Genomic DNA, 96,608 nt, shown 5'->3' with positions numbered 1-96,608 from the left:
GCGCGGCTGGCGCGGGGCCGGAGCCGGACGAGCGGCCTCCGACGACGCGGCGGCCGGCACCGGCGCGGCGGGCTTGGCCGCCTGCGCGGGGGCCTCGGCCGGGGACGCATCGGGCGTAGCCGCCTGCACCACCGTGGTCGGGGCGAAGCTCTGGTTGGACTTCGCGCCCGCTGGATCGAGCAGGAACGTGTAGGCGCGCGTCACCTTGCCGCTCGACCAGCTCATGTCGACGAGGATGTCGACGAACGGTTCGCTGATCGGCTGGTTGGAACGGACGGTTGCCACATAGGTGCCGTTGGGGCGCTGCTCCACCTGGAGTCGCACGCCGGACACGGCCGGCAGGTACGTCAGCCCTGCCCTGGCATAGGCGGCCGGCGAGGCAAGCTTGACGTTGAGACTGTCCGCTTCCTCGGCCGAAACGCCGCTGATATCGATTTCAGCCTGGAGCGGTTGCCCCAGATTGGACTGTACCCGTAATTGTCCGAACCCCGCGGCGTACGCGGCGGGCTGCATCAGCAGCAAACCGAGAGCCGTGACGGCCAGCGTTGACCAGCGCTGACGGACAGTAGGCGCATCTTTCCGGCGATGTAGGCTCACACTCACCTCGTGCTCCATTTATGTTTCTAGTAGCGAAAAATAAACCCGACCCAAATGCCTGGCAGGCGGGCGGACGGCCGGTGCGGACGAAAAAAACGTCGTGCCCGATTGTCTCACCCCTTCGCCGCAATGACGCGACGGTGACCCCTTGGCCAGGCGAATGCCGGCTGTATTGTGACGCAAGCCTGGGAAAAATAGGGGTCCGAACGTAACAACGCCGCGCTGGGGCGCGGCGTTGGCAGGAAAGCGGCGGATTCTGTTGCCTCCCCGCAACGAATGCCGGGGAGACTCAGTACCTGCTTACTTCTCGATCAGAATGCGCAGCATACGACGCAGCGGCTCGGCGGCGCCCCACAGCAGTTGGTCGCCCACCGTGAAGGCCGAGAGGTACTCGCCGCCCATCTGCATCTTGCGCAGGCGACCCACCGGAATGCTCAGCGTGCCGGTCACGGCAGCCGGGGTCAGGTCGGTCATGCTCGCTTCGCGCGTGTTCGGCACCACCTTGGCCCACGGGTTGTGGGAGGCCAGCATGCCTTCGATCTCGTCCAGCGGCACATCCTTGCGCAGCTTGATGGTCAGCGCCTGCGAGTGGCAGCGCATGGCGCCAATCCGCACGCACAGGCCGTCCACGGCGATCGGGGTGGCCCCGGTCGCGCCCAGGAAGCCATCGCCGCGACCCAGGATCTTGTTGGTCTCGGCGCCGCCCTTCCATTCTTCGCGCGACACGCCGTTGCCCAGATCCTTGTCGATCCAGGGAATCAGGTTGCCGGCCAGCGGCACGCCGAATTGCTTGGTTTCGTCCGCCGACAGGCCGTGCTGCGTGGCCAGGATGGTGCGGTCGATCTCGAGGATGGCCGAGGCGGGGTTGTCCAGCAGCGGCTTGACCGAGGCGTTCAAGGTGCCGAACTGCGTCAGCAGCTCGCGCATATGCTGCGCGCCGCCGCCCGAGGCCGCCTGGTAGGTCATGGAGGTCATCCACTCGATCAGGTCGTTCTCGAACAGGCCGCCGAGGCCCATCAGCATGCAGCTGACCGTGCAGTTGCCGCCGATGAAGTTCTTGACGCCCTTCGAAAGTGCATCCTTGATCACGTCATTGTTGACGGGGTCGAGCACGATGATCGCGTCGTCCTTCATGCGCAGCGAAGACGCCGCATCAATCCAGTAGCCGTTCCAGCCGGCCGCGCGCAGGCGCGGGAAGACATCGCTGGTGTAGTCGCCGCCCTGGGCGGTGAGCACCACGTCGCACTGCTTCAGTGCGTCGATGTCGTTGGCATCTTTCAGCGTGGTTTCGTTCTTCGCCATGGCCGGGGCCTTGCCGCCGGCGTTGGACGTGCTGAAGAAAACGGGCTCGATATGGTCGAAATCGCGCTCTTCCTGCATGCGTTGCATCAGGACGCTGCCGACCATTCCTCGCCAACCGACGAGACCTACAATCATGACTTACCTCGGATGTGATGAGTACTTCCCCGCCATTTTCCTCGCCCGGCGTACGCTGCGCGGGGAAGACGGGCAGGCACGACGAACGATCTTAGGGGATCGTTTTGGTAGTAATGGTTTTAATCGTCGCGGTATGGTCGCGCGAACCCACGCCGGCCGTGATGACGGCAGCGATGGCAGTAGCGAGGAACTGGGGAATTCGGACCATTCGCGGAGTCTACACGATTTTCTTGCGCCAACGGGGCCCGAAGGCCCCGTTTTTGGCACGAACTGGCAAAAAACGGCCGATTACAGCGCAGCCAGCACGGCTTCGCCCATCTCCCGCGTGCCGACTTGCTTGCAGCCCGGCGTGAGGATGTCGCCGGTGCGGTAGCCCTGGGCCAGCACCTTCTTGACGGCGTTCTCGATGCGGTCGGCCTGGTCGGCCTTGTTCAGCGAGTAGCGCAGCATCATCGCGGCGGAGAGGATGGTGGCCAGCGGATTGGCCACGCCCTTGCCGGCGATGTCCGGCGCCGAGCCGTGCGACGGCTCGTACAGACCCTTGTTGTTGGCATCGAGCGACGCCGACGGCAGCATGCCGATGGAACCGGTCAGCATCGCGGCCTCGTCGGACAGGATGTCGCCGAACATATTGCCGGTAACGATCACATCGAAGCTCTTCGGCGCCTTGACCAGCTGCATGGCCGCGTTGTCGACGTACATGTGCGACAGCTCGACGTCCGGATATTCCTTGCTGACATCGATCACGATGTCCTTCCAGAACTGGAACGTCTCCAGCACGTTGGCCTTGTCCACGCTGCACAGCTTCTTGCCACGCTTGGCTGCGGCCTGGAACGCCACGTGGGCGATGCGGCGGATCTCGGGCTCGCTGTAGCGCATCGTGTCGAAGGCTTCGCGGGCGCCCTTGAACAGGCCGTCCGGGGCCTCGCGCATGCCGCGCGGCTGACCGAAGTAGATGTCGCCGTTCAGCTCACGCACGATCAGGATGTCCAGGCCGGCCACCAGTTCGGGCTTCAGGCTCGAGGCGCCGGTCAGCTCCGGGTAGCAGATCGCCGGGCGGAAGTTCGCGAACAGCTGCAGGTGCTTGCGCAGGCCCAGGATGGCCTGCTCCGGGCGCAGCGGGCGCTCCAGGCTGTCGTACTTCCAGTCGCCCACGGCGCCGAACAGGATGGCATCGGCCTCCTTGGCCAGCTTCAGCGTGTTCTCGGGCAGCGGATGGCCTTCGGCCTCGTAGCCGGCGCCGCCGACCGGCGCCGTTTCCAGTTCGAATTTCTCGTCGAGGGCGTTGAGCACCTTGACAGCTTCGGCAACGATCTCGGGACCAATGCCGTCACCCGGCAGGACTGCAATCTTCATCTGTCTTCCTGTATTGGAGTGTGTCTTGCGCGGTCAGCCGACCAGGCGATTGCCCAGCCAGGGCATCTTCGTCAGGCGCTCGGCTTCGTACGCCTTGATCTTGTCCTTGTGGCGCAGCGTCAGCGCCACGTCGTCAAAGCCGTTCAGCATGCAGTACTTGCGGAACGGGGCGATGTCGAACGGGTAGCTGTTGCCGCCCGGCGTGAGCACCACCTGCTTGTCCAGGTCGATGGTCAGCTGGTAGCCCGGGAACGCGTTGGTCTCGTTGAACAGGTGGTCGACCTGGAGGTCGGTCAGCGCCACCGGCAGCAGGCCGTTCTTGTAGCAGTTATTGAAGAAGATATCGGCGAAGCTCGGCGCGATGACGGCGCGGAAGCCGTATTGCGTGAGCGCCCACGGCGCGTGCTCGCGCGAGCTGCCGCAGCCGAAGTTGTTGCGTGCCAGCAGGATGCTCGCGCCCTGGTAGCGCTGCTGGTTCAGCACGAAGTCCGGGTTCAGCGGGCGCTTGCTGTTGTCCTGGCCGGGCTGGCCGACGTCCTTGTAGCGCCATTCGTCGAACAGGTTCGGGCCGAAGCCCGTGCGCTTGATCGACTTCAGGAACTGCTTCGGGATGATCGCGTCGGTGTCGACGTTTTCGCGGTCCAGCGGCGCCACGAGGCCGCTGTGTACGGTGAACTTGTCCATGAGTATGTCCTTACTTGCGCGCCGCGTTCTCGAGGGAACGCCCGGCGGCCTGCGTGTCCTTGCCGATGCCAGCCATCGTGTTGCAGCCAGCCAGTTGCAGCATGCCCAGGCATGCCAGGAACGTGATCACGATCTTTTTCATGTTCTGCTTATTCGATTAGCCGTGTACGGATGCCGTTGCGTAACGCCTCAGCCCAGCTTTCGGATGTCGACGAAATGACCCTCGATGGCAGCGGCGGCGGCCATCGCCGGGCTGACCAGGTGGGTCCGGCCGCCGGCGCCCTGGCGGCCTTCGAAGTTGCGGTTCGAGGTGGAAGCGCAGCGCTCGCCCGGCTCCAGCCGGTCGGCGTTCATCGCCAGGCACATCGAGCAGCCCGGCTCGCGCCATTCGAAGCCGGCGGCCTTGAAGACCTTGTCCAGCCCTTCGCGCTCGGCTTGCGCCTTCACCAGGCCCGAGCCCGGCACCACCATCGCCAGCTTCACGTTGCCGGCTACCTTGCGGCCCAGCTTCTGCACCACCCAGGCGGCGGCGCGCATGTCCTCGATGCGGCTGTTGGTGCAGGAGCCGATGAACACCTTGTCGATCTGGATCGACTCCATCGGCACGTTCGGCTGCAGGTTCATGTACTCGAGCGCGCGCTCCATGGCGTTGCGGCGGTTCGGGTCTTTTTCCTTCTCGGGATCGGGTACGCGGTCCTCGATGCTGACCACCATCTCGGGCGACGTGCCCCAGGTGACCTGCGGACGGATGTCCTCGCCGCGCAGTTCAACCACCTTGTCGAAGTGGGCGCCTGCGTCCGAATGCAGCGTGCGCCAATAGGCCACGGCCTGGTCCCATTCCACGCCCTGCGGCGCGTACGGACGACCCTTCACGTATTCCAGCGTCACGTCATCCACGGCCACCATGCCGGCGCGCGCGCCAGCTTCGATCGCCATGTTGCAGACGGTCATGCGGCCTTCCATCGTCAGGTCGCGGATGGCGGACCCGGCGAATTCCATGGTGTAGCCCGTACCGCCAGCCGTGCCGATCTTGCCGATGATGGCCAGCACGATGTCCTTGGCGGTGCAGCCGCGCGGCAGCTTGCCTTCCACGCGGATCAGCATGTTCTTGGCCTTCTTGCCCAGCAGCGTCTGCGTGGCCAGCACGTGCTCCACCTCGGACGTGCCGATGCCGTGCGCCAGCGCGCCGAACGCGCCGTGCGTGCTGGTGTGCGAATCGCCGCAGACCACCGTCATGCCCGGCAGCGTGGCGCCCTGCTCCGGCCCGATCACGTGGACGATGCCCTGGCGGTGATCGTTCATCTTGAACTGGGTGATGCCGAAGGCGTCGCAGTTGGCGTCGAGCGTATCGACCTGGAGCTTCGAGACGGGGTCGGTGATGCCTTCCGTACGGTCCGTGGTCGGGACGTTGTGGTCGGACACGGCCAGGTTCGCGCTGATGCGCCACACCGGACGCTCCGCCAGCTTCAGCCCCTCGAACGCCTGCGGGCTGGTCACTTCGTGCAGCAGGTGGCGATCGATGTAGAGCAGCGTCGTGCCGTCTTCCTCGACGTGGACGGTGTGGTCATCCCAGAGTTTGTCGTAGAGCGTCTTGGCCATGATGCAGGGGGGGCGAACCGTCCGTCCGGGCAGGAACGGCGCAGGTCCGCGCAGTGGTTTGCAGGGGATTGTTATTTACCGGATGCCTTCGCGGGTCGGCGCCGCTATTGTGCCGCGCCTCCGGCGTGGCCGGTGATTGCTTGACATCGCAATCGATTATGCCACGCGGGGGCCCGCCCAAGCGGTCAGACGCTGCCAACCGCCCGGTAGTCATTGGCGAAAGGGGGATTTCGCGGTTGGCGAAAAGGGGTGGGTGGCGGCAAGTCCGGGGCGGCGGCGCCTTTCGAACTAGTTCTATAGATCACTTCTTTGCCGATCGATAGGCTCCCTGAGTTGTTTCTCAACCAACGACGGGAGCATCTGATGGCGCAGGACATTTTCTTGAAGCTGACAGGAATCGAGGGCGAAGCGACGGACGCCAGCCATTCGAAGGAGATTGAGGTTCTGACGTGGGAATGGTCGGTGAAGCAGCCATCGAACATGCACGCAGGAAGGGGCGGCGGCGCAGGCAAGGCGACCGTTGAGGACCTGACGTTCGAACACTATGTCGACCGCGCCACGCCCAATCTGATTCAGTACTGCCTGACCGGGAAACATATCGGCAGCGCAGTGCTGACGATGCGCAAGGCGGGTGGCAAGCCGCTTGAGTTTCTTAGGATCACGATGGAGGACGTCCTGATCACGCAGGTGAAACCGGCTCACAACATCAATATGCGCGCGCCCCGGGAAGAAGTCAGCCTTTCATTCTCGCGAGTGAAGCAGGAATACGTCGTGCAGAACGCGTCGGGCGGTAGCGCCGGGACGGTCAGCATGGGTTATGACGTGAAGGTAAACAAATCAATCTGACTGGGAAACACATATGTTCTTTATCGACAAGAATGGTCGAGTCGACGCTGAACGCGTCAAGGTCAAGATCTTCCCGAACATTGAACGGGGGCCGATGGACAGGGTAAATGGGATTATCGTTCACCAGACAGATGGCTCTACAACTGAAAGTACATTCAGCAGCTATCGAGCGAAAGGCGCGCTCGGCGCCCATTTCCTGATCGACAAGGACGGGACGATATATCAAACAGCTTCGCTGAAGAAAATTACCAGACACGTGGGAAAGCTACAGTCACGCTGCATTGTTACGCACAAATGCTCGCCTGCTGAATTGAAGCTGACCACTGCAATTCAACTTCAATATACAAAGCTATCGATACACGAACACAAGAAGCCTTGGCCCGAGCGCTACCCTTCCAGCGACGACTCCATCGGTATCGAAATCGTGGGGAAATCCATGCCGATCGATCCAGCCAGCGACAGCAAGACCGCAAGGGTCTACGAGAACGTCACAACCCAGCAGAATGCGTCTCTCCGCTGGCTCATCGCGGAACTGGTTGCAACGTTCAAAGTTCCGACCGGAGAGATTTATCGACATCCTCAGGTCTCATATAAGAACTTAACCGAGGCGAGCACAGCAGAATGGTAAAGCTCGGACTGATCAGTGTCTCTATGATGGCCGCACTTTACGCGTTACCTGTAACGGCCCAAGAGAGAACAGTGACAAAGGTAGTCATCAAGGAAACGGGTTTAACCTCGCACACTGACGACGCCAGCCTCACGGAAAACTGTAAGACCTTCAAGCCAACAGTCAGCCAAGTGAAACGGTATTTCTCCAAGGCCTATCCGATAGAGAGCCGCATTCTGACGCACGAGCGTTATTCCCCATGCTTTGCAGTGGGTGAAGTATCGTTCAGCGACAACACTTCAGGCAGATTCCGGCTCTACTCAGGAGGGACCGCCACATTATTCTGGTTAGGAGGCAATACGGTCGATCTGCTCTACAAACGCAACAAATGGCATGACCCGTTCGCATGTGCATATGGTTTGAGCGACGAACCCGAATGCTGATGATGGAAGGCTTAGGCACCAATCTAGTAGCGCACCATCCCGACGCTCCAGAACCGCCCTGGATCATCTTCCCTAACATCAAGCCAGATGAACTGGCGGCACACGTTCAACAAGGAATTTCCGAACCTTGGTTCGATCGGGTGTGGAGGCCATTCTGGACACCCCTGACTTCAAGACAGCAGGACCGCTACCTAGACGACTGGCAGGCCAGTCCCGAATGGCGAGAGGCGATCGTTTTCGTCTTCGATTCTTTCTCTGACCTAGATGTCGATCAGGATGCCAGGGAGTCGGAGGAGTACCTCAGGACGCTTGGAAAAACCACGCAAGAAAAGAAACGCTCGTTTCTGAGCCGACTCCTCAGGCGCCGCTAGATGGTAAGTGCTCCTACAGCAGTTATCTTGGTGACTCTCCTCCTTGCGCTACCCGCAACGAGTGACGCCAGAACCGTCAAGAAAGTCATCATCACCGAGACCGGGCAAAATGCCGAGCCGGACGACGTGGACATGACCGAGCGCTGCAAGATATTCCAACCAACGGTGGCACAGGTAAAACGATACTTCTCGAAAGCCTATCCCGTGGAAGGCTACGTTATTACCACGGAACGCTATTCGCCCTGCTACGCGACGGGCGTAGTGAAATTCAGCGATAACAGTTTTGGCGAATTCCGACTGCGCTCAAGTGGAACCGCCACCTTGTATTGGAATAGAGGCGACTCTGTATATTTACTTTACAAGCACAATAAATGGGGCGATCCGTTGGCTTGCGGCTACGGCCTTAGTTCCGAAGGAGAGTGCTAGGAACAAGACGCCACGGAATCCAAAGCGTAGTTAAGGTCCTGCGGTTAGCCATCGCAGGCGAGTGGCGGTGCTTTTTTACCCAAGGCTCCGCCACCTACCCTCCCCCTCACCCACCCAAATACGCCGCCCGTATCCGGTCATTCGCCAGCAAATTCTCCCCGGTATCTGCCAGCACCACCTTCCCGGTCTCCAGCACGTAGCCCCGGTCGGCCACCTGCAGGGCCTTGTTGGCGTTCTGCTCGACCAGGAACACTGTGACGCCTTCATCACGGATGGTGCGGATGATGTCGAAGATCTGGGCGATGATCAGCGGGGCGAGGCCCAGCGTTGGCTCGTCCAACAGCAGCAGACGGGGGCGGCTCATCAGGGCACGGCCGATCGCCAGCATTTGCTGTTCGCCGCCGGACATCGTGCCCGCACGCTGGCCCGAGCGCTGGTTCAGCCTCGGAAAAAGCTTGAAAACGTGCTCGATGCCGGCCTCGATGTCGTGCCGGCTGGCGAAGAACGCGCCCATCTTCAGGTTTTCCAGCACGGTCAGGCTCGGGAACACTCGCCGCCCCTCCGGCGAGATCGCCATGCCCATGCGCATGATCTCGTGGGTATTGCGCTGCGTGATGTCCTGCCCCTCGAACGACACGCGGCCGCTCGAGGCGCGCGGCGAGCCGCACACGGTCATCATCAGCGTGGTCTTGCCTGCGCCGTTGCTACCGATCAGCGTGACGATTTCGCCCTTGTTCACTTCGATCGATACGCCGCTCAGCGCTTCCACGGCGCCATAGTGGGTATGGACCTGTTCCAGCTTCAGCATCAGTCCTCTCCCAGGTAGGCCTTGATCACGCGCGGGTCGTTGCGCACTTCGTCCGGCTTGCCGATGACGATCGGCTTGCCGTGCTCCATCACGAGGATGCGGTCGGACACGCCCATGACGAGGCTCATGTCATGCTCGATCAGCAGCACCGAAATGTTGAATTCGTGGCGCAATTTGTCGATCAATTGTTGCAGTTCGATCTTTTCCTGCGGATTCAGGCCCGCCGCCGGTTCGTCCAACATCAGCAGGCGCGGCTTGGTGATCATGCAGCGCGCGATCTCGAGCCGGCGCTGGTGTCCATAGGACAGCGTGCCCGCCTCGCGATTGGCCACCGAGGTCAGGCCCATGCGTTCGAGCCAGACGGCGGCGCGCTCCAGCGCCTCGCGCTCGGCGCGGCGGTAGGCCGGCGTGGCGAACAGCCCGCGCAGCAGGCCGGCCTTGACCTGCAGGTGCTGCGCCACGAGCAGGTTCTCCACCACGGTCAGCGACTTGAACAGGCGAATATTCTGAAACGTGCGCACCAGCCCGCGCCGCGCCACCTGGTGGCTCGGCAGGCCGGCGATGGCCTGGCCGTCCAGCGTGACTTCGCCGCCGGTGGGCTTGTAGAAGCCGCCCACGCAGTTGAACACCGTGGTCTTGCCGGCGCCGTTCGGGCCGATGATGGCGAAGACCTCGTCGCGACGCACATCGAAATCGATGCCGTCCACGGCCAGCAGCCCGCCAAAGCGCATCTGCAGGCCGGATACTTTCAGCATTTCCGCGCTCATTGCGGCAACTCCACGTGGGGACGGCTCGCGGGCAGCAAGCCCTGCGGACGCCACATCATCATCAGCACCATCACCAGGCCGAAAATCAGCATGCGGTATTCGGCAAAATCGCGCGCCACCTCGGGCAGCACGGTCAGCAGGATGGCTGCCAGGATCACGCCCAGCTGCGAGCCCATGCCGCCCAGCACCACCACGGCCAGGATCAACGCCGATTCGATAAACGTGAACGATTCCGGATTGACCAGCCCCTGGCGCGCCGCGAAGAACGCGCCGGCCAGCCCCGCGAACGAGGCGCCCAGCGTGAATGCCGACAGCTTGATGCGCGTGGGATTCAGGCCCAGCGAGCGGCAGGCGATCTCGTCGTCGCGCAGCGCCTCCCAGGCGCGGCCCATCGGCATGCGGATCAGGCGGCTCGTCACGAACAGGGTGAAACCGACCAGCAGCAGCGCCAGCAGGTACAGGAAGATCACCATGTGCTGTCCGGTGTAGTCGAGCCCGATCATTTCGTGGAACGTGCGCGTGCCTTCCACGCTCGCGCTACGCGCCATCTCGATGCCGAACACGGTCGGCTTCGGAATGCCCGAGACGCCGTCCGGGCCGCCAGTCAGGCTGGTCAGATTGTTCAAGAGCAGGCGGATGATTTCACCGAAGCCGAGCGTGACGATGGCCAGGTAGTCGCCGCGCAGCCGCAGCACGGGGAAGCCGAGCACGAAGCCGAACAGCGCCGACATGCCCGCAGCAATCGGCAGGCACTCCCAGAACGTGAACCCGAAATACTGGTTGAGCAGCGCATACGTATAGCCGCCCACCGCGTAGAAGCCCACGTAGCCCAGGTCGAGCAGGCCAGCGAAGCCCACCACGATGTTCAGGCCCAGGCCCAGGATCACGTAGATCAGGGCAAGCGTGGCCACGTCCACCGCGCCGCGCGAGCCAAAGAACGGCCAGACCAGCCCCACCGCCAGCAGCACCCAGATCACCACGCGCTGCTGCTGCGCGCCCATCGCCGGCGCGGCGGGCAGCTTCACGGCGCTACGGGCCCGCGTGAGCAGCGGCTTGAGCAGCTGAAAGACGAAAACGGCCGCCACGGCGATCCAGACCGGCCGCCAGTGTGGCTCCAGCACCACCTTGTAGCCGTCCAGCTTCAGTTGCAGGCCCAGCACGGGAATGGTGAGGATGGCCGTCATCACGGCCGCCGTCACCGCGTTTTTCATCGTCTGCGCGACGGAATGCGAGACGGATTTTTGATACATCGCTTGTGTCATGGCGCCCTCCTCAGACCTTTTCCACATCCGGCTTGCCAAGCAGGCCGGTCGGACGGAACAGCAGCACGAGGACCAGCAGGCCGAAGGCCACCACATCCTTGTACTCGGCCGGCATGTAGCCGGAGGCGAAGGTTTCGGCCAGACCCAGCAGCACGCCGCCGAGCATCGCGCCCGGAATGCTGCCGATGCCGCCCAGCACGGCGGCCGTAAAGGCCTTGATGCCGGCAATGAAACCGATGAAGGGATTGAGCTTGCCGATGGTCAGCCCGATCAGCACGCCGCCCACGGCGGCCAGCATCGCGCCGAGCACGAAGGTGAACGAGATCACGCGGTTCGTGTCGATGCCGAGCAGGTTGGCCATGCGCATGTCCTCCGCACAGGCGCGGCAGGCGCGGCCCATGCGCGAGTGGCCGATGAACAGCGTCAGCGCCACCATCAGCACCAGCGTCACGCCCACGATCAGCAGGCGCGAATACGGCACGGTCACGACGAAGTCACTGCCCATCTGGAATTCGATGGCACCCGAGATCAGCACCGGCACGGACACGTCGCGTGCACCTTGCCCGATCTGGACGTAGTTCTGAAGAAAAATCGACATGCCGATGGCCGAGATCAACGGCACAAGGCGCGGCCCGCCGCGCAAGGGGCGATACGCCACGCGCTCCACGGCAAAGCCATAACAGCCGGTGACGGCCACGGACACGATCAGCGCAGCACCCAGCACCAGCGGCAGCGGGTAGCCGGCCTGCGCGCCGATGGCGGTCAGGGTCACGAGGCCCACGTAGGCGCCGATCATGTAGATCTCGCCGTGGGCAAAGTTGATCATGCCGATGATGCCGTAGACCATGGTGTAGCCAATGGCGATCAGCGCATAGATCGCACCCAGTGTCAGGCCGTTGACCAGCTGCTGGGTGAACTGTGGAAGGAATTCGTTCATGCGGGGGACCTTGTGGATCGGGGAGCCCGATGCGGCGCGCGGGCCATCATGATGTGACGACTATCCGACATCGAACCGATACCAAAACGCCCCGCTCCCTATGCGGGAGCGAGGCGTTTCGCCAGACTGGCGCCGGACTTAGTTGGCGGCGGTCTTCGTGGCGTCCTTGTGCCACGTGTAGACGACGAACTTGAACGACTTCAGATCGCCCTTCTCGTCGTACTCGACCTTGCCGATCGGCGTGGTGAACGCGTTCTTGTGCATGTACGCGGCCACCTTGGCCGGGTCCGTGATCTTGGCGCCGGCGATGGCGTCGCCGATGATCTTCACGGCGGCGTAGGCGGGCATCTGGAACGGGCCGTTGGCGTCGCGCTTCTTGTCGGCGAAGGCCTTCACCAGCGCGGCGTTGGCCGGGTCGGCCGAGAAGTCGGCCGGCAGCGTGACCAGCATGCCTTCCGACGACGGGCCGGCGATGGCCGTCACGTCCTTGTTGCCCACGCCTTCGGGGCCCATGAACGTGGCCTTCACGCCCTGCTCGCGCGCCTGGCGCAGCAGCAGGCCCATTTCCGGGTGATAGCCGCCGAAGTAGACGAAGTCCACGCCCTGCGACTTCAGCTTCGTGATGACAGCGGAGTAGTCCGAATCGCCGGCGTTGATGCCTTCGAACACGGCCACGGGAATCTTGGCCGCTTCCAGGTCCTTCTTCACCGACGAGGCGATGCCCTGGCCGTACGACTGCTTGTCGTGCAGCACAGCCACCTTCTTCGGCTTGACCTTGCCGATGATGTACTGGGCAGCGGCAGGACCCTGCTGGTCGTCACGGCCGATGGTGCGGAAGATGAACTTGCGCTTCTTGTTCTCGGTCAGCTGCGGCGCGGTGGCCGACGGCGTGACCATCACGATGCCTTCGTTCTCGTAAATATCCGATGCCGGGATCGTCGAGCCGGAGCACACGTGGCCAATCACGAAGCGGATGTTCTGGCTCACGACCTTGTTGGCAACCGCCACGGCCTGCTTCGGCTCGCAGGCGTCGTCCATCAGCACCACTTCGAGCTTGTTGCCACCGGCACCGCCCGCGGCATTGATCTGTTCGATGGCGGTCAGGGCACCGGCCTTGACCATGTCGCCGTACTGGGCGACCGAGCCGCTCATGGGGCCGGCGATGGCGATCTTGACGGTTTCGGCGTGGGCCAGGCTGGCGGCAGTGAGGCCGGCGGTGGCAATCACGGCGGCCATGGCAGTGGACGTGAGACGGGACAACGTCATCAGGAGCTCCTCGATTATGTTTAGGTCATTCCGGGCAGAGGCGGCATGACCAGCGCAATCGAACAACACCCGCGGGGAGAGCCGCCAGAGGTGGCGGAGGGACGACCCGAAGCGGAAGACGGGCCTGCGATGAAGACGTGAAGCGATGCGGGGCCCGGCATGTGTCAGCGCCCGGAAGCCCGTGGCGCCAAAAGTTCGGAAAGACAACGTTGATGCGTTCTCTATTGCGCAAGCGCTTCGCCTGCCCCGCCTTGCCTCGCGACGTGCCGGAAGGGTGGCCCGGCTGCCGGTGGCAAAAGCAGCCCGCATTATAGAGGGAAGTTGCAACCCGTTGGGGCGATAGTTCCCGACTTTGCCGAAAATCAGACAACAAATGTAGACAGTTGCAACCTTCGCATGGCAGGAATCGTCGCAAAAATGGCCTTTCACAACTGTTGTGCATAGCTGCGCAGATGACCCTGGCGCGGCGCCGCACAACGCCACGCCGCCGGAAAAACAAACGCCCCGGCAAGCCGGGGCGTTTGTGTTTGCTGCAGTGCAAGGCGACTAGGCCACCCTGCGCTCGCGCGGCGGGATCAGCGCTTGGCCATGTCCGGCACTTCGCGGGCGGCGTTGCCGTTGAAGAGCTGGCGCGGACGGCCGATCTTGTACTCGGGGTCCGTGATCATCTCTTCCCACTGCGAGATCCAGCCCGGCGTACGTGCCAGGGCGAAGATGCAGGTGAACAGCGAGGTCGGGATGCCCAGCGCGCGCTGCACGATACCCGAGTAGAAGTCCACGTTCGGGTACAGCTTGCGGCTCACGAAGTACTCGTCTTCCAGCGCGATCTTTTCCAGTTCCATGGCGAGCTTGAACAGCGGGTCGTTGTGCAGGCCCAGTTCGTTCAGCACTTCATGGCAGGTTTCGCGCATCAGCTTGGCGCGCGGATCGTAGTTCTTGTACACGCGGTGGCCAAAGCCCATCAGGCGCACGCCCGAGTTCTTGTCCTTGACCTGCTTGATGAACTCGTTGATGTTGTCCACGCTGCCAATCTCTTCCAGCATCTTCAGCGCAGCTTCGTTGGCGCCGCCGTGGGCCGGACCCCACAGGCAGGCCACGCCAGCGGCGATGGCGGCGAACGGGTTCGTGCCCGACGAGCCAGCCAGGCGCACCGTCGAGGTCGAGGCGTTCTGCTCGTGGTCTGCGTGCAGGATGAAGATGCGGTCCAGCGCGCGCTCGAGCACCGGGTTCACGGTGTACGGGGCGCACGGCGTGCCAAACATCATGCGCAGGAAGTTGCCCGAGTAGGACAGGTCGTTCTGCGGGTAGATGTACGGCTGGCCGATGTTGTACTTGTATGCCATGGCCACGAGGGTCGGCATCTTGGCGATCAGGCGGATGGCCGAGATCTCGCGCTGGTGCGGATCATCGATGTCCATCGCGTCGTGGTAGAACGCGCTCATCGCGCCCACGAGACCCGTCAGCACGGCCATCGGGTGGGCATCGCGGCGGAAGCCGCGCAGGAAGAATTGCAGCTGCTCGTGAACCATCGTGTGGTTCATCACGCTGTTGACGAACTCTTCCTTCTGCTTGGCGTTGGGCAGTTCGCCCTTCAGCAGCAGGTAGCAGGTTTCCAGGTGATCGCACTTGCCTGCCAGCTGCTCGATCGGATAGCCGCGGTACAGCAGTTCGCCCTTGTCACCGTCGATGTAGGTGATTTTGGAGTTGCACGACGCAGTCGACATGAACCCCGGGTCATAGGTGAACTTGCCGGTCTGTCCGTACAGCTTGCGAATGTCGATCACGTCGGGGCCAACGGTACCCTTGTAGATCGGCAGCTCAACGCTGGGGGAACCATCGGAAAACGATAGCGTGGCTTTCACATCGGACGGCGTCATGTCGGTTCCTTCAAATGCTGTGAATAATAGTGTTGACCAAACTCAGACCGAACGCAGCAGGTCCAGGACCCGGTGCATCGGGGGCGTGTCGAGCTCACCGTCCAGCTCCTTGCGGACAAGCAGCAGGTCCATCAACTCGTTGTCGCTGAGCTCGAACAGCTCGCCCAGCGATGCCACGTCCTCATCGGACAGGCTCTCCTCGTAACGGTTGAAGAAACGTTCGACGATGATGTCGTTCTCCAGGAGGCCGCGGCGGGCACGCCAGCGCAACCGGGCGCGCTTATGCGGATCGGCCTGATGGGAGAAAGTGGTGGAAAGACTCATGGTCAGCCTTCTTGCGATCGGCGCGTCACCTGATATACCTCAACAGGCTGACGCGCCGCTTACTTCAACTGCAGACTGCGATACTGCAGCCTCCCGCGTGGTGGCAGGAGGCAGTTTATACCGCTGGTTTATACCGCGCGGCGAACCATCAGTTCCTTGATCTTGCCGATGGCCTTCGTCGGGTTGAGACCCTTCGGGCACACGTCGACGCAGTTCATGATGCTGTGGCAGCGGAACAGGCGGTACGGGTCGTTCAGGTTGTCCAGACGCTCGCCGGTGGCCTGATCGCGGCTATCCGCGATGAAGCGGTAGGCTTGCAGCAGGCCGGCCGGGCCGACGAACTTGTCCGGGTTCCACCAGAACGACGGGCAGGACGTGGAGCAGCTCGCGCACAAGATGCACTCGTACAGGCCGTCCAGCTCGTCACGTTCCTGCGGCGACTGCAGACGCTCCTTCTCGGGCGGCGGCTCGTCGTTGATCAGGAACGGCTTGATCGAGTTGTACTGCTTGAAGAAGTTCGTCATGTCGACGATCAGGTCGCGCACCACCGGCAGGCCGGGCAGCGGACGCAGCACGATGCGGTCCGGCAGCTCGCGCATGTTCGTCAGGCAGGCCAGGCCGTTCTTGCCGTTGATGTTCATCGCGTCCGAACCGCACACGCCTTCACGGCACGAACGGCGGAACGAGATGGTCTCGTCGAGCTTCTTCAGCTTGACCAGCGCATCGAGCAGCATGCGCTCGTGACCGTCGAGTTCTACCTCGTAGGTCTGCATGCGGGGCGCGTCGTCCTTGTCCGGATCGTAGCGGTAGACTTCGAAAATACGCTTCATTTCTGTGGGTCCTGTTGTCTCTACGATGCGGGGCTCAGAAGGTACGGGCCTTCGGCGGAACCGATTCCACTGTCAGCGGCTCCATCTTCACCGGCTTGTAGTCGAGGCGGTTGCCTTCGCTGTAGAACAGCGTGTGCTTGAGCCAGTTGTTGTCGTCGCGGTTCGGGAAGTCGCTGTGGGCGTGGGCGCCACGCGATTCCTTGCGGGCCGCGGCCGAGATCATCGTCGCCTTGGCCACTTCCACCAGGTTCGACACTTCCAGGGCTTCCACCAGCGCGGTGTTGAAGACCCTGGACTTGTCCTTCAGGTGGATGTTGTTGGCACGCTCCGCCACTTCCAGGATGCGCTCGACGCCTTCGTCCATCAGCTTCTGCGTACGGAACACGCCGGCATGCGACTGCATGTTGCGGCGGATGTCGTTGGCCACGTCCTGGGTGTATTCGCCCGAGGTCGTGCCCTGCAGCTTGGCCAGGCGCGACATGGCGCGGTCCGCGGCGTCAGCCGGCAGCGGCTTGTGTTCCTTCTGCTTGTTCGCGTTGGCGATGATGTGGTTGCCGGCCGCACGGCCGAACACCACCAGATCCAGCAGCGAGTTCGTGCCCAGGCGGTTGGCGCCGTGCACCGACACGCAGGAGCATTCGCCGATCGCGTAGAAGCCGTTCACGATCTCGTTCGGGTTGCCGTTCTTCGGCACCACGACCTGACCGTGGAAGTTCGTCGGGATACCGCCCATCTGGTAGTGGATGGTCGGCACGACGGGGATCGGTTCCTTGATCGCGTCGACGTTGGCGAACTTCATGCCGATTTCTCGGATCGACGGCAGGCGCTTCATGATGGTCTCGGCACCGACGTGGGTCAGGTCGAGCAGCACGTAGTCGCCGTTCGGGCCGCAGCCACGGCCTTCCTTGATTTCCTGGTCCATCGAGCGCGACACGAAGTCACGCGGCGCCAGATCCTTCAGCGTCGGGGCATAGCGCTCCATGAAGCGCTCGCCATCCTTGTTACGCAGGATGCCGCCCTCGCCACGCACGCCTTCCGTGATCAGCACGCCCGCGCCGGCCACGCCGGTCGGGTGGAACTGCCAGAACTCCATGTCTTCCAGGGGTACGCCGGCACGTGCCGCCATGCCCAGGCCATCGCCCGTGTTGATGAAGGCGTTGGTGGAAGCCGCGTAGATCCGGCCCGCGCCGCCGGTGGCGAACAGGGTGGTCTTGGCTTCGAGGATGTAGACCTCGCCGGTCTCCATTTCCAGCGCGGTCACGCCCAGCACATCACCGTCTTCGTCGCGGATCAGGTCCAGCGCCATCCATTCGACGAAGAAATGTGTCTTTGCGCGCACATTACGCTGGTACAGCGTGTGCAGCAGCGCGTGGCCGGTACGGTCAGCCGCGGCGCAGGCACGCTGCACGGGCTTCTCGCCGTAGTTGGCCGTGTGGCCGCCGAACGGACGCTGGTAGATCGTGCCATCGGCATTACGGTCGAACGGCATGCCGAAGTGCTCGAGCTCGTACACGACCTTCGGCGCTTCCCGGCACATGAACTCGATGGCGTCCTGGTCGCCCAGCCAGTCCGAGCCCTTGATGGTGTCGTAGAAGTGATAGTGCCAGTTGTCCTCGCTCATGTTGCCGAGCGAGGCACCGATGCCACCCTGCGCCGCCACGGTGTGCGAGCGGGTGGGGAAAACCTTCGACAGCACGGCCACGTTCAGGCCGGCTTCCGCGAGCTGGAGGGATGCGCGCATCCCGGCGCCGCCCGCCCCGACGATGACCACGTCAAACCGACGACGCGGCAATCCAGTCTTGACTGCGACCATTTATTACACCCTCCAGAGAATCTGAGCAGCGTAGCCCGCGCAACCGACGAGCCACAGAATCGTAAGAACTTGCAGCACGAGGCGCACGGCCATCGGCTTCACATAGTCCATCCAGATGTCGCGCACGCCAAACCAGGCGTGATACAGCAGCGAGAGGATGGTGAGGAACGTCAGGATCTTCATCCACTGGTTGGAGAAGAGACCTGCCCAGCCTTCGTACGACGGATTGCCGAAAGCCAGGTACACACCCGCCAGGATCACGGTGAACAGCACCATGATCACGGCGGTCACGCGTTGCGCCAGCCAGTCCTTCAGACCGTAGTGCGCACCGACGACAAGACGCTTGGGACCGATATTATTGTTTGCCACCTTGATTCTCCTCAGAACAGGCCGAATAGCTTCAGCCCGAAAATCAGGGTGAGCAGCAGGCTGACGACGAGCACCGCGACGGCCGACTTTGCAGACGTGGGCTTTGCCACGCCGACGTGCACGTCGAGCAGCAGGAAGCGGATGCCAGCGCAGAAGTGATGCAGGTAACCCCAGATCAGCGCCAGGATGACCAGTTTGACGAAGCCGTTGGACAGCAGTGCCGAGAACTTGGCGAAGCTCAGCTCGGACGTGACGCTCTGCTCAAACAGGTACAGAACGAACGGAAGGAGGAGGAACATCAATGCACCGCTGACGCGATGCAGGATGGATACCTTGCCGGCCCAGGGCAACCGATAACGCGCGATTTGCGCAATACCGATGTTCCGGAACTCCGGCCTGGCTTGTTTGACGGCTTCAGCCATGCGAGACCCCATTTGCGGTAGAAAAAAAACTGCAAAAGAACGAAAACTGCCATTGCTCCGGGTTTCACCGGATCGCTACACGATTGCGCAGTGACGCGACTCCGGGTACCTTGAAGGCACGGGACACACCCGCCTTCCGGTGCGCACCGGTTTGGATCCTGCGCGTGGGTTGCGCTGGATGCAAATGAATGCACTGGAGCAAATCCAGATGATTTTAGCGCCTTTGTTGCGCGCCGCACCAATAATTTTCAGCTATCGCGCACCAACCCGGCGTGCCCGACAATCGCACGCAATACTTCGCGCACCACGCCGGATCGGACTTCTCCCCGGCGCATTTCCGATGATTCCATTCAATGGCCGCAACGGTCAGCACAGGTCATCTGCAGGCGCCGCAATAATCGCGCTCCGACCCTGGCGAGCATCGCCACCCTGCATTAACTCAAGTCATTCTGGTAATAGTGCCGGGTGGTCACATAGAGGCCGCGGCGGACTTCCACCGGACGATCGCCATAGGTGAACGATACCCGCTCCACCGACAGCAGCGGCGTACCCGCGGCCACGGACAGCAACTCGGCCGCCGTATTATCGGCAGAAACCGCCCGAATCTTTTCCGTGGCGCGGATCATGCGCGTGCCGAACTCGGCCTCGAACAGCGCGTACATCGGGCCCTTCCACTCGTTGAGCTTCTCGGCCGTCAGTCCTTTGAAATTGGTACCCAGCAGCCAGATCTCGTCCAGCACCGTGGCTTCATTCGAAAATGTCAGCACGCGGCGGATCTGCACGACGCTGTCGCCGGTACGGATATCCAGCAGCCGTGCGATCTCGGCCGGCGCGCGCAGGCGCTTGCATTCCAGCACCCGGCTCGCGCCATAGTGCGGCTCGCCCTCGTCGGGTACCAGCCGCAGGAAACGGAACTTGACCACGTCCTCATAGTGCGTGGTCACGAAAGTGCCCTTGCCCTGCCGGCGGGCCACCAGGTTCTCGGCAGCCAGTTCGTCGATGGCCTTGCGCACCGTGCCCTGGCTGACCTTGTAGCGCGCGGCCAGGTCCATCTCGCTCGGGATCATTTCGCCCGGTTTCCATTCGCCGGACTGCAGGCTCTGGGTGATCAGGGCCTTGATCTGCTGATAGAGGGGACTGAACGTGGGCGAGGGATTGACCGGGCCGGCCGGCGCATTGGCGGCGGGCGGCTGCGTCCCGGCACCGCTCTGGGGGGCGCCAGATTCCGGCGCGCCGTTGCCGGCTGCGGCGGACAGGGACGTGGGCAGGGATGACATAGCCCGGATTTCACCACAAAATCGAGAATCGCGTCCAGCACGCTATGAAATGTCTTATGTCTTATATAAGACATATAAATTGACAGTCACGGAGGCCCGTCCTACACTCGCGCAGTCCGCGCCGCCGCCCCCGGCCGCCATCCCCCGCAAGACCCGGATTCGGGCATTGCGGCACCGTTCGGGATGCGGCGCACCACATAGCAGTAGTAGACTTACGCCTTGTCGCCCCCGACGCGGCGGACGCCAGCCTGCCCCGTGGCGACACGCGACGCGCCCGCCCCGTGCGGCAGGCGCCACTGACCGGTTACCCCTCATTTCGTTTGGAGATTTACTCATGGCTAAAGCCCCAATGCGCGTCGCAGTGACCGGCGCCGCTGGCCAGATCGGCTATTCCCTGCTGTTCCGCATCGCCAATGGCGACATGCTCGGCAAAGACCAGCCGGTTATCCTCCAACTGCTCGACCTCCCGCAAGCCCAGGCCGCCGTCAAGGGCGTGGTGATGGAACTGGAAGACTGCGCGTTCCCGCTGCTGGCCGGCGTGGTCATCACCGATGACCCCAAGGTTGCCTTCAAGGACGCCGACGTGGCCCTGCTGGTTGGCGCCCGTCCCCGTAGCAAGGGCATGGAACGCAAGGACCTGCTCGAAGCCAACGCCCAGATCTTCACGGTGCAGGGCAAGGCGCTCGACGAAGTGGCGAGCCGCAACGTCAAGGTGCTGGTGGTGGGCAACCCGGCCAACACCAACGCCTACATCGCCATGAAGTCGGCCCCGAGCCTGCCGCGCGAGAACTTCACCGCGATGCTGCGCCTGGACCACAATCGCGCGCTGTCGCAGATCGCCGCCAAGACCGGCAAGCCGGTGGCGTCGATCGAGAAGATGTTCGTGTGGGGCAACCACAGCCCGACCATGTACGCCGACTACCGCTACGCCACCGTGGACGGCAAGAGCGTCAAGGACATGATCAACGACCCGGTCTGGAACAACGACGTGTTCCTGCCGACCGTTGGCAAGCGCGGCGCCGCCATCATCGAGGCCCGTGGCCTGTCGTCGGCTGCCTCGGCCGCCAACGCCGCCATCGACCACGTGCACGACTGGGTACTGGGCTCGAACGGCAAGGTCGTCACGATGGGCATCCCGTCGAACGGCGAATACGGCATCCCGGCCGACACCATGTTCGGCTACCCGGTGACCACCGCCAACGGCAAGTATGAAATCGTGAAGGGTCTGGAGATCGACGCCTACAGCCAGGAAAAGATCAACATCACCCTGAAGGAACTGGAAGAAGAAAAGGCCGGCGTGCAGCATCTGCTGGGCTGATCTTCCGGAGCTTCCCGCGCATGACGAACCGGGGTCCCGCATCGATGCAACAATCGGCGCGGACCCCGGTTTTTTCATGGGCGCGGGCTTTGTCTCGTCAATTACCCCCCACTCCATAAGTATTCAACGTGCATCCTTCCGAGGTCTTGTTCCAGGGCGAAGCCATCCCGGTCCAGTTGCCGGTGTGTGACCACTATGCCGGCAGCGAAAAGCTCATGCGCAAGTCGCTGGCCCTGCAGCAAGAGCTTGGGCCCGTGTTCGACATCACGTTCGATTGCGAGGACGGCGCCGCCGTCGGCCTGGAGCGCGAGCACGCCACGCTGTGCGCCCAGCTGATCAACAGCCCCGCGAACGTCCACAATCGCGTGGGCGTGCGCATCCACGACCCGGCCCACCCGCACTGGCGCGAGGACATCGACATCCTGGTCGCCGCCGCCGGCGCGCGGCTGGCCTACGTCGTGGTGCCGAAGGTGACCGATGTGGTGGAAGTGGCCCGGGTGACCGACCACGTCAATCACGTGGCGCGCAGTGCCGGCATCGCCCGGCATATCCCGATTCATGTGCTGATTGAGACACATGCAGCACTCGAACAGGTCTTCGATATCGCCGCGCTGGTCCAGGTGGAGTGCCTCAGCTTCGGGCTGATGGACTTCGTCTCCGCGCACCACGGCGCCATTCCGGGCGATGCGATGCGCTCGCCGGGCCAGTTCGAATACCCGCTGATCCGCCGCGCGATGCTGGAGATCTCGGCGGCCTGCCATCGCCACGGCAAAGTGCCGTCGCACAACGTCAGCACGGACGTTCAGCATCCGCAGCGCGCCGGCGAAGACGCCAGCCGCGCCCGCGCCGAGTTCGGCTACCTGCGCAAGTGGAGCATCCATCCGGGCCAGATTGCCCCGATCGTGGCCGCTTTCCGCCCCACCGACACCGAGATCGGCGCGGCCAGCGAGATTCTGCTGGCCGCGCATGAGAACAACTGGGCGCCAATCCGCCATGACGGCCAGTTGCACGACCGCGCCAGCTACCGGTACTACTGGGCGCTGTTGCAGCGTGCCCACGCGACGGGCACCCACCTGCCGGCAGCGGCGGCCGAGCTGTTCTTCGACTGAATGACCCGGGTGACGCCTCCGCGCGCGGATACTGCCCTTTTCCGGCCTGAAGTGCCCCATGGCAAACCAGACATTTCCGATTGTGTAACCAATAGATGACGGACTTCGCCCTGTCAGGCAAATCGTAGAGAATAGCGGCGGAAAGTTGCCGGGCGTCCGCACGGGCACCCGGCCCCGCCCAATATCAGAGCCCCCAAGTAATCATTCAAAATCCGGAAGGAATACCCATGAAAAAGATCGTGCTTGCCTCCTTGCTCGGCGCCCTCTCGCTGACCGTCGCCTCCACCGCCATGGCTCAGGAACCCGCCAAGAAGCCGGCTGCGACCAAGAAAGCGCCCGCCAAGTCCAGCAAGAAGGCCACGACTGCTGCCGCCGCCCCCGCCACGCCGTCCGGCGAGAAGTGGCAGTGCGAGCTGGGCAACGTCATCTATATCAATGGCAACATGCTGCGCGACGAAGTGCTGACCGTGCACTGGCAAGGCCGTGACTACCGCCTGCCGCGCCAGTCCACCGTGACCGGCGCCGACCGCTACTTCGACCAGCAATCGGGCCTCGACCTCGTCGTGATCCCGGGCAAGGCCATGCTGTTCAACAAGAACCTGGGCCAGCGCCTGGCCGACGAATGCCAGAACGCCGACATGCAGGCCGGTGGCTCGGCCCCGACCCAGGCCGGCGCCCTGCGCGCACCGGTGGCCACGCCGCTGCTGATGGCTCCGGCCCCGGCCGCCGAAGCCCAGCCCGCCCCCGCCGCCCAGGCTCCGAAGCAGTAAAGTCGTAAATTTGCGATCATTGCAGTACTTCGCGCGGCCCCTCGCCGCGCGGCAGTTGAGTTTGTTGTCACGGTGCGCGTCCGGGGAATCTCCGGCCGCGCCGCGTCAAGGCGGCGGAACCCTCTCGTGCACCGGGGTCTGAAGAAGAAGAAAGTTTAGAAAATCGCGTCCCGCGTCATCCCTCGATTGGAGTCAGGCAATGCCCCACAATCTCAATAAAACTCTCAAGGAATTCAAGCTCGCCACCGGCGGCCGCGGCCAGTACTACTCCCTGCCGCAGCTGGGCAAGGCACTGGGCGTGAAGATCGAACGGCTGCCGATTTCGATCCGGCTGGTGCTGGAATCGGTGCTGCGCAACTGCGACGGCAAGAAGGTCACCGAGGAACACGTTCGACAACTGGCCAACTGGAAGCCCAAGGCCGACCGCGTGGACGAGATCCCGTTCGTGGTAGCCCGCGTGGTGCTGCAGGACTTCACGGGCGTGCCGCTGCTGGCCGACCTGGCCGCAATGCGCAACGTGGCCGAGAAGATGGGCAAGAACCCCAAGAAGATCGAGCCGCTGGTGCCGGTGGATCTGGTGGTCGACCACTCGGTGCAGATCGACCATTTCCGCGAGAAAAAGGCGCTCGACCTGAACATGCAGCTGGAATTCAAGCGCAACAACGAGCGCTACCAGTTCATGAAGTGGGGCATGCAGGCCTTCGACACCTTCGGCGTGGTGCAACCGGGCTTCGGCATCGTCCACCAGGTGAACCTCGAATACCTGGCGCGCGGCGTGCACAAGAAGGACGGTGTCTACTATCCGGACACGCTCGTTGGCACCGACTCGCATACCACGATGATCAACGGCATCGGTGTGGTGGGCTGGGGCGTGGGCGGCATCGAGGCCGAAGCCGGCATGCTGGGTCAGCCGGTCTACTTCCTGACGCCTGACGTGGTCGGCGTGGAACTGAAGGGCCGCCTGCGCGAGGGCGTGACCGCCACCGACCTGGTGCTGACCATCACCGAAATGCTGCGCCGCGAGAAGGTCGTCGGCAAGTTCGTCGAGTTCTTCGGCGAAGGCACCGCCAGCCTGACCACCCCGGACCGCGCCACCATCGGCAACATGGCGCCCGAGTACGGCGCCACGATGGGCTTTTTCCCGGTGGACGAGAAGACCATCGACTATTTCAAGGGCACCGGCCGCACCGCCGAGGAAATCGCCGCGTTCGAGGGCTACTTCCGCGCCCAGGAGATGTTCGGCGTGCCGATGGCCGGCGACATCGACTACAGCACCACGCTGACGCTCGACCTGGGCTCGGTGGCGCCGTCGCTGGCCGGCCCCAAGCGCCCGCAGGACCGCATCGAGATCGGCAACGTCAAGAGCACCTTCGCCTCGCTGTTCTCCAAGCCGGTGGCCGAGAACGGCTTCAACAAGAATGCCGATGACCTGGACCGCGAGTACACCAACACCGACGGCGTGAAGGTGAAGAGCGGCGACGTGCTGATCGCCGCCATCACCTCGTGCACGAACACCTCCAACCCGAGCGTGCTGCTGGCCGCCGGCCTGCTGGCCAAGAAGGCGGTGGAAGCGGGCCTGAACGTGGCGCCGCACATCAAGACGTCGCTGGCCCCGGGCAGCCGCGTGGTGACCGAGTACCTGACCGCCACCGGCCTGCTGCCGTACCTGGAGAAGCTTGGCTTCGGCGTGACGGCCTACGGCTGCACCACCTGCATCGGCAATGCGGGCGACCTGACCCCGGCGCTGAACGAGGCCATCGTCCAGAACGACATCGTCGCGGCCGCCGTGCTGTCGGGCAACCGCAACTTCGAGGCCCGCATCCACCCGAACATCCGCGCCAACTTCCTCGCCTCGCCGCCGCTGGTGGTGGCCTACGCCATCGCCGGCAACGTCACGCGCGACCTGATGACCGAGCCGGTGGGCAAGGGCAAGAACGGCAAGGATGTCTGGCTGGGCGATATCTGGCCGACGTCGGAGGAAATCCAGGCGCTGCTGAAGTTCGCGCTGGACGCCGAGGTGTTCAAGACGAACTACGAGCAGGTCAAGAAGCCGAGCAAGCTGTGGGCCAACATCAAGGGCACCACGGGGCAGGTCTATGACTGGCCGACTTCCACCTACATCGCCGAGCCGCCGTTCTTCCAGGACTTCCAGCTCGAGCCGAAGGCTGCCTCGGCCAGCGTGCGCGGCGCGCGGGCGCTGGGCGTGTTCGGCGACTCCGTGACGACCGACCACATCTCCCCGGCCGGCTCGATCAAGGACACCTCGCCGGCGGGCAAGTACCTGCTCGCGCACGGCGTGCTGAAGGCGGACTTCAACAGCTACGGCTCGCGCCGCGGCAACCATGAAGTGATGATGCGCGGCACGTTCGCCAACGTGCGGATCAAGAACCTGATGATTCCGCCCAAGGCCGACGGCTCGCGCGTGGAAGGCGGCCTGACGCTGCACCAGCCCACCGGCGAACAGATGTCGATCTACGACGCCGCCATGAAGTACATCGCCGAGGGGACGCCCACGGTGGTAATCGGCGGCGAAGAGTACGGCACGGGTTCCTCGCGTGACTGGGCGGCCAAGGGCACGCAGCTGCTGGGCGTGAAGGCCGTGGTGGCGCGCAGCTTCGAGCGGATCCACCGTTCGAACCTGGTCGGCATGGGCGTGCTGCCCCTGCAGTTCAAGGGCAGCGACAGCGCGCAGTCGCTCGGCATCATCGGCAACGAGACCTTCGACGTGGAAGGCATCGAGGGCGACCTGAAGCCGCAGCAGGATGTGGTGCTGGTGATCCATCGCGCCAACGGCGACACGCAGCGCGTGCCGGTGTTGCTGCGCATCGACACCCCGATCGAGGTGGACTACTACAACCACGGCGGCATCCTGCCGTTCGTGCTGCGCCAGCTGCTGGCCGCATAAGCGGTCCCGGCCCCGGCCAGGAAGTGACAACGGCGCACCCCACGGTGCGCCGTTTTTCATTGCTGGGCGCCGCGCGGCCGGGCCAGCTTGCGGGTTATCCCCGATCCGGCACGTAAGTTCCACGCAAGGCTGCACTGCCAGACTGGTCCCTACGCAATTCGGCGTTCATCCCTATAAGCGGGCGCGGCCATGGCACGCCCCCGCACCGACTGGAGACACCATGGTCAAGATCCTCATCGCTTTCATCGTCGTCGCCGGCGCCGCCCTGTATCTGCTGACGAAGGGTGGCGGCGACGTCTCCATGGGCGGCGAACAGCACGGCGCCGAGACCCACGCCCCGGCCCCCGCCGAGGCCCCGGCAGCGCCCGCACAGAAATAAGACGGAACGCCGCCAGGCGCGGTGTTTGTCAACGCAGCGAGTAGAATACCGTTTTACGTAAAACGGACGGTCTTCACATATGGCAGGTTTTCGCCCCAAGTCTTCCCCCCGACTCTCGCCCGATGCCGAGCGACTGGTGGCCGACGCGCTTGCGCTCGACGCCTCGGGCAGCCGCATGGAGGACGGGTATTGGGAGCGGCGGCTGTCGCAGCGCCTGGGCCGCCTCCTGAAGAACGGCAGCCAGACCGCCCTCGACGCCGCGCTCGAACACCTGTTCAAGCACAACGCGGATGCCTCCGACGTGCTGGCCGAGCAGGCCGAGACGCTGGCCGAGTCCGCCACGGTCGAGATCGACGGCGTGCAGCATGACGCCCTGCTGATCGCCGCGCCGATCCTCGCCCATACCCGCTACGCGATTCCGTCCGGCGCGCTCAAGCCCGAGCTGGCCCAGACGCTGGCCGTGCACCTGCAGGCCCACGTGCTGGCCACGCAGACCCAGGTGGCGCTGTCGCCGTATCTATATAGCATCGACCAGCTCCCGCGCACCCATAGCGACACCTTCGCCCTGACCCACAAGCTCGCTTCGGCGGCGCTGGCCGGCACGGTGCCCAAGGTGGATCTGCGCGACCTGCCGGAGACCGCCCCGATCCTGGCCGATCCGCGCTACCTGCTGGCCGTGGTGGTGGCGCCGCACGAAGGCGCCCTATTCCGCTGGCAGGAAGATGCCAAGGAGCACCACGCCGAGCGTTCCACCTGCCTGGAGCAATGGCGCCAGCAGGTGCAGCCGTCCGTGGCCGTGCTGCTGCCGGGCTGCGAATTCGAACTGCTGCTGCCCGATGCGTTCTTCCTGTCGTGCCGCGAATCGGACAAGAGCATCCGCCCGCTGACCGTGCGCGCCGCCGTGAACTACCTGTGCGGCACGCTGGACGTGCCCGCCGGCCAACTGGCTGCCGTGGTGGCCTCGTTCGGCGAGGAAGTGGTCGAGGAATACCGCGTCGGCTTCACCATGCGCGGCGAGAAGGACGTGATCTACGGCATCGTCTGGCCCGTCTATGGCCGCGAGGCCGGCGAAGTCGATGCCGAGGAAAAGGGCAACCCGCTCGAGCAGATCTGCGAGGAACTGCGAAACGCCGGCGTGGAGGAGATCTTCCGCCACGCCGCGCTGTTCGACCCCGAGTACTGCGAAGACTGCGGTACGCCGCTCTATGCGGACCGTTCGGGCGAGATCGTCCACGCCGAACTGCCCGAGGACGCGCCGACCCAGCAGCCGCTGTTCCACTAAGCTGGCCGCCGACTCATAAAAGAACCCGCGCAAGCGGGTTTTTTTATCGGCGCGAAGCGGTGGAAGGTGCCGCCAACCGGAAGTGCCGAAAACACCCCATACCCGTGCCATCGCCCAGGAAGTCCCCCAACCCACGCAGGCGTGTACGTTTGACGGCACAATGCATGGCATCCCATCCCACATCCCGCACCACCCGAGGAGCCTGTCGATGAAAGCGAGCCATCGTTCCGCCAAGATCCGCCATGCCTTGCTGGGCACCCTGCTCTCCGTTGCGATGTCCGCCGGGGTGACCGTGGGCGCCGCGCACGCCGAGGACCTGCGCATCGGCCTGGCTGCCGATGTCACCTCGATGGACCCGCACTGGAACAACGCGGGCCCGAACAACGCCATCGCGCTGCATATCTTCGAATCGCTGGTGTTCATGGATAAGAACGCCCGCTACATCCCCGGGCTGGCGCTGTCCTGGAAGCCGGTGAACGCCATCACGTGGGAGATCAAGCTGCGCCCGAACGTGAAGTGGCATGACGGCACGCCGTTCACGAGCGAGGACGTCAAGGCGTCCCTGGAGCGGCCCGAGAAGCTGACCAACAGCCCCGGCTCGTTCACCAGCTATACCAAGCCGATCGCCCGCATCGACACGCCCGACGCGCTCACCGTGCGCCTGACCATGAACGTGCCGAATTACGCCAACCTCGCCAACGACCTGAACAGCGTGCCGATCATGCCGAAGAGGGTCGCGGCCACGCTGACCCAGGCCGATTTCGACTCGGGCAAGGCGATGATCGGCACCGGGCCGTTCAAGTTCGTGCGCTTCGCGCGCGGGCAGGAAATCGTGATGGCGAAGAACCCCGACTACTGGGGGCCGAAGGTGGACTGGGACCGCGCGGTGTTCCGCATCCTCACCGACAACGGCGCACGCAGCGCGGCGCTGCTGGCCGGCGACGTGGACGTGATCGAGAGCGTGCCCTCGGCCGACGTGGCGAAGCTCAAGCAAAATCCGAAGTTCAAGATCGAGCAGACGGTGTCGTGGCGCACCATCTTCTGGCAGATGGACCAGTCGCGCGACAACTCGCCGTTCGTGACCGACAAGGCCGGCAAGCCGCTGGCCAAGAACCCGTTCAAGGACGCCCGCGTGCGGGAAGCGGTCAGCAAGGCGCTGAACCGGGACGCCATCGTCAGCCGCATCATGGAGGGGCTGGCGGTGCCGGCCTCGTCGATCGTCTCGCCGCAGATCTTCGGCCATCCGGGCACCAAGCCGGACGCCTACGATGTCGAGGGCGCCAAGAAGCTGCTGGCCCAGGCAGGCTACCCCGATGGCTTCGCGCTGACGCTGCACGCCACCAACAACCGCTACCTCAACGACGGCCAGGTGGCGCAGGCCACGGCCGGCATGCTGACGCGCATCGGCATCCAGACCAAGGTGGAGACCCTGCCCGTGGCAGCCTACTTCACGCGCGCGCGCCAGGGCGAGTTCTCGTTCCAGATGCTGGGATGGGGCTCGGCGGCGGCCGATGTGGCGCTGCGCTCGATCACCGGCACGCCCAACCCGAAGACCGGCTATGGCACGTGGAACTGGGGCAAGTACAGCAATCCGCAGCTCGACAAGCTGATCGAAACGTCACTGACCACGGTCAGCAGCGACAAGGCGCGCGAGGAAGCCGCGCGCGCCGCGGCGAAGGTCGCGCTGGCGGATCACGCCATCATCCCCTCGCACAGCCAGCTGGCGATGTGGGCGATGCGCAAGGGCCTGCGCTACGAGGCCCGCACCGACGAATGGTCGCTGGCGCAGTTCTTCCACAAGGAATGACCGTTTTCCCTCAGAAAGCGATCAGATCACCAGCCGGTCTTCCTGATTGGCATTGGCCGCGCGCAGCTTCTTGACCCAGTCCCGGGCGGGCAGCTGGGTCGCGGCTTCCACCACGTCCGCGCGCGCTTCCAGCGTCTCCCAGGAGACGTCGATGGCCGGCCCGTTGAACGCCATGGCGATGACGTTGCCGTCATGCACTTCCGGGAACACCAGCACGCGGTTGTCGAAGGCATCGCAGATCCGCACGATGTTCTTCGGAAAGCTCTCGTGGTCGCCGAACAGGTTGATCGTCATCACGCCGGGGGTCTTCAGCACGCGGCGGCAGGCGCGGTAGAACGCCGTGGTGTCCAGCACCGGGCCGCGCGCGGTGGCGTCGTAGAGGTCCACCTGGAGCGTATCGATGGCCGCCGTGCTGGCGCTGTCCATCACGAAGTCCCAGGCGTCCTGCTCGCGCACGGTAAGGCGCGCGTCATCTTCGCGCAGGCCGAACATGCTGCGGCCGGCCACGATCACGGCCGGATTCAGCTCCACCGCCGTCACCTTGGCGCGGGCGAACTGCCGATGGCAGAACTTGGTCAACGCGGCAGCCCCGAGGCCCAACTGCACCACGTGGAAGTCGTCGACCGAGGGCGACTGGAACAGCAGCCAGGCCATCATCTGCTGCGCGTATTCGAGCTCGATGGCATCCGGCTTGCGCAGGCGCATCGCGCCCTGGACCCATTCCGTGCCGAAATGCAGGTAGCGCACGCCGTCCATCTCGGAGAACGTCACCGGCGCGAAGCGCGGCTTCATGCGGGCTTCGTGACGGGGGTCCTGCCGGGAATCCTGCCGGGCGTTCAGGTTGCCGCGCGATGCGTCACGGTGTCCGCGGGCGGGACGGCGCGAGGCCACGGCCTCGATCGATTTGCGTTTCAGAAGCGTCATAGCGGAGAAAAAGGCGCCAAGGGCGCGGATCATGGGGGCGAATCATTGGCCCAGCGCGGTCTGGGCGCGCTGGAGCCATTCGCGATTGTGTTCGCGGGCATGGCGCGGCCAGTGGCGCGCGTCATGGACGATATCGGCATAGAGCGCTTTCGCGCGCTCGCGGTCGGCGGCATCGGGCTGGGCCGTCAGCCAGTCGGCAAACAGGCAGCGCGGCGCGGCATCGCTGGCGCTGGTCAGGGCCTGCTCGAACGCAGCCCGGGTGCCGGGCGCGCCGGTAGCGGCCAGCGTCTGCGCGTACAGCAGCGAGGGCGTGGCCTGCTCGCGCGCCTGCGGATGATGCGAGAACAGCGTCTCCAGCGTGGCCTGCGCCGGCCCGGGCTGGCCGGTGGCCACCTGGGCGCGCGCCAGCCCTTCCAGCAAGGCCGGGTCGGAGGCGAACGGGCCGTTGGCGGCCGTCTGGTAGTGCGTCAGCGCCTCGGCCGGCTGGCCGGCATCGAGCAGCGCGGCGCCCAGGCGCATGCGGTGGTCCACGGTGGGTGCCCGGTCGAAGGCGTCGCGGGCCTCCCGCACGGCACGGTTCGGATCCACGATCTGCCGGATCGCCCGTCCCGCCGCCCGCGCCCCGCGCGTCTGGCGCAGGCTGGGCAGGTAGACCGCGAAGAAATAGACCACGCTGCCGAGCCCCGGGAACAGGAACAGCAGCAGGAGCCAGTACATATTCTGGTGCGTGCGCACCGCATGCACCGCGAAGAAGATGGCGACGATGACATGCAGGCCGATGCCACCAATACCGCCAAGGCCGAGACTGGACATAGGAATTTATCGAAATGGGAGGCCGGCCCGCCGCGCGGGGCGAGCCATGGCCGCGATTGTGACAGAAGTGACTGACGGTGAGACTTGTTCGGTACGCCTAAAGTTTTGCGGATTTGCGCCGAAGAAGGGGTGGGCTCTCTCCCGATCGGAACCACGCATATGACAACAATCAGCAGCGTTACCCCTCAGATCGTCACCGCCAGTGACGCCAACGTAACCAACACCCGCCGCTTCACCGCGCCGGCTGACGACGCGGCGCAAGCCGCCGCCGCCAGCACGGACGGCAGCGCGTCGGCCTCCTCGGCTTCCTCGGCCAGCGCCAGCGGCGACATCAAGGGCCCGGGCGGCGCCGGACGCCTGGGCGGCGCAGGTGCCGCAGACGCCAGCGCGGCCAGCAGCGAAGACAGCGACTCGGCGGTCATCAAGGCGCTGAAGCAGCAGATCGAGGCGCTGCAGAAGCAGCTGGCAGCCCAGATGCAGCAGCTCCAGGCCGCGCAGAACAGTGGCGCGGACGACAGCACCAAGGCCAGCACCGTGGCCGCGCTGCAGGCCGGTGTCACGTCGACCTCGGCGTCGCTCCAGCAGGCCGTCGCCAAGCTGGCCGAAGCCATTCAGCAGGCCGGCGCCTCCAGCACCGGGAACATCGTCAACACGACGGCCTGAACGGCGTCGCCCCTTCGTCATCGAAAGAAGACGCCCCACGCCTGGCTGGGCGATTCAGTCCAGCCAGGCGCGCAAGGCCTGCCACGCGACCCGCTTTTCCGCATAGGCCAGCGTATAGGCCGGGCTGCTCGACGGCAGCCGCAGGATGGCATGGCGGTCGCCATGCGCCCCCAGCGCCCCCAGCGCCTTTTCCCCGATCTTCGCCGCCGTACCGCCGTTGAAGGCAATCGCCCGCAGGCTCGGCAGCGTGCCGATCAGCCCGAGCAGGTCGTTCCCGGCATGGTCGCGGATATTGCTGTCGAGGCTGCCATCGCGCCGCGCCTCGGCCACCACGTCCCACAGCCCCACGCCGTACCCAAGCAGCGCTTGCAGGCGGGCCGGGTAGTCCTGGCCGACGAGATCGACCCCGAGGACATCGCCCATCAGGTGCCAGAAGCGGTTCTGCTTGTGCGCGTAGTACTGGTTCTGGGCGAGCGAGACCTCGCCCGGCAGGCTGCCGAGCACGAGGACGCGGGTGTGGGCATCGACGACCGGCGGGAAACAGCGTTTGGTGGTCATCTTGGGAGGGTCTTCGCTGGCGGCCCCTCCCCCGCAGGCGGGAGCGGGGCCGCAAACCGGCCTCAGGCCAGCAGGCGGTTCACGCGTTGCACGTAGGTGGCCGGATCTTCCAGCATGCCGCCCTCGGCCAGAAGGGCCTGGTCGAACAGCACGCTGACGCGGTCGGCGAAGGCTTCGTCGCCGGCCACGTCGCGCAGCTTCTTCACCAGCGCGTGCTCGGGGTTCAGCTCCAGGATCGGCTGGGCGTCGGGCGCCTTCTGGCCGGCCTGCTTGAGCAGGCGCTGCAGGTAGCCGCTCATGTCGCCATCGTCCGACACCAGGCACGAAGCCGATTCAGTCAGGCGCAGCGTCACGCGCACGTCCTTGGCTTTGCCTTCCAGCACGCCCTTGGCACGGTCGACCACGTCCTTCCAGTCGGTTTCGGCCTTTTCCTGCTCGGCCTTCTCGGTCTCGTCGGCCAGCGCGCCGAGGTCCAGGTCGCCACGCGCCACGGACACCAGTTCCTTGCCGTCGAACTCGTGCAGGTAGGACAGCATCCACTCGTCCACGCGCTCGGTCAGCAGCAGCACTTCGATGCCCTTCTTGCGGAAGACTTCCAGATGCGGGCTCGACTTGGCGGCCACCCAGGTGTCGGCGGTGACGTAGAAGACCTTGTCCTGCCCTTCCTTCATGCGGCTCACGTAGTCGCCCAGCGAGACCGACTGCTCGGCCGTGTCGCTGTGGGTGGACGCGAAGCGCAGCAGCTTGGCGATGCGCTCGGCGTTGGCCTGGTCCTCGCCCATGCCTTCCTTGAGCACCTGGCCGAACTGCTCCCAGAAGGTCTTGTACTTGGCGCGATCGGCTTCGTCCTCGCTGTCCGCCAGCGATTCGAGCATCGACAGCACACGCTTGGTGCTGCCCTCGCGGATCGCGCGCACATCGCGGCTCTCCTGCAGCAGCTCGCGCGAGACGTTCAGCGGCAGGTCGGCCGAATCCACCACGCCCTTGACCCAGCGCAAGTACGCCGGCAGCAGTTGGTCCGCGTCGTCCATGATGAACACGCGCTTCACGTACAGCTTCAGGCCGGCCTTGTGATTGCGGTCCCACAGGTCGAACGGGGCGCGCGCCGGGATGAACAGCAGCTGCGTGTACTCGCTGCGGCCTTCCACGCGATTGTGGGTCCAGGTCAGCGGGGCTTCCTGGTCATGGGCGATGTGCTGGTAGAACGCCTGGTACTGCTCGTCGGTGATGTCGGACTTGGCGCGCGTCCACAGCGCGCTGGCCTGGTTCACGCTCTCCCACTCGCCGGTGGTCTTGTGGGCGCTGGCTTCGGCATCCCACTCTTCCTTGGGCATGCGGATCGGCAGCGAGATATGGTCCGAATACTTCTGGATGATGTGGCGCAGCCGGTACGACGACAGGAAGTCGTCCTCGCCCTCGCGCAGGTGCAGCGTGATGGTGGTGCCGCGCTCGGCGCGCGAGATGGCGTCCACCGTGAACTCGCCGTCGCCGGTGCTTTCCCAGCGCACGGCTTCCTCGGCCGGCACGCCGGCGCGGCGCGTCTCCACCGTGACCTTGTCCGCGACGATGAAGGCCGAGTAGAAGCCCACGCCGAACTGGCCGATCAGCGCGGCGTCCTTCTGCTGGTCGCCGGACAGTTGCTGGAAGAATTCCTTGGTGCCCGAGCGCGCGATCGTGCCGAGGTTGCGGATCGCCTCGTCGCGGCTCATGCCGATACCGTTGTCGGTGATCTTCAGCGTGCGGCTGGCGGCGTCGGCTTCGATGCGGATGGCCAGGTCGGCATCGTTCTCGAGCAGCGACGGGTTGGCGATCGCCTCGAAGCGCAGCTTGTCAGTGGCGTCCGAAGCATTCGACACCAGCTCGCGCAGGAAGATCTCCTTGTTGCTGTACAGCGAGTGGATCATCAGGTGCAGCAGCTGCTTCACTTCCGCCTGGAAGCTCATCGTTTCGTGCGGTGCGGTCATGGTTCTCCTCTTGAAAGCTTGAAAACAAAGCGGGCACATCCGGGGTTGCCCCGGGCGCGGTGCGCGGCGGGGTCGATGGCCCTTCAAATCGGGATGGACGGACGGTTTTTCAAGCCCCCGGGGTGGCGGGGGCGGGGGCGGTATGGGCGCCAGAGGCCGGCTGGCCGGATAATCGCTCGATCTGCGCGGCCAGGAAACGCAGCATGCCGGGATCGGCGCTGCTGGCCACGTTGAAGCGCGTCCAGGTGGATGGCATCTGGCTGGGCGAGAACAGGCTGCCCGGGGCGAACAGGTAGCCCTCCTCGTGCCCCGCCGTAGCGATGACATTGGTGTCCACGCCCGTATCGGCCCACAGGTACATGCCGGCGTGCTGGCCCGGGAACATCCGCAAACCCAGCCGTTCGAGTTGGTGGCGGGTCTCGTCGCGCGCCCGGTCCAGCCGGCCGCGCACGCGCTCCACGTGCTTGCGGTAGTGGCCCTCGGTCAGCACCTTGTAGACCACGCGCTCGTTGATCTCGGGCGTGGCCATGCCGGTCAGCAGCTTGCTGTCGGTCAGCGTCACGGCCAGCTCCGGGCTGGCGGCGATGAACCCCACGCGCAGGTTGGCGGCCAGCGTCTTGGAGAAGCTGCCGAGATAGATCACGCGCCGGAGCTGGTCGAGGCTGGCCAGCCGGGTGGCGGCGTGGCCGGGCGGGCAGAGATCGCAATAGATATCGTCCTCCACCACCAGGAAGTTGTACTGCTCGGCCAGTTGCAGCAGCCGGAACGCCCGGGCGGCGGAGAGCGAGGTGCCCGTGGGGTTGTGCAGCACGGAATTGACCACGAACAGCTTGGGCCGATGGGCCTGCACCACGCGCTCGAGCGCGTCCAGGTCCGGGCCATCGGCCGTGTACGGCACGCCGATCACGTGGGCGCCCTGCGCGGCGAAGCGCGCGAACATCACGAACCAGGCCGGATCGCCGACCAGCACGGTATCGCCGGGGTGCAGGTATTGCCGTGCGATCAGGTCGAACGCCTGCGTGATGCCGGAGGTCATCACGATCTGGTCCGGCGTGACGCCGATCTCCAGCTCCTCCAGCCGCGTGCGCAACTGCTGCCGCAACGGCAGGAAGCCCTGCGGCGTGCCGCTCGACAAAAAATGGTTGCCCGGTTGCCGCCCCAGGCTGCGCAGCGCGCCGGACATCAGCTCGCCGTCCAGCCACTCGTTCGGCAGGAAGCCCCAGCCCGGCGCCTTGTGGCTCTCCGCCGAATGGAACATGCTGCGCAGCAGCCAGGTCACGTCGATATTGCGGATGGCGTCCGAAGGCGGCGTGGCGGCCGTGGACGGATGTGCCACGCGCTCCCGCACATAGAACCCCGAGCCGCGCCGCGACTCCAGGTAGCCCAGCGCCACCAGCCGCTCATAGGCTTCCACCACGGTGAAGCGCGAAATCCCCTTCTCGGTGGCCAGTTGCCGGATCGACGGCATGCGCATGCCGGCCCGGAAGACCCGTTCGTCGATGCGCAGCCGTGCCCATTCAGTCAATTGCTCGACCAGCGTCATCTGGGCCGAAGGAATCGGGTCCGGCAACTGCTCGTGGCCGGCCGTCGGCATCACCAGCCTCAAAGGCCGTGTGCCGCCCGACGCACCCGAGCGGCCTCCGCTATCCTTGCGGTCTGGCCCGGGGTGCCGCCTTTCGTCCGCTTCGCTGCCTTCCATGTGGTGCTCCCGCAACTGTACTGAATACGATCTGCTGAACTGTATCGGTACTGTACCGATAACCTTGTCTACCATCAACCGACAATGACGCTCGCCATAGACCACCTCGTGATCGCGGCCCCGGATCTGGAATCCGGCGCGAACCATGTTGCCGACCTGCTCGGCGTTGCCCCGCAAGGCGGCGGCGCGCACCCGCGCATGGGCACGCACAACCGCGTCATGGGGCTGTTCGGCGGGATGTACCTCGAAGTGATCGCGATCGACCCGGCCGCCCCGGCGCCGGATCGGCCGCGCTGGTTCGGGCTGGACAGCGAAGCCATCCGCGAGCGGCTGGCCGACGGCCCGTTCCTGGCCCACTGGGCCGCCCGCGTGGAACGGCCGATCGACCTGTCGCGCTGGCAGGCGCAGTACCCGGACCGCATCGCCCCGGCCATTCCGATGACGCGCGGCGCGCTGCACTGGCGCCTGACCGTGCCCGACGACGGCAGCCTGCCGGCCTGGCCGGGTGAGGCGACGCATGCGGGCGATGGCCTGTTCCCCACGCTGATCCAGTGGGACGTGCCCAACCACCCCGCCATCAGCCTCCCGCGCCAGGACCTGGCGCTGCGTCGGCTGCGCGGCAGCCATCCACAGGCGGAACTGCTGCGGCAGGGGCTGGCGTGGATCGGCGCAGCAGACCTGATCGAGATCGAACAGACCGATGGGCCGCCACAACTGGTGGCCGAAATCGACACCCCAGCAGGCACCAAGACCCTGCGCTGACTATATAAATACCCCCGAAGGAGCCCCCGACGATGTCCGCCACCACCACCAAGCGTTTCGACGACGACGCCTATCTCGACCACTGCAACGCCACGGTCGTGGCCGTGAGCGAGGCCGGCATCGAGCTGGACCAGACCGTCTGCTACGCGCGCAGCGGCGGGCAGGCCGGGGACACCGGCACGCTGGTGCTGGCCGATGGCCGCGTGGTGGCGCTGATCGACACGATCTACGCCGAGGACCGCACCCGCATCCTCCACGTGCCGGCGCCGGACGCCCCGGCGGTGCAGCCCGGTGACCAGGGCGAAGTGCGCATCGACTGGGCGCGCCGCCACAAGCTGATGCGGCTGCACACCTGCCTGCACCTGCTGGGATCGCTGATCCCGGTGCCGGTGACTGGCTGCAGCATCTCGCCCGATTCCGCGCGCATCGACTTCGACCTCCCCGAATCCACGCTGGACAAGGCCGAACTGACCGAGCAGCTCAACGCGCTGATCGGCGCGAAGACCGATGTGCGGATCGACCGCATCACGCCCGAACAGCTCGCCGCGCAGCCCGATCTGGTGCGCACCGTGGGCGCCGCGCCGCCGGCCGGCACGTCCACCATCCGCATCATCGAGATCCCCGGTGTGGACCGCCAACCCTGCGGCGGCACCCACGTGGCCAATACGGGCGAGATCGGCGCGGTCACCGTGACCAAGATCGAAAAGAAGAGCCGCACCAACCGCCGCGTGGTGGTCAACTTCGCCGCGCTGGCCTGAGGTCGCCGTCATGGATGCCAACTGGCTGACGGGCCTGTCGATGGCCCAGTTCCTCGCATTGATCACGCTGCTGGCCGTGGGCGCGTTCACGCCCGGCCCCAACACCACCATCGCCGCCGTGACCGGGGCCAACTTCGGGCTGCGCGCCACGCTGCCGCATTGCATCGGGGTGGCGTTCGGCTTCGCGAGCATCGTCGCGCTGTGCGCCACCGGCGTGGGCGCCTTGATACTGGCCAGCCCGATGCTGGCGCGCGCCATCCATGTCGTCGGCGTGGCCTACCTGCTCTGGCTGGCGTGGAAGATTGCCCGGAGCGCCTCGCTGGCCGAGAAGACCGTGCTCAAGCCGATGAACGTCTGGCAGTCGGCCGCGTTCCAGTACGCCAATATCAAGGCGTGGATGCTGGCGCTGGCCGTGGCGGCCTCGTACATGGCCGGCGCGCCCTCGCCCGCGCAGCGCATCGCGCTGGTCAGCACGGTGTTTGGGGTCTTCGGCTTCTTCAGCAACGGCGCCTATGGGCTGCTCGGCGCCTCGCTGCGGCACTGGCTGGCGCAGGGCAACCGCGTGCGCTGGTTCAATGGAACGATGGGGCTGGCGCTCGGCGTGACGGCGGTCTGGATCGCCCTTGCCGCGCAGCCGCACTGATCTTCCCGGGCCTCCCCATCATGGCAAATCCTTCTGCTTCTGCTTCTCCCTCCCATCCGCCCGCTTCCGGCGGCATGTGGCTCGGCTTCATCGGCGTGGCGATCTTCAGCCAGACGCTGCCGTTCACGCGCATGGCCGTGGCCGAGCTGGACCCCATCTTCGTGGCGCTGGCCCGCGCGGTGCTGGCGGCCTGCCTGGCGCTGGGCCTGCTCGCCCTGCGCGGCGCGCTGGCCCCGGCACGGCGGCCGCGCGGACGCCAGTGGGCACGGCTGGCCGTGACGGCGCTGGGCGTGGTGGTCGGCTTTCCGCTGTTTTCGTCACTCGCCATGCGCGAGGTGCCGGCCGGCCATGGCGCCATCGTGATTGGCCTGCTGCCGCTGGCCACCGCCGTGTTCGCGGCGTGGTTCGGCAGCGAGCGCCCTTCCCCGGCCTTCTGGCTCTCGGCCGTGGCCGGCAGCGCGCTGGTGATCGCCTTCGCCCTGTGGCAGGGGGCCGGCGGCCTGCAACATGCAGACTGGTATTTGTTCGCCGCCGTGGTACTTGGCGCGCTGGGCTATGCCGAGGGCGGCAAGCTGTCACGGGAGCTGGGCGGGCTGGAAACCATCAGCTGGGCGCTGGTCGTGTCCCTGCCGGTACTGGTGCCCGTGGTGGCGTGGCTGGCCATGGCGCACGCGCCCGAGATCGGCGCGGCATCCTCCCGGGCGTGGCTCGGCATGGCCTATGTATCGGTCTTTTCGATGTTCATCGGCTTCCTGTTCTGGTACGCCGGACTCGCAAAAGGCGGCGTCGCCCGCGTAGGCCAGATACAATTGCTCCAGCCGTTCCTCACGCTGGCGGGCGGCGCCGTGATCCTGGCCGAGCCCCTCGACGCCCCCACCCTCGCCTTTGCCGTGGCGGTGATTGCCGTGGTGGCCCTTGGCCGCCGCGCCGCCGTGCGCAACACGGCACCCGCCACGCCACCGGCCGCCACCGCGGCCGAAGGGGCGCCCCCCATATTTCCAGGACGACTTCACTAACAGGAGCCATGCATGTCCGTATATGACACCCTCGCCCGCCTCGGCGTGGAACTGCCCCCCGTCAGCGCCCCCGCCGCCGCCTATGTCATGGCCGCGACCAGCGGCAACACCGTCTTTCTCTCGGGCCACATCGCCCGCAAGGACGGCAAGGTCTGGGCCGGCAAGCTCGGCAAGGACGTCGACACCGAGACCGGCAAGGCCGCCGCGCGCGCCATCGCCGTCGACCTGCTGGCCACGCTCCACGCCCATATCGGCGACCTGAACCGGGTCCAGCGCATCGTCAAGGTGATGAGCCTGGTCAACTCCACGCTGGAATTCACCGAGCAGCACCTGGTGACCAACGGCGCATCCGAGTTCCTGGTCGAGGTCTTCGGCGACAAGGGCCGCCATGCGCGCAGCGCGTTCGGCGTGGCCCAGGTGCCGATGGGCGCCTGCGTCGAGATCGAAATGATTGTCGAAATCGCATAATTCGTATTTTTTCCACCACGCAGTCCAAGATTCACCCCACCAGAGACAGATCATGAAATGGGCCATCTCCCGCCGAGCACAGCAACTGACCAGCTCGGCCATCCGCGAAATCCTGAAGGTCACCGAGCGTCCGGAAGTCATTTCCTTCGCCGGCGGCCTGCCGTCCCCGGCGTCGTTCCCGGTAGCGGCCATGGAAGCGGCGGTGGCCCGCGTATTCGCCGATAACCCCCAGGGCGCGCTGCAATATGCCGCCACCGAGGGTTATCTGCCGCTGCGCGAATTCGTGGCCAAGCGCTACAACGTGGAGGTGGAGCGCGTGCTGATCACCACCGGCAGCCAGCAGGCGCTGGACCTGATCGCCAAGGTGATGATCGACCCGGGCAGCCCGGTGCTGGTGGAAACGCCGAGCTACCTCGGCGCCCTGCAGGCGTTCTCGCTGTTCGAACCCGAGTTCGTCTCGGTGCCGACCGACGAGCGCGGACTGGTGCCCGAGGCGCTGACGCCGGAGCTGACCGCCGGCGCCCGCTTCCTCTACGCCCTGCCGAATTTCCAGAACCCCACCGGCCGCCGCCTGCCCCTGGAGCGCCGCCAGGCGCTGGTCAAGCGCGCGCAGGAACTGAACCTGCTGCTGGTGGAAGACGACCCCTACGGCGAACTGAGCTACACCGGCGACATCCTGCCGACACTGCTCTCGATGAACCCGGACGGCGTGATCTACATGGGCTCGTTCTCGAAGGTGCTGGCCCCCGGCCTGCGCCTGGGCTTCGTGATCGCCCCGCCCGAACTGCACTTCAAGCTGTGCCAGGCCAAGCAGGCATCTGATCTGCACACGCCGAGCTTCACCCAGCGCATGGCCTACGAGTCCGTGCGCGACGGCCTGCTCGAACGCCATATCCCGACCATCCGCGCGCTCTACGGCAAGCAATGCGAAGTGATGCTTGATGCACTCAAGCGCCACATGCCCGCCGGCGTGACGTGGAACCAGCCCGAAGGCGGCATGTTCATCTGGGTGGAACTGCCCGAGGGGCTGGACAGCATGAAGATCCTCGAGGAAGCCGTGCGCCGCAACGTGGCCTACGTGCCGGGCGCGCCGTTCTATGCGGGCAATCCGCGCATGAACACGCTGCGCCTGGCCTTCGTGACGGTGCCGCCGGAGCGGATCGAGCAAGGCGTGACGATCCTCGGCGAACTGTTCCGCGAAGCCATCGCCAAGGCAGCGCCGCAGCCGCGCGCTGCCTGAGGCTAGCCCCGGAACCCTGAAGGAGAGCCGATCGCCATGGACGTGGAGGAGCCGCAAGGCCTGTTGCGCATCTGGGGCCGCCTGTCGTCGATCAATGTGCAGAAAGTGGTCTGGTGCGCGCGCGAGCTGCACCTGGACCACGAGCGCATCGACATCGGCAATCACCAGGGCGAGCTGGACACCGAGGCCTACATTCGCCTGAATCCGAATCGCCTGATTCCGGTGATCGAGGATTTCCGCGATACGGACGTGGCCGGCGAGCCCTTCGTGCTGTGGGAATCGAACGCCATCGTGCGCTACCTGTGCGCGCGCTATGGCGAAGGCACGCTGTGGCCGTCCGACGTCAAGGAGCGCGCCTCCGCCGACCGCTGGATGGACTGGCAGACCACGGCGTTCAGCCCGGCCATGGTCTCGGCCTTCCTGCAGATGGTGCGCGTGCCGGCCGAGAAGCGCGACGAGGCGGTCATCGCCAAGTCGTGCGAACGGACCGAGCCGCTGGCCGCGATGCTGGACAAGGCGCTCGCCAGCCGCGAGTTCATCGGCGGCGACCGCTTCACCATGGCCGACATCGCGCTGGCCTGCGCGGCACACCGCTGGATGGGCACGCCCGTGCCCCACACGGCACGGCCCAACCTCGAACGCTGGCTGGACGACATGCGCGCCCGGCCGGCGGCCACCGGCATCCTCGTCCTGCCGCTGCGCTGAATCGTCCTGCGCCTTTGGTCGATCGGTTTTTGTCCGATCTGACTAGCGGCGCAGGCGTCCCTTTTCCTGGCCGCACTCGACGGCCACGCCAAATTCGAACGTCCGTTTTAGGAGTACCCTCGCCCGAGAGTTGTGAGGTGCGCTCTGCTCCCCCCGAACAAACCCTGATCCCTGAATCCGATTCATCGACCCGGTGACCGGATTTAAGCGATTGCGGGGAACTCGCGTCCTTACAATCGCCTTTCTGTGCGCAGCGATGCGCTTGCCGCCGCACGCCCAGTTGCTATGCAGTAGCGGCAGTCCAGGCCCGACAGAGGCACGGCTGCCTTCCAAACCCAGAGGAGGATTCAATCGTGTGGAGTCAAATCTATGACCCGCTCGGCAATATGGCGCTGTCTACCATTGCCGCGGGGGTCCCTGTGGCCGTGCTGCTCGCAGCGCTGGCGTTCTTTCACATGCAGGCCCACATCGCTGCCGGACTGGCGCTGGCGGTCGGCATCGCGGTGGCGTCGTTCGTGTTCGGCATGCCCGCGGCCATGGCCGGCAAGGCGGCCGGGCTGGGCATCGTCTCCGGGCTGTTTCCGATCGGGTGGATCGTCCTCAACATCATCTTCCTGCACCGGCTGACCACACTTAACGGGTCATTCAGGGTGTTGCAGAACTCGATCTCGGGCGTGACCGAAGATCGCCGCCTCCAACTTCTGCTGGTGGCCTTCAGCTTCGGCGCGTTCTTCGAGGGCGCAGCCGGCTTCGGCACGCCGGTGGCCGTGACCGGCGCCATCCTGATCGGCCTGGGCTTCTCGCCGCTAGCCGCTTCTGGCCTGGCGCTGATCGCCAATACCGCTCCGGTGGCGTTTGGCGCACTCGGCGCGCCAATCATCGGCCTCTCGTCGGTGACCGGCATCGAACAGACCGTGCTCTCCGCGATGATTGGCCGCCAACTGCCGTTCTTCTCGGTGCTGGTGCCGTTCTGGCTGATCTGGGCGTTCGCGGGCTTCCGCGGCATGCTGGCCATCTGGCCGGCCATCCTGGTGGCGGGCGTCAGCTTCGCCGTGCCGCAGTTCCTGGTCTCGAACTACCACGGCCCGTGGCTGGTGGACGTGATCTCGGCACTGATCTCGATGGGGGCCCTGACCGCCTTCCTGAAGATCTGGCATCCGAAGGAGATCTGGACCTCCACGCGCATCCTGGGCCGCCACGACGACTCTAAGGTCGATCACCCCGAAGCCCTGGAAGCCGAAGCCCGCGCCAACGCGGCGTCGGTCGGCATTTCGGTGGTCAAGGCGTGGATGCCATGGGTCATCCTGACCGTGTTCGTGTTCGTCTGGGGCATTCCCGAGTTCAAGAAGCTCGTGGACGGCATCTGGCAGTACAAATTCCCGATCCCGGGCCTCGACAAGGCCATCATCAAGGGTCCGCCGGTGGTGCCGAAGGAAATCGTCGAAGGGGCGGTGTTCAACTTCAACGTGCTGTCGATGGCCGGCACCGGCATCCTGGTGTCGGCGCTGGTCGGCGGCCTGCTGATGGGCTACTCGGTGCCGCGCCTGCTCAAGGAGTACTGGGAGACGATCAAGCTGGTGCGCTACTCGCTGCTGACCATCTGCGCCATGTTCGGCATCGGCTACCTGACCCGCTACTCGGGTCTCGACGCCACGCTGGGCCTGGCCTTTGCGCAGACCGGCGTGTTCTACCCGCTGTTCGGCACGATGCTGGGCTGGCTGGGCGTGGCACTGACCGGTTCCGACACGGCGTCCAACGTCCTGTTCGGCGGCCTGCAGAAGACCACGGCGGAGCAGCTGGGCCTGTCGCCGGTGCTGATGGCGGCCGCCAACAGCTCGGGCGGTGTGATGGGCAAGATGATCGACGCCCAGTCGATCGTGGTGGCCTCCACCGCCACCAAGTGGTACGGCCACGAGGGCGAGATCCTGCGCTACGTGTTCTTCCACTCGGTCGTGCTGGCCATCCTCGTCGGCCTGTTCGTGACCCTGCAGGCGTACGTGCCGCCGTTCACGCACATGGTGATTCACTGATGGCGATTCACTGATATTGCCTGCTCGACCAGGCATGCAGACAAGCCCCGCCTCATGGCGGGGCTTTTTGTTGGGCGTATCATCACCGGTTCACTCCAACAGACGAGATGAGGGACCGCCGTATGCCGATTCGCCGCCTGGAAAGATTGATCGATCCATTCCGGAACATGCCGGATACGCAGCCGCCGGCCAGCATCTGGCGGTTCTACGCGTACTTCCTGCGCGAGGTGCGCGGGGTGTTGTTCGCGCTGCTGGTGGTGGGCCTGATCGCCGCGCTGATCGAGGTGTCGCTGTTCAGCTTCCTCGGCCGGATCATGGACCTCGCCAAAGGAACACCGGACGGGCAGTTCTTCGCGCGCCATCAGAATGAATTGCTGTGGATGGCCGCCGTGGCGCTGCTGCTGCGCCCGCTGTTCTTCGGCCTGCACGATGTGCTGCTGCATCAGGTAATCAACCCCAACCTGGCCAACCTGATCCGCTGGCAGAACCATCGCTACCTGCTCCAGCAGAGCCTGTCGTTCTTCCAGAACGACTTCGCGGGGGGGATTGCCCAGCGCATCATGCAGACCGGGTTCTCGCTGCGCGACTCGGCCGTGCATGCGCTCGATGCGCTCTGGCACGTGATCATCTACGCCATCAGCGCGCTGATCCTGTTCGCCGAGGCGGACTGGCGGCTGATGATCCCGCTGATCCTGTGGATTGCCGGCTACATCGCCGCCCTGGCGTACTTCACGCCGCGCGTGAAGCAGCGTTCCGTGGTGGCCACGGAGGCGCGCTCGCGGCTGATGGGCCGCATCGTGGACGGCTACACCAACATCACCACGCTGAAGCTGTTCGCCCACACGCGCCACGAGGAAAGCTACGCGCGCGACGCCATGGCCAGTCACACCGACAAGATGCGCATGGCAGGGCGGATGGTCAGCGCCATGGACGTGACCATCACGGCGATGAACGGCGCGCTGATCGCCGGCACGACCGGGCTGGCGCTGTGGCTGTGGAACCAGGGGCTGATCTCCACGGGCGCCATCGCACTGACGACCGGGCTGGTCATCCGCATCAACAATATGTCCGGCTGGATCATGTGGGTGGTCAATGGCATCTTCGAGAACGTCGGGCAGGTGCAGGACGGCATGAAGACGATTGCCGTGCCGCGCAACGTGGTGGACCGGCCGGACGCGCAGCCGCTGCGCATCGCCCGGGGCGAGGTGCAGTTCGAGGACGTGGGCTTCCACTACGGCAAGGGCGCCGGGGTGATCGAGCATGTCAACCTGACCGTGCAGCCGGGCGAGAAGATCGGGCTCGTGGGGCCGTCCGGGGCCGGCAAGTCGACGCTGGTCAACCTGCTGCTGCGGCTCTACGACGTCGAAACTGGCCGGATTCTGGTCGATGGCCACGACGTGGCCGGGGTGACGCAGGAGAGCCTGCGCGCGCAGATCGGCATGGTCACGCAGGATACGTCGCTGCTGCACCGCTCGATCCGCGAGAACCTGCTCTACGGCAAGCCGGACAGTAGCGATGCCGACCTGGGCGAGGCGCTGCGGCGTGCCCGGGCGGACGACTTCATCGGCGATCTGATCGATGGGAACGGCCAGCGGGGGCTCGACGCGCTGGTGGGCGAGCGTGGCGTGAAGCTGTCCGGCGGGCAGCGGCAGCGCATCGCCATCGCCCGGGTGCTGTTGAAGGATGCGCCAATCCTGATTCTCGACGAGGCCACCTCGGCGCTCGACTCCGAAGTGGAGGCGGCCATCCAGGAGAGCCTGGAGGCGTTGATGGAGGGCAAGACCGTGATCGCCATCGCCCACCGGCTCTCGACCATCGCGCGGATGGACCGGCTGGTGGTGCTCGACGGTGGCCACATCGTCGAGACCGGCACCCACGCCGAACTGCTCGCGCGCGGCGGGCTCTATGCCCGGCTATGGGCGCACCAGACCGGCGGCTTCGTCGGCGTGGACTGATCGGACCGGCTCAGGCCGGGGTCAGACCAACCCGAGCAGCCCCGCGCCGGCGCCCAGCGCCACCAGCATCAGCGGATGAACCCGCGTCTTCAGCATGAGGGCGATGGTCAGCAGCGTCACCGCCACGGCGGTCCAGTTGTGGTCCACGCTGCTGGCCAACACCCAGCCCGTGGACATCAGCAGGCCGATGGTCAGCGCGGACAGGCCGCGCTTGATCAGCCCCGGCCAGCGCGCGTGCGGCGAACGGCCGGCGAAGTATTCGAAGCCGAGCGCGATCAGGCTCGACGGCCCGCACATGCCGACCATCGCCGCGAACGTGCCGCCCGCCCCCGCTACCTGCCAGCCGAACAGCGCCACGAACAGGATGTTCGGCCCCGGCGACGCCTGCGAGATGGCGTAGAGCGCCGCGAACTGGCCATCGGTCATCCAGCCGTTGGCTTCCACGAGGTAGCGGTGCATGTCCGGGATGACGGTGCCGCCGCCGCCCACGGCCAGCAGCGACAGCATGCCGAAATGCCCGAGCAGGCTGCGCAGGATCTCCGGGGAACTCATGCCTGCCCCCGGCGCTTTTCGGCGCGATGTTCGAGCACCAGCGCCACCGGCACCAGCACCGCCATCACCGGCAGCAGCGGCCAGCGCAGCAGGCCGATGGCGACAAACGCCGCCACGCCGACCACCACCGCGCGCACCGTGCGCGGCTGGCTTTCCGCCAGCTTGACCCCGGTGGACAGCACGAGCCCGGCCGAGACCGCCGTCATGCCGGCCAGCATCTGGCGCACGGCGGTGACGTCCTGGTAGCGCAGGTACAGCGCCATGGCGCACAGCACCACCACCATCGGCACCAGCACCAGCCCGCAGAAGGCCGCCACGGCGCCACGCAGGCCGGCGAAGCGCAGGCCCAGCATCAGGGCCAGGTTGATAACGTTGGGGCCGGGCAACACCTGCCCGAGGCTGAGGATCTCGACAAAATCCCGGTCGTTGAGCCAGCGGTTGCGCTCCACGACGGCGCGCCGCACGAACGGGAGCACCCCGCCGAAGCCGGAAAGCCCCATGCGGGCAAATTCGAAGAACAGGGTGCGGGCGTTGGGGGGCGGAGCCAGGGCAGGCTCGGAGACGTCGGGCAGCGGGGCGGCAGACATGATAGGCGGCGATAAATGCCCACGCAGGGGGTGGCGCGGGCTGCCGACATACTACGGCAATCGCGACGGCCCGCGTGGCACGCGGTCATCACGGATACGCAAGAGGGGGTCAGGGACGGTGATGTGGGTTGCTCCCCTCCCCCCTGGGAGAGCGGAGCAACCCGGCGGCTGCCTTAGCTGCCGCCGTCCACCTTTACCGGCTCGATCTTCACTTCCTTGAGACGTGGCTCGACCGCCTTGCCCTTGCGGGCGCGCTTGCCGACGTACGGCAGCAGCGTCTTGCCAGCCAGCTTCTGCGGCGGCATCTTGCCGCCCCGGACGCCGGTGCCGGAGATCAGCAGCCCCGGTGCGCCCACCGTCACGGCGTGCGTCAGCGGCTCCTTGGGCTCCAGTTCCATCAGGATCACGCCCCGGCCGCCGGCCGACAGCACCTTCACCTCGTCCAGGCCCACCAGCAGCAGCCGGCCATTGCCCGAGAAGCAGGCCACATGCGTGGCTTCGTCGGCAATCGGCGTCGGCGGCAGCAGCGTGTCGCCCTCATCCAGCGTGATGAAGGACTTGCCGCCCTTCTGCCGGCTGATCATGTCGCCGACCTTGGTCACGAAGCCGTTACCGCCGGCCGTGGCTACCAGCACGCGCTGCTCGGCGCCACCCGCGAAGGTGTGGGCGATCTGCGAGCCCGGCGCGAGGTCGATCAGCGTCGTCACCGGCACGCCATCGCCCCGGCCGCCGGGCAGCCCGGCCACCGCCACCGAATAGACCCGGCCGTTGCTGCCGAAGGCCAGCAGCGTGTCCACGGTGCGACACTCGAAGGTGTCGTACAGGCTGTCGCCCGCCTTGAACGTGAACTGCTGCGTCTCATGGCCGTGGCCCTGGCGCGTGCGCACCCAGCCCTTGCCCGAGACGATGACCGTCACCGGCTCGTCCACCACGCGCACCTCGGCGGCGGCGCGGCGCTCTTCCTGGATCAGCGTGCGGCGCGGGTCCTTGTCCTCGGGGCTGTACTGCTTGGCGTCCTGCTCGATTTCCTTGATGATGCGCCGGCGCATCATCGTCTCGGACTTCAGCAGCACGTCCAGTTCGGCCTGCTCGTCGCGCAGCTTGGCCAGTTCCTGCTCGATGCGGATGGCCTCCAGCCGCGCCAGCTGGCGCAGGCGGATTTCGAGGATGTCCTCGGCCTGGCGGTCCGATAGCTGGAACGCCTCGATCAGCGCCGGCTTGGGCTCGTCGCTCTCGCGGATGATGCGGATGACCTCGTCGATCTTCAGCAGCACCAGCATCCGCCCTTCCAGGATGTGGATGCGGTCCTCGACCTTGTTGAGCTGGAAGCGCGTGCGCCGCGTCACCGTCTCGAAGCGGAACCCGATCCACTCCCGCAGGATCTCCTGCAGCCCCTTCTGGCGCGGCCGGCCATCGGTGCCGATCATCACCAGGTTGATCGGCGCGCCGGACTCCAGGCTGGTATGCGCCAGCAGGGTCTGGATGAACTCCTGCTGGTCCACGTTCTTGCTCTTGGGCTCGAACACCAGCCGCACCGGCGCATCCTTGCCGGATTCGTCGCGCACCGCGTCCAGCACGGCCAGCAGCGAGGTCTTCAGCTGCACCTGCTCCGGCGTCAGCGCCTTCTTGCCGGTGCGGATCTTCGGGTTGGTGATTTCCTCGATTTCCTCGAGCACCTTCTGCGCCGAGGTGGCTGGCGGCAGCTCGTGCACCACCATCTGCCACTGGCCGCGCGCCATTTCCTCGATCTTCCAGCGCGCGCGCACCTTCAGGCTGCCCCGGCCGCCCTCGTAGATCTGGGCGATATCGGCCGCCGGCGAGATGATCTGCCCGCCGCCCGGATAGTCGGGGCCGGGCATCAGCGCCAGCAGCTCGGCCAGCGAGATGGCCGGGTTGCGGATCATCGCCACCGTCGCCCCGGCCACTTCGCGCAGGTTGTGCGGCGGGATTTCCGTCGCCATGCCCACCGCGATGCCCGAGGCGCCGTTCAGCAGCACGAACGGCAGGCGCGCCGGCAGCAGCCTCGGCTCTTCCTCCGAGCCGTCGTAGTTGGGCAGGAAATCCACCGTGCCGAGGTCGATCTCGTCCAGCAGCAGCCGCGAGATCGGCGTCAGGCGCGCTTCGGTGTAGCGCATGGCCGCCGCGCCGTCGCCGTCGCGGGAGCCGAAGTTGCCCTGGCCATCGATCAGCGGGTAGCGCAGCGAGAAGTCCTGCGCCAGGCGCACGAGCGCGTCGTAGGCCGACTGGTCGCCGTGGGGGTGGAATTTACCGAGCACCTCGCCCACCACGCGCGCGGACTTGACCGGCTTGGCGTCGGCACGCAGGCCCATGGCCGCCATCGCATAGAGGATGCGGCGCTGCACGGGCTTCTGGCCATCGGCCACCTCGGGCAGCGCACGGCCCTTGACCACGCTCACCGCGTAGTCGAGGTAGGCCCGCTCCGCGTAGCGCGCCAGGGTCAGCGAATCGGCGGGCTCTTCGGGTTGAAACGAAATGTCTGGTTGATCCATGGTCGGCAAGAATGCGGCACGCGGGCGCCGGGCGGCGCCTCGCAAACCCTGTGGGTCGGCTTGTCAGCGTGGGATTCTAACGAAACTCGGGCGCCCCGCAGGAAAGTGAGGCCCGATCGATGTGACAGCGGGTGTCACAAGGGGGTCATTCCGGCATGTTGCGCCGGCCGCCGATCACCATTTTCACGCGTCCGGCATGGCTGCCGGTGCGCACCACGGCCACCCCGGACGGCTGGTAGATCCGGTAGAACTCCATGACCGTGCTCACGTACTGGCGGGTTTCGGGGAAAGGCGGGACCTGGTTGTTGTAGCGCGCCACGGCGCCCTCGCCGGCGTTGTAGGCGGCCAGCACCAGTTCGAGATTGTTGGGAAACTGGCCCTGCAGCCAGCTCAGGTAGCGCACGCCGGCCGAGATGTTCAGGCGCGGGTCGGTGAGCTTCTGCTCCACCGAGCGGCGCTTGTCGGCGGCGATGCCGAAACGCACGCCGGTGTCCGGAATCACCTGCATCAGGCCGATGGCGCCCTTGGGCGACACCGCGCTCGGGTTGAAGCCGCTCTCGACCGCCATCACCGCCTTGACCAGCGCCGGGTCCACGTTCTGGGCCGTGGCAATCTGGCGGATGATCGGATCGACCAGCGCGATGTTGGGGTGGTTCAGCACATAGCGGAACAGCTTGCCGGCGTCGGCATCGCCCTTGCCGGGCCGCCCCACCATGCGCACCCCGGCCACGCGCGGCATGGCCAGCGTGTCCAGCTTGCCGCCGTCCTTGAGGAACAGCTTGTAGCGATCGTCGATCTTTTCATCGGCGAAGTGGGCCACGCCGTCTTCGTCGATATAGCCATACAGCTCGGCGTGGGCGGCACCGGTCGCGCACAGGCCCGCCAGCGCCAGCCCGAGCGCCGTGACCCGCCTTGCCAGCCGCGCCAGGGCGCGGCGATTGCCGATGGTCCGCATGGTGCTTCTCCGTTGCCGACCGCTGCGCCCGTTGCCGGAGCGGTCAGATATCCGCCTCCACCTCGTTGCCCTTTTCCTCGAGCCACGTGCGCCGCTGCGACGCCTCGCCCTTGCCCATCAGCATGTTCATCATGCTCACGGTCTGGGGCAGGTCGAATTCGCCAAGCGCCACCGGCAGCAGCCGGCGCGTGTCCGGGTTCATCGTGGTTTCCCACAGCTGCTCTGCGCTCATCTCGCCCAAGCCCTTGAAGCGCGAGATCTGCCAGGCGCCTTCCTTGACGCCATCCTTCATCAGCTTGTCCTGGATGGCTTCCAGCTCGCCTTCGTCCAGCGCGTAGAGCTTCTGGGCCGGCTTCTTGCCGCGTGCCGGAGCATCCACTCGGAACAGCGGCGGGCGGGCCACGCAGACGTTGCCGTTGTCGATCAGCTTCGGGAAGTGACGGAAGAACAGCGTGAGCAGCAGCACCTGGATGTGCGCGCCGTCCACGTCGGCATCGGACAGGATACAGATCTTGCCATAGCGCAGGTTGGACAGGTCCGGCTCGTCGTCCGGACCGTGCGGATCCACACCAATCGCCACGGCGATGTCGTGCACTTCATTATTGGCGAACAGGCGGTCGCGCTCGGTCTCCCAGGTGTTCAGCACCTTGCCGCGCAGCGGCAGGATGGCCTGGAACTCCTTGTCGCGGCCCATCTTGGCCGAACCGCCGGCCGAGTCGCCCTCGACCAGGAAAATCTCGTTGCGCGACACATCGGTCGATTCGCAATCGGTCAGCTTGCCGGGCAGCACGGCCACGCCGGAGCCCTTCTTCTTTTCCACCTTCTGCGCGGCGCGGGTGCGCGCCTGGGCCTGGCGGATCACCAGTTCGGCCAGCTTCTTGCCGTAGTCCACATGATGGTTCAGCCACAGCTCCAGCGCGGGGCGGCTGAAGGTGGAGACCAGGCGCACGGCGTCGCGGCTGTTCAGGCGCTCCTTGATCTGGCCCTGGAACTGCGGATCGAGCACCTTGGCCGAGAGCACGAACGAGGCGCGCGCGAACACGTCCTCGCTCATCAGCTTCACGCCCTTGGGCTGGAGTGAGTGCATCTCGATAAAGCTCTTGACCGCCAGGAACAGGCCCTCGCGCAGGCCGGACTCATGCGTGCCGCCGGCCGGCGTGGGGATCAGGTTGACGTAGGACTCGCGCACCGGCGCGCCGTCCTCGGTCCAGGCCACCACCCAGGAGGCGCCCTCGCCCTCGGCAAAGCCTTCCTCGCCCGGATTGCCGTCCGGGTCGGCAAAGTGCTCGCCCTCGAACATCGGGATCACGAGTTCGGACCCGCTGCCCTGCGCCAGCGCCTCGACGAGGTAGCCCTTCAGGCCCTGGTCGTACTGCCAGACCTGCTTTTCGCCGGTCTTCTCGATTTCGAGCGTGACCTTCACGCCCGGCAGCAGCACCGCCTTGCTGCGCAGCAGCCGCTGGAGTTCGGCCTGCGGAATGGTGGCGGAGTCGAAATAGCTGGCATCCGGCCAGACCTGCACGCGCGTGCCGTTCTTCTTCTCGCCGCGTTCGAGCTTGCGGCCGGCGAGCGGCGTGGTGACGTCGCCGCCCGAGAAGGTCAGCGTGGAGAGCGTGCCGTCGCGCCAGACCGTCACATCAAGACGGGTGGACAGCGCATTGGTCACGGACACGCCCACGCCGTGCAGGCCGCCCGAGAAGGCGTAGGCGCCACCCTTGCCCTTGTCGAACTTGCCGCCCGCGTGCAGGCGGGTGAACACGATCTCCACCACCGGCACCTGCTCTTCCGGGTGAATACCCACCGGAATGCCGCGGCCGTCGTCTTCCACGCTAACGCTGCCGTCACGGTGCAGCGTGACCAGGATCTCGGAGCCGTGGCCGCCCAGCGCCTCGTCCGACGCGTTGTCGATCACCTCCTGCACGATGTGCAGGGGATTGTCGGTACGGGTGTACATGCCGGGCCGTTGCTTGACCGGCTCCAGGCCCTTCAGGACCCGGATGGAAGATTCGCTGTACTGACTGGTTTTGCTCGCCATGGAGTCGCTACGGAGAAGTGGATCTCCCGGCCGTCGCGGCCGGATTGCGCAGCATTGTAATGGATGACCGGGGCGGGCTCGGTACGCTGGCGCGCGGAACCGGCGGCTTCGGCATAAATACGCCACCCGGGGTAAACTCGCCCGGCTGCAGAGGGAATCCCCCGGCGCCCCCCGATAACCAGAGAAAAGGACTGCCAAAGTCCCGAGCCCGACATGACCGACCGCAAACTCTCCCTGACCACCGTGCTCGTGTGCGGTGGCTTGCTCGTCACGCTATCGATGGGTATCCGGCACGGCTTCGGCCTGTTCAACCTGCCGATTACCCAGGCCCACGGCTGGAACCGCGAGACCTTCGCCTTCGCCCTGGCCCTGCAGAACCTGATGTGGGGCGTCACCCAGCCGATTGCCGGCGCGCTGGCCGACAAATTCGGCCCCATCCGCATCATGCTGGTCGGCGTGGCGCTCTACGTGGCCGGCCTGGTCGTGATGGCGATGGCCACCAGCGGCACGGCGTTCGCCTCCGGGGCGGGGGTGATGATCGGCATTGCCCAGGCGGGCACCACCTACAGCGTGGTCTACGGCGTGATCGGCCGGGTGGCCAGCGCCGAGAAGCGCATCTGGGCGATGGGCATCGCGGCGGCGGCCGGCTCGTTCGGCCAGTTCCTGATGATTCCGATCGAACAGTCGCTGATTTCCTTCGTCGGCTGGCAAAACGCGCTGTTTACCATGGCCGTGATGGCCTGCTTCATGCTCCCGCTGGTGTTCGCGCTGCGCGAGCCGAAGGTGGCGGCGACCACGGGCGGGCATCACCAGACCATTGGCGAGGCCACGCGCGAGGCCTTCGGCAATCGCAACTTCCAGTTGCTGACGCTCGGCTATTTCGTGTGCGGCTTCCAGGTGGTGTTCATCGGCGTGCATCTGACGCCGTACCTGAAGGATCGTGGCTTCACCGATCCCAAGATCGCCACAGTGGCACTGGCGCTGATCGGCCTGTTCAACGTGTTCGGCACCTACACCGCCGGGGCGATGGGCCAGCGCATGCCCAAGCGCTACCTGCTCTCGTTCATCTACCTGGCGCGCTCGTTCGTGATTGCCGGCTATCTGCTGCTGCCGCTGACGGCGGCCAGCACGTGGGTGTTCGCGGCGCTGATGGGGCTGCTGTGGCTGTCCACCGTGCCGTTGACCAACGGCATCATCGCCCAGGTGTTCGGGGTGAAGTACCTGTCGATGCTGAGCGGGGTGGTGTTCTTCTCGCACCAGATCGGCAGCTTCCTGGGCGCGTGGCTGGGCGGGTTCCTGTTCGACCGGACCGGCAGCTACGACCTCGTGTGGTTCATCGCCATCGGGCTGGGGGTGGTGGCGGCGCTGGTCAACCTGCCGATCCGCGAGCAGGCGCTGACGCGCCCGCAGCCGATAGCGGTCTGAGCCATGGACGCCGCACGCCACCATCCCTGGCTCAAGGCCAAGCTGTTAAAGACGGTGGGCCTGCTGGCGCTGGCCGGGGTGCTGACGCTTGGCTTCCTGGCCTACCTGCGGCCGGCATTCATGGTCGACCTCACCAATATGGTGCTGGCGTGGTGCGGGTAAGCGGCTAGCTTACTGCGCCTCGCCCTTGGTCTTTGCCTCGAGCACTTCCCAGCGCTCGAGCGCCTCCAGCAGTTCCATCTCGATCTCGTCGTGCCGGCTGGCCAACTGGGCCGCGCGGGCGGGGTCGTTCGCGTAGAGCGCGCCGTCCGCCAGCTGGCCGGCCAGCGTCTTCTGCTCCGCTTCCAGCGCGTTGATGCGCTCGGGCAGGCCATCCAGCTCGCGCTGTTCCTTATAGGAGAGCTTGACCGTGCGATTGGCGCCGCGCGCCTCGCGCGTGTTCTGCGTCTTCAGCGCCTCGGCGGGCTTCGCCTCGGCCGGCTTGGCGGCCTGGATGGCCCCGGCCCGGGCCGACTGCGCTTCCCAGTCCGAATACCCGCCGACCGACTCGCGCCACTGCCCCTCGCCCTCGGCGGCGATGGTCGAGGTGACCACGTTGTCCAGGAAGGCCCGGTCGTGGGAGACCAGGAACACCGTGCCGCTGTAGTCCTGGAGCAGTTCCTCCAGCAGTTCGAGCGTGTCGATGTCGAGATCGTTGGTGGGCTCGTCCAGCACCAGCACATTGGCCGGCCGGGCGAACAGGCGCGCCAGCAGCAGCCGGTTGCGCTCGCCGCCCGAGAGCGACTTGACCGGCGACCGCGCGCGCTCCGGCGCGAACAGGAAATCGCCCAGGTAGCTCATCACGTGCTTGCGCTGGCCGTTGACCTCCACCCAGTCGCTGCCCGGACTGATGGTGTCCGCCAGCGACTTCTCCAGGTCCAGCGCCGTGCGCATCTGGTCGAAATACGCCACCTGAAGGTTGCTGCCGTTGCGCACCGTGCCGCTGTCCGGCGCCAGTTCGCCCAGGATCAGGCGCAGCAGCGTGGTCTTGCCCACGCCGTTCGGGCCGATCACGCCGACCTTGTCGCCACGCATGATGGTGCCGGTGAAGTCACGGACCACCGGCTTGTCGCCGTAGGACTTCGACACATTGGTCAGTTCGGCCACGATCTTGCCGGAGCGGTCCGCCTGCGACACTTCCAGCCTCACATTGCCCTGCACCTCGCGCCGCGCCGCGCGCTCGGTACGCATGGTCACCAGCCGCTGGATACGCGCCACGCTGCGCGTGCGGCGCGCTTCCACGCCTTTGCGGATCCACACTTCCTCCTGCGCCAGCAGCTTGTCGAACTTGGCCTGCTCCACCGCCTCGGCGGCCAGCAGTTCGGCCTTGCGGGCCTGATAGGCCGCGAAGTTGCCCGGGAAGGACACCAGCCGGCCCCGGTCCAGTTCGACGATGCGGGTGGCCACGCGGTCCAGGAAGGCGCGATCGTGGGTAATCAGCAGCACGCTGCCCCGGAAGCCAATCAACAGGTCTTCGAGCCAGCGGATGGCGGTGACGTCGAGGTGGTTGGTCGGTTCGTCGAGCAGCAGGATGTCCGGCTCGGCCACCAGCCCCTGCGCCAGCGCCACGCGCTTCTGCAGGCCGCCGGACAGCGAATCCACGCGCACGTGGGGGTCCAGGTCGAGGCGGGCCAGCGTGGTTTCCACGCGGGTGCGCAGCGTCCAGGCGTCGGCGGCGTCCAGTTCGGCCTGCACGCGATGCAACTCGGCCAGCGTGGCCTCGTCGTGATGGGTGTCGAGCTTGGCCAGCGCCGCCTCGTAGCGGGCCAGCAGGTCGTGGGCGGCGCCCATGCCCAGGCTCACTGCATCGAACACGGTCAGCCCGGGCGCGAATTGTGGCTCCTGCGCAACATATGCAGTGGTGACGCCGCTCTGGCGGGCAATCAGGCCGTCGTCCGGGGCGGACATGCCGGCCACGATCCGCAGCAGCGACGACTTGCCCGTGCCATTGCGGCCGATCAGGCCAACGCGTTCGCCGGCTTCCAGCGAGAAATCGGTGTGGTCGAGCAGTGCCACGTGCCCGAAGGCAAGTTGGGCATCGGAAATGGAGAACAGGGCCATGGTGGGGAGACTGGAAACAGGCCCGAATTGTAGTCGACCCCAGGGGCCGGGGCCGCACGGCCCAAAAAGAAGCGCCCCAAAAAGAAGGGCCCGTTAGCAAACGGGCCCAAGAGTCTCTCCTCGGTGCCCTGCTCGCAAGGCACGATTGAAGAATATCGATTCGGGAGCCGGGCAATAAGTCGGACAACTCCTTAAGGGAAAGCCCCCGTCAACCGCGCGCGAGGCCAAGCGTTGCAGCCCGAGCACGACTACTAGCGCGGCGGTTGTGCGTCGGGCGCCTGCCGTGGAACAATCCGACACACTCAGCGCAATCGGATTAATCCGAAAAAAAGCACAACAAGGCGGTAACAACAAGGCGGTAACAACAAGGCAGTACAGAGCCGGACCCATCCGGCCAACGGGGTTTTCCGGGTTTTCTTTCCAGACAATTTTCGGACGGGTGTCATTCATGACCAATACGGGCCTGCCGCGCCGTGCCTCCTTCAGGGGCACGGCGCTTGTTGTATGTTTCCTCGCCACGCTGCTTGCCTTGCCGGCCCTGCCGGCGTGGGCGGCGTCACCCAACTCGGTGGTGTTGCGCATCCAGCAGACCGGGGCCATCCGCATCGCCCACCGCGAAAGCTCGGTGCCCTTCTCGTTCGTGGCGGACGGCAAACCCATGGGCTACGCCGTGGATCTCTGCCTGAAGGTGGCGGAGGCGCTGCGCACCCAGCTCAAGCTGCCGCAGCTGCGCGTGGAATGGGTGCCGGTGACGCCGGCCTCGCGCATCCCGGCCATCGTGGACGGCAAGGCTGACCTCGAATGCGGATCCACCACCAACAACCGCGAGCGCCGCGACCTCGTCGCCTTCACCATCCCGCACTACATCGCCGGCAGCCGCATGCTGGTGAAGGCCGATTCGGGCATCCGCAAGTGGGGCGACCTGCGCGGCAAGACCGTGGTGTCCACCACCGGCACCACGCCGCTGGCCATGCTCCGCAAGATGGATGAGGCGGGCGCCATGGGCTGGAAGGTGGTGGAGGCCAAGGATCACGCCGAAGCCTTCGGCATGGTCGAGGCGGGCCGCGCCGACGCCTTCGTGATGGACGACGTGCTGCTGTTCGGCCTGCGCGCCAACGCCAAGAACCCGACCGCGCTGGCGGTAACGGGCGACCTGCTGACCATCGAGCCGTACGCGATCATGCTGTCCAAGCACGATGCCGAGTTCAAGAAGCTGGTGGACAAGGCCATGGTGACGTCGATCTACGACCAGGACACCCAGAAGCTGTATCGGAAGTGGTTCCTTAGCCCGATCCCGCCCAACGGCATCACGCTGGACATTCCGATGAGCTACCTGCTGCGCGATTCGTTCAAGTTCCCGAGCGACAAGGTGGCCGACTAAGGGCCTCCCTGCCAGCCCGGGCGGGGAGCCGCGTGGGGGCCGCGTTGGCGCCCCCGCCGCCCCCATCCATGCGAAGATGTCGGCCGTCCGCCCCTTCGCATCGACCATGACTGCCGCCGCCCCCCTCAAGCTGTCCGACCTCTCCCTTTCCACGACGGTGGCCGGGCTGATCGCCATGCTCACCGGCTACACCAGCTCGCTGGTGCTGATGATCCAGGCCGGGCAGGCGGCGCATCTGAGCGATGCCCAGATCGCCTCGTGGATCTGGGCGCTGTCCATCGGCATGGGGGTGACTACGCTGGGACTGTCGCTGATGACCCGGGTGCCGATCGTGGTGGCCTGGTCCACGCCCGGCGCGGCGCTGCTGATTGCCAGCCTGCCCGGCGTGCCCTACCCCGAGGCCATCGGCGCCTTCCTGCTCGCCGCGCTGCTGATGACGGCCGCCGGGCTGACCGGCTGGTTCGACAAGCTGATGCGCGCGCTGCCGGCGAGCATCGCCTCGGCCCTGCTGGCGGGCATCCTGTTCCGGATCAGCGTGGATGTCTTCGTGCAGGCGGAACACCAGACGGTGTTGCTGCTGACCATGTTCGGTACTTATCTAGTGGGACGCCGCCTGTGGCCGCGCTACGCGGTGCCGGGCGTGCTGCTGGTGGGCGTGGCGCTGGCGGGGGTGCTCGGGCAGCTCCATTTCGAACAAATCCGATTTGCGGTGACGCTGCCGGTGTGGACCACGCCGGCGTTCTCGTTGTCGGCCTTTATCAGCATCGGCGTGCCGCTGTTCATCGTGGCGCTGGCCTCGCAGAACATTCCGGGACTGGCCGTGTTGCGTGCGGATGGCTACCACGTGGCGGCCAGCCCGCTGATCACGGTGACGGGGGTGGCATCGGCCATCCTGGCGCCGTTCGGCTCGCATGGGATCAACCTGGCGGCGATCACGGCGGCCATCTGCACCGGCCCCGAGGCCGACGCCGACCCGCGCCGCCGCTACATGGCCGCCGTAGTCTGCGGCATCGGCTATCTGGTGGCGGGGATCATGGCGGCCAGCATCGCGGCGCTGTTCGCGGCCTTCCCGAAGGCGCTGGTGGTGGCCGTCGCGGCCTTCGCGCTGCTGGGTTCCATCGCCAATGGCCTGACCGTGGCCATGCAGGCGCCGGCGGAGCGCGAGTCAGCGCTGCTGACGTTCATGATCACGGCGTCGGGCATGACGCTGGCCGGCGTGGGTTCGGCCTTCTGGGGCGTGGTGGGCGGCATGCTGGCGCTGGCCGTGCTGCGCCCGCGCCAGCGGGCTGCCTGAGCCAGCTTACATCAGCAGGAAGGCGACGTCCGCGGCAGCCATCTGCGTCACCGGCACGCCCTTGCGGCGCTGGAACAGCACGTGTTCCAGCACGCGGTCGCGGTGTTCGGCAAACCGGGGGGGCTCAAGGCGCAGCGCAGCCGTCGCGTAGTGCTCGGCCAGCAGCTTGTAGACCCGGTGGCGGACTTGCAGGATCTCGTTGTCGGCACGCAGCCGGGCGATCTCCGCGTTGTTGTCGTCTTCCAGCTGGCGCATGCCCACCACCACGCGCGCGTGCATGCCACGGTAGCGATCCACCTCGGCATGGGCCTTGTGGAGTTCGTCGCGGAGTGCACGCACTTCCTGCATCAGCTTGAGATGTTGCTGGACGCCCCGCTGGATGCGGTTCGCTTCTTCCAGCGCATGGTCCGCGGCAGCGATGGTGTTCTGCCAGACGCCTTCGGTGGCGTCATGCGGTGGCAAGGCGTCCGGCGCGCCTTCGATGTCGGCGAAATGCGGCTTCGGCCATGCCGTTGCGGTGTCAATATCCTGCTTCATACTGCTCCCCTTTACCCGTCAGCCAACACCCGCCACCGGCCTTGTTATGGTTGCCGGCATGGTCGGATTAACACCGCGACTGTCTGGACCGCCTCTTTTGCACTGCCCGGGCGACCCTTGCGTCATACGCATACGTCCATTCAAGCGTGCAATGTGCATTTGCACAACCACCGCGAGGGAGGGCACAGCACATTCTGCCTGGCGGCGCGGCGCATAATACCGCGCAATAGCGCCTCCGGCGCCGCTTTCCCGCCGGCCCTTGGCCTGCCCTTGACGTCAATCATCTGCCATGTCGAACGGATATCTATTGCTCGCGCTGGCCATCGTGGCCGAGGTCATCGCCACCAGCAGCCTCAAGGCGGCCGAGAACTTCACGCGCCTCTGGCCCAGCGTGCTGGTGGTCACCGGCTACGTGGCCGCGTTCTGGCTGCTGATGCAGGTCATGAAGACCGTGCCGGTGGGCGTGGCCTATGCCATCTGGTGCGGGGCGGGGATCGTGCTGGTGACACTGATCGCGTCAGTGCTGTACCGGCAGGTGCCGGACCTGGCGGCCTGGGTCGGCATCGGCTTGATCATTGCAGGGGTGGCGGTGATCCAGCTGTTCTCGAAGATGAGTCACTGAATCGCGCCGGGGTCAGGACTTCGGCGGCAGCGCGCGGAGCAGGCGGTTGACCTGCGCCAGCGTCTCGCATTCGTCGGCATTGCGCTTGCGGCGCTGGTCGATGATCTCCAGCAACGCCCGGATCTGGCCATTCTTGGCCTCGCACACCACCTTGTCGGACGCCGGACAGGCCACGTCGATCTCCCCCCGCAGGCTTTCCTGGACGATGTCGATCAGCGCGGTGCAACCAGACGTATCGGCCAGCGCCGGGTCCGGCGTGGCAGCCAGGGCGTGAATGGCGCCGAACATGGCCAGCGCCGGCAGCCAGCGGTGATACGACCTGACAGGGGGCATTTGCGAAAGAAGGCGAACCAGTTCTTTTAGGATTTCTACGACGCGCAGGAGGCGCGCAGGCGACATCATAGCCGGTTGCCGCGCCGCCATGACATCGAACGGTGCGCTGACCCTCGGAAGGGTCTGGGTGGGCGGGAATGCGCCGACCAAAACAAAAAGCCCGCGCTGCAAGCCGGCGGGCTTTCTAATCTGGTTGCGGGAGCAGGACTTGAACCTGCGACCTTCGGGTTATGAGCCCGACGAGCTGCCAACTGCTCCACCCCGCGGGCCGGACTATACGCGGATTGGCGGCGCATTGATACAGAAGAATGCAAAAAGCCCGCTTGCGCGGGCTCTGGACGTAGTGCTGAGGTGAACTTCTGAGAACGACTGCCGACTTGATGATGGTCCCGCCGACAGGAACCATAAAAGCGCTGGGACAGGGCTTTATTTAAGCAGTTTTGCGCTTGTGGATAATTCCGGTGCCACGTCCAGTGCCACGAAAAGCGCAGCGTAATCATTCCGCTAGTCAGCACCGCTTACAACAAATGCGTTGTAAATGGGATTTACAGCCCGAACGCTGTAATCGAGATGCATCTGCCCCCATTTTGACCCATGGCGAGGGTGATGCGATACTGTATATTCATACAGTATTTCCACACTACATCATGGGCAACAGCAAGCTTGCGGCCAAGTGCCACATCCGGCCACCGGCGCCTTCGGAAACGCCTAACCAAGCACACGGCATTCTAAGCCGCATCCAAGGCGACTACATCGCCGCTGGCCTCGCCACGCTGCCGACCGCCACGGCGGACCCTCCATCCCACCATGAGGTGGTGATTGACGCCGGCCCCGCCGGCACGGTCCGACTCTTCATCGAGAAGAAGCGCGTCCGCCACCACCGGCATTCTCACTATTTCTGGTCCGCCTATCGGGCCGAGCCGGTCAGGCCCGACGACCCGGTTTGACGTGTGTCACGTGTGTGCCGGCGGCATTAGAATGCTTCCATCGATGGGGGGTAGACAAATGGACGCAGCTACGAACGACCCCGGGAATTGGTGGGAGGCACCGTTCCTAATTGCCGAATCAGTGGAGAGGTGCCTGAAGTTCACACGCATACCTGGTGTGACAACCCCATACACAGGCATTTCCTTGGTCTGGCAAGGCCAACGCTACTGCGTGGTCAAAGGCGTCGACAACACAGGGCGAGAGCGCCTCATCGAAGTTTTTCGGGTAGACGCTTCCGGGGAACTTCATGCTGTGCCGGCGTTCCGCTATCCGCTACCGTTGTGCGACATGTTTCCCCTTGATTTTGAAGCCTTCTACGACGTTGACCCCTGGGGCGGGCCAGTGGCGGAACTTACCGTCTCTGAGATCGCGAACGGTGCGCGGATGCTCTTTGCAACCTCGCCGCACCTTGACGACTAGCAGCAAAAAAGTGCGCGTTAGTATCCGCCGATATAAATTTTGTTCGGTGAGCGCGAAAAAAGTGTGCGGATGAGGATCGAGGCTGGTCAATCTGTCGCTTCCTGGCGAAGGCGTGAGCGGTGCGCCCGCCCCGCCGCCACAGCATCCCGAAGTGCCCGCAGCAGCCTTAGCGCCGCATCGTCCGGCTGCGACGCCACCCGCAGGTCTCGAACAATGCCTATTTGCCGCCGAATGAGTACTCGACCTTCCGCAAGGCGCCGATCCGACTGAGCAATATCCTTCTCGTCCCGCGACATGTCGGGCATGGCGGTCTCCCTATTGTGGGCTGACCGTTATTGTGCCCTGTTCGCCCGTCGGATCCAGCTTTCTGTAGGACCGCGCCGGATACCCGCTCTGTCCGCGTCGGCGCCAGACTGTCCTGACCAACTCAGGAGACGATCATGGCAGCGGACATTCACGTGGTGCCGGCAGGCGATGGCTGGGCAGTCGAGGCGGCCGGCGGCGGCAAGCGCACCACCTACGAAACTCAGGAAGAAGCAATCAAGGCCGGCACCGAGCGCGCCCAGCGCGACAAGGTCGAGCTGCTGATCCATGGCCGCGACGGCCAGATTCGGGAGCGGAACTCCTTCGGCCATGACCCGCGCAACGTTAAGGGCTAAAGCCCATGCCGCGCGGTTCGGTGTCTCCCGGGCCCGATACTCTGCCGGCCAGCGCCGCCCGCGTGGCGGCTCGATCCTGAGGGCTCCCGATCAGCAAGTGCGGCGCGTGGGCCCGCGCAAGGCTGGCCAGGTCATGAAGTAGCCCGGCCGGAAAACGGGGATGTCCTCAGTTCAGCATCTGACGGTCCAATATCTTCTGGCCCTTTCGGGCGATTCGCGCATGTCGTGCAATGGCTATCCTCTACGCAGCGCAACGCTGCAAGGGGAAGACCATGAACGTCATCGATGAGGTCGAGTGCATCTGCGGGACGACCGTGGAGATCTCGGAGTTCCACCTTGGACTTCGGGGCGAGACCGTTCCGACAAAGGCGCCCTGCCCGGTGTGTGGCCGCACGCTGTACGAGGTGGACGTCGACGGAATGGTGCTCGTCGAGGTGATCTTGCACGTTGATACGTAGAGGTGGCTGGAGGCGGACCGGCTAAGAGAAGCGGCAGGGTGCGGCGTCCGGATCGATCAAAGACAGACCCTACCCTGCAGATGTGGGATATGTAGGTAAATGTATCAACCTTGCTATAAACTCTACGTCGCCTCGGATGGCCCCGGGATGGATTGCTAGCAGTTCGCTGCAGCTAAAGGACCGGGGCACCTTGCCGTGGGCGCACGGATAGGCACCACTTGTAGCGAGGAGATTGGCTTGTGCTGAGCAGTAGCAATGCGTCTGAAAGCGCGGGGAACGGCGGCAATGGATTCACCAAAAGCGGCTACATCGGATGTTCCGTGGCGACCATCAGTTTGGCAATTGCCATGTACTTCGCTTTGCGCGACCCATCGCTGCTAACTGGCCGAGACACGGAGATCATCAACGCGGCCTTGGTAGCGATTGCATCCAGCCTTTGTACGGTATCCCTCGCGTTTGAAGTCCATACGGCCAAGGCGGCGCGCTCCCCACTCACTTGTTTGATGCTTGGCATCGTCGCTATACCCGTTTTCGTTTGGCTCTTCGCGTTGCACAGTGCCTTGGCTTGGCTAGCTATCGCTATCGTCCTGATTCGAATGTTCGTGGTGATCTACGAGATGCGAAGTTTGAGCCTATTGGTAGTGGTCATGGCGAGCGCCATGATTGGCTACTGGACATTTCTGCTGAGTTTCGTGGATGGCTACAAAACGCCGTGGATCGACGAAGCAGTAGAATCGGGGACAGTGCACGTGGACATGCTTTTCCATGCCGCGATCGTCAATATGCTCTCAGGATTCAATGCGCCCTCACTAGGCGTCGACGGATTGTCTCCTTTCCCCTACCACTTCGGAAGCCACTGGCTCGTGGTTTTGCTCTGTCATCTCCTGAGCATTGGCCCACTGAAATTCTACGCGGTAGTGTTCCCACTGCTGTTCTGCCCGGTTTTCTTACTGGCATTCTTCTTCGTCGTCCTTTCCTTCCGCTCGTTCCTTGCAAGGACCGGGGGCATGAGCGACTACGAAGGGAACAACGCGTACTCGGGATGGTTCTGGGCTGCATTCTTTGTCGTGTTTGTTGGTCTACTCCCAGCCTCGTATCGAAGAAACCTGGCAGTGTGGGACAACGTGTTCCACAGTGAATCGTTCGGCATAGCGGTGCTCGCGTCATACTTCGCAGGAATCTGGGTGCTCGATCAATGGGGGCGCAAGGATGTTTGCCGCCTCCGTTGGTATGCGTACCCACTCCTAGGGCTATACCTTATTGCGCTGTGCTCGTTGAAAATAAGCGTTGGTGCGGTTGTGGGCGGGCTTATGGCCTACGTCGTACTACGGTTGCCACTGCCTTGGTTTCAACGCGTCGGAGCCTGGCTGGCCATGTCCTCTGCCGTGGTCTATGGATATGTCAAGACCCAAGTCGTTGCGCAAGGGGAAACTTCCGGCCTCGGCCTGATGCAAATCCTCAAGCCCTTTGCTTTTATACGGGACATCCTTCCCCCCGAACGCTGGGTGCCATCGTTCTTTGCATTCTTCGGCCCCGCTCTTTTGCTCGTCGCATTGAGACTGGTTCGCTCTGGTTTTTGGAACAGAGCGCCGGGGATCACTGGACTAATCTCTGCAATCCCTCGCGACGTGGAAATGATCGTTGTTGTCACCCTCATTTCAATTGCTCCCGGCCTAATTCTTTCGATTCCCCAAGGGGCGACGAACTTCTTTGCCGAGGTGTCCTACTGGTGGGTGCAACCGATGCTTGCAGTGGTGCTCGCCTCAACTTTCGTCGCGGCCGTGCAGCCGCGCGCAAAATAGGAATTCGCCCGATGTCGCGGTTACCCGGCCACATTTACATTTTTCTCATGCTGGCGCTTACGGCGTATAGCCAGCTAGTCATGCGATGGCAAGTCGGTCAGGCCGGTCCGCTCCCAGCATCGGTTACGGGAAAGGTGCTGTACGTTGGTAGCTTGCTGCTGACGCCGTGGGTTCTAACATCAATAGTCGCGACGTTCCTAGCGGGCGTGTGTTGGATGTTGACGTTGACTCAGCTTCAGATCAGCTACGCATATCCCTTTGTCAGCCTAGGCTATATCGTTGTTATGCTAGGCGGCGTGTTCATCTTCGGCGATATGATGAATATTTATCGTGTTGGTGGAACTGCTATCGTCTTGCTCGGCATATTTGTTATTGCCAAGGGCGGTTGAATAGGTGGCAACCCTAAAACTCTACAATAGATAATTGGCCAATTACCTGCAGCGCAATTGCAGATACATTTTTCGTTGGACTATTCTGGATATCCATAAATGGCACAAATAACAACAGGGATTCGCAGAGTTCTTTCCCATCCAACCGTATATGATACGTTTCAACTATTCGCGGGCAGCAAGTGGGGGCGAGCGCGCTTTGCGCAAGATGTTCGCGCACGACCAGGGGATCGAGTCCTCGACATTGGCTGTGGTACGGCTGAACTGCGTGCGTACCTTCCAGATGTAGAGTATTGGGGATTTGACGTCAGTGAGAGCTACATTGCGGCGGCCACCAAACGCTATGGTGCGCAAGGCAATTTCGTTTGCAAACTTCTCGATTTCCAGGATCTCGAGAATCTTCCCAAGTTCGACGTCGTAATTGCGTCTGGCTTGCTCCACCACCTCGACGCGGATGCCGCCCACCATCTGTTTCGACTGGCCAAATCCGCGCTTCGACCCGGCGGAAGACTTGTAACCATTGATTGCTGTTTTGCTGAGGACCAGAATCTGGTTTCCCGTTTGTTGGTCAGCTATGACCGGGGCCAGAACGTATTGGATGGCGACGGGTATACCAAATTGGCATCGTCTGAATTCCGCAAAATTAAGGGCCGCGTGCGGCATCAAGCGTGGATTCCGTATACGCATTGGATTATGGAGTGCTTTGCCGATTGACGGCATATTGCGCGCGGTGGCGCAGGCCGACTCGATGAAGACGAGGGGCTAGTCAGGCCACGCCTCCACACTCTTCCGGTGTCGTGCAGCGCAATCGCCCAGCGCACGGAGCAATTCTTTTGTGACCCATTCTTGCCAGACGTCATAGTCGGCCACGGCCGGCGCATCCGGGACAGTGCATGGCGCGGCCAACGCGCTATCGAGCGGCGGCAGCTTGCTTGGCAGCGTCGACGGCGTCAGACATGAGGCGCACCCGGCCAGCGTCAGGGCGGCAATCAGCAGGCAGCTTCGGAGCATTCTTCAGGTCCTTCCGGATGGCGTCAAGCTTGGAGCCGAGGGTGGTCTGGATGCCGGCGAACTCGTCGGCCTTTTCGCGGATGGCCGCGCCCGCGGTGCGCAAGTCACCGATCGCCTGATTGGCGGTGTCTAGGTCAGCCTGCGCACGCGCCGCAGTCAGGTCCGCCAATTCGGCATTCTTGCGCCAGCCGTTTACCGTCCAGCCTGCGGCGAATAGCGCAGCGGCGATTAGGGCTGCGCCGACCGCGCGCCAGGGGATACTGGATGGGATCGAGATCATGCTGTAACCCCCAGCGCGATCTTCGCGCGCGCCCAGAACTGCTGCCGATCGGCCAGCCCGTTCGTGCCGCCGTTGACGGCACGAGTCAGGCCAACGAAATCGCCGGCATCGGCAAAGCGATTCAGGTTGTGCGCCTGCCAGTACCAGCCAGCTGAGGCCGCCGCGGCAACCGGCTGCTCGAGCAGTGCAGGCATCGCTAGCAGATCCAGGTGAAGTCCCAAGCCGCACAGCAGGTAGTTCTTCCGCCCGGTGATCTGGATCAGTCCCCGGCCAAAGAATCGCTTGCCGTCTCCCGGCTCGCTGTTTCCGAGGTCGGCGCGCCCTTCGTAGCGCAGTTGCGCCGGTGTCGGGCCCCAGATCTCGCGGGTGTAGAGCAGCTGGCCGGACTCATGTGCGAGCTGAGCGAGCCATGCTGCCGCGCGCGCCGGCGTGGAAATGTCGAATCGCTGGGCGGCGTCTGCGAGCGGCAGTACGAACACGTCAGCGCGGCGCCCCGCCATCGGCATGATGGTGCGAAGTCTCGTAAGCGTGATCATTGCCCCAGCCCCCTGCGCACATCTGCCGCGATGTCGTCGATGCCGGCGCCCTGGCGCTTGGCGATGTAGTTGAACAGCCAGCGGATGACGGCCCAGCCCGGCAGCCCGCAGGAGAAGACCAGGCCGAACAGCGCCACCAAGCCGATGTAGTCGTGAGTCCAGGACTGAAGGCCGAAGTACTGGACGACGGCCGCGCCGCCCGTAACGCTGCCCACCACCGTCGAGATCAGCGCCACCGCCCACTCCGCAGTGCTCCTCGGCTTCATCATGATCATTACCACGATCGCGGCGAGTCCACTGGCGCCGGCCGCCACGGCGGCTGGGCCGCCGATTGCTTTGAATGCAGCCGCGCCAGCGGCCCCCGCTGCGGCGCTGCCGCTGATAGGTTCGGACATGTGATTCCCCGGAAGTAAAACCGCCCGCACCGGCGGGCAGTAGCATTCGTGCTGTTGGATGGAAGTCGGGCAGACTATTCGGCTGTGGGCGTCGGCACTGCGCCCCGCGCGTCCACCGGCAATGCGGCATAGAACGTCGCCCACCGCTCATCCGAGGTGGAAACAGCCCCTTGATTCCGGTATATGGACGGGTCTTGTGTGGATCCAAAGACGGACATAATTTTCGTCTCGGCTGAATCCGTAAATTCGACATAAACCATGGGATCCTCAGATATCGTATGAGCTGATAGTGATGATGAAAGTAGGGGTACCAGAGTTGTTGGTGGATGACCACCGGATCGTCTGTGGTGTATTCATTGCTACTCGCGCAAACGGGACACGCAGCCCCACGGCGGCCCCCACGACTGATTGACTCCCGACGTTCAGATCGGAATCGTAGACAACCAGTGACATCGTTCCAGATAGCGATGGAACGGTGTTATTGCAAACCAACTGGCCGGAACAGAACTTGGCGTTCGGCGGTACGGACCCTGAAATGTTCAGGGTCTGAGGCGTACCAATAGTGCTACTTGTGGTGAGCGCATTGCTGTCGGTAATGCCAATCCTCCGATCGATTTGGAGACCCACGACGAGCTGCCCACTCCCGTTCGTGGGCCACGCGCTAACGAGTGCTGAAGCGGTGTAGCCGCCTGGCATGTTTGCCCCGCCATAGACGTTCGGTGCGGCGGCGTTCGTCGCGTTCGTCGCCAGCAGCGCGGTCGCGCCGCTCGACGGGTTGTAGATCGCGTACAACGCGACGTAGCCACTCGCCGGCGCGGTGCCGACATCCATACCGCCGGCGCCCGTCGTAGCCAAGTTGATCGTCTTGTTGAAGTTTGCAAGGCAGTAACGAAGACCGCCGAGCACTGTCTCCACAACAATCTCGTCGGCTGTGAGCGTCGCTGTGGCTGATGCGGCAAGAACTCTCATTCGAACGTTGCTAGCGGCGCCAGCGACACTCATGGACTGCGCGCGAACTGCCGCCTTCAGATTCGCGAGGATGGTCGCAACCGAGCCATCGTCGACCACGTTCTGGCCGGTGATGTCCGCCACAAACTGCGCGAGCACCGCGGCCATGATGCTCGACTGCCGCCAGGCCTTGTTGAGTTGCGCGGATTGCGCTACGCCTGACTGGAAGCCCGTGAGGCGCGCGCCGAGTAACGCATAGTCAGCCTGGCTGATGACGTTCGCAGCGCCATCGCCACCGAACACGAGGAAGTCGTTTGTCATTGATGTTCCTTACAGAGGTTTTCCCCAGGCGCCGACGTCAAAGCCCCCAACGAGGTCGTTCTCGACGTCCAAGCCGAAGATCGGATCGCCATCCACCGATGTGACGATGACGATCTTGATGCCCACACCCTCGGGCTTGAGAGGAATGATTCCGTTCGCCAGCAGTGCCAGGAACACCGCCGACGGGATGTTTCCCGCGATGCCGATGGTCATCGACATGTCCTGGTTGTCCTGGATGAAGACGAACGTTCCGCCGCCAAAGATCGTGTCCAGGATGGCCTTCGACGATTCGAGCGTGCCGTCCCAGTGGTTCGCGCCGATCTTGGCTCGGATCACCAGGCGGTAGGTGTCGTCGTCCAGACGGGTCAGCCCGGCGTCAGGATCGAACGGGCCCTTCCAGTTGCCCTGATCGAAGCCCAACCCCGCCGTGTCGAACGAGAAGTAGACGTTGGTCAGCGGCACCGGGACGTTCCGCGAGATGCCGACCCACAACCCCACGTCGTCGAGCTGCGCGCCGACAGCGTTGTCCAGGTCGAACTTCCCCGGCATGCTGCCGAGCAGGTTCTGCACGTCGACCATTGGCTGGGTCAGCGCCTCGACCACGGCCATGAAGTCCGGCTGGTGGTTGTGCTCGCTCGTGATCCGGTCGGTGTACTTGGTGATGTCCGCCATGTCACACTACCGTCAGAGTCACGGCGGCCGGCGTGCACGCCGCGACCTGGTTGAATGCCAGGGCTACGTCGGGCACGCCGGCGCCGCCCGGGCCAGTCAGCGCCAGCGCTGTCAGCTTGAACGCGGTGCCGCCCCCCACGCTGTTGGCCGCCGTGATCGAGTCCGCCCACTCCACAGCGCCAGACTCGCCACCGCCGATGACCACGGCATTGACGTAGTCGGAGACGGCCTGCTTGATGGCATCGCCGACGGCCGATGTGTAGCCGGAGAGCGCCCGAATAGTCACCGCGACCGGAACGTTGGCCGTCGACGGACGGTAGAACCGAATCGTGATCGGCCGGCCGTAGACATCGAGCACCACGATGGCAGTCGTGCCGTACGTGCCAGATCCAGGCGTCTTCTTGGCGGCGATGGCCTGGGCAATCGCCGTGGCGTCGCCCCCCTCGACCACCAGCGAGATGGAATGGGCCGGGATTCCGTTGGCGTCGGTCGCGTTCGTGTCGTTCTCATACGCCGCCAGCCGCGTGACGCCTGCGATGTTCGACACCGCCCCGATGATGCCGTCTAGCACCGTCAGGGACGGCAGCGCCGTCGAGACCGTTTGCCGCTGGCGCAGCGCCGCATCCTTCTCCACGGGCGCGCCTTCGGCTGCCGCGCTCGGGTTCGTCACCGACTGCCATCCAAGGGTCGGCGTGCCAATCTGGTTGATCGTGCCGGCCGCCGCCGATACCGCCCCGAGCGTCTGGCATGTGGCCGTCACCGTGATCTGGCCGCCGGGCGGAATGGTGATCGAAGGTGGCAGCGCCCACTTGTTGCCGTTCGCGTCCTTGGCGATTCCGTTGTTGATCGGCCGTCCCGCCTGCCCGACGACAACCAGGTCGGCGCTCGAGAACGAGGCAGCCTTCCTGCCAATGCCGTTGATCTTCACGTTGCTCGACAGCGCATCATCTTGCGCCGTGGCCGGGCTGAATGACCGGTAGATCGAGATCGCCACGGCGTTGGCGTCGTTGATCGCCGAAGCGAAGACCGCGAGAAGCTGGCCATCCTGGCTGTCCGCCTCAAGATAGACATCGGGCCCGTAGATGGCGCGGTATTGGTCCTGCAGGTATTCCAGCACTTCGGCGTACGTGGGCGCCGTGATGCCGCTGGCATCGATCGTCGGTGCGGTCGTGGTGATTGCCATTACAGAGTCGCCTCAACGGTGGTGGTGCCGTAGATGGTGTTGATCGTCACAGTCACGGTCAGCGCCCGCCTCTCGGTATCGACCGAGCTGGAATACGCCGTGATCTGCTGCACGCCCTGCGTGGCTAGGATCCGCTGGCGGATCGCCGCGTCGCAGGTGCCATTTGTGTACTTGCCAAGGACCTCAGTCGACCACGGCATGCCTTCCGTCTTGTCGAGGAACCATTCCCCGCGCAGCAGTCGCAGCCGCGTGACCACGGCCTGGCCAACCGCCTCGGGCGTGTCCTTGTAGAAGTCGGCCTGCTGCCCACCGAAGACGTAGTCTCCAGTGGCCGATAGCTTTCGGTACCGCATGGGAATCCTCAGTTGACGTTGCCGCTATTACCGCTGCCAGGCTGCACGCCGTTGTGGGTGTGGGTGTCGTCCACGCGCTTTCCGTTCGCGGTGATCTGCCCGATGACGTTCAGCACCCCGTTGAACACAGCGGCAGCCCCGCTCACGGCGCTGCCGACCATGCCCCCAACGAAGGTCAGCAGGCCCGAGATCGTCACGGCCGCCGAGAAGGTGGACAGCGGCGCTACGACGTCGAACCCGCCGGGCGCCACGATCCTGACCTTTTGCAGTACTGGGTTCATCTCGATGTAGGTCGTCCCGGACTCAGAACGCAGCTGCGTGGCCGTGGTGCTCACGTTCTGCAGGGCTCGGGGCTTCGAGCGAAATCCCAGCAGCACGAACCCATCCGACAGGTCGTGCATGCGGATTTCGGCCTGCTCCTGCACCCCGCCGGACTGCCACCATCCATCAATGCAGCGTGACGCAAAAACGACGAGGCATTCGTCGCCTGGAGCAACCGGGAAGGTCAGACTACAATTCCCGCCAGATGGGAACTGCACGGGGCAATCGACCAGCAGCGGCAGCGGCGTACTCACAATGGAGCCGTCCTGCTGCCGTACGAGCACCTTGATTGCAGGCTGTACAGCGCAGGTCAGGGGGAAATCGCCACCGCCCGAGAACGACTGAATAATCCCGGGCAACGCCGTCCACAACCCTGCGCGCATCCCATCCAACGCCTCCCGAAGGGCTGTTTCGGGATCGCCTGCTCTCTCTCGTCTGTCCATGGAGTGTCGCTATGAAGAAGCTGGTACTGATCGCCGCTGTGCTTGCCCCGGCTCTGGCCACAGCAGAAGAGGCCTATGTCTATCCGTTCGCCGGCATGCAGGTGGGGCAGACCGTCAACAACCCCTTCCCCACCATCCTCTACCTGAAGAAGAAGTGCGAGCTGCCGCTGGCCCACGCCAAGGACATGCGGGCCTACGCGTCCTACAGCGGCGTCTGGGACATCGGATGTTGGGGGAAGGACATCGACGGCAATGCGATCATCGTGGTGCCGAAGATGCAGACCAAGTCCATGTCGCTCAGCGTCTTGCCGCTGGCGGACGTCCAGGCGGACCGCAACACCATGACCATCAAGGCGCTGCCCACCTACGGGCGCTAGCCGAACTTCTTGATCACGTTGTCCGGCGGTACCGCGCCTTTGTCTTTGAAGTGGTCAGGCAGCACCGTGACGTCGGCCGCCAAGCAGATCACTTCGGTGTAGTACTCGTTCCCCCGCGTATCGCCAGAGTGTTCCGCGATCATGACGTAGTAGAACCCGTCGTCCTGTAGTTTCGCCTGCTGCTGGATCCGCTCGTTCTGGGCCTGCTGCCCGACATTCAGGCTGTACTCGTAGCGCTGAACGCTGGCGTTATCGATATTGATCAGCCGGCCGATTTTGACGCTAGGGTTCAGCAGCATCTTGATCGTGATGCCGTTCTGGGTCTGCTCGGGCAGGCCGACCATGCCCGTTTCCGCAGTGATCACCGGGATGTCGCCCGGCATGTACGAAGTCTCGGGCACCAGAATGACCCTGCCATCCTGGATGCTCCATACCGCCTGCTGCGTACGCGCCGTCCAGCGCATGAAGTCCCTGGCCATGCCAAACATCACTTTTCCACGCGGCAGCGGGTTCGTCGGCAGCTCGAGCGTATAGCCCTGCGTGACGCCGTACGGGTTCATGGCCGTGCAGGCGGCCGCCACGTGATCGCTCGCCGTGGACCCGGCAGCCAGCGTCGCGTTTACCACCGCGAAGTTGTAGGCCGAGTCGCCATCCGCGGCGGTGATGTCCAGGTACGTGTCGGTCTGGCTTTCCCGGCCGCGCCGCACCTGTTTGATGGTGCCGTCGAAGATGATGCCGAAATTGCCCTCATAGCCGCCCTGCACAACCAGCCGTGTGAATTCTTTCTCGATCCGCTGCTTGGTGGTTTCAGAGACGTTGTACACGCGCACGCGGGCCGAGTTCGGCGTCTGCAGGTCACCGCGACTGATCTTGAACACGCATCGAAGTTCGGACAGCTCGGTCGCAGCGCCGCTGGATTGGCCGACCAGGATGGAGACCTTCCGGCCATATTGCTTGGTGCCCATCAGTCCGTCACCCAGAAAACATGCGAGCCAATGCCCAGGTCGTCAAACGTGGGCACGTCGTCGGGGTTAGCCGCACCCTGTACCCACAGCCGCTCGCCGAAGTCGAGGTGACGATATTGCCCCAGCAAGTCCGCACCGGTGACCAGCGGAACGCCGCTCACGAGCGGCTGATTGGTCGCGTCGGCGATGTCCAGCACCCAGCCTGCGCCGCCTGCGTCGCGGTATTGCACCGTCATCCGATAGTCCACGCCGCTCAGCGTCACCGTGAACCGCTGTGGATCCGGCGTCAGGGGGATCTCATAGAAGGTCGCCATCACATGCTCGTCGGTGGCACGGAACCGCCTGGCGCCGGCGTGGCCGGCGTCGCGGCCTTGGTGCCGGTGTTCTGGGTCTCGGCCGTGGCCTTCGGGTCAGCCTGGTCTTCCTTGGGCGGCAGCCGGGTCGCCTGCGTCTGCACGATCCGGATCTGCTTCAGCGTGGCCGTAACGCTCAACGCCTCTCCGGTCTTCTGGTCCTTCACCACGCGCAGCGACTTGAACAGCATGTCGCGGTACATGCGCATCGACGTCACGACGTCGAAGGGTTGGCGCGTCTCCTGCAGCGCCAGCAGCTGCGAATACACCGTGCTCATGTAGTCCGCCGACGGCAGGCCACCCCCCGTGAAGATCGATTCCAGCGTGCCGATCAGCGCGGCCAGGTCGGCATTCGACCAGCCACATTGGATCGTTACCTCCGGCTGCAGCTTGAACGCGTGATCGTTGATCTGCGCGCCCTTCTCGACCGGGTGCTCAGTGATCTGCAGTTCGTCCTGGTGCGCTTCCTCAAACGTGCAGCCGATCTTCACTGGGCCAATGGTCTTCGGCACCAGGGTGATGATGTCGAGGAAACTCACGAGATTACCCCCTGCATGTTGCGCACGATTTCGTCGTTCACCTGGCGTTGCTCGCTGGCGACAGCCCGACCGGCGGCCGTAGGGTCCGACACGCCGTACAGGTTGATGTTGGTCTGCTGCTGCAGGTCGACGGCTGCCGATCCGCGGCGCGCGGCCTCCAGGTCGGCTTGCGCCGGCCGCTCGTAGTAGCGCGACACGATCTCGCCTGCCTGTTGGGCATTCTGCGCGGCGCGCAGCAGTTGACCGGCGCGCTGCTCCGCGCCCTGCGTCAGCTCGTGGTTCACGAACTGCAGTTGTTCCATCAGGGACGAATCGCGGATGTCCTTGCCGGCCCATGCCTTGAAATTCGCCTGACGGTCCGGGTGCCATTGCGCGACGCCATAGGCACTCCCGTTGTCGCCGACGGCACGGTGGTTCAGGTCCCTGCCGCTCTCGCGCTGCAGATTGGCCACGATGCCAACCGCCTGGTCATGGTTCCAGCCCATGCGTTGGAAGAACGACACCGCGTCGATGGGGCCGTTGACGCCGCCACCAGCAGCAAGCGCCGCGCCGCCTCGCCCGGTGGCGCCACGCCGGCGCGCCAGCTCCGCATCCTCGCCGTTGTTCAGGCCGCCGCTGTGGAAGAGCAACGCGGCGGCGCCGCCGATCCGGGCCGCCCACGGCAGGAAGCGCGCCAGCCACCCAGCGCCCGCGCCAGCAGCAGCGCCAGCACCGGCGGCACCCCCAGCAGCAGAAGCGCCGCCGGCCGCCGCAGCAGCATTGGCCGCGCCCAGCGCGCGCACCGCCGCGACCATCTTCCAGATGCCGCTGACGATCTTGAACCCGCCCAGCGCGCCGAACGCGCCAACCAACAGCATGATCTTTGTCGACCAGCCGTCCGTGGCCTTGTCCAGCTCGATGAACTGGTCGACCAGCCACGACAGGGGCGGGCCGAGCGCAGTGGCTGCGGCCAAGATCGCGGCGGCAATGTCTGCGGCACGATCAGCGATCTCGTCCGAATGGTCTTCGAACCACTTCTGGAAGCGATCGAGCTGCGGCCCCACCTTGCGCAGCAGCGCGCCCTCCACCTTGATGCCAAAGTTCTCGAACGTGGTGCCCAAGCCTCGCAGAGCGACCATGAACTGGTGCGCGTCCTCGGCCGCCTTGTCCAGACCGTTTTTCCTGGACATCTCCCGGTACTGCTGCATGAACTTGGCGAAGTCGCCGTCACGCATCGCCAGCAGCAGGTTCTCGTCAATACCGAGAACGTTGCCGTACTGGCTGGCCAGGTACGTCGGACGCTTGGCCAGCTCGGCGCCGAGGTCGGACAGGATGTCGACCGTGTCGCGCAGCTCGCCGTTCGCGTTGCGCGTCTGCACGCCCAGCGTGGCCAGATAGCCCTCGCCGGCCGGGTTGTTGCGCAGGAACTTGGCCAGGCTTTCCACCGCACCGAAGGCCGTCTCGGTCGAGATGCCCAGATTCCGCGCAGCGAAGTCAAAAGCCTTCAGGCTGGTGGCCGCCGCGCCAGTGCGCTTCGAGACGAAGTACAAGTTCTCCAGCTTCGACGCCAGCGCCGAGACGCCCACGCTGACGGCCAGGGCCGATGCGGAGATGGTCGTCACCAGCTGCTTGACGCCCTTCGTGGCCTGCTCGACGCCGTCGTTGAACCTCTTCAGGCTCTTCTCGTCCACCTTGAAGCCCAGGGCGACAAGAAACTCACGGATGACGGTGCTTTGGGCCATTGCTCTGCTGTTCCAAGATGCGGCGCGCGGCCGCCTGGTTGTCGGCCCGGACGGCCAGCGCGTCGTTCATCAGCGCGATGTCTTCAAGCCCCAGCGTGCCGTCGATCAGGGACTCGTATTTGCACCAGCCCTCGGCGACCGGTGCCAGCAGCCAGTCCTCGCCGTCTGGCAGGTGCTTCAGCCAGCCTGTGCCGCCGATTCCGGGCTGCTCGCTTGGCTGGTAAGCAGCCCTTGAATAAAAGGGCCGAGGTTGGCCACTATGACCTGCACCACCAGCGGCAGGATCACAGCCATGTCCATGTCCTGGAACATCAGCTCCTTCTGCCCGGGGGAAACCACGAACGCCCAGCCGGTGGGCTGCTGCCGCTGCACGGCGGTCAGGCAGTTGTCCATGACATAGTCGGCGTCGGCATCGTTCATGGCCGCCAGCGCGTCGGCAAACGGCTGCAGGGCCTGGCCGAAGCCGTCCAGGTCTTTGGTCAGCGCGCCCATCGCACCAGCCGCGCCGCCGCTCGTCTTCGCCAGCTTCATGAAGACCGGGATCAGCGGCGGGATGATCGGCGCAATGCGGCGCGACACGTGGAACTGCTGCTTGGCGGTCAGACGCCCGATCGAGTAGGCGTTGCCGCCGAGTTGGATTTCACGGCCCATGGTCAGTAGGTCCCCAGCATGCCTTCGATTCGGCCAGCGTCGAATACCCACTCGACGGTGCCGCCCTCGGTGGCATAGGTCAGGTCCGGCACCTTCTTGAACGCACAGAAGATGCCGGCGATGGCATCTCCGGAGACCGACTGGGTCACGGTGATGACGTTCTTGCCCCACAGCCGACTGTCGAGCTTCTGGGCGTTGTACAGCGCCATGAGCGTGCGGTTGATGGGCGCCGTCTTCAGATAGCGTGCGGTGATCTGGCCAGAGCTGTCGGCGCGCAGGCTGTGCTGCACGCTGCCGTCCGAGCCCACCGTCATGGTGTTCTTGTCGTTGGCCATGGCCACGGTGATGCCCTCTTCAGCCGTCGCCTCGCCATAGCCGAGCGAGAACGACCCGCCGGGCCCGGTGATGGACGCCTGGACATCGAGAAACGAATAGGTGCCGCCTTGCATGGTTTCTTTCCCCTATCAGCGGTTCACGTTGACCAGGATGTCAACGCTGTGGATGGCGCCGGCTTCTTTCGCCGCGACCTGGAACGCCACCGATTTGCGCGCTTCGCGGTCAGCCTGCGACTGAAGCGCGATCGGCGGCGCATAGACGTAGTAGCCCTTGGCCAGCGTGTCGCCCTGCTGCAGCGCACCGAATCCGTCCGAGTTCCAGACGCCCGGGGCCAGATAGCCGTTATTGACTGCGGCCACACAGGCTTCCTCGATCTTGTTGGCGATCAGCGCGTTGCCCGCGTCAGTCTGCGGGACCTTCGTCTTGCTCTGGTACAGCAGGTTGTACACATCGGTCTGGATGCGGTTCTGGAACCAGATCGAGTTGTAGATGGAGTCGATGAAGATGCCGCTGGGCGTCACGCCGTACTGCACGATTGCCGTGTCGTTGTCGTACTCCACGAACACGTTGCCCCGCTTGTCCTGCAACACGTTGGCCTGGCTGCTCGACAGGGTCTCCGGCACGATGCCCGGCTCCTGCTTGTACATCAGGGTGATCGTCGTGTTGTTGCCGTTGAAATTGGTGGTCAGCAAGCGGCCGAACAGCGACGCCGCGGCGTACGGGCTGTTGCTCGAGTACTGCGCGAACGAGTACTTGTAGCCCTTGGCCTTGAACCGGGACAGCAGGTCCGTCGTCGCGGTACCGTCCAGCGCCTGCGGTTCCTGCGTGGTGGCGCCGTAGATATGGCGCTGATCCGCCTCAATCAGGTCTGCCACGGCGACGTGCTGGTCGTTCGTCAGCGACGTGTCAGCGAACTGGATACCTAGGAACTTGTTTGCGAAACGGTCCAGGAAGAGGTTCACGCACGCCTCCGGGGCTTCGGCCAAGATGCCGTCGACCGGTACCGAGGCCAGGCCGCTGGTCATGCCCAGCATGGCCGAGATGTCGGTGCCAGAGCCAGTCGGCGTGGCATAGCTGACCTTCGAACTGGTGCCCGTGGTCGGCGAGGCGATCACGAACTGCGTGCCGTTCCAGACGCAAGTGGCGCCGGCCAGTGCGGTCTGGATGATCGTGGCCACACCGTTCAGGTTGGTCACGCCAGAGAAGTCCATCGCCGACACGGTCTTCACGGTCGCGTCAACCGTGACCTTGAACGAGCCGGCCGTGACCGCCTTCCAGACCGTGATGTCCTTCTGGGCGACGGACAGCGCTGCGCCGCGCAGCGAGCCGGCCGTAGCGGTCTTCGCCCAGCGGCCGATATTGAGCTGCGACGGCTGGGGCGTCTGCTGGAAGTACAGCAGCGCGGCCAGGTATTCCGGCGCCGTGTTGCCAAATTCGCTGCCCACGGCGTCGATGGTGCCGTACGAGCGCATGCGTTCGTTGGTGTCGATCACCGGCGAAGCGCCCAGGATCACCTCATTGTTGAGGTTGGCGCCCTGGGCCGCCAGCGGCGACATGTTGATGGAGACGTTGATCAGCCGCGATACCGGCAGTCCGTTGGACATGGTCATTCCTCTACTGGTGAATGTTCGTCGTCGCGGCCACCGGCGGCACCGAGTCGGTGGTGCTCTGCACTTCGGCGGACAACAGGTTGAGGACCGGATAGGTCCGGGTGATCTTACGGCGCAGCACCAGCGTCAGGTCATAGCGTCGGTTCCACTGCTGATTGATGAGTGCGGGCGCGGGCTGGATGTCGCTCGCGCTGACGAACTTCATCCCGTTCAGCGCCAGCTGCTCGCTGTTCTGCGGAATGGACATGCTGTCGGCGAGGCGCTGGGCGTATCCCTTCGCCGCCGGGCCGTAGAACGAGCACATCAGATCGATCTGCTGATGCCGGGTGTAGGTGTCGCTACCGTCGCCGGCCGGGTCATGCCGGATGGCCGGGCCTGAGTCGTTCGTCTGCACGCTGACGCCCATGGCGCACCAGTTCTCGGTCGGCTCTGGCTGCTTCGGGACGGTCGGCTGCCAGCGCGGCCGCACCATCTCCCCGGGCAAGCCTGTCACCCCTGCGACCAGTTCCTGCAACAGGTTGTCGAGGTCCTCGTCGTCTGGCGGCACCGGCGCCGTCGGCGCAAGGTAGCCGCCGGTGGCGCTGGTGTTTGCCATGGATTACCCCGAAAGTGGTTTCAGGTCGCAGACGGCGGCCACGAAGCCGCGCCCGAAGTGGCTGTAGTCATTGACGCTGACCACGGTATAGGTCCGCCGCTGCCAGACCACCTCGTCGGCGTCCTGCCCTGGGCTGCCGTCCTTCAGCCGAAGCGGCGTATGCAGCGTGATCGACCCAGTGATCAGGCTGCCGTCCGAGCCGCGCTGCAGGATGTCGCCCTTGTCGCTGGTGACCACGGCGGCAAACGGCGTAGCCGTGGGCAAATTCTGGGCGCGGCCGTGCCCGTCGACAGTCTGCGCCATCCGGTTGCACACCAGGCCGGTGTCCATGAAATCCGGATCGAGCAGCACGTCGACGACGTCGAGTTGTGCCATGGGCTATTTTCGTTTGCGGATCACATAGGTGACCGCGTTGCGTAGCTGACCGGTGTCGATCAGCGGCTTGGCCAGTTCAGTGCTGGGCTGTTGGCCAGCGGCGCGCGCCGCCAGCTCCTCTTTCGCCCCCTGCCTGCCGCGCCGCGCGCGCTTGCGCAGCGTCGCCTCGCTCAGCGCCGGACCGATACCACTGTTGATGCGGCCCCGTACGGACGACTGCGCGACCTGGCCGGCCATTGCCATGCGCCGCTGCGCGCCATCGATGTCGCCGTCGAGCGCGGCTTCCACTCCCTTCTGCAACTGCGGCAGGGTCTTCGGCTGCGCGGCGGCCACGCCCGGCACCAGGAAGGGGCGCGCAGGTAGGTTGATCTCCGGCGCCCCGTTCTCCTGGATGTATCCAATTTCCGCGTTGCTGAGCGGCGCGCCCTCGTCCTTGCGCCCTGCGGTGCTGTCGGGAATGCCCACCAGCACCTGTTTGTCGACCAGGCCATTGATCGACTGCAGGACGTCTTTGAGCCGGTCCGTCTTGATGAAGCCCATGGGGAGATCTCCCGATGGGCCAGCGCGGCTACAGCTGCATGCCGCCTGCGCCCATCATTCTGGCGAGAGTGAGGTACCGGACGCCGTAGGTCGTCAGGTTCCACATACCGGCGTCGTCAATGGTCGCCGCGCCCGTGTCATAACTGGCGCTGACCTTGTCGACTGCCTTGGAAGAGAGGGGGCCGGTGACCTGTCCCGGCGTGCCCCCGACGGCGGCGGTGGCTTCGTCGCGCGCGGCCAGCACGAGGTGGTGCGCGGTACAAAGCTCGATGCCCTGGTCCGTCAGGACGCCCCAGCGGCACGGATTGACGAGCGACACCGAGACCGTCAGCCAGAACTGCACTGTCGCGTCCGGATACTTCGTCTCGTCGTCGAACTCGGGAAAGTCCTGTCGGAACTGTTCAGGTGTCATAGGTCGTTGGCTGATGCCCCTCGCGAGGCATCATACCCCCTTACTTTTTGCTGGACTGCTTGGCCGCAGCGTCCGCCGCCTTTTCGCGCTCGGCGATGGCCACCTCGCGGGTGTCCAGCGCTTCGGCGCGGGCGTTCAAGTCGGCTTCGCGCTGCTCGGCTGCCTTCTCGCGGTCGGCAACCGTGCCGGCGCGCAGTTCGAGGACGCCCTGCAGCTCCTTCAATTCCTTGGCCTTCCCTTCCAGGAACAGGCCTGCGGAATCCAGGGCTGCCCGCTGCTCGGCCAGGTCACCGGCCTCCCCACCCGCCGCCGGCTCCTCGCCGATATGGGCCTTCACGAACCAGTGCTCGGCCACAGCCGGTGCCACGGTGTGGTTGCCCACGGCGAACTCGTGCTTCTCGCCCTCGTGCTGGAGCACGAAGGCCTTGCGAACGTAGATCTTCGGCATGTCGCGCTCCTCAGATGCCGTCGCGGTAGCCGATCAGCTCGGGGTACACCACCTCGACCACGCCCAGCCGGCCGAAGTAGGTGGTGAGCTGACGGATATCGCGGTATTCCAGCGGCGTGCGCTGAAGCGGCACCAGCGGGAACCGGACCTTGTCCTGCTCCTTGGTGTACGCCATCATGCGGTCCGCGTTCGCGACCCCGCGCTGGAACAGCCACTTCAGCGGTTGGATGTTCAGCGGCCGGCCGTTGATGGAGTTCGAGATCGTGTTCTGCTTCACGTACTCGAGGATGCTGATGTTGCCCGCATCACTGACCTTGCGGCTGACCAGCAGACCGAACTTGGCCGGCGGCAGGCGCAGCTCGGACGGGCATACCGCATAGGCGGAGGCCGCCCACACGCTCGTCAGAAGCTCATTGACGTCCGCGACGATCTGGTCCGGCGTGGCCGTCGTCCAGGTTCCGGTGGCGGCGTTCGACACGTTGGTGACCGTCGCCGCATTCACCAAGCCGGTGACTCCCAGCACGGTATCGCCAATGTACACCTGCTCGTCGACGTCCATGTTGTGCTTGAGCTGCATGCCGGTGAACTTTTGCTGGTCCACCGGGCGCCCCAGCTTCTGAGCGGATTCCAGTTCGGGGATGGTCCAGCCGATCTGCATGCCCCACAGCGTCAGCGGGCTGGCCGTCTTGCCGATGTCCAGCGCAATGCCGGCGATGGCCGAAGCGTCCTTACCGATCCACGACTTGCCGTTCGGGGAAGCGCCGCCCGCAGCGGCGAAGCTGGAGTTCGTGAACGACGACGTCTCGTCGGCAATGGACACGTCCTCGCGCAGGTCGATATCGCGCGACCAGGTCACCGAGGCCAGTGGGCCGTGCAGCGTCTGGTCCAAGCGTTCCAGCTCGCCGATCAGGAAGGCGCCCGTGCTGTCGATCGTGCGGCTGTCGAAGGTCAGCATGCTGTCGCGCGTGCGGGCGCGGATGATCGCCGGGGCGTTCACCATGGCGATGGCAGCCGCCGCGGCCATGCGCGGGAGGATGATTTTGCTCATTCTGGGTAGCCCCTTAGATGTTGTAGGCGATTTCGACGTTGCCGTTCGCGTCGCCAGCGTTCATAAACGTGGCGCCAGCAACCGCGATGGTGTTGGTGCTGTCCGCAGCCGCCTCGATGCCGCCGATCGGCTTGCCGGCGGCAGCTGCGGCAACCCGCACATACACCTGGCCACCAATGGCCGGCGTGCCGGCGTTGTTCTTGATGGTCATGTAGCCCCGGCGCATGACGTCCGCGACGCCGGTGGTCGGAGGCGTGGCCGTGCCGAGCGGCTCCGACCCGGCGCCGCCGGTGGTCGGGTACGGACGGACCAGCAGGCCATACACGGCCGTGGCGGCGTCACCGCCAGCGATCGGAACGAACTTGCCCGCGGCGATCTTGCCGAACAGCCCGTAGCCGGGGAACGGCAGGGCCGAGTTCAGGATCTGCGACTCGACGGTCGCCTGCGACTGGCGCGAGATATCCCCGGGGATGCCCGAGGCCATGCGATACAGGATTGCGTTGCCCATGTGGCACTCCCTTAGTTGGCGGACCGGTCGGCCCAGTACTTGCGGTTGGCTGCGTTGATGTCGGCGGCTGTGCGGGGCCTGCCGAAATCCTTGGTCTTCGCGACGCCGTCGTGCGTGCGCCCGTTGTTCTGCGCCTTGATCAGCTCGCTGGCGCCCATGAACGCGGCGTTGATCAGCGCGGCGGGCAGCTTCTCGAAGTCAGCGGCCAGGCCGCCCAGGAACGGCGCGATAGCGGCCTTGCCCACATCCGTCTGGTACGCGACGTCGAGCGCCTTGCGCTGGCACTTGCAGAGCGACGCGGCGCGGTCCTTGGTGGTGATCTTGGCGTCGAAGGTCGGCAGCTTGATGCCGGGGGCCAGAATCTCGGCGCGCGAGGGGATGCTGGCCGCTGAGTCGCCGGTGTACAGGGCGACGTCGGCCTGGCTGAGCGTGCCAGCGGTGTTGGGGTCGGTCAGGTCGCCGTCGTCTCCCGTCTTCTTCTTGTCCGGGTCGTCCTCGTCCTCGTCGTCGGTCTTTTCCTTGTCCGAGTCCTTGGCCTTGCCCTTGCCCAGCGCGGCGATGGCGGCGTCCTGAGCGTCCATGCGTTTCAGGATCTTGGTCAGCAGTTGGGACGTGGCGTCGCCGGTCTTGCTGCCCTTTTCGCCCTTGTCGTCATCCTCGTCGTCGGGCTCCTCGTCCATGGCCTCGGCCTCCTTGGCCAATTCCTCGGCGCCCTCGGCGTCCTTCGCCATGAACGCCGCGCGGATGCGGTCGGCGAACGTACGCTTGCCTTTGGGCTTGCTGTCTTTGGTCTTCATGTCTTCGGGTTCCTTATCGCCAATGGCGCAGCGCGGGCCGCAACGGCCGCGCTCAACCAGGGCTACGTGGTTGACAACGATGTTCCGCTGTTCCCCGCGGCCGGGTGATACCTGGATGTAGTCAGCTTCGTAGCCGAGGCTGACTTCCTCGATGTGCTCGTCCTGCACGGCCTTGATGGCGTCCGGATGCTTGATCAGCAGGTCGGCAACCAGCAGGTCATCGGCCAGGCCAGTGCCGCGGCGCGGGTTGAGCATCACGCCCTGCGTCAGGGCTGCGTAGTTGGATGGCTGCACGAAGTCGTCCGGGTGATCGAGCGTCGCGTCCTTGCCCATGCAACTGGCCATCGTCTCTGCCCGGAACACCTCTTCGGGTGTCCGACTGATGCGGATCAGGCCGTCAGGGCCAGGCTCGACGGGCACCTCTCCCGGGCCGTACAGCATTTCGCCGGTTCGCGCCACGGGCACCTCCTCGCACAGCAGGAAGCCCTCGGGCGTCAGCGAGCGCTTCGGGCCCAGCTTCTGGACGGTGTAGAAGCGAAGAGCCATTTCACCTACCGGCGGTGCGCCGTTCCGTGATGCGATCGACGATGTTGCGCGCCAGCGCAGCGCCATACTGCTCGGGGGTGTGCGCAGCGTTCTCTTCGGACGACCAGAAGCTGGCGGGCTTCTCGCGATACTCGCGCTGGTAGTCGGCCAGGATCTCAGCCAGTTCGTGCTCGGTGGTTTGGATTTGCATGGTCTAGTCCTCGGGAATCACAGGCTCGGGGTAGCAGCGGCAGTTCGGGAACTGGCCGGCGTGGCCCTTCATGCCGTCCAGCGTGGGCGGGGCATTCCAGGCCACGAACTTCCCTTCCATTTCACGATGCGACTCGCGCACGTCGCCGTCGCCGGACGTCCGCCAGAAGTACCCCGGCGAGCCGACATGTAGCGCCCGCGCCTCTGTCAGCGTCGAGGCGGTGCGCGCCACCTCCGTCCGGGCAATCAGGTCGGCGCGGCTCTTGGCCACGTCACCCGACACCTGGATGGCCTTAGAGACTTCCGACGCCCTAGTGCTGTCCTCGATGCCCTCGATGGTCAGCCGGTGCACGCGCTTGGCCGCATCAAGCGGGATGGACTTGATCAGCGTCACCTGCTCGCCCATCAGGGCCTGCATGGTGGCGCCGGTCGGCGCCGTCCGGATCTCCTGCCGCAGCGCGCGAGACAGGTCGGCCGAGTACTGCATCCAGGCCTTTTCGTCCCGCCGGTTCACCTCGGTCAGCATCTCGGCCGCGGCTCGCTCGGCCCACGGCGTCAGCGCCTCGGCGTACCGCTGCAGCAACTGCTCAATCGTCGGCAGGACGCCGGGATCGCCAGGCGGAAAGCCATTGACCAACACGCCCACCTGCTGCGCGACCTGTCGGAGCTGCGTCCGATACACCCTTTCCGGTCCGCTTGTTCTTACCGGATTGCGCCGGCGCTTCCGGTCCGTTGTTCGGGTCATCAACATCAGGCAGTTCCATTTCCGGCACCGGGGGCGGCTCGTTCTCCGCGTCCTCGATCGCATCGTCCGTGATGCTGGTGAACACCCCGGTACTGTGGCTCGACTGGCGCAGTTCCTTCATGGCCGTCGGCTTGTCGACCAGGTCCGCGTCGTAGGCCTGTGTCACCGCCTCGGTCACCGTCTTGGCGTTCTGTGCCTTCTCGGTGTCCGAGAGCTGCCACAGCGACGTGAAACCGTAAGCGAAGCCTTCCGGCGGCGGCTTGCCCAGTTCCGACCGGATCACCACGTCATAGAGCCGCGTGACAGGCGCACGCAGCTTCCGTTCCTGCTGCTGTTTCGTGTTGTCGTAGTAGGTCCGCAGGTCCGATTCGCCGGTGCTGTTCAGGCCGGCCGGCGACTGGCCGAACAGGCGCACCAGCGGGATGCCCAGGGCGCCGGACAACTGCTGGCCGAACTGCATCAGGACGCTGTCCAACCCGGAGAACTGGTAGGTATCTGTCTGCAGCTCGTCTGCCGCGTCGATTAGGGTCAGCCCCTCATTCGACTGGTACCGGCGGATGAAGTCGACGTTCTTCACCAGCGCTTCCATCGCCGGGCCGCCCATGGCGATGATCTCGCGCAGCTTGTCGACCTTGTACGTGCGGAGATGGGCTTTGTAGACCAGCTGGGCGGCGCCAATGGTGGTGCTATCGAACGCCACAAGCCGGTCAATCAACCGCTCGATGACCGACTGTCCCCAAAGGTTCTCGGCGATCTTCTGCCAGTACGGCAGGTCAACGCCGTCGATGCGCAATACCCGGCTGTAGTGGATCCGCTGGCGCTTCAGCGCCATGCTGTCCGCCACCACATCGTAGTAGCGCGGCCGGCCCATGTCCGGACCCATCTCGGTGACCAGGTCCTCGAGCGACGGCTGCACCAGCCAGCGGTCCAGCACGTACAGCCCCTTGAACTGATCCCTGCCGATGCTTTCCAGCCGCAGTGGTGTGGCCGGGTTCTGCCCGTCGATCAACATCACCGCCAGCGCACCGCCGTAGAGCCGCGCCCATTTGATCGTGTCGTTCAGGCGGTCCCAAAGGCCCATCCGCTCGAAAGCGGCGTTCAGCTTGTTCTGGTCGGCTGGATCCAGTTCCGCATCGATCTCGGTGCCGGCGCGCGTCATGTCGTCGGCCACCACGTCGACGGCCTGGCCAACGATCCAGCTCGACCGGTACATAGCCTCCAGCTGCACGCGGTTGCGCGAGATGAAGTCGAAGCCGTAGCTGAACTGCGACGCCTGGTTGTTGGTGCCCAGGCCCAGGCGGGCCTCGAAGTTCTGGAAGCTGTCGCCGGTCATCCAGCGCTTGGCACTGGCGGACGCAGCCACCTCGGCCCGATGCGCACGGATCTGCGCTTTGCGTTGGTTACGGTTCATTGCTGTCCGAGTTTGGTCCAGATGTCCAGCGACCGGCCGCCGGCCAGCATGTCATTGATCGCATCCACCATCGGATCGATCTGGTCATCGTGTGCGTGCGTGTCGTCAGGCGTGAAGGCGTCGCATTCCTGCGTGAAATCGCTCACCCACTCGGCCGTCTCGGGAATCATCACCAGGCCGGCGTCGATGTAGCTGACCACGTCCATGACGCGGACCAGCTTGTCGCGGTGCCGCTCGATGCCCTCGACGGGGATGGTCCCCGACGCCTGGATGTCCTGGATCAGCCCGGTGCCGCTGGCCTTGTCCTCGACGCGCATCTTCACAAGCGCCGCGCCGAAGTGGAAGTCGTACGGCAGGTGCTTGTTCCAGAAGTCGATGGCCTTCTGCCGCAGCTCGGGCGCCGGCCACTTGCCCCGGATCTGGTCCAGCAGGTAGATGCGGCCGTTCTTCCCCTGCCCCCAGCACTGCAGGACGCTGTAATCGTTCCGCTCGGCGGTCTTCTGTGCCGTGTCGGCATAGATGACGCGCTTGTGCAGCTCGGGCGCCACCGTGTACCGCCCGAAGTTGGCGCTGCGGATGATGCCGCCGCCCAACGGGCTGGGGCGCTGCATGTACTGCCCACTGAACACATACCGGTCAGCCTTCTCGCTGGCCAGCAGGTCGTCGAGCGGTTCCTTGTAGGGCCAGTAGCTGAACCGGCCGTCCTCGTCCTTCTCGCCCAGCTCGACCAGCGCGCGCACACGCTCGGGCAGCTGTTCGACGTACTCGTCGGTGATCAGCGCCGGGATCTCGATGAATTCCCAGTCGCCCGGCACCTTGCCGGCCTTGATGAAGCCTGTCGGGTCTTCCTCCGCCAGCCGCTGCATGATCACGATGATCGGCGTGTCCGGGTTGGCCTTCCGGCTCTTCACCGTGGACAGCAGCTTGCGGTTCGCCTTGTCGCGATTCGGCTTGCTGTACGCGTCCTCGACCTTCAGCGGGTCATCGATGATGATGGCGCCCTGCCACCCATCGGTCATGTGCCCGGCGCGGAAGCCGGTGATCTGGCCGCCCAGCGACACCGCGTACACACCACCGGCCTTCTTGCCGTCGGCGATGACGTTCCAGCGCTTCTTCGATTTCGCGTCGGGCGCGATCGACAGCGGCCACAGCGCCTGGAACTCGTCCGACTGGACAATCTCGCGCGCCGTCTCGCTGTTCAGCAGCGCCAGATCATCCGAATACGAGATGTGCAGGAACCGCGCGCGCGGGTTCACTGCCAGCCCCCGGGCGATCAGGTTGATCGCCACCAGCTCGGTTTTCGACGAGCCCGGCGGGACGTTGATGACGACGTTCTTCAGCTCGCCATCGATGACACGCTGCACCGTGTCCGCGATCAGCACGTGGTGCCAGTTGACGCGGAACTTGATGCCCTGCCGGTGCTTGAAGAAGTACCGGCTGAAAAACAGGTGATCGCGCTCGCACTTCGCCTTCAGGACGGCGCGCTCGACGGACGGGTCAATACTCGTCTTCGAGTTTCGCGACAGCGGCTGCGACCTGTTTTTCATCGACGACGGTGGTTCGTTGCTCGACCGGCCCGCCGTCTTCCCCTGTCAGCTCGATGCGCTTCGGCGTTTCCTTCCACCCGGCCTGCGTCTTCATCCAGAAGATGGCCGCAGTGACTGCGCCCTTGCCCGTGCCGGTGGCTTGCTTGAACAAGGCCTGCGCCACCAGGGCGTTTGTCTTGTCCTTCGCCGTATCCAGCTCGGCGCGGAAATGGACCCGCAGCGTCTTGGGCGTCATGGCCTTGCCCGTCTGCGGGTTCACAATGCAGCTTGCGATGTACTCGTGGGGTGCGCCGAACCCGGCCAGCGAGCTGACCAGCCTGCGGTCTTCCTCGGTCGGCTCGAATGGTTTGCGTCCCGCCATGGGTATCACTCGTCAGGATCGGGGAACAGATCGTCCGCCAGCACCACGTCACCGCACGCCGTCACGGCGCGCTTCCAATCGCCCTTCACGAACACCAGTACGTTCTGGTGCACCTTGCCCAGCTTCCGGCTGGCCGCGAACTGCTTGCCCGCGCGGATGGGCGCGCTGCCCAGCGCGGTCAGCAGGATGGCTTCGTTGTACAGCCGCATGCCGGCATCGATGAACGCGTTGATCGTGTCCGACACGAAATTCCGATACGGGCCGGTGCCGCGCTTCTCGCGCACGTCGCCGACGACGAAGCAGGCGAATCGGTCACGCTTCAGCAGGCTGACGGCGCCGACGATCACCTCGCGGTAGGCCTCCATGAAGGCCGGATAGTCCATCGTGGACAGGTCCGCCGGATCGTCCGAATACCGTTCCAGGTCCGCATACGGCGGGCACGAGAACAGGAAGTCGGCCTCGACATCGGGCAGCCGCCGCGCAATCTGCCGGCTGTCGCCCACGTGCCAGGCTGGCGCGGGGTCTTCGGTCTGCACCAGGTGCAGTTGGCCGCGGTTGGCGTCCACCTGCTCGGCGCGCAGCTCCATGCCCACATACGGGCGCCCGAGGCGCGCCGCGACAACGCCGCGCACGCTGCCACCGGCGAACGGGTCAAGCACCAGGCCGCCCGGCGGGCAGAACCACCGATAGGCCAGTTCGCACAGCACCGGATCGAAGATGCTGGTGCGGTGCTGCGGCGCGGCGCCCTGCTCGGCCTTCTGGTGGTCAGACGCCGACGCATAGGCCGGCGCGTCGCGGCCCAGCTCGGACTGGATGCCCAGCCCCAACCATGCAGCCTTGCGTTCCTGCCACGCCGCGTCGCGTGCGTTGAGCGTGCTGAAGGGCGGCACCATGAACTGCTCGGCCAGCGACCGGCGCTGCGCGCCAGGCGCCGGGCCCAGTGGGTCCAGCAGCTCACCAAGCTCGCCCGGCGTGAAGCCGATCACCGTCAGGTCGAACTCTGCGTCACGCAGGTCCACCAGTTCAGCGGCCAGCAGGTCGACATCCCAGCCGGCGTTCTCGGCCAGCTTGTTGTCCGCGAGGATGTACGCACGGCGCTCGTCCGCTGCCAGGTGCGACAGGTCGACCGTGGGCGCTTGGCCCGGCACCGGGCAGTTGGCGATAGTCTCGCCGGCCGCCCACATCTGCGTGGCCGCTTCCAGCCGGCCATGGCCTGCAAGCAGCTCGTCGCCGGCGGTCAGCGCCGGATTGGTCCAGCCGAATCTGCGCAGCGACGCCTTGATCTGCTCGACCTGCGCGGCACTGTGCGTCCGTGCATTGCGCTCATAGCGGACCAGCTCGTCGGCCGCGCGGTAGCGGATTGTGAGCTGATCGGCCTTTTTCATACGCGGTAAAAATGCTCGGACAGGGAATAAAAACGCCCGGAACGGGTTACCGGGCAAACCACCTGGGAGGGCGGAGGAGACAACGAGTGCGCGACGCCAACTGGCAACGGTAAGCAAAAAAGATTACGAAAAGCCTTGCTTGGGTAATCTTTTTTGTTTACTATTCATTCATCGCAACAACGAATGGAGGTGCGGTGAAGCGAAGTGAGTTTGTCCGATGGCTGGCTCAACAGGGTGCGATCTTCAAAGAAGGTGGGAAGCACACCAAGGTCTACCTGAACGGCAAGCAGACAACGATCCCCCGGCATACCGAGATCAAGACGGGCACGGCGGAAGGGATCAAACGGCAACTGAACTTAAAGTGAGGACGGCCCCGAAAGGGGTTGTCCTTGCGACGCTCCACCGCACCGCAAACAAAGGATGACCATGCAATATCCAGCAACCCTGACCCCCGACGAGGGTGGTGGCTTTGTCGTGACCTTCCGGGATATTCCCGAAGCGATCACGCAAGGCGATACCGAGGCCGAAGCATTGGAGATGGCCGCCGACGCGCTGTTGGCCGCGATGGACTTCTACTTCGAGGACAAGCGCCCTGTTCCCCCGCCGTCAAAGGCGAAGAAGGGCGAGCATCTTGTCGGCTTGCCGGCCAGTGCCGCGGCGAAGGTGCTGTTGCTCAACGAAATGCTGGCGCAACAGATTCGGCCGACGGATCTGGCTGGCCGCATTGGCACGACGAAGCAGGAAGTGAATCGGCTGTTGGATCTGGGCCATACGACGAAAATCGACCGCATCGAAGAGGCGCTGGCCGCCTTGGGCAAACGCCTGGAACTGAGCCTGGCATGAGCCGCTGAAACGCAAAAGCCCGCTTGCGCGGGCTTTGGACGTAATTCGGAGGTGTATCGAATTGAAGCGATTTTTGTGCATGATTTGCACAATGTCAAGCGACCTCTTCGATTTTCACCATTTCGGCGGCCTTCAGCCGGATGTCGATGGCAGTCCAGGCCACCGCCTCAAGTCCAGGCGCGGCCATCAATCCCCGCTTCCTCTCGCCCTCGATCCAGAGCTTCAGCTTGGCGTTCTGCGCGCTGATCGTGTTGCGGTGCGCGCCGCAATCCTCGGCGATCTGCTGCAGGTCCACACGGACGCCGAAGATCTTCTCCAGGATGGACCGCCGCACCCGGTAGTGCGAGAACGAGCCAGACAGCTGCTGCATCGCGCGCTCGGTCAGCCAGGCGATGGCGGCTTCCCATTCCGGGTTCGGGCGCCGGGCGGCGCAGCATGGCCGGCCGCAGTCGCAGATGACGTCGCGCGGTGCACAGCGAGCGGTCAGGACCGCCTGGTGCAGCTCGGGCAGCATGCCCAGTTCGCTGCGGATCATGCCGGCCTGCGCGGCACCGTCGACGCCGACGAGTCCCTTCCCCGAGCCGATGGCCGGCGTCATGGCCTTGTTCATGGCCGATGCCTGGTACTGCTGGCCCGAGTAGTTGAACGCGAACACCAGCGCCGCGTGCGAGCTGTCGAAAAGGCGTTCTTCCATCGTGTTTTCCCCGGTCACATTCATTCCTTCACGCCGCCTGTAGCGGCAACTGTTCTACGCTGACCTGCACGCATGGGGACGTGCTGTAGCGCTTGCTGATGCGGTATTCCACTGCCTGGGCGTCGTCCAGCCAGACGATGCCGTTCATGCCGTCTTTCACGGCCTTGAGCACGTTATCGGCGTCCGGCTTCTTGGTGGCTGCCACGAGACCCGCTGCGGCGTCGCGCTGGCGCTTCTTGGACCAGCTGGCCGGGATCTGCAGGTTGATGTCCAGCCACAACTCGACCGGCCCCTCGATCGGCGGCCGGCCCGACATGGCCTGCGTGGCGAAGAGCTTCACCAGGTTCTCGTACGTCGCGGTCTTCTCGGGCGTGTAGGTCCGGACGAAGCTGCCCTGCCGCGCGAACTTGGGCCGGCCCTTGGCTACGGGCTGGCCCGGGATGGCGAACACCACGCGGCGCAGTGGCCGCGATTCGTCGAAGAGCGGGTTCGTCGTCATGCCACCACCTGCCCCGGCGCCACGCCGTACATGAGCCGGTACACACGATCGAACTCGCCCGGGTTCATACGCTCGGCCTTGCTGACCTCGCGTTCCATGAGCCGCTGGTCGCCCGACGCGGCGATGACGCGCAGCCGGAACCAGATCGCGTGCTCGTCCGGGTCGCGCTGGACGCCCAGTTCTTCCGCCTTGCCCTGGACGCCTTCCGCCGTTGCATCCCAGTCGGTCGCAGACGGCGTGCCGCCCTTCTGCTCGGCCATGGCCTCGTCGAGGAACATCTCCAGGAAGCCCGGGTTCACCGGCGACGTGTCCCTGTCGGCGTCCCTTCGCGCGCACGCGAGGGCATGAGCCCGGAGCAACGCCGGCACGCCGATGCAACGATCTGCAATCCGGAGCAACGCTTCGTGCGCGCGCGAGGACAGCCGCAACGCCCTGCCCTTCTCGGCTTCGAGCTGCACCAGCAGTTCGCCCACCGCGTCAGCGGAAAGCGGCGGCGGCGCGGAGTTATCCACAGGACCTACACCGTGTGAAGCACCTACGCCGCTTGGGTACGTATTGTTTTTCTGGCTATGGCTATGGTTAACCAGCGCGGGTTCTCCATTGGGTTCTATGTGGGTTTCATCGTGAAAACCCAATGGGTTTTCTGGTGGGTTACCAGTGGGTTGTATTTTCCGAGGACGACCGCCCTTTTTCCCGTTCTCTCGGTTTGCGTCAGCCTTCGGTTTGGCTTTTTCGATCTCGACATCGATTCGCTTGTGGCGATAGCCATCAGCGGTGTCCAGAAAGAACTGCGTCAGCACGCTGTCGACCGCCTTTTGCTCGGCCTTGTCCGTGGCGCGTGCGATGCGATACACGGCCTTGCGATCGGGCGGCAGCGGCTTCTCGGTCGAGTAGTAGAAGTCCATCAGGCGGTTGTAGGCGCCGTCCTCGACCATTGAGAGGTGGACCGTGTCGCGGGCGTAATCGCCCGTGTAACGTTTGTAGAAATTCATGAGGCCCTCCATTGCAGAAGGGCCTCGAAGTTGATGCTTAGCGCTGCTCTTCCAGCAGCTTCAACAAGCCTTGCGCAAGCGCCCGGACGCAATCCAGTGGCACATTGATTTCTTCGATACTGACCGACTGAAAATCCTCCGCTATGCCGGCCACGGTGATCTTGACGTCCTTGTAGGGCGTCAGGTCGATGGAAATCTGTGGCCGGTCGCCAACCACAACGAACCCGCCTTTCCCGTCCTCTTGCATTGTTGTCTGCCTCATGCCCTGCCCGGTTAAGGAGACGGGCATGCGCGGCATGGCAGGCAACCACCGCGCGCTGGTGGCCACCAGCTGCCCGACTGAAAAACGCATTGTCGCTCATCACGCCACCTCCAGCCCCTTCCGGGCGAGCGTACGCAGCGCCTGGTATTCGTCGCGGGGCAGGCAAACCATGCTGTCGTCGCCGGGCGCGACGACGACCAGCTCGAGCACCTCGAACAGCGTGCAGAACTCGGCGAAGCTCAGGCGGTGCCCGCTGTTGTTCAGGAAGCGCGAGAAGTTCGTCGCTTCGACGCCGATGCGCTCGGCCACCTTCTTCTGCGTGAGCGGAGCAACGCGGTTCAAGACCATCGATTCCAAGCTAGGCATGCGATGCTCCAATGTGCTCGATCGATTCCATAGGATTGACCCCAACGAAACAACGAAGCCGGGCGCCACGGCGGCCGGCCAGAATGAAATGGGAAACGGGTGCTACTACCTGATGCCGGGCGGCATGGCGGCGAGATCGGCGCGGGCGAAGGCCCGGGCGCGGAACAACAGAAAGCGACTGCGCATGACGCAGCATGGTCATACCCCCGGTCGGGCCACGGTGGGCCTGTTCAACGTAGCGCGGACAGGCCGCGCAGCCATCAATGTCCGCCTGACGCCCTCACGAACGCCCAGTCGACTTTGTCGTTCAACTCTTCGCAAGTCACCGCGCCTTCCGTAATGCGCTCCATCGCCGGGCAATGCTCGGCCGGCACGTGCCGCCCCTCATCAGTCCATTGATGGACGGCGCCTTTGGTGACGCCGAGAAGCTTGGCCAAGGCCGCGTAGCCCCCTACCAAATCAGCCGCACGCTTAACTGGGTGATCGCTCATGATGGAAAATCAGTCCGAAATTGCGAGTAAGTATAGAGTATCTGGACATCCAGGTAAAGAAAACATAGACCTCCCGCGTCTAGATTCTCTGTACCATCGCGCGATGGAAATGAAGTCTTGGATCCGTCTCGCCCGCAAGAAGGCTGGCCTCACGCAGGAACAGCTGGCGGAGAAACTCGGCCTTACGAAGGGGAACATCTCCGCCTGGGAGAATGGGCGGCACGAAGCCAGCTTCAGCCAACTTGAGGCAATCGCAGAGCTCAGCGGACTTCCGATAGGTCACGACGCGTCTGCGCCCGCGGTTGGAGCCGGCAACATGATGGCGTGGCAGAAGGAGGACGCGGCCCGCCTGAGCGCACTGTTTGTGCAGCACCGCGGCCGACTCAGCGTCGACGAATTCGGCCGCAGGTACGAGATCGGACCAAAGATCACGCAATACCTGGCCGGCCAGATACCGCTTTCGATGGAGGCGGCGATCGGCTTCGCCCGTGGCCTCGGCGTCGAATTGAAGGCCTTTAGTCCGCGACTCGATGCCGAGCGAAATCTCCCCGCTACGGAAGCCAGCGGCATTGTTCGGTTGCAACCAGGGAGCGAAGCGGGCACGACACCGGCCGCCCGGTTACAGGCCGTAATGTCCGAACAACACTTGGACGTCGCAGGCCTCGCAAAGCTTCTAGCCGTAGAGCCGGCAGTGGTACGGTCTCTGCTCGAACCCGACTCCCCCAAGCTGGGCCTGCACCATGCGGTGAAGCTGCAAGAGGCCTACGGCTACAGCCCGAAGTGGCTGATCAATGGCCAGGGCGATCCGAAGCTCAGCGGCGCCATCGAGCCTGAACTGGACGAGCCCTCACTCCCGTTTGATACGTTCCAAATTCCTGACGACGCATTCAGGAAGATACCCGTTAGAGGCATGGCGCAGTTAGGTGACAACGGACACTTCGTGGACGTCGAGTACCCCGTTGGGCACGGCGACGGCTACGTCTTCTTCCCAACCAAGGACCCCGACGCATATGCGCTGCGCTGCAACGGCGAGTCGATGCGGCCGCGGGTAAAGCACAACGAATTCGTGGTGGTCGAGCCGAACACCCAGGTCCAAAACGGCGATGAGGTCCTGGTGAAATCGCTGGACGGCCGGGTAATGGTGAAAGAGTTGGCCTACGTGCGTGATGGCATAGTGCACTTGTCATCGGTGAACGAGCGCCACGGCATGCTTCGGATTCCACAGGATCAGATCGAGCGCATGCATTTCGTCGGTGGCATCGTGAAGCGCTCAGCCTGGCGACCTGACTGACAAAATACTGCTACTCACAGAGGGCATAACATGGACTTCAACGATTCATTCGCAAAGGCCACCGCAAAAGCTGCGGCAAGGGCGACGCTGACAGCTTTTCTACCCTTCGGCGCCACGGTTTGGGACGCCGCTGAGAAAGCACAGAAGGCCGTCGACTCTGCAGCGACGAAGGGCATGGAGGACTTGAAGGCCGAACTAGCCAAACAGGAACTCCGCGGCCAGTTTGAGCACCAACAAGCGCGCATTGCCCAAGAGCTCGCCATCGCACAGCGAATCGCCAACGCAGAAGAGGTGGAGATTGAAGAGTATTACGATGGAAGTGGCAAGGGGAATGCTGGCCTCGGCATCGACATGAATGCGAAGACGGCTCACCTGGGCGTCGGCGCTGAAGGCCGCCGCGTTACGAAGCGAATCTATCGATTCAAAGGCTTGCTGCCGGGCGTCGCCGAAGCTGTAGAACAAGTGATCGAGCAAGGCGAATAGCCCTGTATCGCGCGTATCGTTGAAAGGCCCGCCATCCCGCGGGCTTTTTGTTGCCTACTTCCCCCGTCTCAACGCCGCGACCACCCGCTGGTCCAGCCCCGCCCGGTAGAGCGTGGCCCCCGCCTGGGTAAGCAGCGCCCTCTCCTTTCCTTGGATTGCTGGATCACACAGCAGCATCGCCAGACCGGCGATTACGTCGTCGATTTCCAAATCCACAGCATCGTCGAGCGCCATCTGCTCGAACTCTCGGATCACATCGTCCGGTCCCATTTGTCGTTTCTCCGCTACTAAGTGCGGGCAAGTCTAGCGCGTGCACACAAGGGGCAGGTATAGAAAACATCGACATATGTATAGATTCACTTGACTTCCAAAGTCTAGCGAATCTATACTTTTTCCGCGCCGCTGACGTTCACAGCGGTTCGCTGGAGACAGACGATGCCAAATGCCATTCCCACCGCTGCTGCGTACCGGCACGCCCATGAGGCGCACCAACGCGCCGCCGGCGGCCAGGTGGTGACCACCCGCACGCTGGTGCGCGAGACGGTGACTCGGATCCACGGCCGCGACCATTTCGAGTTCCGCGGCACGGCCGAGGATTCTGTCTACGAGGCCGCGCTCGACCGCAAGAACTCCCTCGACATTTACCGCTCGCCGGCCATCGCCTACCGCTACGGGGAAGGCGACGAGTACGTGGTGATGGTCCGTTGCTTCGGCCTGGACTGAGCCCGGCCATGAACCGCGACTTCTTCCTGACCGCACTGCTGATCTGCACGGCCCCGCCGCTGGTGGTGCTGGCCGCAACCCTCTTCAGCCGGGGATGGCAATGAAACGCCGCCCGACCACCCGCCGCGCCATCGCCGAACTGCTGGCCCTCTGGGCCGGCACCACCCTCGCCATGGCGGCCTTGTTTCTCGTCTACCACTTGGCCAGCGCCGAGCCGCGCCAGCCCGCAACCACCGCGTCCAGGAGCGCCACATGAATCCCGAAATCACCTGGGAGGCCTGGCTGCGCGCGCAACGCGCCGCTGGCTTCCGCCCCACCGGCCGCTGGCTCGCCAGCGGTGAACCTGAACTGATCCGCATCCACTGAGGCCACGCCCATGAACATCGTCACCATCCGTGCCAGTTCGCTGGCCGAACTCTTCGACTGCCCGGCGCGCTGGGAAGCGAAGCACATCCTGGGCATGCGCATGCCCTCGGGTGCGGCCGCGCATCTGGGCACCGCCGTCCACGCCAGCACCGGGCTGTTCGACCAGGCCACGCTCGACGGCGCGCCCATCACCGCCGACGACGCCGCCGGCGCGCTCGTCGACACGATCCGCGACAAGAACGCCGAGGTCGACTGGGACGAGACCAATCCGGCGGATGCCGAACGCATCGGCCTGGCGCTGCACGCCCGCTACTGCGTCGAGATCGCGCCGCGTCAGCACTACATCGGCGTCGAGATCGCCTGCGATCGCCTGGAGATCCCCGAACTGGGCCTTGCGCTGACTGGCACCACCGACCGGGTGCGCACCACCACCGACGGCGCAGGCATCAGCGACTTGAAGACCGGCGGCCGGGCCGTGGGCGCCGATGGCGTCGCAGTCACCGCCGGGCACGGCCCGCAGCTGGGTGTTTATGAGCTGCTGGCC

110 protein-coding genes and 1 tRNA gene (1 of these 111 running past the window's edge) are annotated in these 96,608 nt (G+C 64.8%); 42 read left to right on the top strand and 69 right to left on the bottom strand.

The features are described 5' to 3' along the window. The 6 genes from AC1EJR_RS04175 to leuC all read right to left on the bottom strand — a co-directional run. On the bottom strand, positions 1–603 hold a 603-nt coding region (locus AC1EJR_RS04175), incomplete at its 3' end, for a type IV pilus assembly protein FimV (RefSeq protein WP_477146876.1). 294 nt (positions 604–897) lie between these two features. Then, complete coding sequence (gene asd, locus AC1EJR_RS04170) at positions 898–2,034, bottom strand: aspartate-semialdehyde dehydrogenase (protein ID WP_092290130.1); 1,137 nt, start codon at positions 2,032–2,034, stop codon at positions 898–900. Between the two features lie 288 nt (positions 2,035–2,322). Further along, complete coding sequence (gene leuB / locus AC1EJR_RS04165; RefSeq protein WP_092290132.1) at positions 2,323–3,390, bottom strand: 3-isopropylmalate dehydrogenase; 1,068 nt, start codon at positions 3,388–3,390, stop codon at positions 2,323–2,325. Positions 3,391–3,423: 33 nt separating this feature from the next. After that, positions 3,424–4,074 (bottom strand): 3-isopropylmalate dehydratase small subunit, encoded by a 651-nt coding sequence (gene leuD / locus AC1EJR_RS04160; RefSeq protein ID WP_441590542.1) that lies wholly within the window; start codon positions 4,072–4,074, stop codon positions 3,424–3,426. 10 nt (positions 4,075–4,084) lie between these two features. Beyond that, positions 4,085–4,216, bottom strand: coding sequence for an entericidin A/B family lipoprotein (locus tag AC1EJR_RS04155; RefSeq protein WP_092290135.1), 132 nt, complete (start codon positions 4,214–4,216; stop codon positions 4,085–4,087). 47 nt (positions 4,217–4,263) lie between these two features. Next, entirely contained in the window at positions 4,264–5,673 is a 1,410-nt protein-coding gene (gene leuC / locus AC1EJR_RS04150; RefSeq protein ID WP_092290149.1) for a 3-isopropylmalate dehydratase large subunit, read from the bottom strand. A 363-nt stretch (positions 5,674–6,036) separates the two neighbouring features. On the opposite strand from leuC, the gene AC1EJR_RS04145 reads away from it, so the two are divergent. From AC1EJR_RS04145 to AC1EJR_RS04125, 5 genes are read left to right on the top strand one after another with little or no spacing between them, the layout of a single operon-like run. Next, the gene (locus AC1EJR_RS04145) at positions 6,037–6,519 is read left to right on the top strand and encodes an Hcp family type VI secretion system effector (protein ID WP_454757198.1); all 483 of its coding nucleotides are present in this window, start codon (positions 6,037–6,039) and stop codon (positions 6,517–6,519) included. Between the two features lie 13 nt (positions 6,520–6,532). Further along, positions 6,533–7,147 (top strand): peptidoglycan recognition protein family protein, encoded by a 615-nt coding sequence (locus AC1EJR_RS04140; RefSeq protein WP_092290153.1) that lies wholly within the window; start codon positions 6,533–6,535, stop codon positions 7,145–7,147. Next, a complete protein-coding gene (locus tag AC1EJR_RS04135; protein ID WP_143093840.1) occupies positions 7,141–7,569 on the top strand; it encodes a hypothetical protein in 429 nt (142 codons plus the stop codon). Before AC1EJR_RS04140 ends, AC1EJR_RS04135 begins: the two co-directional genes overlap by 7 nt. Then, a complete protein-coding gene (locus AC1EJR_RS04130) occupies positions 7,563–7,940 on the top strand; it encodes a hypothetical protein (protein WP_255370662.1) in 378 nt (125 codons plus the stop codon). The genes AC1EJR_RS04135 and AC1EJR_RS04130 overlap by 7 nt, the downstream gene beginning before the upstream one ends. A 27-nt stretch (positions 7,941–7,967) precedes the next feature. Beyond that, the gene (locus AC1EJR_RS04125; protein WP_143093841.1) at positions 7,968–8,366 is read left to right on the top strand and encodes a hypothetical protein; all 399 of its coding nucleotides are present in this window, start codon (positions 7,968–7,970) and stop codon (positions 8,364–8,366) included. Positions 8,367–8,472: 106 nt separating this feature from the next. On the opposite strand, the gene AC1EJR_RS04120 is transcribed toward AC1EJR_RS04125, so the two are convergent. From AC1EJR_RS04120 to AC1EJR_RS04065, 12 genes are all read right to left on the bottom strand, one after another. Next, entirely contained in the window at positions 8,473–9,174 is a 702-nt protein-coding gene (locus tag AC1EJR_RS04120; protein ID WP_092290155.1) for an ABC transporter ATP-binding protein, read from the bottom strand. Beyond that, complete coding sequence (livG, locus tag AC1EJR_RS04115) at positions 9,174–9,941, bottom strand: high-affinity branched-chain amino acid ABC transporter ATP-binding protein LivG (protein WP_092290156.1); 768 nt, start codon at positions 9,939–9,941, stop codon at positions 9,174–9,176. The genes AC1EJR_RS04120 and livG overlap by 1 nt, the downstream gene beginning before the upstream one ends. Beyond that, a complete protein-coding gene (locus tag AC1EJR_RS04110) occupies positions 9,938–11,203 on the bottom strand; it encodes a high-affinity branched-chain amino acid ABC transporter permease LivM (protein WP_441590545.1) in 1,266 nt (421 codons plus the stop codon). The genes livG and AC1EJR_RS04110 overlap by 4 nt, the downstream gene beginning before the upstream one ends. A gap of 10 nt (positions 11,204–11,213) precedes the next feature. Then, positions 11,214–12,140, bottom strand: a complete 927-nt coding sequence (livH, locus tag AC1EJR_RS04105; protein ID WP_092290158.1) for a high-affinity branched-chain amino acid ABC transporter permease LivH — start codon at positions 12,138–12,140, stop codon at positions 11,214–11,216. 138 nt (positions 12,141–12,278) lie between these two features. Beyond that, positions 12,279–13,406: a branched-chain amino acid ABC transporter substrate-binding protein gene (locus tag AC1EJR_RS04100; RefSeq protein WP_477112916.1), complete on the bottom strand. Its 1,128-nt coding sequence runs from the start codon at positions 13,404–13,406 to the stop codon at positions 12,279–12,281. Positions 13,407–13,981: 575 nt separating this feature from the next. Continuing rightward, positions 13,982–15,283 (bottom strand): citrate synthase, encoded by a 1,302-nt coding sequence (gene gltA, locus AC1EJR_RS04095; RefSeq protein ID WP_092290160.1) that lies wholly within the window; start codon positions 15,281–15,283, stop codon positions 13,982–13,984. A 42-nt stretch (positions 15,284–15,325) separates the two neighbouring features. Beyond that, positions 15,326–15,607 carry an FAD assembly factor SdhE gene (locus AC1EJR_RS04090; protein WP_092290162.1) on the bottom strand — a complete coding sequence of 94 codons (282 nt, stop codon included), beginning with the start codon at positions 15,605–15,607 and terminating at the stop codon, positions 15,326–15,328. 128 nt (positions 15,608–15,735) lie between these two features. After that, positions 15,736–16,437: a succinate dehydrogenase iron-sulfur subunit gene (locus tag AC1EJR_RS04085; protein WP_092290164.1), complete on the bottom strand. Its 702-nt coding sequence runs from the start codon at positions 16,435–16,437 to the stop codon at positions 15,736–15,738. A gap of 34 nt (positions 16,438–16,471) precedes the next feature. Next, positions 16,472–18,250 (bottom strand): succinate dehydrogenase flavoprotein subunit, encoded by a 1,779-nt coding sequence (gene sdhA / locus AC1EJR_RS04080; protein WP_092290166.1) that lies wholly within the window; start codon positions 18,248–18,250, stop codon positions 16,472–16,474. A gap of 3 nt (positions 18,251–18,253) precedes the next feature. Continuing rightward, positions 18,254–18,619 (bottom strand): succinate dehydrogenase, hydrophobic membrane anchor protein, encoded by a 366-nt coding sequence (gene sdhD / locus AC1EJR_RS04075; protein WP_092290168.1) that lies wholly within the window; start codon positions 18,617–18,619, stop codon positions 18,254–18,256. An 11-nt stretch (positions 18,620–18,630) separates the two neighbouring features. Continuing rightward, on the bottom strand, positions 18,631–19,041 hold the full coding sequence (sdhC, locus tag AC1EJR_RS04070) for a succinate dehydrogenase, cytochrome b556 subunit (protein ID WP_092290173.1): 411 nt from the start codon (positions 19,039–19,041) through the stop codon (positions 18,631–18,633). Between the two features lie 434 nt (positions 19,042–19,475). Then, a complete protein-coding gene (locus tag AC1EJR_RS04065; RefSeq protein WP_092290175.1) occupies positions 19,476–20,318 on the bottom strand; it encodes a GntR family transcriptional regulator in 843 nt (280 codons plus the stop codon). A gap of 334 nt (positions 20,319–20,652) precedes the next feature. Here AC1EJR_RS04065 and AC1EJR_RS04060 point away from each other — a divergent pair, with 334 nt between their 5' ends. From AC1EJR_RS04060 to AC1EJR_RS04030, 7 genes are all read left to right on the top strand, one after another. Next, complete coding sequence (locus AC1EJR_RS04060; RefSeq protein ID WP_092290179.1) at positions 20,653–21,636, top strand: malate dehydrogenase; 984 nt, start codon at positions 20,653–20,655, stop codon at positions 21,634–21,636. A gap of 128 nt (positions 21,637–21,764) precedes the next feature. Next, positions 21,765–22,745 carry an HpcH/HpaI aldolase/citrate lyase family protein gene (locus AC1EJR_RS04055; RefSeq protein WP_092290181.1) on the top strand — a complete coding sequence of 327 codons (981 nt, stop codon included), beginning with the start codon at positions 21,765–21,767 and terminating at the stop codon, positions 22,743–22,745. A 227-nt stretch (positions 22,746–22,972) separates the two neighbouring features. Then, complete coding sequence (locus AC1EJR_RS04050) at positions 22,973–23,515, top strand: hypothetical protein (protein ID WP_092290183.1); 543 nt, start codon at positions 22,973–22,975, stop codon at positions 23,513–23,515. Positions 23,516–23,714: 199 nt separating this feature from the next. Beyond that, on the top strand, positions 23,715–26,420 hold the full coding sequence (gene acnA, locus AC1EJR_RS04045; RefSeq protein WP_092290185.1) for an aconitate hydratase AcnA: 2,706 nt from the start codon (positions 23,715–23,717) through the stop codon (positions 26,418–26,420). Positions 26,421–26,640: 220 nt separating this feature from the next. Beyond that, complete coding sequence (locus AC1EJR_RS04040) at positions 26,641–26,799, top strand: hypothetical protein (protein ID WP_177219833.1); 159 nt, start codon at positions 26,641–26,643, stop codon at positions 26,797–26,799. A gap of 79 nt (positions 26,800–26,878) precedes the next feature. Next, the gene (locus AC1EJR_RS04035; protein ID WP_092290187.1) at positions 26,879–28,081 is read left to right on the top strand and encodes a DUF2863 family protein; all 1,203 of its coding nucleotides are present in this window, start codon (positions 26,879–26,881) and stop codon (positions 28,079–28,081) included. 274 nt (positions 28,082–28,355) lie between these two features. Then, entirely contained in the window at positions 28,356–29,888 is a 1,533-nt protein-coding gene (locus AC1EJR_RS04030) for an ABC transporter substrate-binding protein (protein WP_255370685.1), read from the top strand. Positions 29,889–29,909: 21 nt separating this feature from the next. Here the strand turns inward: AC1EJR_RS04030 and AC1EJR_RS04025 are convergent, their stop codons facing one another. Next, positions 29,910–30,812, bottom strand: coding sequence for a class I SAM-dependent methyltransferase (locus AC1EJR_RS04025; RefSeq protein WP_454757199.1), 903 nt, complete (start codon positions 30,810–30,812; stop codon positions 29,910–29,912). A gap of 42 nt (positions 30,813–30,854) precedes the next feature. Next, positions 30,855–31,625 (bottom strand): tetratricopeptide repeat protein, encoded by a 771-nt coding sequence (locus AC1EJR_RS04020; RefSeq protein ID WP_092290191.1) that lies wholly within the window; start codon positions 31,623–31,625, stop codon positions 30,855–30,857. A gap of 159 nt (positions 31,626–31,784) precedes the next feature. Here AC1EJR_RS04020 and AC1EJR_RS04015 point away from each other — a divergent pair, with 159 nt between their 5' ends. Further along, positions 31,785–32,288, top strand: a complete 504-nt coding sequence (locus tag AC1EJR_RS04015; protein ID WP_092290192.1) for a hypothetical protein — start codon at positions 31,785–31,787, stop codon at positions 32,286–32,288. 54 nt (positions 32,289–32,342) lie between these two features. Here AC1EJR_RS04015 and AC1EJR_RS04010 read toward each other — a convergent pair whose 3' ends face one another. The 3 genes from AC1EJR_RS04010 to AC1EJR_RS04000 all read right to left on the bottom strand — a co-directional run bounded on the left by AC1EJR_RS04010 (position 32,343) and on the right by AC1EJR_RS04000 (position 36,404). After that, positions 32,343–32,846 carry a DNA-deoxyinosine glycosylase gene (locus AC1EJR_RS04010; RefSeq protein WP_092290193.1) on the bottom strand — a complete coding sequence of 168 codons (504 nt, stop codon included), beginning with the start codon at positions 32,844–32,846 and terminating at the stop codon, positions 32,343–32,345. A gap of 62 nt (positions 32,847–32,908) precedes the next feature. Continuing rightward, complete coding sequence (gene htpG, locus AC1EJR_RS04005; protein ID WP_441644098.1) at positions 32,909–34,810, bottom strand: molecular chaperone HtpG; 1,902 nt, start codon at positions 34,808–34,810, stop codon at positions 32,909–32,911. 109 nt (positions 34,811–34,919) lie between these two features. Beyond that, complete coding sequence (locus tag AC1EJR_RS04000; RefSeq protein WP_477112915.1) at positions 34,920–36,404, bottom strand: aminotransferase-like domain-containing protein; 1,485 nt, start codon at positions 36,402–36,404, stop codon at positions 34,920–34,922. Between the two features lie 189 nt (positions 36,405–36,593). On the opposite strand from AC1EJR_RS04000, the gene AC1EJR_RS03995 reads away from it, so the two are divergent. The 9 genes from AC1EJR_RS03995 (at position 36,594) to AC1EJR_RS03955 (ending at position 46,086) form a co-directional block, all read left to right on the top strand. Further along, on the top strand, positions 36,594–37,271 hold the full coding sequence (locus tag AC1EJR_RS03995) for a VOC family protein (protein ID WP_441590549.1): 678 nt from the start codon (positions 36,594–36,596) through the stop codon (positions 37,269–37,271). Positions 37,272–37,303: 32 nt separating this feature from the next. Continuing rightward, positions 37,304–38,029: an alanyl-tRNA editing protein gene (locus AC1EJR_RS03990; protein ID WP_441590550.1), complete on the top strand. Its 726-nt coding sequence runs from the start codon at positions 37,304–37,306 to the stop codon at positions 38,027–38,029. Positions 38,030–38,039: 10 nt separating this feature from the next. Further along, on the top strand, positions 38,040–38,672 hold the full coding sequence (locus AC1EJR_RS03985) for a LysE family translocator (RefSeq protein WP_441590551.1): 633 nt from the start codon (positions 38,040–38,042) through the stop codon (positions 38,670–38,672). A gap of 20 nt (positions 38,673–38,692) precedes the next feature. Beyond that, a complete protein-coding gene (locus AC1EJR_RS03980) occupies positions 38,693–39,688 on the top strand; it encodes a DMT family transporter (RefSeq protein WP_441590552.1) in 996 nt (331 codons plus the stop codon). Between the two features lie 12 nt (positions 39,689–39,700). Then, positions 39,701–40,156 carry a RidA family protein gene (locus AC1EJR_RS03975; protein WP_092290209.1) on the top strand — a complete coding sequence of 152 codons (456 nt, stop codon included), beginning with the start codon at positions 39,701–39,703 and terminating at the stop codon, positions 40,154–40,156. Positions 40,157–40,208: 52 nt separating this feature from the next. Continuing rightward, positions 40,209–41,396 carry an aminotransferase-like domain-containing protein gene (locus tag AC1EJR_RS03970; protein WP_092290211.1) on the top strand — a complete coding sequence of 396 codons (1,188 nt, stop codon included), beginning with the start codon at positions 40,209–40,211 and terminating at the stop codon, positions 41,394–41,396. 60 nt (positions 41,397–41,456) lie between these two features. After that, on the top strand, positions 41,457–42,101 hold the full coding sequence (locus tag AC1EJR_RS03965) for a glutathione S-transferase family protein (RefSeq protein ID WP_477112923.1): 645 nt from the start codon (positions 41,457–41,459) through the stop codon (positions 42,099–42,101). Between the two features lie 353 nt (positions 42,102–42,454). Beyond that, positions 42,455–44,131, top strand: a complete 1,677-nt coding sequence (locus AC1EJR_RS03960; protein ID WP_092290213.1) for an L-lactate permease — start codon at positions 42,455–42,457, stop codon at positions 44,129–44,131. A 122-nt stretch (positions 44,132–44,253) separates the two neighbouring features. Beyond that, positions 44,254–46,086, top strand: coding sequence for an ABC transporter ATP-binding protein (locus AC1EJR_RS03955; protein ID WP_441590554.1), 1,833 nt, complete (start codon positions 44,254–44,256; stop codon positions 46,084–46,086). A gap of 21 nt (positions 46,087–46,107) precedes the next feature. Here AC1EJR_RS03955 and AC1EJR_RS03950 read toward each other — a convergent pair whose 3' ends face one another. The 5 genes from AC1EJR_RS03950 to AC1EJR_RS03930 all read right to left on the bottom strand — a co-directional run bounded on the left by AC1EJR_RS03950 (position 46,108) and on the right by AC1EJR_RS03930 (position 52,725). Next, positions 46,108–46,638 (bottom strand): chromate transporter, encoded by a 531-nt coding sequence (locus AC1EJR_RS03950; protein WP_092290219.1) that lies wholly within the window; start codon positions 46,636–46,638, stop codon positions 46,108–46,110. Continuing rightward, on the bottom strand, positions 46,635–47,225 hold the full coding sequence (locus tag AC1EJR_RS03945) for a chromate transporter (RefSeq protein ID WP_092290221.1): 591 nt from the start codon (positions 47,223–47,225) through the stop codon (positions 46,635–46,637). Before AC1EJR_RS03945 ends, AC1EJR_RS03950 begins: the two co-directional genes overlap by 4 nt. A 173-nt stretch (positions 47,226–47,398) precedes the next feature. Then, positions 47,399–49,735 (bottom strand): DNA topoisomerase IV subunit A, encoded by a 2,337-nt coding sequence (gene parC, locus AC1EJR_RS03940; protein WP_092290228.1) that lies wholly within the window; start codon positions 49,733–49,735, stop codon positions 47,399–47,401. A gap of 145 nt (positions 49,736–49,880) precedes the next feature. Beyond that, positions 49,881–50,690 (bottom strand): lytic transglycosylase domain-containing protein, encoded by an 810-nt coding sequence (locus AC1EJR_RS03935; RefSeq protein ID WP_441590556.1) that lies wholly within the window; start codon positions 50,688–50,690, stop codon positions 49,881–49,883. 43 nt (positions 50,691–50,733) lie between these two features. Next, positions 50,734–52,725, bottom strand: a complete 1,992-nt coding sequence (locus AC1EJR_RS03930) for a DNA topoisomerase IV subunit B (protein WP_092290255.1) — start codon at positions 52,723–52,725, stop codon at positions 50,734–50,736. Positions 52,726–52,938: 213 nt separating this feature from the next. Here AC1EJR_RS03930 and AC1EJR_RS03925 point away from each other — a divergent pair, with 213 nt between their 5' ends. After that, positions 52,939–54,150, top strand: a complete 1,212-nt coding sequence (locus tag AC1EJR_RS03925; RefSeq protein ID WP_092290257.1) for an MFS transporter — start codon at positions 52,939–52,941, stop codon at positions 54,148–54,150. A gap of 3 nt (positions 54,151–54,153) precedes the next feature. Then, positions 54,154–54,312 (top strand): hypothetical protein, encoded by a 159-nt coding sequence (locus AC1EJR_RS03920; protein WP_441590557.1) that lies wholly within the window; start codon positions 54,154–54,156, stop codon positions 54,310–54,312. A 9-nt stretch (positions 54,313–54,321) separates the two neighbouring features. Here the strand turns inward: AC1EJR_RS03920 and AC1EJR_RS03915 are convergent, their stop codons facing one another. Then, on the bottom strand, positions 54,322–56,250 hold the full coding sequence (locus tag AC1EJR_RS03915) for an ATP-binding cassette domain-containing protein (protein WP_092290259.1): 1,929 nt from the start codon (positions 56,248–56,250) through the stop codon (positions 54,322–54,324). Between the two features lie 448 nt (positions 56,251–56,698). Here AC1EJR_RS03915 and AC1EJR_RS03910 point away from each other — a divergent pair, with 448 nt between their 5' ends. Both AC1EJR_RS03910 and AC1EJR_RS03905 read left to right on the top strand, forming a co-directional pair. After that, on the top strand, positions 56,699–57,631 hold the full coding sequence (locus AC1EJR_RS03910) for an amino acid ABC transporter substrate-binding protein (RefSeq protein ID WP_477106471.1): 933 nt from the start codon (positions 56,699–56,701) through the stop codon (positions 57,629–57,631). Positions 57,632–57,737: 106 nt separating this feature from the next. Next, positions 57,738–58,925, top strand: coding sequence for a benzoate/H(+) symporter BenE family transporter (locus AC1EJR_RS03905; RefSeq protein ID WP_092290861.1), 1,188 nt, complete (start codon positions 57,738–57,740; stop codon positions 58,923–58,925). 6 nt (positions 58,926–58,931) lie between these two features. On the opposite strand, the gene AC1EJR_RS03900 is transcribed toward AC1EJR_RS03905, so the two are convergent. Beyond that, a complete protein-coding gene (locus AC1EJR_RS03900) occupies positions 58,932–59,462 on the bottom strand; it encodes a hypothetical protein (protein WP_092290263.1) in 531 nt (176 codons plus the stop codon). Positions 59,463–59,751: 289 nt separating this feature from the next. Between AC1EJR_RS03900 and AC1EJR_RS03895 the strand changes: the two genes are divergently transcribed. Next, positions 59,752–60,084 (top strand): DMT family transporter, encoded by a 333-nt coding sequence (locus AC1EJR_RS03895; protein ID WP_092290265.1) that lies wholly within the window; start codon positions 59,752–59,754, stop codon positions 60,082–60,084. A gap of 12 nt (positions 60,085–60,096) precedes the next feature. Here the strand turns inward: AC1EJR_RS03895 and AC1EJR_RS03890 are convergent, their stop codons facing one another. Next, the gene (locus AC1EJR_RS03890) at positions 60,097–60,417 is read right to left on the bottom strand and encodes a hypothetical protein (protein ID WP_092290271.1); all 321 of its coding nucleotides are present in this window, start codon (positions 60,415–60,417) and stop codon (positions 60,097–60,099) included. A gap of 190 nt (positions 60,418–60,607) precedes the next feature. Then, positions 60,608–60,683 (bottom strand) — tRNA-Met (locus AC1EJR_RS03885). A gap of 381 nt (positions 60,684–61,064) precedes the next feature. On the opposite strand from AC1EJR_RS03885, the gene AC1EJR_RS03880 reads away from it, so the two are divergent. From AC1EJR_RS03880 to AC1EJR_RS03850, 7 genes are all read left to right on the top strand, one after another. Continuing rightward, on the top strand, positions 61,065–61,364 hold the full coding sequence (locus tag AC1EJR_RS03880; protein WP_477112911.1) for a hypothetical protein: 300 nt from the start codon (positions 61,065–61,067) through the stop codon (positions 61,362–61,364). 157 nt (positions 61,365–61,521) lie between these two features. Beyond that, positions 61,522–61,824, top strand: coding sequence for a hypothetical protein (locus tag AC1EJR_RS03875; protein ID WP_441644092.1), 303 nt, complete (start codon positions 61,522–61,524; stop codon positions 61,822–61,824). A gap of 440 nt (positions 61,825–62,264) precedes the next feature. Continuing rightward, the gene (locus AC1EJR_RS03870; protein WP_477146875.1) at positions 62,265–62,483 is read left to right on the top strand and encodes a DUF2188 domain-containing protein; all 219 of its coding nucleotides are present in this window, start codon (positions 62,265–62,267) and stop codon (positions 62,481–62,483) included. Between the two features lie 272 nt (positions 62,484–62,755). Further along, positions 62,756–62,941, top strand: a complete 186-nt coding sequence (locus AC1EJR_RS03865) for a hypothetical protein (RefSeq protein WP_477112909.1) — start codon at positions 62,756–62,758, stop codon at positions 62,939–62,941. Between the two features lie 239 nt (positions 62,942–63,180). Beyond that, positions 63,181–64,743 (top strand): hypothetical protein, encoded by a 1,563-nt coding sequence (locus AC1EJR_RS03860; RefSeq protein ID WP_477112908.1) that lies wholly within the window; start codon positions 63,181–63,183, stop codon positions 64,741–64,743. A gap of 11 nt (positions 64,744–64,754) precedes the next feature. After that, positions 64,755–65,132 carry a DMT family transporter gene (locus AC1EJR_RS03855; RefSeq protein WP_477112907.1) on the top strand — a complete coding sequence of 126 codons (378 nt, stop codon included), beginning with the start codon at positions 64,755–64,757 and terminating at the stop codon, positions 65,130–65,132. Between the two features lie 99 nt (positions 65,133–65,231). Next, the gene (locus AC1EJR_RS03850) at positions 65,232–65,846 is read left to right on the top strand and encodes a class I SAM-dependent methyltransferase (RefSeq protein WP_477112906.1); all 615 of its coding nucleotides are present in this window, start codon (positions 65,232–65,234) and stop codon (positions 65,844–65,846) included. 196 nt (positions 65,847–66,042) lie between these two features. Here the strand turns inward: AC1EJR_RS03850 and AC1EJR_RS03845 are convergent, their stop codons facing one another. The 8 genes from AC1EJR_RS03845 to AC1EJR_RS03810 all read right to left on the bottom strand — a co-directional run bounded on the left by AC1EJR_RS03845 (position 66,043) and on the right by AC1EJR_RS03810 (position 71,595). After that, positions 66,043–66,423 carry a hypothetical protein gene (locus AC1EJR_RS03845; RefSeq protein WP_477112905.1) on the bottom strand — a complete coding sequence of 127 codons (381 nt, stop codon included), beginning with the start codon at positions 66,421–66,423 and terminating at the stop codon, positions 66,043–66,045. Then, the gene (locus tag AC1EJR_RS03840; protein ID WP_477112904.1) at positions 66,420–66,959 is read right to left on the bottom strand and encodes a glycoside hydrolase family 19 protein; all 540 of its coding nucleotides are present in this window, start codon (positions 66,957–66,959) and stop codon (positions 66,420–66,422) included. The genes AC1EJR_RS03845 and AC1EJR_RS03840 overlap by 4 nt, the downstream gene beginning before the upstream one ends. Next, positions 66,956–67,354 carry a hypothetical protein gene (locus AC1EJR_RS03835; protein WP_477112903.1) on the bottom strand — a complete coding sequence of 133 codons (399 nt, stop codon included), beginning with the start codon at positions 67,352–67,354 and terminating at the stop codon, positions 66,956–66,958. The genes AC1EJR_RS03840 and AC1EJR_RS03835 overlap by 4 nt, the downstream gene beginning before the upstream one ends. A 267-nt stretch (positions 67,355–67,621) precedes the next feature. Next, the gene (locus AC1EJR_RS03830) at positions 67,622–68,623 is read right to left on the bottom strand and encodes a hypothetical protein (RefSeq protein ID WP_477112902.1); all 1,002 of its coding nucleotides are present in this window, start codon (positions 68,621–68,623) and stop codon (positions 67,622–67,624) included. A 9-nt stretch (positions 68,624–68,632) separates the two neighbouring features. Next, positions 68,633–69,295, bottom strand: a complete 663-nt coding sequence (locus tag AC1EJR_RS03825) for a DUF2612 domain-containing protein (RefSeq protein WP_477112901.1) — start codon at positions 69,293–69,295, stop codon at positions 68,633–68,635. A gap of 1 nt (position 69,296) precedes the next feature. Then, positions 69,297–70,478, bottom strand: a complete 1,182-nt coding sequence (locus tag AC1EJR_RS03820) for a baseplate J/gp47 family protein (protein WP_477112900.1) — start codon at positions 70,476–70,478, stop codon at positions 69,297–69,299. Beyond that, positions 70,478–70,831: a contractile injection system sheath initiator gene (locus tag AC1EJR_RS03815; RefSeq protein WP_477112899.1), complete on the bottom strand. Its 354-nt coding sequence runs from the start codon at positions 70,829–70,831 to the stop codon at positions 70,478–70,480. Before AC1EJR_RS03815 ends, AC1EJR_RS03820 begins: the two co-directional genes overlap by 1 nt. An 8-nt stretch (positions 70,832–70,839) precedes the next feature. Next, the gene (locus AC1EJR_RS03810; protein WP_477112898.1) at positions 70,840–71,595 is read right to left on the bottom strand and encodes a Gp138 family membrane-puncturing spike protein; all 756 of its coding nucleotides are present in this window, start codon (positions 71,593–71,595) and stop codon (positions 70,840–70,842) included. Positions 71,596–71,606: 11 nt separating this feature from the next. Between AC1EJR_RS03810 and AC1EJR_RS03805 the strand changes: the two genes are divergently transcribed. Further along, entirely contained in the window at positions 71,607–71,972 is a 366-nt protein-coding gene (locus AC1EJR_RS03805; protein WP_477106456.1) for a hypothetical protein, read from the top strand. Here the strand turns inward: AC1EJR_RS03805 and AC1EJR_RS03800 are convergent. From AC1EJR_RS03800 to AC1EJR_RS03695, 22 genes are read right to left on the bottom strand one after another with little or no spacing between them, the layout of a single operon-like run. Next, complete coding sequence (locus AC1EJR_RS03800; RefSeq protein WP_477112897.1) at positions 71,969–72,937, bottom strand: phage protein; 969 nt, start codon at positions 72,935–72,937, stop codon at positions 71,969–71,971. The genes AC1EJR_RS03805 and AC1EJR_RS03800 overlap by 4 nt on opposite strands. Further along, the gene (locus AC1EJR_RS03795; protein WP_477112896.1) at positions 72,937–73,251 is read right to left on the bottom strand and encodes a phage baseplate plug family protein; all 315 of its coding nucleotides are present in this window, start codon (positions 73,249–73,251) and stop codon (positions 72,937–72,939) included. Before AC1EJR_RS03795 ends, AC1EJR_RS03800 begins: the two co-directional genes overlap by 1 nt. Further along, complete coding sequence (locus tag AC1EJR_RS03790) at positions 73,251–73,829, bottom strand: phage baseplate protein (protein ID WP_477112895.1); 579 nt, start codon at positions 73,827–73,829, stop codon at positions 73,251–73,253. Before AC1EJR_RS03790 ends, AC1EJR_RS03795 begins: the two co-directional genes overlap by 1 nt. Next, a complete protein-coding gene (locus AC1EJR_RS03785; RefSeq protein ID WP_477112894.1) occupies positions 73,826–75,550 on the bottom strand; it encodes a phage tail tip lysozyme in 1,725 nt (574 codons plus the stop codon). Before AC1EJR_RS03785 ends, AC1EJR_RS03790 begins: the two co-directional genes overlap by 4 nt. Beyond that, positions 75,525–75,698 (bottom strand): DUF6889 family protein, encoded by a 174-nt coding sequence (locus AC1EJR_RS03780; RefSeq protein WP_409558912.1) that lies wholly within the window; start codon positions 75,696–75,698, stop codon positions 75,525–75,527. The genes AC1EJR_RS03785 and AC1EJR_RS03780 overlap by 26 nt, the downstream gene beginning before the upstream one ends. Positions 75,699–75,727: 29 nt before the next feature. After that, positions 75,728–76,201 (bottom strand): phage tail assembly chaperone, encoded by a 474-nt coding sequence (locus AC1EJR_RS03775; protein WP_477112893.1) that lies wholly within the window; start codon positions 76,199–76,201, stop codon positions 75,728–75,730. Between the two features lie 2 nt (positions 76,202–76,203). Then, complete coding sequence (locus AC1EJR_RS03770) at positions 76,204–76,650, bottom strand: tail tube family protein (protein WP_454763344.1); 447 nt, start codon at positions 76,648–76,650, stop codon at positions 76,204–76,206. 15 nt (positions 76,651–76,665) lie between these two features. Next, entirely contained in the window at positions 76,666–78,141 is a 1,476-nt protein-coding gene (locus tag AC1EJR_RS03765) for a DUF3383 domain-containing protein (protein ID WP_454763343.1), read from the bottom strand. Between the two features lie 10 nt (positions 78,142–78,151). After that, the gene (locus AC1EJR_RS03760; protein ID WP_477112892.1) at positions 78,152–78,742 is read right to left on the bottom strand and encodes a phage neck terminator protein; all 591 of its coding nucleotides are present in this window, start codon (positions 78,740–78,742) and stop codon (positions 78,152–78,154) included. 3 nt (positions 78,743–78,745) lie between these two features. Continuing rightward, positions 78,746–79,117, bottom strand: a complete 372-nt coding sequence (locus AC1EJR_RS03755; RefSeq protein WP_477112891.1) for a hypothetical protein — start codon at positions 79,115–79,117, stop codon at positions 78,746–78,748. A 3-nt stretch (positions 79,118–79,120) separates the two neighbouring features. Continuing rightward, entirely contained in the window at positions 79,121–79,657 is a 537-nt protein-coding gene (locus AC1EJR_RS03750) for a hypothetical protein (protein ID WP_454763340.1), read from the bottom strand. Between the two features lie 28 nt (positions 79,658–79,685). Then, on the bottom strand, positions 79,686–80,069 hold the full coding sequence (locus AC1EJR_RS03745) for a DUF4054 domain-containing protein (RefSeq protein WP_477112890.1): 384 nt from the start codon (positions 80,067–80,069) through the stop codon (positions 79,686–79,688). Positions 80,070–80,109: 40 nt separating this feature from the next. Further along, positions 80,110–80,517, bottom strand: a complete 408-nt coding sequence (locus tag AC1EJR_RS03740; protein ID WP_477112889.1) for an STY1053 family phage-associated protein — start codon at positions 80,515–80,517, stop codon at positions 80,110–80,112. A 10-nt stretch (positions 80,518–80,527) separates the two neighbouring features. After that, complete coding sequence (locus AC1EJR_RS03735) at positions 80,528–81,565, bottom strand: DUF2184 domain-containing protein (protein WP_477112888.1); 1,038 nt, start codon at positions 81,563–81,565, stop codon at positions 80,528–80,530. Between the two features lie 13 nt (positions 81,566–81,578). Continuing rightward, positions 81,579–82,073, bottom strand: a complete 495-nt coding sequence (locus tag AC1EJR_RS03730) for a structural cement protein Gp24 (RefSeq protein WP_477112887.1) — start codon at positions 82,071–82,073, stop codon at positions 81,579–81,581. Between the two features lie 11 nt (positions 82,074–82,084). Next, on the bottom strand, positions 82,085–83,416 hold the full coding sequence (locus AC1EJR_RS03725; RefSeq protein ID WP_477146874.1) for a DUF2213 domain-containing protein: 1,332 nt from the start codon (positions 83,414–83,416) through the stop codon (positions 82,085–82,087). A 1-nt stretch (position 83,417) separates the two neighbouring features. Next, positions 83,418–83,606, bottom strand: a complete 189-nt coding sequence (locus AC1EJR_RS03720) for a hypothetical protein (RefSeq protein ID WP_477112885.1) — start codon at positions 83,604–83,606, stop codon at positions 83,418–83,420. 3 nt (positions 83,607–83,609) lie between these two features. After that, positions 83,610–84,242, bottom strand: a complete 633-nt coding sequence (locus AC1EJR_RS03715) for a phage head morphogenesis protein (RefSeq protein WP_477112922.1) — start codon at positions 84,240–84,242, stop codon at positions 83,610–83,612. Next, complete coding sequence (locus AC1EJR_RS03710; RefSeq protein WP_477112884.1) at positions 84,193–85,761, bottom strand: DUF1073 domain-containing protein; 1,569 nt, start codon at positions 85,759–85,761, stop codon at positions 84,193–84,195. Before AC1EJR_RS03710 ends, AC1EJR_RS03715 begins: the two co-directional genes overlap by 50 nt. After that, the gene (terL, locus tag AC1EJR_RS03705) at positions 85,758–87,308 is read right to left on the bottom strand and encodes a phage terminase large subunit (protein ID WP_477112883.1); all 1,551 of its coding nucleotides are present in this window, start codon (positions 87,306–87,308) and stop codon (positions 85,758–85,760) included. The genes AC1EJR_RS03710 and terL overlap by 4 nt, the downstream gene beginning before the upstream one ends. Then, entirely contained in the window at positions 87,259–87,669 is a 411-nt protein-coding gene (locus AC1EJR_RS03700) for a hypothetical protein (protein ID WP_477106444.1), read from the bottom strand. Before AC1EJR_RS03700 ends, terL begins: the two co-directional genes overlap by 50 nt. Positions 87,670–87,674: 5 nt before the next feature. Continuing rightward, on the bottom strand, positions 87,675–89,054 hold the full coding sequence (locus AC1EJR_RS03695) for a DNA methyltransferase (RefSeq protein WP_477112882.1): 1,380 nt from the start codon (positions 89,052–89,054) through the stop codon (positions 87,675–87,677). A gap of 194 nt (positions 89,055–89,248) precedes the next feature. Between AC1EJR_RS03695 and AC1EJR_RS03690 the strand changes: the two genes are divergently transcribed. Both AC1EJR_RS03690 and AC1EJR_RS03685 read left to right on the top strand, forming a co-directional pair. Beyond that, positions 89,249–89,419 (top strand): type II toxin-antitoxin system HicA family toxin, encoded by a 171-nt coding sequence (locus tag AC1EJR_RS03690; protein ID WP_477112881.1) that lies wholly within the window; start codon positions 89,249–89,251, stop codon positions 89,417–89,419. A gap of 61 nt (positions 89,420–89,480) precedes the next feature. Further along, positions 89,481–89,897 carry a type II toxin-antitoxin system HicB family antitoxin gene (locus AC1EJR_RS03685; protein ID WP_477112921.1) on the top strand — a complete coding sequence of 139 codons (417 nt, stop codon included), beginning with the start codon at positions 89,481–89,483 and terminating at the stop codon, positions 89,895–89,897. Between the two features lie 94 nt (positions 89,898–89,991). Here the strand turns inward: AC1EJR_RS03685 and AC1EJR_RS03680 are convergent, their stop codons facing one another. The 6 genes from AC1EJR_RS03680 to AC1EJR_RS03655 form a co-directional block, all read right to left on the bottom strand. Further along, positions 89,992–90,591, bottom strand: coding sequence for a DNA-binding protein (locus AC1EJR_RS03680; protein ID WP_477112880.1), 600 nt, complete (start codon positions 90,589–90,591; stop codon positions 89,992–89,994). 28 nt (positions 90,592–90,619) lie between these two features. Further along, a complete protein-coding gene (locus AC1EJR_RS03675) occupies positions 90,620–91,090 on the bottom strand; it encodes a RusA family crossover junction endodeoxyribonuclease (RefSeq protein WP_477112879.1) in 471 nt (156 codons plus the stop codon). Beyond that, positions 91,087–92,082 (bottom strand): YdaU family protein, encoded by a 996-nt coding sequence (locus AC1EJR_RS03670; RefSeq protein ID WP_477112878.1) that lies wholly within the window; start codon positions 92,080–92,082, stop codon positions 91,087–91,089. The genes AC1EJR_RS03675 and AC1EJR_RS03670 overlap by 4 nt, the downstream gene beginning before the upstream one ends. 37 nt (positions 92,083–92,119) lie before the next feature. Further along, positions 92,120–92,434 (bottom strand): hypothetical protein, encoded by a 315-nt coding sequence (locus AC1EJR_RS03665; RefSeq protein ID WP_477112877.1) that lies wholly within the window; start codon positions 92,432–92,434, stop codon positions 92,120–92,122. A 9-nt stretch (positions 92,435–92,443) separates the two neighbouring features. Beyond that, the gene (locus tag AC1EJR_RS03660) at positions 92,444–92,710 is read right to left on the bottom strand and encodes a CII family transcriptional regulator (protein ID WP_477112876.1); all 267 of its coding nucleotides are present in this window, start codon (positions 92,708–92,710) and stop codon (positions 92,444–92,446) included. 260 nt (positions 92,711–92,970) lie between these two features. Further along, positions 92,971–93,201 carry a helix-turn-helix domain-containing protein gene (locus tag AC1EJR_RS03655; RefSeq protein WP_477112875.1) on the bottom strand — a complete coding sequence of 77 codons (231 nt, stop codon included), beginning with the start codon at positions 93,199–93,201 and terminating at the stop codon, positions 92,971–92,973. Positions 93,202–93,304: 103 nt separating this feature from the next. Here AC1EJR_RS03655 and AC1EJR_RS03650 point away from each other — a divergent pair, with 103 nt between their 5' ends. Both AC1EJR_RS03650 and AC1EJR_RS03645 read left to right on the top strand, forming a co-directional pair. Beyond that, entirely contained in the window at positions 93,305–94,492 is a 1,188-nt protein-coding gene (locus AC1EJR_RS03650; protein ID WP_477112874.1) for a helix-turn-helix domain-containing protein, read from the top strand. A gap of 30 nt (positions 94,493–94,522) precedes the next feature. After that, positions 94,523–94,975 (top strand): hypothetical protein, encoded by a 453-nt coding sequence (locus AC1EJR_RS03645; protein ID WP_477112873.1) that lies wholly within the window; start codon positions 94,523–94,525, stop codon positions 94,973–94,975. A gap of 54 nt (positions 94,976–95,029) precedes the next feature. On the opposite strand, the gene AC1EJR_RS03640 is transcribed toward AC1EJR_RS03645, so the two are convergent. Beyond that, positions 95,030–95,245, bottom strand: a complete 216-nt coding sequence (locus AC1EJR_RS03640) for a hypothetical protein (protein ID WP_477112872.1) — start codon at positions 95,243–95,245, stop codon at positions 95,030–95,032. Between the two features lie 165 nt (positions 95,246–95,410). Here AC1EJR_RS03640 and AC1EJR_RS03635 point away from each other — a divergent pair, with 165 nt between their 5' ends. The 3 genes from AC1EJR_RS03635 to AC1EJR_RS03625 form a co-directional block, all read left to right on the top strand. Then, positions 95,411–95,698 (top strand): hypothetical protein, encoded by a 288-nt coding sequence (locus AC1EJR_RS03635; protein WP_477112871.1) that lies wholly within the window; start codon positions 95,411–95,413, stop codon positions 95,696–95,698. A 94-nt stretch (positions 95,699–95,792) separates the two neighbouring features. Next, positions 95,793–95,954 (top strand): hypothetical protein, encoded by a 162-nt coding sequence (locus AC1EJR_RS03630; protein ID WP_477112870.1) that lies wholly within the window; start codon positions 95,793–95,795, stop codon positions 95,952–95,954. 120 nt (positions 95,955–96,074) lie between these two features. After that, positions 96,075–96,608, top strand: partial view of a PD-(D/E)XK nuclease family protein gene (locus AC1EJR_RS03625; protein ID WP_477112869.1) — the 5' portion only. It continues 261 nt past the right edge of the window; 534 of the gene's 795 nt are visible here — the first part of the coding sequence; its start codon is at positions 96,075–96,077; the stop codon falls past the right edge of the window.

This window comes from Cupriavidus sp. 05T42 (assembly GCF_056396345.1).
Note: the sequence above shows the minus strand (reverse complement) of the source record. Positions and strands in the feature narration are given on the sequence as shown.

Bases quoted from the DNA above. Each gene is read 5' to 3' on its own strand.
- asd (WP_092290130.1), bottom strand. From the start codon at position 2,034: ATGATTGTAGGTCTCGTCGGTTGGCGAGGAATGGTCGGCAGCGTCCTG.
- leuB (WP_092290132.1), bottom strand. From the start codon at position 3,390: ATGAAGATTGCAGTCCTGCCGGGTGACGGCATTGGTCCCGAGATCGTT.
- leuD (WP_441590542.1), bottom strand. From the start codon at position 4,074: ATGGACAAGTTCACCGTACACAGCGGCCTCGTGGCGCCGCTGGACCGC.
- AC1EJR_RS04155 (WP_092290135.1), bottom strand. From the start codon at position 4,216: ATGAAAAAGATCGTGATCACGTTCCTGGCATGCCTGGGCATGCTGCAA.
- leuC (WP_092290149.1), bottom strand. From the start codon at position 5,673: ATGGCCAAGACGCTCTACGACAAACTCTGGGATGACCACACCGTCCAC.
- AC1EJR_RS04145 (WP_454757198.1), top strand. From the start codon at position 6,037: ATGGCGCAGGACATTTTCTTGAAGCTGACAGGAATCGAGGGCGAAGCG.
- AC1EJR_RS04140 (WP_092290153.1), top strand. From the start codon at position 6,533: ATGTTCTTTATCGACAAGAATGGTCGAGTCGACGCTGAACGCGTCAAG.
- AC1EJR_RS04135 (WP_143093840.1), top strand. From the start codon at position 7,141: ATGGTAAAGCTCGGACTGATCAGTGTCTCTATGATGGCCGCACTTTAC.
- AC1EJR_RS04130 (WP_255370662.1), top strand. From the start codon at position 7,563: ATGCTGATGATGGAAGGCTTAGGCACCAATCTAGTAGCGCACCATCCC.
- AC1EJR_RS04120 (WP_092290155.1), bottom strand. From the start codon at position 9,174: ATGCTGAAGCTGGAACAGGTCCATACCCACTATGGCGCCGTGGAAGCG.
- livG (WP_092290156.1), bottom strand. From the start codon at position 9,941: ATGAGCGCGGAAATGCTGAAAGTATCCGGCCTGCAGATGCGCTTTGGC.
- AC1EJR_RS04110 (WP_441590545.1), bottom strand. From the start codon at position 11,203: ATGACACAAGCGATGTATCAAAAATCCGTCTCGCATTCCGTCGCGCAG.
- livH (WP_092290158.1), bottom strand. From the start codon at position 12,140: ATGAACGAATTCCTTCCACAGTTCACCCAGCAGCTGGTCAACGGCCTG.
- AC1EJR_RS04100 (WP_477112916.1), bottom strand. From the start codon at position 13,406: ATGACGTTGTCCCGTCTCACGTCCACTGCCATGGCCGCCGTGATTGCC.
- gltA (WP_092290160.1), bottom strand. From the start codon at position 15,283: ATGACGCCGTCCGATGTGAAAGCCACGCTATCGTTTTCCGATGGTTCC.
- AC1EJR_RS04090 (WP_092290162.1), bottom strand. From the start codon at position 15,607: ATGAGTCTTTCCACCACTTTCTCCCATCAGGCCGATCCGCATAAGCGC.
- AC1EJR_RS04085 (WP_092290164.1), bottom strand. From the start codon at position 16,437: ATGAAGCGTATTTTCGAAGTCTACCGCTACGATCCGGACAAGGACGAC.
- sdhA (WP_092290166.1), bottom strand. From the start codon at position 18,250: ATGGTCGCAGTCAAGACTGGATTGCCGCGTCGTCGGTTTGACGTGGTC.
- sdhC (WP_092290173.1), bottom strand. From the start codon at position 19,041: ATGGCTGAAGCCGTCAAACAAGCCAGGCCGGAGTTCCGGAACATCGGT.
- AC1EJR_RS04065 (WP_092290175.1), bottom strand. From the start codon at position 20,318: ATGTCATCCCTGCCCACGTCCCTGTCCGCCGCAGCCGGCAACGGCGCG.
- AC1EJR_RS04060 (WP_092290179.1), top strand. From the start codon at position 20,653: ATGGCTAAAGCCCCAATGCGCGTCGCAGTGACCGGCGCCGCTGGCCAG.
- AC1EJR_RS04050 (WP_092290183.1), top strand. From the start codon at position 22,973: ATGAAAAAGATCGTGCTTGCCTCCTTGCTCGGCGCCCTCTCGCTGACC.
- acnA (WP_092290185.1), top strand. From the start codon at position 23,715: ATGCCCCACAATCTCAATAAAACTCTCAAGGAATTCAAGCTCGCCACC.
- AC1EJR_RS04040 (WP_177219833.1), top strand. From the start codon at position 26,641: ATGGTCAAGATCCTCATCGCTTTCATCGTCGTCGCCGGCGCCGCCCTG.
- AC1EJR_RS04035 (WP_092290187.1), top strand. From the start codon at position 26,879: ATGGCAGGTTTTCGCCCCAAGTCTTCCCCCCGACTCTCGCCCGATGCC.
- AC1EJR_RS04030 (WP_255370685.1), top strand. From the start codon at position 28,356: ATGTCCGCCGGGGTGACCGTGGGCGCCGCGCACGCCGAGGACCTGCGC.
- AC1EJR_RS04025 (WP_454757199.1), bottom strand. From the start codon at position 30,812: ATGACGCTTCTGAAACGCAAATCGATCGAGGCCGTGGCCTCGCGCCGT.
- AC1EJR_RS04020 (WP_092290191.1), bottom strand. From the start codon at position 31,625: ATGTCCAGTCTCGGCCTTGGCGGTATTGGTGGCATCGGCCTGCATGTC.
- AC1EJR_RS04015 (WP_092290192.1), top strand. From the start codon at position 31,785: ATGACAACAATCAGCAGCGTTACCCCTCAGATCGTCACCGCCAGTGAC.
- AC1EJR_RS04010 (WP_092290193.1), bottom strand. From the start codon at position 32,846: ATGACCACCAAACGCTGTTTCCCGCCGGTCGTCGATGCCCACACCCGC.
- htpG (WP_441644098.1), bottom strand. From the start codon at position 34,810: ATGACCGCACCGCACGAAACGATGAGCTTCCAGGCGGAAGTGAAGCAG.
- AC1EJR_RS04000 (WP_477112915.1), bottom strand. From the start codon at position 36,404: ATGCCGACGGCCGGCCACGAGCAGTTGCCGGACCCGATTCCTTCGGCC.
- AC1EJR_RS03995 (WP_441590549.1), top strand. From the start codon at position 36,594: ATGACGCTCGCCATAGACCACCTCGTGATCGCGGCCCCGGATCTGGAA.
- AC1EJR_RS03990 (WP_441590550.1), top strand. From the start codon at position 37,304: ATGTCCGCCACCACCACCAAGCGTTTCGACGACGACGCCTATCTCGAC.
- AC1EJR_RS03985 (WP_441590551.1), top strand. From the start codon at position 38,040: ATGGATGCCAACTGGCTGACGGGCCTGTCGATGGCCCAGTTCCTCGCA.
- AC1EJR_RS03980 (WP_441590552.1), top strand. From the start codon at position 38,693: ATGGCAAATCCTTCTGCTTCTGCTTCTCCCTCCCATCCGCCCGCTTCC.
- AC1EJR_RS03975 (WP_092290209.1), top strand. From the start codon at position 39,701: ATGTCCGTATATGACACCCTCGCCCGCCTCGGCGTGGAACTGCCCCCC.
- AC1EJR_RS03970 (WP_092290211.1), top strand. From the start codon at position 40,209: ATGAAATGGGCCATCTCCCGCCGAGCACAGCAACTGACCAGCTCGGCC.
- AC1EJR_RS03955 (WP_441590554.1), top strand. From the start codon at position 44,254: ATGCCGATTCGCCGCCTGGAAAGATTGATCGATCCATTCCGGAACATG.
- AC1EJR_RS03950 (WP_092290219.1), bottom strand. From the start codon at position 46,638: ATGAGTTCCCCGGAGATCCTGCGCAGCCTGCTCGGGCATTTCGGCATG.
- AC1EJR_RS03945 (WP_092290221.1), bottom strand. From the start codon at position 47,225: ATGTCTGCCGCCCCGCTGCCCGACGTCTCCGAGCCTGCCCTGGCTCCG.
- parC (WP_092290228.1), bottom strand. From the start codon at position 49,735: ATGGATCAACCAGACATTTCGTTTCAACCCGAAGAGCCCGCCGATTCG.
- AC1EJR_RS03935 (WP_441590556.1), bottom strand. From the start codon at position 50,690: ATGCGGACCATCGGCAATCGCCGCGCCCTGGCGCGGCTGGCAAGGCGG.
- AC1EJR_RS03930 (WP_092290255.1), bottom strand. From the start codon at position 52,725: ATGGCGAGCAAAACCAGTCAGTACAGCGAATCTTCCATCCGGGTCCTG.
- AC1EJR_RS03925 (WP_092290257.1), top strand. From the start codon at position 52,939: ATGACCGACCGCAAACTCTCCCTGACCACCGTGCTCGTGTGCGGTGGC.
- AC1EJR_RS03920 (WP_441590557.1), top strand. From the start codon at position 54,154: ATGGACGCCGCACGCCACCATCCCTGGCTCAAGGCCAAGCTGTTAAAG.
- AC1EJR_RS03915 (WP_092290259.1), bottom strand. From the start codon at position 56,250: ATGGCCCTGTTCTCCATTTCCGATGCCCAACTTGCCTTCGGGCACGTG.
- AC1EJR_RS03910 (WP_477106471.1), top strand. From the start codon at position 56,699: ATGACCAATACGGGCCTGCCGCGCCGTGCCTCCTTCAGGGGCACGGCG.
- AC1EJR_RS03905 (WP_092290861.1), top strand. From the start codon at position 57,738: ATGACTGCCGCCGCCCCCCTCAAGCTGTCCGACCTCTCCCTTTCCACG.
- AC1EJR_RS03900 (WP_092290263.1), bottom strand. From the start codon at position 59,462: ATGAAGCAGGATATTGACACCGCAACGGCATGGCCGAAGCCGCATTTC.
- AC1EJR_RS03895 (WP_092290265.1), top strand. From the start codon at position 59,752: ATGTCGAACGGATATCTATTGCTCGCGCTGGCCATCGTGGCCGAGGTC.
- AC1EJR_RS03890 (WP_092290271.1), bottom strand. From the start codon at position 60,417: ATGCCCCCTGTCAGGTCGTATCACCGCTGGCTGCCGGCGCTGGCCATG.
- AC1EJR_RS03880 (WP_477112911.1), top strand. From the start codon at position 61,065: ATGGGCAACAGCAAGCTTGCGGCCAAGTGCCACATCCGGCCACCGGCG.
- AC1EJR_RS03870 (WP_477146875.1), top strand. From the start codon at position 62,265: ATGGCAGCGGACATTCACGTGGTGCCGGCAGGCGATGGCTGGGCAGTC.
- AC1EJR_RS03865 (WP_477112909.1), top strand. From the start codon at position 62,756: ATGAACGTCATCGATGAGGTCGAGTGCATCTGCGGGACGACCGTGGAG.
- AC1EJR_RS03855 (WP_477112907.1), top strand. From the start codon at position 64,755: ATGTCGCGGTTACCCGGCCACATTTACATTTTTCTCATGCTGGCGCTT.
- AC1EJR_RS03850 (WP_477112906.1), top strand. From the start codon at position 65,232: ATGGCACAAATAACAACAGGGATTCGCAGAGTTCTTTCCCATCCAACC.
- AC1EJR_RS03845 (WP_477112905.1), bottom strand. From the start codon at position 66,423: ATGATCTCGATCCCATCCAGTATCCCCTGGCGCGCGGTCGGCGCAGCC.
- AC1EJR_RS03840 (WP_477112904.1), bottom strand. From the start codon at position 66,959: ATGATCACGCTTACGAGACTTCGCACCATCATGCCGATGGCGGGGCGC.
- AC1EJR_RS03835 (WP_477112903.1), bottom strand. From the start codon at position 67,354: ATGTCCGAACCTATCAGCGGCAGCGCCGCAGCGGGGGCCGCTGGCGCG.
- AC1EJR_RS03830 (WP_477112902.1), bottom strand. From the start codon at position 68,623: ATGACAAACGACTTCCTCGTGTTCGGTGGCGATGGCGCTGCGAACGTC.
- AC1EJR_RS03825 (WP_477112901.1), bottom strand. From the start codon at position 69,295: ATGGCGGACATCACCAAGTACACCGACCGGATCACGAGCGAGCACAAC.
- AC1EJR_RS03820 (WP_477112900.1), bottom strand. From the start codon at position 70,478: ATGGCAATCACCACGACCGCACCGACGATCGATGCCAGCGGCATCACG.
- AC1EJR_RS03815 (WP_477112899.1), bottom strand. From the start codon at position 70,831: ATGCGGTACCGAAAGCTATCGGCCACTGGAGACTACGTCTTCGGTGGG.
- AC1EJR_RS03810 (WP_477112898.1), bottom strand. From the start codon at position 71,595: ATGGACAGACGAGAGAGAGCAGGCGATCCCGAAACAGCCCTTCGGGAG.
- AC1EJR_RS03805 (WP_477106456.1), top strand. From the start codon at position 71,607: ATGAAGAAGCTGGTACTGATCGCCGCTGTGCTTGCCCCGGCTCTGGCC.
- AC1EJR_RS03800 (WP_477112897.1), bottom strand. From the start codon at position 72,937: ATGGGCACCAAGCAATATGGCCGGAAGGTCTCCATCCTGGTCGGCCAA.
- AC1EJR_RS03795 (WP_477112896.1), bottom strand. From the start codon at position 73,251: ATGGCGACCTTCTATGAGATCCCCCTGACGCCGGATCCACAGCGGTTC.
- AC1EJR_RS03785 (WP_477112894.1), bottom strand. From the start codon at position 75,550: ATGGCCCAAAGCACCGTCATCCGTGAGTTTCTTGTCGCCCTGGGCTTC.
- AC1EJR_RS03775 (WP_477112893.1), bottom strand. From the start codon at position 76,201: ATGGGCCGTGAAATCCAACTCGGCGGCAACGCCTACTCGATCGGGCGT.
- AC1EJR_RS03770 (WP_454763344.1), bottom strand. From the start codon at position 76,650: ATGCAAGGCGGCACCTATTCGTTTCTCGATGTCCAGGCGTCCATCACC.
- AC1EJR_RS03765 (WP_454763343.1), bottom strand. From the start codon at position 78,141: ATGTCCAACGGACTGCCGGTATCGCGGCTGATCAACGTCTCCATCAAC.
- AC1EJR_RS03760 (WP_477112892.1), bottom strand. From the start codon at position 78,742: ATGGCAAACACCAGCGCCACCGGCGGCTACCTTGCGCCGACGGCGCCG.
- AC1EJR_RS03755 (WP_477112891.1), bottom strand. From the start codon at position 79,117: ATGGCACAACTCGACGTCGTCGACGTGCTGCTCGATCCGGATTTCATG.
- AC1EJR_RS03750 (WP_454763340.1), bottom strand. From the start codon at position 79,657: ATGGGCTTCATCAAGACGGACCGGCTCAAAGACGTCCTGCAGTCGATC.
- AC1EJR_RS03745 (WP_477112890.1), bottom strand. From the start codon at position 80,069: ATGACACCTGAACAGTTCCGACAGGACTTTCCCGAGTTCGACGACGAG.
- AC1EJR_RS03740 (WP_477112889.1), bottom strand. From the start codon at position 80,517: ATGCCGAAGATCTACGTTCGCAAGGCCTTCGTGCTCCAGCACGAGGGC.
- AC1EJR_RS03735 (WP_477112888.1), bottom strand. From the start codon at position 81,565: ATGAGCAAAATCATCCTCCCGCGCATGGCCGCGGCGGCTGCCATCGCC.
- AC1EJR_RS03730 (WP_477112887.1), bottom strand. From the start codon at position 82,073: ATGGGCAACGCAATCCTGTATCGCATGGCCTCGGGCATCCCCGGGGAT.
- AC1EJR_RS03725 (WP_477146874.1), bottom strand. From the start codon at position 83,416: ATGGCTCTTCGCTTCTACACCGTCCAGAAGCTGGGCCCGAAGCGCTCG.
- AC1EJR_RS03720 (WP_477112885.1), bottom strand. From the start codon at position 83,606: ATGCAAATCCAAACCACCGAGCACGAACTGGCTGAGATCCTGGCCGAC.
- AC1EJR_RS03710 (WP_477112884.1), bottom strand. From the start codon at position 85,761: ATGAACCGTAACCAACGCAAAGCGCAGATCCGTGCGCATCGGGCCGAG.
- terL (WP_477112883.1), bottom strand. From the start codon at position 87,308: ATGAAAAACAGGTCGCAGCCGCTGTCGCGAAACTCGAAGACGAGTATT.
- AC1EJR_RS03700 (WP_477106444.1), bottom strand. From the start codon at position 87,669: ATGGCGGGACGCAAACCATTCGAGCCGACCGAGGAAGACCGCAGGCTG.
- AC1EJR_RS03695 (WP_477112882.1), bottom strand. From the start codon at position 89,054: ATGAAAAAGGCCGATCAGCTCACAATCCGCTACCGCGCGGCCGACGAG.
- AC1EJR_RS03685 (WP_477112921.1), top strand. From the start codon at position 89,481: ATGCAATATCCAGCAACCCTGACCCCCGACGAGGGTGGTGGCTTTGTC.
- AC1EJR_RS03680 (WP_477112880.1), bottom strand. From the start codon at position 90,591: ATGGAAGAACGCCTTTTCGACAGCTCGCACGCGGCGCTGGTGTTCGCG.
- AC1EJR_RS03675 (WP_477112879.1), bottom strand. From the start codon at position 91,090: ATGACGACGAACCCGCTCTTCGACGAATCGCGGCCACTGCGCCGCGTG.
- AC1EJR_RS03670 (WP_477112878.1), bottom strand. From the start codon at position 92,082: ATGAATTTCTACAAACGTTACACGGGCGATTACGCCCGCGACACGGTC.
- AC1EJR_RS03665 (WP_477112877.1), bottom strand. From the start codon at position 92,434: ATGCGTTTTTCAGTCGGGCAGCTGGTGGCCACCAGCGCGCGGTGGTTG.
- AC1EJR_RS03660 (WP_477112876.1), bottom strand. From the start codon at position 92,710: ATGCCTAGCTTGGAATCGATGGTCTTGAACCGCGTTGCTCCGCTCACG.
- AC1EJR_RS03655 (WP_477112875.1), bottom strand. From the start codon at position 93,201: ATGAGCGATCACCCAGTTAAGCGTGCGGCTGATTTGGTAGGGGGCTAC.
- AC1EJR_RS03650 (WP_477112874.1), top strand. From the start codon at position 93,305: ATGGAAATGAAGTCTTGGATCCGTCTCGCCCGCAAGAAGGCTGGCCTC.
- AC1EJR_RS03645 (WP_477112873.1), top strand. From the start codon at position 94,523: ATGGACTTCAACGATTCATTCGCAAAGGCCACCGCAAAAGCTGCGGCA.
- AC1EJR_RS03640 (WP_477112872.1), bottom strand. From the start codon at position 95,245: ATGGGACCGGACGATGTGATCCGAGAGTTCGAGCAGATGGCGCTCGAC.
- AC1EJR_RS03635 (WP_477112871.1), top strand. From the start codon at position 95,411: ATGCCAAATGCCATTCCCACCGCTGCTGCGTACCGGCACGCCCATGAG.
- AC1EJR_RS03630 (WP_477112870.1), top strand. From the start codon at position 95,793: ATGGCAATGAAACGCCGCCCGACCACCCGCCGCGCCATCGCCGAACTG.